General features: G+C 58.5%; 86 protein-coding genes (1 of these 86 running past the window's edge). 24 read left to right on the forward strand and 62 right to left on the reverse strand.

Translation table 11 applies throughout. From position 1 onward, the window contains the following. The first annotated feature begins 46 nt into the window (after window positions 1-46). The 3 genes from HA399_RS10310 (at window position 47) to HA399_RS10320 (ending at window position 3,253) form a co-directional block, all read left to right on the forward strand. Complete coding sequence (locus HA399_RS10310; protein ID WP_404324884.1) at window positions 47-664, forward strand: TRAP transporter small permease; 618 nt, start codon at window positions 47-49, stop codon at window positions 662-664. Next, the gene (locus HA399_RS10315; RefSeq protein ID WP_404324885.1) at window positions 661-1,968 is read left to right on the forward strand and encodes a TRAP transporter large permease; all 1,308 of its coding nucleotides are present in this window, start codon (window positions 661-663) and stop codon (window positions 1,966-1,968) included. The genes HA399_RS10310 and HA399_RS10315 overlap by 4 nt, the downstream gene beginning before the upstream one ends. A gap of 415 nt (window positions 1,969-2,383) precedes the next feature. Beyond that, window positions 2,384-3,253: a DUF4437 domain-containing protein gene (locus tag HA399_RS10320; RefSeq protein WP_404324886.1), complete on the forward strand. Its 870-nt coding sequence runs from the start codon at window positions 2,384-2,386 to the stop codon at window positions 3,251-3,253. Window positions 3,254-3,444: 191 nt separating this feature from the next. Here HA399_RS10320 and uxuA read toward each other — a convergent pair whose 3' ends face one another. After that, window positions 3,445-4,620, reverse strand: coding sequence for a mannonate dehydratase (uxuA, locus tag HA399_RS10325; RefSeq protein WP_404324887.1), 1,176 nt, complete (start codon window positions 4,618-4,620; stop codon window positions 3,445-3,447). Window positions 4,621-5,122: 502 nt separating this feature from the next. On the opposite strand from uxuA, the gene HA399_RS10330 reads away from it, so the two are divergent. The 4 genes from HA399_RS10330 (at window position 5,123) to HA399_RS10345 (ending at window position 9,327) form a co-directional block, all read left to right on the forward strand. Beyond that, window positions 5,123-5,869 (forward strand): ribonuclease activity regulator RraA, encoded by a 747-nt coding sequence (locus tag HA399_RS10330; protein ID WP_404324889.1) that lies wholly within the window; start codon window positions 5,123-5,125, stop codon window positions 5,867-5,869. A gap of 129 nt (window positions 5,870-5,998) precedes the next feature. Continuing rightward, the gene (locus tag HA399_RS10335) at window positions 5,999-7,081 is read left to right on the forward strand and encodes a Bug family tripartite tricarboxylate transporter substrate binding protein (protein WP_404324890.1); all 1,083 of its coding nucleotides are present in this window, start codon (window positions 5,999-6,001) and stop codon (window positions 7,079-7,081) included. Window positions 7,082-7,194: 113 nt separating this feature from the next. Further along, complete coding sequence (locus HA399_RS10340) at window positions 7,195-7,779, forward strand: tripartite tricarboxylate transporter TctB family protein (protein ID WP_404324891.1); 585 nt, start codon at window positions 7,195-7,197, stop codon at window positions 7,777-7,779. A gap of 3 nt (window positions 7,780-7,782) precedes the next feature. Then, window positions 7,783-9,327 carry a tripartite tricarboxylate transporter permease gene (locus HA399_RS10345; RefSeq protein ID WP_404324892.1) on the forward strand — a complete coding sequence of 515 codons (1,545 nt, stop codon included), beginning with the start codon at window positions 7,783-7,785 and terminating at the stop codon, window positions 9,325-9,327. Between the two features lie 157 nt (window positions 9,328-9,484). Here HA399_RS10345 and HA399_RS10350 read toward each other — a convergent pair whose 3' ends face one another. Beyond that, window positions 9,485-10,738 (reverse strand): FAD-dependent oxidoreductase, encoded by a 1,254-nt coding sequence (locus HA399_RS10350; protein WP_404324893.1) that lies wholly within the window; start codon window positions 10,736-10,738, stop codon window positions 9,485-9,487. A gap of 81 nt (window positions 10,739-10,819) precedes the next feature. Continuing rightward, window positions 10,820-11,254 carry a MarR family winged helix-turn-helix transcriptional regulator gene (locus HA399_RS10355; protein ID WP_404324894.1) on the reverse strand — a complete coding sequence of 145 codons (435 nt, stop codon included), beginning with the start codon at window positions 11,252-11,254 and terminating at the stop codon, window positions 10,820-10,822. Between the two features lie 309 nt (window positions 11,255-11,563). Here HA399_RS10355 and HA399_RS10360 point away from each other — a divergent pair, with 309 nt between their 5' ends. Further along, window positions 11,564-13,519 carry a TonB-dependent receptor domain-containing protein gene (locus HA399_RS10360; protein ID WP_404324895.1) on the forward strand — a complete coding sequence of 652 codons (1,956 nt, stop codon included), beginning with the start codon at window positions 11,564-11,566 and terminating at the stop codon, window positions 13,517-13,519. 120 nt (window positions 13,520-13,639) lie between these two features. Here HA399_RS10360 and HA399_RS10365 read toward each other — a convergent pair whose 3' ends face one another. Both HA399_RS10365 and HA399_RS10370 read right to left on the reverse strand, forming a co-directional pair. Next, on the reverse strand, window positions 13,640-14,914 hold the full coding sequence (locus HA399_RS10365) for an SLC13 family permease (RefSeq protein WP_192839317.1): 1,275 nt from the start codon (window positions 14,912-14,914) through the stop codon (window positions 13,640-13,642). Between the two features lie 81 nt (window positions 14,915-14,995). Beyond that, on the reverse strand, window positions 14,996-16,078 hold the full coding sequence (locus HA399_RS10370; RefSeq protein ID WP_192839318.1) for a tartrate dehydrogenase: 1,083 nt from the start codon (window positions 16,076-16,078) through the stop codon (window positions 14,996-14,998). Between the two features lie 118 nt (window positions 16,079-16,196). Here HA399_RS10370 and HA399_RS10375 point away from each other — a divergent pair, with 118 nt between their 5' ends. Further along, window positions 16,197-17,096, forward strand: coding sequence for a LysR substrate-binding domain-containing protein (locus HA399_RS10375; protein ID WP_404324896.1), 900 nt, complete (start codon window positions 16,197-16,199; stop codon window positions 17,094-17,096). A 134-nt stretch (window positions 17,097-17,230) separates the two neighbouring features. On the opposite strand, the gene HA399_RS10380 is transcribed toward HA399_RS10375, so the two are convergent. Beyond that, a complete protein-coding gene (locus tag HA399_RS10380) occupies window positions 17,231-17,977 on the reverse strand; it encodes a siderophore-interacting protein (RefSeq protein WP_404324897.1) in 747 nt (248 codons plus the stop codon). Then, window positions 17,970-18,416 carry a MarR family winged helix-turn-helix transcriptional regulator gene (locus HA399_RS10385; RefSeq protein WP_404324898.1) on the reverse strand — a complete coding sequence of 149 codons (447 nt, stop codon included), beginning with the start codon at window positions 18,414-18,416 and terminating at the stop codon, window positions 17,970-17,972. The genes HA399_RS10380 and HA399_RS10385 overlap by 8 nt, the downstream gene beginning before the upstream one ends. A 276-nt stretch (window positions 18,417-18,692) precedes the next feature. On the opposite strand from HA399_RS10385, the gene HA399_RS10390 reads away from it, so the two are divergent. The 3 genes from HA399_RS10390 (at window position 18,693) to HA399_RS10400 (ending at window position 21,507) form a co-directional block, all read left to right on the forward strand. Beyond that, entirely contained in the window at window positions 18,693-19,367 is a 675-nt protein-coding gene (locus tag HA399_RS10390) for an HAD family phosphatase (RefSeq protein ID WP_054557124.1), read from the forward strand. 444 nt (window positions 19,368-19,811) lie between these two features. Continuing rightward, a complete protein-coding gene (locus tag HA399_RS10395; protein WP_404324899.1) occupies window positions 19,812-20,762 on the forward strand; it encodes an SDR family oxidoreductase in 951 nt (316 codons plus the stop codon). Between the two features lie 49 nt (window positions 20,763-20,811). Then, window positions 20,812-21,507: a fibrobacter succinogenes major paralogous domain-containing protein gene (locus HA399_RS10400; RefSeq protein WP_404324900.1), complete on the forward strand. Its 696-nt coding sequence runs from the start codon at window positions 20,812-20,814 to the stop codon at window positions 21,505-21,507. A gap of 329 nt (window positions 21,508-21,836) precedes the next feature. On the opposite strand, the gene HA399_RS10405 is transcribed toward HA399_RS10400, so the two are convergent. The 18 genes from HA399_RS10405 to HA399_RS10490 form a co-directional block, all read right to left on the reverse strand. Beyond that, window positions 21,837-22,181, reverse strand: a complete 345-nt coding sequence (locus tag HA399_RS10405; RefSeq protein WP_404324901.1) for a hypothetical protein — start codon at window positions 22,179-22,181, stop codon at window positions 21,837-21,839. Window positions 22,182-22,438: 257 nt separating this feature from the next. Beyond that, window positions 22,439-23,029, reverse strand: a complete 591-nt coding sequence (locus tag HA399_RS10410; RefSeq protein ID WP_284891926.1) for an ankyrin repeat domain-containing protein — start codon at window positions 23,027-23,029, stop codon at window positions 22,439-22,441. A 204-nt stretch (window positions 23,030-23,233) separates the two neighbouring features. Beyond that, the gene (locus HA399_RS10415; protein ID WP_404324902.1) at window positions 23,234-24,772 is read right to left on the reverse strand and encodes a catalase; all 1,539 of its coding nucleotides are present in this window, start codon (window positions 24,770-24,772) and stop codon (window positions 23,234-23,236) included. Window positions 24,773-25,498: 726 nt separating this feature from the next. After that, complete coding sequence (locus HA399_RS10420) at window positions 25,499-27,106, reverse strand: BCCT family transporter (RefSeq protein ID WP_054557121.1); 1,608 nt, start codon at window positions 27,104-27,106, stop codon at window positions 25,499-25,501. 553 nt (window positions 27,107-27,659) lie between these two features. Then, window positions 27,660-29,084 carry an NAD-dependent succinate-semialdehyde dehydrogenase gene (locus HA399_RS10425; RefSeq protein WP_404324903.1) on the reverse strand — a complete coding sequence of 475 codons (1,425 nt, stop codon included), beginning with the start codon at window positions 29,082-29,084 and terminating at the stop codon, window positions 27,660-27,662. A 129-nt stretch (window positions 29,085-29,213) separates the two neighbouring features. After that, the gene (locus HA399_RS10430) at window positions 29,214-30,137 is read right to left on the reverse strand and encodes a LysR substrate-binding domain-containing protein (RefSeq protein WP_404324904.1); all 924 of its coding nucleotides are present in this window, start codon (window positions 30,135-30,137) and stop codon (window positions 29,214-29,216) included. A 141-nt stretch (window positions 30,138-30,278) separates the two neighbouring features. Beyond that, window positions 30,279-31,799, reverse strand: a complete 1,521-nt coding sequence (locus HA399_RS10435; protein ID WP_404324905.1) for a BCCT family transporter — start codon at window positions 31,797-31,799, stop codon at window positions 30,279-30,281. 349 nt (window positions 31,800-32,148) lie between these two features. Continuing rightward, complete coding sequence (locus HA399_RS10440) at window positions 32,149-33,501, reverse strand: adenylosuccinate lyase family protein (protein WP_404324906.1); 1,353 nt, start codon at window positions 33,499-33,501, stop codon at window positions 32,149-32,151. A gap of 150 nt (window positions 33,502-33,651) precedes the next feature. Then, the gene (locus HA399_RS10445; RefSeq protein WP_107334500.1) at window positions 33,652-34,743 is read right to left on the reverse strand and encodes a zinc-binding dehydrogenase; all 1,092 of its coding nucleotides are present in this window, start codon (window positions 34,741-34,743) and stop codon (window positions 33,652-33,654) included. A 270-nt stretch (window positions 34,744-35,013) separates the two neighbouring features. Continuing rightward, a complete protein-coding gene (locus tag HA399_RS10450; protein WP_404324907.1) occupies window positions 35,014-35,391 on the reverse strand; it encodes a hypothetical protein in 378 nt (125 codons plus the stop codon). Then, window positions 35,388-36,245 carry an N-acyl homoserine lactonase family protein gene (locus HA399_RS10455; protein WP_404324908.1) on the reverse strand — a complete coding sequence of 286 codons (858 nt, stop codon included), beginning with the start codon at window positions 36,243-36,245 and terminating at the stop codon, window positions 35,388-35,390. The genes HA399_RS10450 and HA399_RS10455 overlap by 4 nt, the downstream gene beginning before the upstream one ends. 514 nt (window positions 36,246-36,759) lie before the next feature. Next, window positions 36,760-39,270, reverse strand: coding sequence for a CoA transferase (locus HA399_RS10460; RefSeq protein WP_215823028.1), 2,511 nt, complete (start codon window positions 39,268-39,270; stop codon window positions 36,760-36,762). A 100-nt stretch (window positions 39,271-39,370) separates the two neighbouring features. Further along, window positions 39,371-41,008: a BCCT family transporter gene (locus HA399_RS10465; RefSeq protein ID WP_404324909.1), complete on the reverse strand. Its 1,638-nt coding sequence runs from the start codon at window positions 41,006-41,008 to the stop codon at window positions 39,371-39,373. A gap of 205 nt (window positions 41,009-41,213) precedes the next feature. Next, complete coding sequence (locus HA399_RS10470) at window positions 41,214-41,582, reverse strand: tautomerase family protein (protein WP_215823030.1); 369 nt, start codon at window positions 41,580-41,582, stop codon at window positions 41,214-41,216. Between the two features lie 68 nt (window positions 41,583-41,650). Further along, entirely contained in the window at window positions 41,651-42,487 is an 837-nt protein-coding gene (locus HA399_RS10475; RefSeq protein ID WP_200906816.1) for an enoyl-CoA hydratase-related protein, read from the reverse strand. A gap of 93 nt (window positions 42,488-42,580) precedes the next feature. Next, entirely contained in the window at window positions 42,581-43,993 is a 1,413-nt protein-coding gene (locus tag HA399_RS10480) for a CaiB/BaiF CoA transferase family protein (RefSeq protein ID WP_404324910.1), read from the reverse strand. A gap of 26 nt (window positions 43,994-44,019) precedes the next feature. Further along, entirely contained in the window at window positions 44,020-45,669 is a 1,650-nt protein-coding gene (locus HA399_RS10485) for a GMC family oxidoreductase (protein WP_404326960.1), read from the reverse strand. 233 nt (window positions 45,670-45,902) lie between these two features. Next, window positions 45,903-47,420, reverse strand: a complete 1,518-nt coding sequence (locus tag HA399_RS10490) for a CoA-acylating methylmalonate-semialdehyde dehydrogenase (protein WP_054557118.1) — start codon at window positions 47,418-47,420, stop codon at window positions 45,903-45,905. Between the two features lie 454 nt (window positions 47,421-47,874). On the opposite strand from HA399_RS10490, the gene HA399_RS10495 reads away from it, so the two are divergent. From HA399_RS10495 to HA399_RS10510, 4 genes are all read left to right on the forward strand, one after another. After that, window positions 47,875-48,771: a LysR family transcriptional regulator gene (locus tag HA399_RS10495; protein ID WP_248377586.1), complete on the forward strand. Its 897-nt coding sequence runs from the start codon at window positions 47,875-47,877 to the stop codon at window positions 48,769-48,771. Window positions 48,772-49,050: 279 nt separating this feature from the next. Continuing rightward, window positions 49,051-49,419 carry a PH domain-containing protein gene (locus HA399_RS10500; protein ID WP_054557116.1) on the forward strand — a complete coding sequence of 123 codons (369 nt, stop codon included), beginning with the start codon at window positions 49,051-49,053 and terminating at the stop codon, window positions 49,417-49,419. An 86-nt stretch (window positions 49,420-49,505) separates the two neighbouring features. Next, window positions 49,506-49,823 (forward strand): hypothetical protein, encoded by a 318-nt coding sequence (locus HA399_RS10505; RefSeq protein ID WP_404324911.1) that lies wholly within the window; start codon window positions 49,506-49,508, stop codon window positions 49,821-49,823. Window positions 49,824-49,954: 131 nt separating this feature from the next. Continuing rightward, entirely contained in the window at window positions 49,955-50,131 is a 177-nt protein-coding gene (locus HA399_RS10510; protein WP_404324912.1) for a hypothetical protein, read from the forward strand. 445 nt (window positions 50,132-50,576) lie between these two features. Here HA399_RS10510 and HA399_RS10515 read toward each other — a convergent pair whose 3' ends face one another. The 24 genes from HA399_RS10515 to HA399_RS10630 form a co-directional block, all read right to left on the reverse strand. Further along, window positions 50,577-51,245: a DUF938 domain-containing protein gene (locus HA399_RS10515; RefSeq protein ID WP_404324913.1), complete on the reverse strand. Its 669-nt coding sequence runs from the start codon at window positions 51,243-51,245 to the stop codon at window positions 50,577-50,579. Between the two features lie 173 nt (window positions 51,246-51,418). Next, on the reverse strand, window positions 51,419-52,471 hold the full coding sequence (locus HA399_RS10520) for a glycosyltransferase (RefSeq protein ID WP_404324914.1): 1,053 nt from the start codon (window positions 52,469-52,471) through the stop codon (window positions 51,419-51,421). A gap of 292 nt (window positions 52,472-52,763) precedes the next feature. After that, window positions 52,764-53,798: a glycosyltransferase gene (locus tag HA399_RS10525; RefSeq protein ID WP_404324915.1), complete on the reverse strand. Its 1,035-nt coding sequence runs from the start codon at window positions 53,796-53,798 to the stop codon at window positions 52,764-52,766. After that, complete coding sequence (locus tag HA399_RS10530; RefSeq protein WP_404324916.1) at window positions 53,798-54,850, reverse strand: phytanoyl-CoA dioxygenase family protein; 1,053 nt, start codon at window positions 54,848-54,850, stop codon at window positions 53,798-53,800. Before HA399_RS10530 ends, HA399_RS10525 begins: the two co-directional genes overlap by 1 nt. A gap of 61 nt (window positions 54,851-54,911) precedes the next feature. Then, the gene (locus HA399_RS10535) at window positions 54,912-57,221 is read right to left on the reverse strand and encodes a glycosyltransferase (RefSeq protein ID WP_404324917.1); all 2,310 of its coding nucleotides are present in this window, start codon (window positions 57,219-57,221) and stop codon (window positions 54,912-54,914) included. Further along, entirely contained in the window at window positions 57,214-59,037 is a 1,824-nt protein-coding gene (locus HA399_RS10540) for a glycosyltransferase family 92 protein (RefSeq protein ID WP_404324918.1), read from the reverse strand. Before HA399_RS10540 ends, HA399_RS10535 begins: the two co-directional genes overlap by 8 nt. Before the next feature lie 140 nt (window positions 59,038-59,177). Further along, on the reverse strand, window positions 59,178-59,726 hold the full coding sequence (rfbC, locus tag HA399_RS10545) for a dTDP-4-dehydrorhamnose 3,5-epimerase (RefSeq protein WP_404324919.1): 549 nt from the start codon (window positions 59,724-59,726) through the stop codon (window positions 59,178-59,180). A 357-nt stretch (window positions 59,727-60,083) separates the two neighbouring features. Beyond that, complete coding sequence (gene rfbA / locus HA399_RS10550; protein WP_404324920.1) at window positions 60,084-60,974, reverse strand: glucose-1-phosphate thymidylyltransferase RfbA; 891 nt, start codon at window positions 60,972-60,974, stop codon at window positions 60,084-60,086. A 14-nt stretch (window positions 60,975-60,988) separates the two neighbouring features. After that, window positions 60,989-63,796: a glycosyltransferase gene (locus HA399_RS10555; RefSeq protein ID WP_404324921.1), complete on the reverse strand. Its 2,808-nt coding sequence runs from the start codon at window positions 63,794-63,796 to the stop codon at window positions 60,989-60,991. 22 nt (window positions 63,797-63,818) lie between these two features. Further along, window positions 63,819-64,715 carry a dTDP-4-dehydrorhamnose reductase gene (gene rfbD, locus HA399_RS10560; RefSeq protein WP_404324922.1) on the reverse strand — a complete coding sequence of 299 codons (897 nt, stop codon included), beginning with the start codon at window positions 64,713-64,715 and terminating at the stop codon, window positions 63,819-63,821. After that, on the reverse strand, window positions 64,715-65,806 hold the full coding sequence (rfbB, locus tag HA399_RS10565; RefSeq protein WP_404324924.1) for a dTDP-glucose 4,6-dehydratase: 1,092 nt from the start codon (window positions 65,804-65,806) through the stop codon (window positions 64,715-64,717). Before rfbB ends, rfbD begins: the two co-directional genes overlap by 1 nt. Continuing rightward, entirely contained in the window at window positions 65,803-66,417 is a 615-nt protein-coding gene (locus HA399_RS10570) for a sulfotransferase family 2 domain-containing protein (RefSeq protein ID WP_404324925.1), read from the reverse strand. The genes rfbB and HA399_RS10570 overlap by 4 nt, the downstream gene beginning before the upstream one ends. Further along, window positions 66,408-67,310 carry a glycosyltransferase family 61 protein gene (locus HA399_RS10575; RefSeq protein ID WP_404324926.1) on the reverse strand — a complete coding sequence of 301 codons (903 nt, stop codon included), beginning with the start codon at window positions 67,308-67,310 and terminating at the stop codon, window positions 66,408-66,410. The genes HA399_RS10570 and HA399_RS10575 overlap by 10 nt, the downstream gene beginning before the upstream one ends. 19 nt (window positions 67,311-67,329) lie before the next feature. After that, window positions 67,330-68,088 (reverse strand): sulfotransferase family 2 domain-containing protein, encoded by a 759-nt coding sequence (locus tag HA399_RS10580; RefSeq protein WP_404324927.1) that lies wholly within the window; start codon window positions 68,086-68,088, stop codon window positions 67,330-67,332. Continuing rightward, a complete protein-coding gene (locus HA399_RS10585) occupies window positions 68,078-68,788 on the reverse strand; it encodes a CatB-related O-acetyltransferase (protein WP_404324928.1) in 711 nt (236 codons plus the stop codon). The genes HA399_RS10580 and HA399_RS10585 overlap by 11 nt, the downstream gene beginning before the upstream one ends. A gap of 11 nt (window positions 68,789-68,799) precedes the next feature. Further along, the gene (locus HA399_RS10590) at window positions 68,800-69,663 is read right to left on the reverse strand and encodes a chain-length determining protein (RefSeq protein ID WP_404324929.1); all 864 of its coding nucleotides are present in this window, start codon (window positions 69,661-69,663) and stop codon (window positions 68,800-68,802) included. A 253-nt stretch (window positions 69,664-69,916) separates the two neighbouring features. Next, a complete protein-coding gene (locus tag HA399_RS10595; protein WP_404324930.1) occupies window positions 69,917-70,819 on the reverse strand; it encodes an ABC transporter ATP-binding protein in 903 nt (300 codons plus the stop codon). After that, window positions 70,816-71,670 (reverse strand): ABC transporter permease, encoded by an 855-nt coding sequence (locus tag HA399_RS10600; protein ID WP_404324931.1) that lies wholly within the window; start codon window positions 71,668-71,670, stop codon window positions 70,816-70,818. The genes HA399_RS10595 and HA399_RS10600 overlap by 4 nt, the downstream gene beginning before the upstream one ends. Window positions 71,671-71,684: 14 nt before the next feature. Continuing rightward, window positions 71,685-73,328: a polysaccharide biosynthesis/export family protein gene (locus tag HA399_RS10605; RefSeq protein WP_404324932.1), complete on the reverse strand. Its 1,644-nt coding sequence runs from the start codon at window positions 73,326-73,328 to the stop codon at window positions 71,685-71,687. Between the two features lie 251 nt (window positions 73,329-73,579). Then, window positions 73,580-74,008, reverse strand: a complete 429-nt coding sequence (locus HA399_RS10610; RefSeq protein WP_192839359.1) for a DVU3141 family protein — start codon at window positions 74,006-74,008, stop codon at window positions 73,580-73,582. Window positions 74,009-74,070: 62 nt separating this feature from the next. Next, window positions 74,071-75,987, reverse strand: a complete 1,917-nt coding sequence (gene cysN / locus HA399_RS10615; protein ID WP_404324933.1) for a sulfate adenylyltransferase subunit CysN — start codon at window positions 75,985-75,987, stop codon at window positions 74,071-74,073. 158 nt (window positions 75,988-76,145) lie between these two features. After that, on the reverse strand, window positions 76,146-77,087 hold the full coding sequence (gene cysD / locus HA399_RS10620; protein ID WP_404324934.1) for a sulfate adenylyltransferase subunit CysD: 942 nt from the start codon (window positions 77,085-77,087) through the stop codon (window positions 76,146-76,148). A 160-nt stretch (window positions 77,088-77,247) separates the two neighbouring features. Further along, a complete protein-coding gene (gene cysQ, locus HA399_RS10625) occupies window positions 77,248-78,096 on the reverse strand; it encodes a 3'(2'),5'-bisphosphate nucleotidase CysQ (protein WP_404324935.1) in 849 nt (282 codons plus the stop codon). Between the two features lie 91 nt (window positions 78,097-78,187). Beyond that, entirely contained in the window at window positions 78,188-79,948 is a 1,761-nt protein-coding gene (locus tag HA399_RS10630; protein ID WP_131433033.1) for an SLC13 family permease, read from the reverse strand. Between the two features lie 368 nt (window positions 79,949-80,316). On the opposite strand from HA399_RS10630, the gene HA399_RS10635 reads away from it, so the two are divergent. From HA399_RS10635 to HA399_RS10660, 6 genes are all read left to right on the forward strand, one after another. Beyond that, window positions 80,317-82,731 (forward strand): capsular polysaccharide biosynthesis protein, encoded by a 2,415-nt coding sequence (locus tag HA399_RS10635; RefSeq protein ID WP_404324936.1) that lies wholly within the window; start codon window positions 80,317-80,319, stop codon window positions 82,729-82,731. 282 nt (window positions 82,732-83,013) lie between these two features. Further along, entirely contained in the window at window positions 83,014-84,228 is a 1,215-nt protein-coding gene (locus tag HA399_RS10640; RefSeq protein ID WP_404324937.1) for a capsule biosynthesis protein, read from the forward strand. 132 nt (window positions 84,229-84,360) lie between these two features. Further along, the gene (locus HA399_RS10645) at window positions 84,361-85,245 is read left to right on the forward strand and encodes an SDR family oxidoreductase (RefSeq protein ID WP_279833003.1); all 885 of its coding nucleotides are present in this window, start codon (window positions 84,361-84,363) and stop codon (window positions 85,243-85,245) included. A gap of 385 nt (window positions 85,246-85,630) precedes the next feature. Then, window positions 85,631-87,352, forward strand: coding sequence for an LTA synthase family protein (locus HA399_RS10650; protein ID WP_404324938.1), 1,722 nt, complete (start codon window positions 85,631-85,633; stop codon window positions 87,350-87,352). Then, window positions 87,349-95,592, forward strand: coding sequence for a type I polyketide synthase (locus HA399_RS10655; protein WP_404324939.1), 8,244 nt, complete (start codon window positions 87,349-87,351; stop codon window positions 95,590-95,592). Before HA399_RS10650 ends, HA399_RS10655 begins: the two co-directional genes overlap by 4 nt. Window positions 95,593-95,902: 310 nt before the next feature. Further along, window positions 95,903-97,237: an aminotransferase class I/II-fold pyridoxal phosphate-dependent enzyme gene (locus HA399_RS10660; RefSeq protein ID WP_404326962.1), complete on the forward strand. Its 1,335-nt coding sequence runs from the start codon at window positions 95,903-95,905 to the stop codon at window positions 97,235-97,237. 196 nt (window positions 97,238-97,433) lie between these two features. Here HA399_RS10660 and HA399_RS10665 read toward each other — a convergent pair whose 3' ends face one another. From HA399_RS10665 to gmd, 13 genes are all read right to left on the reverse strand, one after another. Next, window positions 97,434-98,084, reverse strand: a complete 651-nt coding sequence (locus tag HA399_RS10665; protein ID WP_054557317.1) for a DsbA family oxidoreductase — start codon at window positions 98,082-98,084, stop codon at window positions 97,434-97,436. A gap of 209 nt (window positions 98,085-98,293) precedes the next feature. After that, entirely contained in the window at window positions 98,294-99,670 is a 1,377-nt protein-coding gene (locus tag HA399_RS10670) for an O-antigen ligase family protein (protein ID WP_404324941.1), read from the reverse strand. A gap of 492 nt (window positions 99,671-100,162) precedes the next feature. After that, entirely contained in the window at window positions 100,163-102,082 is a 1,920-nt protein-coding gene (gene cysN, locus HA399_RS10675; RefSeq protein WP_404324942.1) for a sulfate adenylyltransferase subunit CysN, read from the reverse strand. Window positions 102,083-102,239: 157 nt separating this feature from the next. Next, window positions 102,240-103,181, reverse strand: coding sequence for a sulfate adenylyltransferase subunit CysD (gene cysD / locus HA399_RS10680; protein ID WP_216060507.1), 942 nt, complete (start codon window positions 103,179-103,181; stop codon window positions 102,240-102,242). A gap of 160 nt (window positions 103,182-103,341) precedes the next feature. Further along, on the reverse strand, window positions 103,342-104,190 hold the full coding sequence (gene cysQ, locus HA399_RS10685) for a 3'(2'),5'-bisphosphate nucleotidase CysQ (RefSeq protein WP_404324943.1): 849 nt from the start codon (window positions 104,188-104,190) through the stop codon (window positions 103,342-103,344). Window positions 104,191-104,280: 90 nt separating this feature from the next. Beyond that, a complete protein-coding gene (locus tag HA399_RS10690) occupies window positions 104,281-106,041 on the reverse strand; it encodes an SLC13 family permease (RefSeq protein ID WP_404324944.1) in 1,761 nt (586 codons plus the stop codon). A 1,116-nt stretch (window positions 106,042-107,157) separates the two neighbouring features. Next, complete coding sequence (locus HA399_RS10695) at window positions 107,158-108,324, reverse strand: nucleotide sugar dehydrogenase (protein ID WP_404324945.1); 1,167 nt, start codon at window positions 108,322-108,324, stop codon at window positions 107,158-107,160. Window positions 108,325-108,592: 268 nt separating this feature from the next. Next, window positions 108,593-109,600, reverse strand: coding sequence for an NAD-dependent epimerase (locus HA399_RS10700; RefSeq protein ID WP_404324946.1), 1,008 nt, complete (start codon window positions 109,598-109,600; stop codon window positions 108,593-108,595). Between the two features lie 8 nt (window positions 109,601-109,608). Then, window positions 109,609-110,367, reverse strand: a complete 759-nt coding sequence (locus HA399_RS10705) for a glycosyltransferase family 2 protein (RefSeq protein ID WP_404324947.1) — start codon at window positions 110,365-110,367, stop codon at window positions 109,609-109,611. Window positions 110,368-110,378: 11 nt separating this feature from the next. After that, window positions 110,379-111,785: a mannose-1-phosphate guanylyltransferase/mannose-6-phosphate isomerase gene (locus HA399_RS10710; protein WP_404324948.1), complete on the reverse strand. Its 1,407-nt coding sequence runs from the start codon at window positions 111,783-111,785 to the stop codon at window positions 110,379-110,381. Between the two features lie 26 nt (window positions 111,786-111,811). Beyond that, on the reverse strand, window positions 111,812-112,294 hold the full coding sequence (locus HA399_RS10715; protein WP_404324949.1) for a GDP-mannose mannosyl hydrolase: 483 nt from the start codon (window positions 112,292-112,294) through the stop codon (window positions 111,812-111,814). A 5-nt stretch (window positions 112,295-112,299) separates the two neighbouring features. After that, window positions 112,300-113,274, reverse strand: coding sequence for a GDP-L-fucose synthase family protein (locus HA399_RS10720; RefSeq protein ID WP_404324950.1), 975 nt, complete (start codon window positions 113,272-113,274; stop codon window positions 112,300-112,302). Between the two features lie 2 nt (window positions 113,275-113,276). Then, window positions 113,277-114,395: a GDP-mannose 4,6-dehydratase gene (gmd, locus tag HA399_RS10725; protein WP_404324951.1), complete on the reverse strand. Its 1,119-nt coding sequence runs from the start codon at window positions 114,393-114,395 to the stop codon at window positions 113,277-113,279. A gap of 195 nt (window positions 114,396-114,590) precedes the next feature. On the opposite strand from gmd, the gene HA399_RS10730 reads away from it, so the two are divergent. Then, window positions 114,591-114,962 (forward strand): transposase, encoded by a 372-nt coding sequence (locus tag HA399_RS10730; RefSeq protein ID WP_404324952.1) that lies wholly within the window; start codon window positions 114,591-114,593, stop codon window positions 114,960-114,962. Window positions 114,963-115,213: 251 nt separating this feature from the next. Then, a protein-coding gene (locus HA399_RS10735) for an IS30 family transposase (RefSeq protein ID WP_404324953.1) crosses the window boundary here: on the forward strand, window positions 115,214-115,343 show its beginning. It continues 194 nt past the right edge of the window; the window shows 130 of its 324 coding nt (coding positions 1-130); its start codon is at window positions 115,214-115,216; its stop codon lies off the right edge, out of view.

Consider the following 115,343-nt stretch of genomic DNA (forward strand, 5'->3'; position numbering starts at 1 on the left):
CTTGCGTCGAGCTCCTCCCCCTCGCACTCTTCTTGAGGACAGTGCCATGCATCCTGTGCTCTCAGGGCTTTCGCGCCTGAACCGGACGCTCGAACGTCTGCTCTATCTCGTCTTGCTGGCGCTGCTGGCAAGCTTCATCGTCATCATCATCTATCAGATCGCCAGTCGCAATCTGGCCTTCCTGCCGCGTCTGTTCTGGACCGAGGAATTCAGCCGCTTCGCCTTCCAGTGGATGGTGATGCTGGGCACTGCGGTCGGGGTGCTGCACGCCGATCACTTCGTGCTGGAAGCCTTTGCGCGTGGCAGCCGTGCCGATCTCGTCACGCGCTGGATCCGTGATCTCGCCTGCCTATTGCTGGGGGTACTGTTCATCGTGCACGGCAAGGACTTCGCCCTTTCCGGTCTGCGCCGCAGTGCCATGGCCTCGGGACTGTCGATGATCTACGTCTACTCGGTATTCACCGTCAGCGGCACCTTCATCGTGCTGTTCAGCCTGCAACGGCTGCTGCATGCCTGGCTGCACGGCATGCAGGCCATGGAGAAGGCGCTCAATACGCCCAATGAGGCGGAAGCGCTGGCAATACCCGAGGAGACGGCAGAGATTATGTCTCCCGCCACCGCCAGCCATGCGCATGGCGCGACTGATCGGAGGCCCCTGTCATGATGCCAATGGACTGGCTGTACCTGATGCCCTGGCTGCTGTTCGGCGTGCTGGGCGTGTTGATCGTGATCGGCATCCCCATCGCCATGGCGCTGGTGCTGACGGCGACGACGCTGATTCTGCTCGACCCGCGTCTGACCTACTGGATCATGTTCCAGCGCATGTACAACGGCATGGATTCCTTCGTGCTGCTGGCCGTGCCGCTGTTCCTGCTGGCCGGCAACCTGATGAATGCCGCCAGGATCACCGACCGGCTGATCACACTGTGCATGCGCCTGGTCGGCCACTTCCGTGGCGCGCTGGCCCACGTCAATGTGCTGGTCAGCATGCTGTTTGCCGGGGTGTCCGGCTCCTCCACCGCCGACAGTGCCGGCGTGGGCACGGTGCTGATTCCGGCCATGAAACGCGAAGGCTATCCGGTCAGCTTCGCCGTCGCGGTCACCGCGGCCTCCTCCGTGATGGGCACCATCATCCCGCCGTCGATCAACATGATCGTGTGGGGCGCGCTGACCAATACCTCGATCGCCGGCCTGTTTCTGGGCGGTATCCTGCCCGGCGTGATGATCGGCGTGGCCCAGCTGCTGCTCAATACCCGCTATGTCCGCCGCTATGATGTGCCGGTGCGCAAGCGCGCCACCCTCAAGGAGCTGGCCAGCTCCGGCAAGGATGGCCTGCTGGCCGCCGGAATTCCGATCGTCATCATCGGTGGCATCACCCTGGGCATCGTGACCCCCACCGAGGCCGCGGTGATCGCGGTGGTCTATGCGCTGGCACTGGGCTTCGTGGTCTATCGCGAGCTGGATCTCACCAAGTTGCTCAATGCTTCCACCGACACCGTCAGGCTGTGCTCGCTGTCGCTGTTCAGCCTGGTGGGCGCGGCCATCTTCGGCTATCTGATCAGCTTCTATCAGATTCCGCCCAAGCTGATGGCGGGCGTCAGCATCACCGACCCGACGGTGCTGTTGATCGTGATGACCGTCGTGCTGCTGGTGATCGGCACCTTCATGGATGCCCTGCCCGCGATGGCAATCATGGCGCCCATCTTCTATCCGCTGGCGATGTCGGCAGGCGTGCACCCCGTGCAATTCGGTGTCATCGGCGTGATGGCGCTGGGGCTGGGCCTGATCACGCCGCCCTACGGCCTGTGCCTGATGATTTCCGCCAAGATAGGCGGCATTCCTCTGCTCAAGGCCATGGCGACCACCATGCTGTACCTGGGCGTGATGCTGGCCGTGATCCTGCTGATGATCCTGTTCCCGGAATTCGTGCTGACCATTCCGCGCCTGATCGCCCCTGACTTCGTCTGACCCGGCATATTATCCGGACATTCCGAAAACTGTTTGAGGAATGTCCGGAACTGCCCATTTCTCGTCCTCGCACACCTCCCTGCCTCCCCCTAGCGGCTCATTTTTGCCCGCCTCACACCGGCGGGTCGGTCCGCTCTAACAGCACCAACCCGCGCCAAAAACGCGCCAACGTCGTGATCTGTCGAGAAATCATCCTCATCTCAGGGTGAGCGCCACGCCGCATGTCATGGCGTCGCCTTGAGGTCTGGCGCCGATAACACGCCCAAGATGAACGGCCAATTATCATGTTTTGATTGAAAGTCTTTACGCCATCTGCCGCTATATCCCGCCGCCTGCCCGCTCCAAGATTCACTGCGTCGATTGCCAGCGCATCGGCATTGTCCCCCTTCTTCCCATGACCAGACAGGCAGCCACCATGAAACGTCCCTTCTCCCTTGCTCTTCTCGGCCTCTCGGTCGCCTTCGCCAGCATGACCGCCCACGCCGATGACCACTCCACGCTCACGCCGTCCAGTGAAGTCGTCCAGCAGTCCGACATCGACTGGGGCTACCTGAACCCGCTGCGCGGTGACCAGAGCCCGGCGGCCGGCGACCTGTGGGGCGACCGCACCAAGGATGGCGCTTCGGGCTTTTTGGTGAAGTTCAACGAAGGCTTCTCCTCACCGCCCCACATCCACAACATCACCTACCGTGGCGTGGTCATCCAGGGCGAGGTCCACAACGATGACAAGAACGCCGATGAGCAGTGGCTGCCCGCAGGCTCGTTCTGGATCCAGCCGGCAGGCGAATCGCACATCACCGCGGCCAGAGACAAGGTCAACATGGCCTACATCGAGATCAATGAAGGGCCCTACCTGGTACAGCCGGAATCCGAGGCCTTCCACAACGATGAAGAGCCGCTGAATGTCGCCGAGAACAACATGGTGTGGCTGGATGCCAATGACATCCGCTGGATCAACCTGCCGGGCAGCGACGACGCCGAGCAAGGCCCGAAGACCGCCTTCCTGTGGGGCAACCCGGACGTCGGCCAGCTGAGCGGCCGCCTGGTGAAATTGCCGGCCGACTTCTCCGGCGAGATCGCAAGCCACGCCGACGAATTCCGCGCCGTGGTCATCAAGGGCGACCTGACTCACGAGACCGAAGGCAAGGACGACAGCCAGAGCCTGGCGACCGGCAGCTACTTCGGCTCTCAGGGCGAGATCACCCATGACATCACCACCGGCGCCGACGGCGAGACCCTGCTCTACGTGCGCACCAATGGTGATTTCGACATCGTCGAAGACTGAAACCTGCGGTCGTCTGAACTCTTGGCCCTGAACTCTTGGCCCTGAACTCTTGGCTCTGAGCTCTTGGCTCTGAGATCTGAGACCAGAAGCAGCAGACATCCCGACCTGCAGCAAACACGAACGGCCACCCCGGTATCAAGACCGCGGGTGGCCGTTCGTGTTTGCGTTTATGTCTGGATTGCGTCCCGCCGTCAGGCCAGTCTCTGGACCGCCATTTCGAGGCCACGGATTTCCGCCAGCCCCTTCATGCGCCCATACAGTGGATACCCCGGGCGGGTCTCGCGCCGGGCATCATCCAGAATGTGTTGGCCGTGATCCGGGCGCATCGGCAAGGGCGCGCCACCCGATACCAGGCGACGACGCTCCTCCGCGACCAGCACGCTGATGATGTCCACCATGTCCAGGTCGCCCTCGAGATGTTCAGCCTCATGGAAGGAGCGCTTGTCCTCGCTGTCACGCCCGGTGGCCCGCAGATGGGCAAAGTGGATATGTGGGGCGAAGCGCCGCGCCATGATGCACAGGTCGATCTCCGGATTGGCCCCGTAGGAGCCGGTGCAGAACGTCAGGCCATTGGCGGGACTGGGCACGACGCCCAGCAGCCAATCGGCATCCACCATGCTCGAGACCACACGTGGCAGGCCAAACATCGGCCGCGGCGGATCATCAGGGTGAATGGCCAGTCGAATGCCGACCTCTTCCGCCACCGGCACGATGGCCTTGAGGAAAGTGGCCAGGTGCTGGCGCAGTCGCGCGGCATCGATACCGTCATAGGCCGCAAGCGCCGCTCGGAACTGGGCCAGCGTGTAGCCTTCTTCCGCCCCCGGCAGCCCCGCGATGATGGTGCGGATCAACTTCTCATGCCCGGCATCATCGAGCGACGCCAGATGCCTGAGCGCGGCCTGCTGCTCTGCGCTGCTGTACTCGTGCTCGGCGCCGGGGCGCTCCAGCAGATAGAGATCAAAGGCCGCGAAGGCATCCTGATCAAAACGCAACGCCGTGCCGCCCTCCGGCAGCTGCCAGGCGAGGTCGGTGCGCGTCCAGTCCAGCACCGGCATGAAGTTGTAGCACACGGTGCCGATCCCGCATTCCGCCAGGTGGCGCAGCGACTGCTGATAATTGGCGATATGGCGATCACTGCCGGGCGCGGCCTGCTTGATGCTCTCATGCACCGGAATGCTCTCGACCACCGACCAGCGGAGCCCGGCCGCCTCGATCTGCGCCTTGCGCTCACGAATGGCCTCCAGCGGCCAGACCTCGCCGTTGGGAATCTCATGCAGTGCCGTCACGATACCTGTCGCGCCGGTCTGGCGAATTTCCTCGAGCGTGATGGGGTCCGCGGGACCGAACCAGCGCCATGTCGCTTCCATGTCATCTCCTTGACGGTCAAAGGGGGCAAATGCCACCTGCCGACAAAATATGACAACTTGTGTCAAGTGCTGCCATGCGACCTATGTCGCTGCCGGCGAGCGGCTCTCCCGGCGCACTTCCCTCTGAAGATGGACTCAACGCTAGATCGCGTCTCGAGATGCCAGGCCGATCAGATACCCACCACGCTCACGACTCACTAAAAATCGTTTAAAATCATAATATTGAAGAAGCAACCCAATAGTTACCCATAAACCCTCTTTGCGTAATAACTGTCACTGCCCTGTGGTGACATGCCTGTTGGCGGCCACCAAGGCGCGCTTTTCGGGTCACGACACTAGACTTATTGCTCATCAAAAGTTGTCAATATTTGTTTGATCAGTCACCCCTTCCCCCCTATAGTAAGTCTCGAAAGCACATCAGACGCACGTGTCGACTGATCACTTGGGCCAGGCACGTTGCCGAGAGCCGAGACTCCTTACCTATACTGACGACGGACGCCATATGACTGCCATTACCTCCACAGAGCATCCCAGCTACGCCGAGCTCTCCTCCGTGACCCGCGAGCGTTTGATGCGCGCCTCCACCGCCTCCCTGCACACCCTGCTGTTCAAGCGCGGCCTGCGGAACACCTTCATCCAGAACGTGGTGCAGATGAACAACAGGACCACCCAGATGGTGGGCCAGGCCTTCACGCTGCGTTACATCCCGGCGCGGGAAGACATCGATACCGTCGCCGCCTTCCGCGACCCCAAGCACCCGCAGCGTCTGGCGGTGGAAACCGTGCCGGCCGGTCACGTGATGGTGTCTGACTGCCGCCAGGATGCCTCGGCCGCCAGCGCCGGCAGCATTCTGCTGACGCGTCTGGAGTATCGTCAGTGCGCGGGCTTCGTCTCCGATGCCGGCATTCGTGATTCAGGCGCCGCCGCCGAGATGGACTTGCCGATCTTCTGCACCAAGCCGAGCGCGCCGACCAACCTGACCAAGCATCACGCGGTAGAACTGCAGGTGCCGATCGGTTGCGGTGGCGTGCCGGTCTTCCCGGGCGATGTGCTGGTCGGCGATGCCGATGGTGTCATGGTCGTACCGCTGGAACTGGCCGACGAGATCGCCGAGGAAGCCAGCCAGATGGAAGATTTCGAGGATTACGTGCTGGAAAAGGTACGCAACGGCACGCCGGTGATCGGCCTGTACCCGCCGACCGACGAAGCGCGTGCAGAATTCGAACGCTATATGGCCGCCAAGCAGTAATCGGCTCGCCAGCCGCCGTCTTGTCCACGGCGGCCACGGACGACAGGCCACGCCGACCTGTCGTCCGCCATCCCTCCTGCCTCAATGCGCCTCGAGTGACCACAACCATAACAACACTGGAGTCATGCCATGACCCATCTGAATAGCCGTCTCAATAGCCATCTGAACAGCCGTCAAGCCATCCCTCACGCCAGCTCTGATGCCAGTCAGCAATCCCGCGCAGACCGCAAGCGCCGCAGTCGTCCGCTGCTGGCCTTGCTCGCCCCGCTGGCCCTGTCCGGCATGGTGGCGGCCTCGCCCTTCGTCAGCAGCGGCGTGCAGGCCGACTATCCCGTGCGTGACATTCGCCTGATCGTGCCATGGCCGGCCGGCGGTGGTGCCGACGCCATCAGCCGCAAGATCAGCAACCTCGCCGAGCAGGACCTGCCGAAATCGATCTACGTCGAGAACATCGGCGGCGCCATCACCGCCACCGGCCTGATGCAGCTCAGCAAGGCGCGTCCGGATGGCCATACCGTCGGCGTGCTGACCTACGACAGCATCATCACCCTGCCCCGCGGCAATCTGGTGCCCGGCTATTCGCTGGACCGGATGATCCCCTTCGCCCGCATCACCAAGGAAGCGGATGCCATCGTGGTCTCCAGGCAGTCCGGGTACGAGAATTATGAGCAACTGATCGAGGCCGCACGCGCAAACCCCGGCACCGTGAGGATCGGCGTCGCTCCGCAGGGCTCTGGCCCTTATCTGGCGGTACGCCGCCTGGAAGCGGCAGCGGGCGTCGAATTCAATGTCATCACCTACCCGGGCTCTTCCACCGCCGAGGCCGAGGCTCTGCTCTCCGGTGAGATCGACGGCGCCATCTCGAGCCTGGGGGACTTCTCCGGCATTCTGGATTCCGGCGACGCCCACGGCCTCGTCGAGTTCTCCTCCGAGCAGAATCCGGCCTACCCGGAAGTGCCGCCGATGAGCGAGCTGGGCGGCAATCTCGAGACCGGCAGCTTCATCGTGCTGGCCGTGCCCAAGGGCACCCCGGAGGATGTGGTCAGCACCCTGGAAAGCGCCTACCACAGCGCCTACGAGACACCAGAATTCCAGAAGTGGATCACGGGAGTCGGCGTCACGCCCAGCTGGCTGGGGGCCGATGAGGTCAACGCTTGGATCGAGGACTACCAACAGAAGACCTTCACTGCCATGGATGAACTCGGCCTGTAGACGCGCTGGCAGACGGCACCTCTGAGTGCCGCTGCCACTTCACGTCTACCCGTCCTCCTTCACTTCCATCGTCAAGCGGCGCTCGGCCACGGGCGCCGCCAGGGAATTCTGTCATGTCTCCTTCCGCCTCTCCTCCCGTCCGGCGTCACTGGCTGCTCAGCGGGGCGACACCGCTGACGCTGGTCATGACCGCCATCAGCGCCCTCTATCTGATCAGTGCCTTCCAGATGGCGCCGCCATTGGACAATGGCCGCCTGACGGCCTCCTTCTTCCCCGCCCTGATCGGCAACATCGCGCTCGTGCTCTGCGTGGCGCAGCTGGTGAGCCAACACCGGGCGTGCCGCGACTCCCGCAGTAGCAAGTCCGCCAGCGCTGAGTCCACCAGCACCGAGACCGCCAACGATGACGCCTCAAGCGCGAACAGCGACGCAAGCTCGCCTCTCTTCTCGCCGGCGCTGCGCCTGATGCTGGTGACCGCGCTCTATATCCTGGCGTTCTCGCATCTGGGTTACCTGCTGTCGTCAGCGCTGTATGTCTTCGCCGTGATGCTGCTGTTCGCGGGGCGCAAAAAGTGGATCAGCAAGGCAGTGATCGCCTGCGCCATTTGCGCGCTGGGCTATGGGCTCTTCGAGCAACTGTTCAACGTCCATCTCCCTGCGCTGGATCTGTCTGCGCTCGGCCTGGGCAACGGGAGCTGACCCATGGAATTCATTGCCCAGGTATTCTCGAGCTTCGCCCTGCTGCTCGACCCCGTGACCCTGTTCTACGTGGTCGCCGGCTTCGTGATCGGCACCATCTTCTCGGCCATTCCGGGTCTGACCGCGACGCTGGCACTCGCCCTGCTGCTGCCGCTGACCTATAGCCTCGATGTCACCACCGCCCTGATGGCGTGTGCCAGCATCTACATGGCCGGCATGTGTGGCGGCAGCATCACGGCCACCACCATCAATATCCCCGGCGCGCCGTCCTCGATGATGACAGCGCTGGAAGGCTACCCCATGCAGCAGCGTGGCGAAGGCGCGCTGGCGCTGGGCCATGCCTCCTTCGGCTCGATGATCGGCGGCAGCCTCGGCGCGCTGCTGTTGATCGTGCTGGCCCCCTTCATCGCCGAGGCCTCTTTGCTGGTCAAGACGACGGGCAAGTGCGCGCTGATCGCCTTCGCGCTGATCGTGATCGTGGTCGCCCAACGCGGCAACATCCGCAAGGCCGGCATCACCGCCTGCCTGGGCCTGATGCTCGCGACCGTCGGGCTGGACGCCATGCAGCCGCTGGCCCGCTTCACCTTCGGCATTAGTGAGCTGACCGCCGGGATCGACCTGATGCCGGTCATCATCGGTACCTTCGCCATCAGCGAGCTGTTGATCCAGGTCGGCAACCGCAAGAAGGACGCCGCCATCCGTCAGCAACTCAAGGCCAGCAAGCAGCTCAAGCGGCGTGATTTCATTCCGCCGCTGAGTGCCATTCGCGAGATCGGCCTCGGCTGCTATCTGAAATCGACCTTGATCGGCTATATGGTCGGCACCCTGCCCGGCGCAGGGGGCTCGATGGGTGGTTTTCTCGCCTACGTGGAAACCGTGCGCACCTCGAAGAAGCCGGAGAGCTTCGGCAAGGGCAACCCCCAGGGCATCGCCGCCGCCGAAAGCGCCAACAATGCCGTGTGCGGCGGCGCCCTGGTGCCGATGCTGACCTTCGGGATTCCGGGCGACCCGGTGACGGCCATCGTGCTGGGGGTGCTGGTGATCAACGGCATCCAGCCGGGGCCGCAGCTGATGGCCTCGCAATCCGGGCTGATCGCGCCGATGCTGGCCTCACTGCTGTTCAGCGCGCTGATCCTGATTCCTCTCACGCTCTACCTGATGGGCCCGTACTTCCTGCGCATCGTCACGATCCGCAAGGATGTGCTCTATGGCGCCATCGCACTGCTGGCCGTGGTCGGCAGCTTCGTGGCCACCTACTCCGTGTTCCAGATGATGATGACGCTGGTGCTGGGCATCGTCGCCTACCTGATGCGCAAACATGATTATCCGGTGATCACGCTGCTGCTCGGCTTCATCCTCGGCCCCAACCTGGAAGAATTCCTGCGGCGCGCGCTGACGCTCTCCAACGGCAATCCGATGACCTTCATCACCACGCCGGACAGCCTGTTCTTCGTCGTACTGACGGTGGTCTTCGTCTACTTCCTCGGCATTCGCAAACCGGTGCAGCTGAAGCAGGCGGCCCCCGCGAAGGCAAGTTCGACGGGCTGAGCCTCCCACAAGGCCCCGGGAACGAGCCTATCCATAAGCTCCCGAGAATAAGCCCACCTAAAAGCCCCATGCCTGAACGAAAAATGCCCGCTACCGAAAGGTAGCGGGCATTTTCATGTTCTCTCGTCGCGCGGACCAGCCGATCACCACCACTCGATCAGGCGGGTGCAGAGCAGGCGTTGCGGGTAGCCGGGGCATTGCAGACAGGTGCCGGGCGAATGGAGGCGGGGTCTGCCAGCGCGGCCACCACGGATCTGACCTGCTGATAGCCGGTGCGCATCAGGAAGGTCGGCGCTCTGCCGTAACTCTTGATGCCGAGGATGAACAAGCCTGGCTCGGCATGCAGCAGTTCGGCTGCGCCGTGTTCCGGCACCGACCCGCAGCTGTGCTGGTTGGGGTCGATCAGCGGCGCAAGCTTGATAGGGCTCTGCGTCGCGGGGTCCAGCGAGACACGCAATTCAGACAGCAGCCCCAGAGACGGGCGGAAGCCGGTGGCCGCGATGATGCGATCCACCGCTGGCAGCCGGTGTTCGCCACTTTTTACGACCCAGCGCCCCGCTTGGTGTTCGATCGCCTCGACGGCCAGCCCGGTCACTACCTCGATCCGGCCTTCCTCAAGCAGCGCCTTGATGCGCAGTTCGAGCGCCTTGCGCTCCTCCAGCTCATCATTGGGCGCCGGGCGGATGACCTCCTCGATATTGGCGGAGCGCACACCCCAGACGATTCGCATCCCCTCTTCGTGGTCTGCCAGCGCAATCAGGTCCTGCAATGCATTCAGCGCCGAATGACCGCTGCCGATCACGAGTACCGACTTGCCGGCATACTCAGCCGCTTGTGTGCCGCGAATGTCCGGCACGCCATAGGCGATGACTTCGGCCGCCGCTTGCTCACCAATGGCGGGAATGCCATGCGCGCCGATCCAGTTGGGGGTCTGGTAGGTGCCGGAGGCATCGATCACTGCGCGGGCCTGCACATCGCGCGGGCCGTCAGGGCCCTCGACGCGCAGCACGAAGGGCGCCTCATCGCGTCCGCCACTGCGCAGCACATCATGCTGTTGTCGACTGACATGGGTGACGCGGCTATCGACATGCAGCCGCGAGCTGATCGACGGGTGCGCGGCGAGCGGTGCAACATAGCGGTCGAGAAACTCTGCCCCGGTGGGATAGGCAGCGGCGTCCGGGGCGCGCCAACCCTGTTCCTGCAGCAACTCGGCCGCTAAAGCGTCGATATTCCATGACCAGGGCGAGAACATGCGCACATGCCCCCAGCTGGCCAGGTTGGCGCCTGCGTGTGCGCCCGACTCGAAGAGAATCGGCTCCAACCCTGCCTCCAGCAGATGGATGGCGGCGCTCAACCCTATCGGCCCGGCGCCGATGATGGCCACCGGCAGGCTTGTGATATCACGACTCATGGCAGTCTCTCGCAGCAATATGTTGTCAGTGACAACAAACCTAGTATCCCTCCACGCCAATGTCTACTCCCAGGCGCTCAATCAGTCACCCAGGCGCTGCCGCGCGGCAAGGGTCAGCTTGTTGAGCAGTGTCACTGCGCCCTCCACGACCTCCGGCGACAGGCCCTCGATCATCGAGGCCTCTTCCGCGACCAGCTCGGTGTGAATCTGCTGGTACAGCGCCCTGCCCTCCGGGGTCAGCGAGAGCTCAACGGCACGCCGGTCCTTGGGGTCTTCGATCTTGCGCACATAGTGCTTGCGGATCAGCGAGTCGGCGACCCGGCTTGTCGTGCTCTTGTCGAGGTACATCTCGTCCGCCAGCGCCTGCAGTCTCAGCGGTCCGCGCTTGACCAGCGTCTCCAGTGCATAGCATTGAGCGACGGAGACGTTGTGGTGGCAGATGCTTTCCCTGTCGCGAAACTGATGGACACGGATGAGCTGATTGACGGCTTCGTACAGTACTTCTGCTTGATCCACTCTGGTGCCTCACGTGACGGTGGTCAAAAAGGGGGACGTGGCTTGCCACGATAACCGAGCACGATAAAAAGCGCACCGATATCCGGCAGCCCTTATCCAGCAACCCTTATTGAGCAATCCTTGTCCACCAACCCTATTGGCTTGCACGTGGCAATGCCTTGCGCGAGCAACTCAATCGCGACCTGTCTCCCCGATACGACGCCAGCAGACGCTGCAGGCAAATATTGTGCAAGAATCTTGCAATTCATTATTGAGAACGATTAGCATTGCCAGACGCAACATATAACTATTCAAAGCAAGGGATATCACGTGCACCTCCGCCTCCATCCGCTTACCGCAGCCGTCCTCTCCGCCAGTGCGTTGACCCTGAGCCTCTCGGGCCACGCCTCGGCGGACGACATGTCCACCCTCGTCATCAGCGAAGACCGTCTCGAACAGAATGTCGTGATCAGCGCTGAAGAGATCGATCAGCGTCAGGCACGCGACCTGGAAGACCTGTTCCGCGCCGAACCGGGCGTCAGTGTCGGCGGTGGCATCGCCATCGGCCAGAAGGTCTATGTACGCGGCCTGGAAGACACTAACCTGAACGTCACCATCGATGGCGCGCGTCAGGGCGGCTACCTCTTCCACCATACCGGCCGATTGACCATTGACCCGGCCCTGCTCAAGCAGGCGGAAGTCGATAAAGGCCCCGCGACCGCCGATGATGGCCCGGGCGCGCTTGGCGGCAGTCTCCGCTTCGAGACCAAGGATGCGCAGGACCTGCTCAAGCCCGGTCAGGACCTGGGCGCGCGCGTCTCCGTCGGCACCGAAAGTGCAGCGGATGCCACCTCCGGCACCACGGCGTTCTATGGTCGTCTGGGGGAGAATCTTGGTCTGATGGGATATGTCAGCGGCCGCAACAGCGATGACTATGAAGTTGGCGGTGGCGGTGAGCAGGAACAGACCGCAGGCCAGCAGCGTGGCTACCTGCTCAAGATGTCACTGCTGGACGTCAATGATCAGGACCTGCGCATCAGCGCCGAGCGCACCACCGATCACGGCACCTATTTCACGCGTCCGCACATGCCGAGCTTCAGCAGTCAGCAGCCGACCTATCAGGAAATGGAGCGCGAGACCTTCACCGTCAATCATGCCTGGCACCCGGGCAATGACCTGATCGACACCAGAACCACCCTCTATCACACCACCCAGGAACTGGATCGTGTCGAGGCCGGCAGCACCAGCCGTTCCCGCGAATTCGGCGCGGATGTCCGCAACACCTTGCGCCTCAAGACGGGTGACGTGGCACATGCGCTGACCACTGGCGTGGACTTCTATGATCAGGACACTCGTCGCTCCGATGACGCAGGCAGCGCCGGCCCCAACAACGAAGACACCTCACGCAACCTGGGAGTCTACGCCCAGAACCGTATGACGCTGGGCCCGTGGGCCCTGTCCGTTGGCGCGCGGCTGGATGATTACGACAGTGATTACGGCGAGGCGGGCAGCGTCAGTGGCAGCGAGGTCTCCCCCAACGCGATTCTGAGTGTCGATGCCACTGACAACCTCACCCTGCATGCCGGCTACGGCGAGGCCATTCGCGGTGCCAAGGCACGTGAAGTGATCCTGATCGGCGATGACGTCACCATCGCGGAGGGGCTTGAGCCGGAACGCGCTCGCCAGCGCGAGATCGGTCTGGATTGGCATCAGCGGGACGCCCTGATGGCGGGAGATCGCCTCGGCTTCGCGCTGACCGGCTTCCATACCGATATCGAGAACTATCAGGCCTATGATCGCGGCAGTGATCCAGCGGTGCTCTACAACCTGGAGGGCGAAGTCGAGAGCCGTGGCTATGAAGCCAGCCTGAACTGGGGCGTGGGCGGCTACGACACGCGCCTGGGCTACGCCAAGGTGGTGATGAAGAACAACGACGGCGACCCGCTGGGTGACGAGATGAACATCGGCGCCTCCACCGGCGACAAGTGGACCTGGGATCACCAGTACCGCTTGCCAAACCACAACGTCACCCTGGGCTACACCCTGAACGCGGTGGAACGTCTGGAACGTGTGGCAGCAGGCGACGAGGAAAAGCCGGGCTACGTGACGCACGACATCCGCGCCCAGTGGACACCCGCCTCATATCAGGACCTGACCCTCACACTGGCGGTCAACAACGTGTTCGACAAGCGCTACAGCGACCACAGCAGCTACCTGCTCAGCAGCGGTGACAGCATGCTGGAGCCGGGCCGTGACATCCGCCTGGGTGCCAGCTACAGCTTCTGACCCAGTCCCTGACTTCACGAAAAGCCCGCGATCAGCTGACGAAAAAATGCCCCACAGGCCTGGCCTGTGGGGCATTTTTCATGGCGCGCATATCAGCCCAGGTAGAATGGAGTCCAGGTGTCAAGCCGGATAGAAAGGCCAGATGATGGGCAGCAATACGACGCTGACCAGATAGCCCACGACCACCAGGGGCAGGCCCGCCTTGACGTAATCATTGAAGCGATATCCCCCGATCCCCAACACCATGGTGTTGGCCGGCATGCCCAGCGGCGTTGCAAAGGCGCAGGAGCCGCCGATGCAGATCGCCATCAATACCGCACTGGGGTCAGCGCCCAATCCCACCGAGATCGCACCGCCGATAGGGGCCAACAGGGCTGTCGTGGCCGTATTGGACATGAACTGCGAGAGACCCGCGGATATCACGAACAGCACACTGAGCAACACGCGCGGTGATGGGGCTTCGCCCAGATAGGCGACCACGTGCTCCGCCATCATCGTGCCCAACCCCGTCTTCTGCATGGCGATGGCCATGGGCAGCATGCCTGCGAAGAGGAAGATGACGCGGGAGTCGATGGCATCCAGCGCACGGCGCTCCTTCATGACACCCGTCAAGACCAGCAGCAGCGCCCCTGTGACACCGATGACATGCATGGGGAAACCGATCACGTCATCGAAGACCATCGCCAGAATGGTGAGCACCAGCACACCCAACGCCAGGTACTGCTTCCAGAGCGGTGCCATGGTCGGTTGCTCGTCATACATCTCGACCCCATCGCCGCCGGGACGATCCGGCAGGAGCTTGTAGCCGATGGTCAGGAAGTACAGCAGGCCGAAGATCATCATCGGAATGCCGATCATCGCAAAGGAGAAGAAACCGAAGGACTGAGCGCCATCGGTCATCTTGCTCAAGGTGCTGTCGACGATCAGGTTACCCGGTGCCCCGATCAAGGACAGATTGCCGCCCATTGCGGAAGCGAAGGCGAGCGGCATCAGAAGCTTGGAGCGGCGAATCCCGGAGCGACTGGCGATGCCGACCACCGCGGGGATCAATACGGCAGCCGTGCCGGTATTGGACAGAAAGCCGGACAGAATCGCTGTTACCAGCATGATGGCCAGCAGCAGCTGTCGCTCTGTCTTGGCGAAATGCGTCACGATGCCACCGATACGATTGGCCATGCCGGTTTCGAACAAGGCACCGCCGACGACGAACATCGCGCAGAAGAGAATCACGTTCTTGTTGATGAACCCGGAAAAGGCTTCCTCTGGCGTGAGGATGTCGCCCAGCACGAGACTGATCAGTACCAGCATGGCAGTCAGGGCAAGCGGAATCTTTTCCGAGACGAACAGTACGATCGCGACCATGAGAATGGCCAGCGTCAGAAGTTGCGCGTCCATTTTATTGTCCTTGTGGTTGGAACCTTCACGCGCAGGGGGCAGGCATGGCGTTCCTGCCCCCTGGATGCTGCAAGAACTGCGTCAGGCGATGGCGGCGCTCTGACGAGTCGCGCGAACCCGTTCACAGACGGCATCGGTGATCTCGCGCGTGGTGGCGCTGCCGCCCAGGTCTGGCGCATGCAGACCCGAAGCGACCACTTCTTCAATGGCGGTCATGAGGCGCTTGGCCAGTGCCGTCTCACCCAGATGCTCCAGCATCATGACGGCCGTCCAGAAGGCGCCCACCGGATTGGCGATGCCCTTGCCGGTGATATCGAAGGCAGAGCCGTGGATAGGCTCGAACATGGAAGGGAAGGTGCCTTCCGGATTGAGGTTGGCGGTCGGGGCAATCCCCAGGCTGCCGCTCAGAGCCGCAGCGAGATCGGAAATGATATCGGCATGCAGGTTGGTCGCGACGATGACGTCCAGCATGTGGGGCTTGAGCACCATGCGAGTCGTGATGGCGTCGACCAGTTCACGCGTGATCGTGACGTCCGGGTAGTCCTTGGCGACTTCGAAGAAGATCTCGTCCCATAACACCATGCCGTGGCGCTGGGCATTGGACTTGGTCACCAGCGTCAGATGCTTGCGCGGACGGGACTGCGCCATTTCAAAGGCGAAGCGGTGAATGCGCTCGATGCCCTTGCGAGTGAAGATCGAGACTTCAGTCCCCACCTCCTCCGGAAGCCCCTGGTGGACACGGCCGCCATTCCCGGAGTATTCCCCTTCACTGTTCTCGCGAATGATGACCCAGTCGATATCCTCCGCCTGCTGCAGACGGCTGGTGATCCCCGGGAAAACACGGGCGGGGCGCACATTGGCGTACTGATCGAACCCCTGGCAGATCTTGAGACGCAGGTCCCACAGCGAGATATGATCCGGCACCTTTTCACTGCCTACGGCGCCGAAATAGATGGCATCAAAGGTCTTGAGCTCCTCGATGCCGCCATCTGGAATGTACTGGCCAGTCTTGAGGTAGCGCTCGGAGCTCCAGTCGAAGTCGACGAAGTCGAAGGTGACATCGGTATTGTCTTCCGCCAGCACTTCCAGCACACGCTTGCCGGCTTCGATGACTTCAAGACCGATACCATCGCCCGGGATGACTGCAATACGGTGGCTATTCATGATGTAGGCTCTCTTGTCATTGGGGTGGGTGAATCAAGGCGTGATCACACACTAGCCAGCGAGCCACCGAGCCGACAATGCACTAGCATTCACAACACCTTCAACCAGGAAGTTGAAAATGCAATCGCTCACAGAACTCGATTTCTTCCTGACGCTCTGTCGGGAAGGCAGCATGTCCAACGCCGCCCGCGTGCTGGACATCAGTCCGGCAGCCGTCAGCAAGCGACTGGCAAACATTGAAAAAAGACTCAAGATTCAATTGTTTAACCGCAGCACGCGCTCCATGAGCCTCACGCCCGAAGGCCAGATATATCAGCGCCATGCGGAACAGACCTTGAGCCAGGTGCTGGAGATGGAAGAGCAGCTTTCCCGCCATGAGGGGCAGGTAAGAGGAAGACTAAAGGTGAACGCCCCGCTGGGCTTCGGGCGCAAGTACATGGCGCCCATCATCTCGGGCTTCGTTCAGGCATATCCGCAGGTCGAGGTGACATTGCATCTTTCCGACATCCCGCACGCCATGGTCGATGGTGCCTTTGACGTCGCCATTCGATTCGGCGAGCTGCCTGATTCCAATCTGCATGCACGCAAGATCGCCTCACATCGCCGCATCGTCTGTGCCTCTCCGCATTACCTTGCCCGCCATGGGTGCCCGCAGCATCCCGATGAACTGGCCAACCACGAATGCATCACCCTGCATCAGAATCGGGACTCATGGAGCATCTGGAAATTTCAGGGCAGTGAGGAAACCTGTAGCGTCAAGGTGGGCGGCAGCCTGTCCACCAATGATGGGGAAAGCGCCCTTCGCTGGGCCCTGGATGGCCGCGGAATCGTGCTGCGAGCGGAATGGGATGTGGCGCCTTGTGTCGAGGCGGGAGAGCTCAAGATCCTGTTCGAGGAGTATCAATTGCCCAATGCCGACATCCATCTGGTCTATCAACATCATGCCGTGCTGCCGCTTCGGATCCGCCATTTCATTGAGCACACCCAGGACTATCTGGCCCGCCATCCCTTCAAATGACGCACGGCTTTCTGCAGGGCCAAAGCTTCATTGCGACAACGAAATGCCCTGATGCAGGCGCGCATCAGGGCATTGGGGAAAGGCAGCTCATTCACTTGCTCAGAGACCTCAAGGCGATCACAGAGGTGGCGTGATCACGCCCCTTCCGCCTCGGCGTCCTGCTGCTTGGCCAGCTTGTGACCGTCTTCTGACTGGCCGATCTTCCAGTAGCTGGAGACATAGAAGTGGGACTTGGGGATCTCATGCACCTGTTTGAGGTGCGCACGCAGCGCTCGCATGCTGCCGAATTCACAGGCCGCCCAGACAGACACCTGACCCTCCAGGCTCGGCAAGGAGGCGATCTTGTCCAGCAGCGGCTGGCCGCTCGGGTCCGGTTGCGCATTGATGACCCAGTGCAGCTCGATGCCGGCCGGATGCTCAAGCGCCTGGATATCGGCTTCGCTGGCCACCTCGATGACGGCGTGGCCGCGCGCGTCTGCCGGCAGCTCGGCCAGATTGACGCTGATCGCCGGCAAGGCCGTCATGTCACCCGCCAGCAGGAACCAGTCGGCTTCCATGTTGATCAGCTTCTTTGGCCCCGGGCCGCCGATGGTGATGCGGTCCCCCGGCTGGGCGCTGACGGCCCAGGCAGATGCCGGGCCGGCGTGGTCGTGCAGCGCGAAGTCGACATCGATCTCGGTCGCACGCTGATGACGAATGGTATAGGTGCGCATCATCGGGCGCTCGCCTTCCCCGCGCGGAAACACCAGTTTGATATAGGCGCTCTCCTGCCCCTCGGGGATGGAGCCGATATTCTCCCCGCCCAGGGTGACGCGCAGCATATGCTCCGTCACCGGGGTGGAACGAATCACTTCAAGCTCTCGCATTGCGGGCTTACCCATCTTGCGCACTCCTCTGGCAAACGCCTTCAAGTTGTTCAGCATCGCGTGCTTCACACTCGCTTGTATTGTGGATCATGGCAGATGCCATTTTCAGGAAGGTGGCGACCTCCTCATCGCTGAGGTCTCCCGCCATCCGCCGAGCGGTCTCATCTTCCAGGGCTTCAATCTCTTTGAGCATGTCGTGGCCCGCCTCGGTGGGGGCGAGAAACAGGCTGCGACGGTCCTGCGGATTTTCCGTCTTGATGATCAATCCCGCCGTCATCAATTCATTGAGCACCCGCGTCACGCGCGCCTTGTCCTGCCCCAGATGCTGCACGATCTTGTGCGCCGTGCACTCGGAGGTACGGCCAATGCCCTTCAGCACCCGAATGTGCGTGACAGGCAGATCAAGCTGGTAGCGCTGGATGCCCAGACGAAGCTGCCTGCGATAGACATGCATCAGCTGATGCAGCACATCATTGAGTGATGCCTGACTCATGTGTCACTCACCATATGGTTGGTATAGGTCAACTATATTGGCAGATGGTTGATACTGTCAACAAAAATATGATCGAGAAGCATTCTCATCTTAATGCCTAAAATCTCATATGCCTATCACGCTTCTCTCCACTGCCAGGCGCGCTTTCGGCAACTCTTGCTGCGTGACATGGTGACAGCGAGCGGGAACCTGCTAAGGTCGAAGGCCACACATTCCTGACGCCCACGAGAGGCATCGATGGCTGAACTCTGCCTGCTGTTTGATTCCGATGGCACCCTGGTTGATAGCGAAATCCTCCTCGCCGAGGCCATGTCCAGCACCCTGCCCCGCTATGGTCTGCCGTTTACCAGCGACCGCTACATGAACGAGTTTCGCGGCATGCGTTTCATGAGCATCGTGCGCACGCTGGAGGCAGCCCATGGCGTTCTGGAAGAAGCGCCCACACGGCGCATGGAAGGCGAGATGCGCGCCCTGCTGGAAGAGTTGATGAAGGCACGCCTGACGGCGATGCCCGGCATGTCAGCCGCCTTGATGGAGCTTGAAGGCTACCCCTGTGGCGTGGTGTCCAACGGGCCGGAGCGTAAGGTGCGTCTGGCGCTCGATACCACACGCCTGGCGCGCTTCTTCGATGGCCATATCTACAGCGCCTATACCCTGGGCGTGTGGAAGCCGGACCCGCGCATCTATCGACTCGCGGCCGAGCAGATGGGCTTTTCGCCATCACATTGCGTGGTGATCGATGATGCCATCGTCGGGGTACAGGCAGGGCTGGATGCCGGCATGCAGGTCATCCACTTCGCCCATCACGACGACGGCCATGAAACGCCGCGTGGCGCACTGCGCATGCACCATGCGCGCGAGCTGCCGAGACTGGTGGCGCAGATTTCCCAGAAGCTCGCTGCGCAGTACTAGAAGCTCGCGGCTCAGTACTAGACGTCGTCGCGCCTTCTCCCTCAGTTCCCGCACCATGCCCCCGGCTCGTGAAACCCCGTCTCATGACATCCCGCAACGAGAACCCCGCAGCGAGAATCCCGCCCCTGAGGCGGGATTTTTCATGCCTGGCGCACAAGACAGGCTGCTTGTGGTGTGACTCGCTTTGCCTGTTGTAGCCACCAGCACTCCCGTTCGCGAATGCCGCAAGCCTCCCTCTCCTGCCGAGACGAATAGGCAAGTTTTAGCGACTATAGCGCCTATATATCACTCTCCTCGATACTTATAGTGTCTCTACAGCAAACACGCACCAGACTCGCAAGGCTCGCAGGATACGACCGTACGCAAAGCCAGACGCAGCTCTCGTGCGCGCCCCTGACGTACCCCAAGCGCAACCGTCGCACACCTGCCATCAGGATCTTGACCATGACTCGCAACACCCCATTTGGCCCCAAGGGCTGGACCCCGGACAGAATCGGCTCGCTCGTCGGCAAGACCTATCTCATCACCGGCGCCAATAGCGGCGCGGGCTTTCAGGCGACGCGCATATTGCTGAGCAAGGGTGCCGCCGTCGTGATGCTGAATCGCAACCCGACCAGATCAGAGGCGGCCATCGCGGCGCTGCAAGAGGAGTTTGGCCCCACGGCGAATGTCAGTCATATACGCATGGATCTGGCGGAGCTGGCCTGCGTACGCAGCGCGGCCGCGGAAGTGCTGGAGAAGGTCCCGCAGATCGATGCCCTCATCTGCAATGGCGCCATCGCTCAGGTTTCCCGACAGCAACTCACCGTCGACGGTTTCGAAAGTCAGCTGGGCGTGAATCACTACGGGCATTTCCTGCTGTGCGGGCTGCTGTTCGAGCGTATCGATGCCTCCAACGGGCGGATCGTCGTGGTCTCCAGTGAAGGCCACAAGATGGGCCTGAAAACCATCCAGTTCGATGACATGAACTGGGAGCACAACTATCACCCGAACAAGGTCTATAGCCACAGCAAGCTGGCACAGATGATGTTCGCCTATGAATTGCAGGACAGGATTGAGGCCGCAGGTCGCCAGGTAAACGTCTTTGTCTGCCATCCAGGCGCGTCCAACACCTCACTGATTCGTGACAACGCCAATCTGGCGACTCGACTCAGCTGGGCAGTGATGGTGAAGACGGGCATGGCGCAGACAGCCGAGAAAGGCGCTTACCCGGAAGTCATGTGCGCCACCGAGGAGACTCTCAGGCAGCGGGCCTACCATGGCCCGACGGGGCTGATGAATTTCGGCGGGCCGGTGGGCGAGTGTGAATTGGGGGCATTCGTTCTGGAGAAGAGCGTCATGACCCGACTGTGGCAAGTCTCGGAGAAGGCAACGCAGTTGAGCTGGTCGATTTGACCTTGAGCCGACCACCGACCTTCCCGCCACCTTCAGGGAGGTGAATCCCATGAATGTATCACTGGTAGTGACAGGTCTTCTGATGATGATTCCGAACATGTCGTTTGCCAACAACCTTTACGACGAGATCATCCAGCCGGAGACCTCGATTCAGGACAGTGAAGGCAATACCTATCGCAGCGTGAAGATCGGCGCTCAGACCTGGCTTGCCGACAACCTCAGAACGACTCGCTTTCAGGATGGCTCGCCTATCCGGACGGCATTCATCCCTGAGGATGACCCCGACAACCTGCTGTCATATGGCCGTCTGTATGACTGGCATGATGTCAGTGATGCTCGCAATCTCTGCCCGGCGGGCTGGAGAGTCGCCTCGGATGAGGACTGGAAAGCGCTGGAACGCGCCATCGGAATTGCAGAAAAGGAGATCGACTCGACGGGCTGGCGTGGCGATGATGATATCGCCATCACGCTCAAGGCGGCTCAGCCCGACTCCCTGTTGACGTCCTTCGATCAGGCGCGCATCAATCTCACCGGCTTTTCTGCCAGGCCGGCTGGCGTGAAGTGGAAGGGCTGGTATATCACCCAGGGCGCCTACACAGAATTCTGGACCCGCAGTGAGGCGACGCCGACCAAAGCGTTTGCCAGAACTCTGGCCTACTCCTGGTGGAATCCCCACAAGGGCGAGATCCGCCGAGCGACACTTGGCAAAAGTGGCATGTTCTCGGTGAGATGCGTAAAGGACTGATCAGGGCACAACACTGGGGTAATGGGAGGGGCACAGTCGGTAGTGATATAGGCGCGAGGAGCGCTTGAGCAAGGACTCTGATCCGCTGAGTCAGCCCGATTGAAGACATTCGGGCGTCAGCGATTGAACGCGTGATTCAACAAGAATCCTTGCTGAAGGGTTCCTGCCGATTCCGGGAGCAAGATGACATCGTCATGGTCAAGCGTCTTTCCGCAAATGGCGGGCTTCACGTTATTGTGTCGTGCTGATCATTGCTGGCTGGCAGCTAGCGCTCAGAAAGACTCGACCATGATGTCACGCACACTCCATCCCGGAGGTGATATCGGCGGTCAGGCGCTCTCGCTCAAGGCATGCTCGATGCGGGTGGCAGGGACACTCTTGCCGGCATCATTCACGAAATCCGTCGCGTGATTCTTGTCTTCAATGGCCCACTTGCGAGCATGTCCGCGGCTGCCTTCTTCACTCAAGGCATGCTGCACTCTGCCTGCCGCCACGCTCATGCCGCTTTCCACATAGACTTGCGTGCTGCGCTCGGCCGGCTGCGCCTGCCCCATGATACGGCTCTCGCTCAACGCCTCACGGACACGGGTGTCGCTTTCGCCGTTGTCGGCAAATGCCGCATTGCTCGCAGCACACAGCGCAGCTGTCACACACAGTACTTTCATGGCTTTCATGATGTCACTTCTCGTCTTTTGCGTTGGGTTGGTCAGATCTGCAAGACTTGCGATTTTATGAACGTCAGATTGATAGAACTCAAGATTGATGGAACGTAAAATCGATGGAACCTGAAATCGATAGAACCTGAAATCGATAGAACGTAAAGTCGATAGAACGTCAGGTTGGTGGCGCCAAGGGCCTGTGAGCCAAGCGCGTTGTCAGCCGATAGATTGCCCGAACAGGCTTCACTGGCCACCCTTGGCCACGCCTGACCTCACATATTGAACTTCACCAATGTCACGATACGTGACAGGCCCTGGGCCGCCGCCAATGACTGCGCAGTATTGCCACGCGCATCCTGGATCGAGGGGTCCGCACCTGCCTGCAGCAACAGTTTGATGATGTCTTCATTGCCGAACAGGGACGCCATCATCAGCGCCGTCTGGCCACTGTAATTGCGATGATTCACATCACAGTCGGTATTGGCGATCAACCATCTGGCTGTCTCGTCAAAGCCGCGAAACGCCACGCCCATGAAGGCATTGCTGCCCTTCTCATCGAGTGCACAGGCGTCAGCACCGGCAGACTTCAGTAGCGCCAGGGTGTCGGTATGCCCGTAGTAGGCCGCGAGAATGAAAGGGGTATAGCTGCGTGAATTGGTGACCGAGAGATCACCGCCCTGCTGAACATATTCACGGATCGCGGCATTGTCGCCATCGCGTGCGGCGTCAAAGATATCGATGTCGCCAGCCGCGACAGCCTGCCCCGCCATCACCATCATCAGCAGACTGGCCAACACCGCCAGCCATCTTCTGCCCAGGCCGTGTTGCTGCCCGATGGGGTCTGTGGCTCGCATCGTATGCATCTTGCGCTCCTCTCTCATCTTTCGCTCGTGATGCGCACATGTTGAGCTCGTCTTGCACTCATGTTGCGCTCGTGTGCCGGCCGGCAGAGGAGCGCAAGCTCCCCTGCCGGGTGAAACAGGTCCGGGACTTCCGGACAGCGGTTGATCGCGATCGCATCACGCTTTTCTTCATACGCTTTGCTTTCAGCCGCTGACTCAGATGTCTCAGTCCTCGATCAGCTCTTCCACGTCGTCCATGTCGACGTCTGCCACCTTGGCCAGACGCTCACCGTATTCGTGGTCGGCCTGGTAGAAGTGGCTGACCATGATCTCGCGGATCTCCTCGTTCTTGACCTTGCCCAGGTCAGTCCCCAGCGCCTGGATCAGAGCGTCCTGGTCCTGCTCGGAGAAGGAGCGATACAGCTCACCGGCCTGAGCGAAGTTCTGCTGCTTGCCGATCGGCTGCTGCTGGGTGGTGCCATTCAAGGTGTAGCGCTTGTACTCGTACTGGCTGTCATCCACCAGCGAGTCGGCGTTGCGGCTCGGCTGATAGTTGATGGAGCCGGAACGCGGCTTGGAGTAACCCGCGCCGTCCTGATGGTTGTTGTGCACCTCATTCTTGGGAGAATTCACCGGCAGCTGCATGAAGTTGGCTCCCAGGCGATAACGCTGGGCATCGGCGTAGGCGAACAGACGCCCCTGCAGCATGCGGTCTTCGGAGGGCTCGACACCCGGCACCAGGTTGGCCGGCGACATGGCCGCCTGCTCGGTTTCCTGGAAGAAGTTGTCCGGCGTACGATTCAGCGTCAGCTCACCGACCTTGCGGGCAGGAATCAGGTCTTCCGGCCACATCTTGGTGGTATCGAGCGGATTGAAATCGAAGCTGTTCAGCTTGCTGGGATCCAGAGTCTGGATATAGAGATCCCAGACCGGGTCATCGCCGGCATCCAGATGGGTGTAGAGGTCATCGGTCAGATGGTTGAAGTCGGTGGACTGCACCTTGGCGGCTTCTTGCGGCGTCATGCCGTGGTTGCCCTGACGCGACTTCCAGGTGAACTTCACGTACTTCCAGTCGCCTTCGGCATTGACGAACTTGAAGGCATGCACGCCGGAACCATCCATCTCACGCAGGCTGGTCGGAATCCCCAGCGGCGAGTAGAGGTAGGTCAGCATGTTGGTGCTTTCGGGGATATGGCTGAAGAAATCGAAGTAGCGATTCGGGTCCTGCAGGTTGGTACGCGGGTCCGGCTTCAGCGCATGGATCATATCCGGGAACTTCATCGCATCGCGGATGAAGAACACCGGGAAGTTGATGCCCACGATGTCCCAGTTGCCCTGCTCGGTGTAGAACTTGACGGCGAAGCCACGCGGGTCGCGCAGGGTCTCCGGCGAGCCCTTGCTATTGATCACGCTGGAGAAGCGCACGAAGACCGGCGTCACCTGGCCCTTGTCCTGGAAAGGTGCCGCGACGGTCAGGTCGGTCAGGTCCGCGGTGGCACGGAACTCACCGTAGGCACCGGTACCGCGAGCGTGGACGACACGCTCCGGAATGCGCTCGCGTTCGAAGTGCGCCAGCTTCTCCAGTAGGTGGTGGTCCTGCAGGAGTGTCGGGCCGTTCGGGCCGGCGGTCAGGGAGTTCTGGTTGTTGCCGACCGGCGCACCATTGGAGCGAGTCATCACTTCCTGCTGCGCCAGACTGCTGGCAGAAAGGCCCAGCGCCATCACGGCCGTCAGGGTCTTCATGGGAAAACGTACGTTCAGCATCTCGCAAATTCCTCGTTAAATCAGGGAGTAACGGGGCGAGGAGTATTGGCGAGAAGTTCCCATAGCAAAAATAAATAATAACTAACCAGGGAATAGCGAAAACCTAACGTGTTGCAATATAAGCACCATTTGATTCATCCCGCCAGCGAGGAACCCGAGGTGGCGTCCGCCACGACGGCCACGACTTTCTGCATGTTCATGCATACAGGTGTCGCGCTGCTGCGGTTTTCAGGTCAGATGCAAACTTCACCGTCATCAATCGCCCAGCGAGAGACCGCCAACCCAAGGCCTGAGGGCCAGCCGTTCAGGCCAGGATTGTTGCGTCCTGTCATCCAATCCGCGCGGCTCAAGATACTCGGTGCTGGCCGTCGCCCACCTCGAATACGAAAGGATGAAGGCCCACCATCCGCGCGCTCCCCCCTTTTTTGCCTTGTCGTCCGCTGCCGTCCGCCTGTTGCTGAGAGCCTACTGTTGAGAGCCTACTGTTGAGCGCCTCTCGACAAGCGCTATAGGACTTGATCGCCCCTGCCAGAAATGACAAAGAGAAATGACCGAGAGAAATGAACGAGAGACATGGCCGAGCGAAGGACCGGGCATGGTATGCCTGAGCCAGGCCAAACCTGCGCCCTGTCAGGCGTTTGCATACGCCAGAAACGACAAGGGCCCCTCATGTTGAGGGGCCCTTGTCGTGAAGTCCTGCGACGTATCTTTCAGTGCATGGCGCGGTTACGCCTGGCGATTCGTCTTCTTCGGCTTGCGCTGGAAGGCAGGCATGTCATCGATGACCAGTACCGGATTCAGCTCTTCCTTGGGGAAGTCATTCTTGAGCCAGCGCAGCATCGAGAGCGCCAGAATCAGCATCACCGGAATCATCGGCAGCGCCACCACGATGGTCGAGGTCTGTACCGTCTGCAGGCCACCCAACTGGATCAGCGCAACGCCGACGGCCGCGATCAGGAAGGCCCAGATCAAGCGGAACGAGCGCTTGGGCTCCTGATACCCGGACAGCTTGCGTGAGGTCACCGAGGCCAGCACGTAGGCCGAGCTGTCCAGCGTGGTCGCCAGGAAGATGAAGCACAGCAGGATGAAGGCCACCGTGACCAGCTTGGCATACGGCAGGGTCTGCAGAATGCCTTCCACCGCCAGCGGGATACCGCCGCTGTCCAGCAGCGCCTTGATGTCCAGCGCGCCGCTGATCTGCAGGTCCAGCGCGTAACCGCCCCACACCGCGAAGAACACCCAGGTCCCCAGCGAGCCGAACACCAGCTCCGCGATGATCAGCTCACGGATGGTACGGCCGCGCGAGATACGCGCCACGAACAGACCCACCATCGGCGCGTAGGCGATCCACCAGGCCCAGTAGAAGACGGTCCAGTCCTTCCAGAAGGTGGAATCCCCCGCCGGGTCGGTCCACAGGCTCATCGGGATGAAGTTGCCCAGGGTCTTGCCGAGACTGTTGACGAAGCCTTCGACCATGAACTGCGAGTCACCGACGATGAAGGTGAAGGCCAACAGGAAGATCGCCAGGATCACGTTGACGTCGGAGAGAATCTTGATGCCCTTGGCCAGGCCGAACCAGACACTGGCGGAGAACATCGCCGTCCAGATGCACAGCACCGCGACTTCCAGCCCGAAATTGGCTTCCATGCCGAGGATACCGCTGACCAGCTGTGACACCAGAGGGACCGCCAGCCCCAGCGAGGTGCCGACGCCGCCGACGATCCCGAACACGACGATGGAATCCAGCAGCACGCCCCAGGCACCATCCGCATGACGGCCCAGCACGCCGCGTGAGGCGACGGACAGACGCACGCCATCACGCTTCTTGACGTACATGGAGTAGGCGATCGGCAGGCCCGGCAGGCAATAGAAGGCCCACGGCGTCAGCCCCCAGTGGAACTGACCGAAGGCCAGCGCCCATTCCGCGGCTTCACGGCTCTTGGCCGCCACGTGATAGGCCGGCGAAGTGTAGTAGTAGATCGGCTCGACCCACGCCCAGTTGACGATCGCGATCCCCATCCCGCAGGTGAAGATCATCGCCACCCAGCTGAAGTAGGAGAAATCGGGCGTGTCCTCTGCCCCGCCCAGTCGGACGTTGCCGTAGCGGCTGAAGGCCAGCCAGATGAGGAATCCGACGACGCTCAGGCCGGCCACTAGATACAGCCAGCCGAACTTGCCGGTGGCGAAGGAGAAAGCGGCATTGATCAGCGCGGTGCTGGCATCCGGGAACAGGATGACCGGGCCGATGAAGGCCAGGATGACCAATACGGCTGGGATGAAGACACGCGGGTCCAGATGATCGCCATCACTGGCGGGGGGAACTGCTTCTTGCACGACTACCACCTTAGTGAGAAAGCCCGAGCAAGAGGGGCGAGACGTCGCTCTTGCTCGGGCAGTTCGCTGTATTCAATAATTTTTCGTAATGAAAAGAGCGCGGTATTATACATTTTTTTATTCCACGCGCATTATACTTTCCCGGCAACCGCGGGGAGCATGAATCGCGACACGGTATTTTCTCATGCAAACATGAATTTCATTCATCAACCTCGCGCTGAGCACTCCATCTCCCCGCGCTCTCCTCATGCCTTCTTCGCGCCCTCCTCGACCAAGTTTCCACCAGACGCGAACAGGCCGCCGACACGTCAATGTCGGCGGCCTGTGGTTCTCAAGCGCTCATGAGCGGCGACTGTCACGCAGAAGCCAGCACCTGACGCGGCAGTCTTTCCGCCCCTTGCTTCGCGAGGGTCTCGCCAGCCGATGCGCCACTATCATGAGCCGCATCATCCACGTTCACCTCGTGTCACAAGACGCTCAGCGCTTGAGCACTTCTCATGCGCGGGAAGCTGCCCCCTTCCAGCTCAGGGTCAGACAAGCCGGTCTTGAGCGATCAGCACTGGCTGACGTACTGGGTCTTGATATAGGCATCCAGCGCTTCGATGCCCCCCTCGACGCCATACCCGCTATCGCCCCATCCCCCGAGCGGCACCTCGGCAAAGTGCGCCGGCACGTCATTCACGCCGATCGTGCCCGCATAGATGTTGTCCTTGAAGAACTGCTGACGCGTCGGGTCGTGCGTGAAGACATAGGCCGCCAGGCCGTAATCGACGCTGTTGGAAAGCGCGATGACCTCCTCATCCGTGCGGTAAGGCGTAATGGGCACGACCGGGCCGAAGATCTCGGTCTTCATCAACTCGGACTCCGGGTGCACATTCGTCAGTACGGTCGGGGCGAAGAAGAATCCCTTGTCGCCCAGACGCTTGCCGCCGACTTCCACCTTGGCACCACGATGGCAGGCGTCATCCACCAGGGCCTGCATGGCATCCAGACGACGGATGTTGGCCAGGGGCCCCATCTGGGTACCCGCCTGGCGGCCATCACCGACATTCAACTCGGCGGCAGCGGCGGTGAAGGTCGCCACGAAGCGCTCATGGACACTCTCGTGCACGAAATAGCGCGTCGGCGAGACACAGACCTGACCGGCGTTGAAGAACTTCTTGGCCACCAGCATTCTGGCGACGCTCTCCACGTCGCTGTCCTGCGCGACGATGACCGGCGAATGGCCACCCAGCTCCATGGTGACCGGCTTCATGTACTCACCGGACTTGGACGCCAGCAGCTTGCCCACCGGCGATGAGCCGGTGAAGGTGATCTTGCGCACGGCAGGATGCTCGATCAGGCGCGAGGAGATATCCCCCGGCTTGCCCAGCAGCAGGTTGATGGCCTTGTCCGGGACACCGGCATCCAGCAGGGCCTGCACGAGTGCGATCGACGAGCCCGGCGTCTCTTCCGCCGGCTTGAGCACGCAGGAGCAACCCGCCCCCAGCAGCCCCGCCAGCTTCTTGGCCGTCAGCACGACCGGGAAGTTCCACGGCGAGAAGGCAGCGACGACGCCCACCGGCATCTTGCGAATCTCGATGCGATTGCCCGGCGTACGGCCCTGGATCAAGCGCCCGGCGATACGACGCGCTTCTTCACCGCCCCACTCCAGGAAGTCTGCTGCGCGTTCGATCTCACCCTCTGACTCCGCCAACGGCTTGCCCTGCTCCTGGGTCAGGATGGCCGCGATGTCCGACTTGCGGGCGCGCAGCAGATCGGCAGAACGCTTGAGGATCTCACCGCGCTTCCACTGCGGTACCGCCTTCCATTCCTCGAGCCCCTCTTTGGCGGAAGCCACTGCGGCGTCGATATCCTCGGCGCTGGCATGCAGGAACTCCCCGATCACCGACTCGTTGGCCGGGTCGATGACCTGCTCACGAACGTCGCTGCTGCCGTCGGTCCAGTGTCCATTGATCAAAAGCTTGTAATTGTTCATGGCGTCCTCTTGGTGACATCTAGCTCGCTGATGACGGCCTGAGCCGGCCATAGCGAAGGGATTATGACGTGTGTGAAATCACGTGCTGCGTGAACTGAAGGTTTGCGTGAACTCATGGGCTTGCCTGACTCAGCGCGCGATACCTGCCGATTGCGGTGCAGCTTCCGGCGCCGCTGAACCGGCCTTGAACTTGCCTTTCAACCAGTCGATGAACATCGCCTCACCTGGCGTATGGGTGCCATTGGCCGGCTCGAGCACATAGAAATCCTCGACGCTGGCGACTTCGCCGCCCGGAACCTTGACCAGCTGACCGCTGGCCAGGTGGTCACCGACCAACGAGTCCAGTGCCAGCGTGACGTAAGGCCCATTGGCGGCCAGCTCATAGGCCAGCAGATTGTTCTCCACCGACAGGGCCGGCTGGCAGCTCTGCAGGGGGATGCCATTCTGGTGGGCCCACTCTAGCCAGCCGGTGCGATTGCCCATGATGGCCACCAGTGGATGCGCCAAGACGTCTTCCAGTGAGGTGATCCGAGCGGCCAATTCGGGCGAGCACACGGGGTAGGTGGTGTCCCGGCTCAGGCGATGGCAGTGATAGCCTGCCCAGCCGCCCTCGCCGTAGCGAATCTCGACACCGGCGCTGCTCTGATCGAAGTCCGACAACCAGAACCCGGTGTAGAGCTCGAAGGAGACGCCCGGACACAGGGCATGGAATTCATGCAGGTGGCGGGTGAGCCAATGCTCCACGAAGGAGTAGTTCGCCCGCACCGTGACCGTGTCGCGTCGATCACGGCCGAACATCTGATCGGTCGCGTTCGAGATGCTGTCCAGCGATACCTTGATGACGTTGTAGTAATGGCGTCCCACATCGGTCAGCGCCACGCCCTTCTTGCTGCGGATAATCAACCGCTTGCCCAGATACTCTTCCAGCGACTTGAGCTGCTGGCTCACCGCGGATTGGGTCACGCTGAGGCGTTCAGCCGCCAGCGTGATGGAACCGGCGTCGACGACGGCCTTGAAGATGAACAACCAGTTATGGGGAGGGGGACGTTTCATCGCTGCTTCTCTGCTGCCTGCCTGGACCATGCTCGAACCTGCCGATTTCGAGCCTCGATACCCCGTCGCTTCCTTGATCGGGGCCGCGTGCCTGGCATCCTAACGCTCTCGCCTGACAGGCACGCGGCATTAAGACCACTCTCAGACTTTTTCCACCGGCTTGAGCTTGATCTTGACGCTCTCGAAGTCCGCATCGGCGTGCAGATAGCGGAAGGTGGAGATCATCATCGCGATCATCACGAACACCAACGGCAAGGCGACGATGATCGAGGCAGTCTGCAGACTCTTAAGGCCACCCACGAACAGCAGTGACAGCGGGAAGATGGTGATGACGAAGCACCAGAACAGGCGATTGCTCTTTTCAGGCTCCTGCCCTTCGCCCAGCTGGCGCGAGGTGGCACAGGCCAGCACATAGGCCGCCGAGTCAAAGGTGGTCGCCAGCAGCACGATGCCGGAGATGACCAGCGCGATCAGCACCAGGGCAGCGCCGGGCAGCTGATTGAAGACCTCGATGACCGCCGCCGGCGCCCCCGCGGAATTGACCAGCTCTGCCACCTGCAGCTGACCGGTCATCTGCAGATCCACCGAATACCCTCCGACCACGACATAGAACAGCGCGGTGCCGGCGGTCCCGAAGACCAGCATGCCGACGATGACTTCGCGGATGGTGCGCCCCTGGGAGATACGCGTCACGAACATGCCCATGAAGGGGGCGTAGGCGATCCACCAGGCCCAGTAGAAGACGGTCCATGCCTGCGGGAAGCCGCCCTTGGCCACGCTGTCGGTCACGGTGCTCAGCTCGAGGAAGTGCTGCAGCGTATAGCCGACGGAATCAAAGCCCAGGCTGATGATGAAGTGCGTCGGGCCGACCAGCAGGATGTAGGCCACGATGGCCAGCGTGACGACGGTGGAGAAGATACTCAGTCGCTTGATGCCCTTGTCCAGCCCGAGACCGCTACTGATGGTGAAGACAGCGGTGCAGACCAGAATGATGGCGATATCCAGCTCCACCCCCGGTGTCAGGCCGAAGACACTCGCCAGCGCAGTGCTGATCATCGGAGTGCCGAGCCCCAGCGAGGTGGCGGCGGCGCCCAGCATGCCGAACAGGAACAGGTAATTGATCGCGGTGCCAAGCGGTCCGTCCACCAGCCCGCCGAGAGCGCCACGACAGGACTCGCTGAGGTTGTAGATGTGGGTCTGGCGCACATAGAAGATGTAGGACATCGCCACGGCGGGGACGCAGTACATGGCCCAGGCGGAAGGCCCCCAGTGGAAGATGCCGTAGGCCTGCCCGATGGTGTAGAGCGCGGGGTCCTTGGCGTCCATGCCCAGTGGCGGCCAATTGAAGTGGAAGCCCCATTCGGTGCCCGCCCACAGCATCAGCCCGGTCGCGTTGCCGGCCAGGAAGACCATCATGATCCACGAGCTCTTGGAGAACTCGGGCTTGTCGGTCTGGCGGGCGCTCAGGCGAATGTCGCCGAAGCGCGAGATGGCGAGATAGACCAGAAACAGCATGCAGGCGAGCGGCATGCCCAGGAAGACGACGTCGAAGTTGCGCGTCATCCAACCGAAGATCATGTCCATCGACTGCTTGCCCTGCTCGGGGAACAGGATCAATGGCAAGGCGACGGCGGCGACGATCAGGATGCTGATGATCTGCATTCTGCGATTGCTGTTGGACGGCGCGGAGGCAGATCTCTCCTGCGCGCCCTTATCAGAGGCGGCGTAAGACATGGCGTTATCCTTTTTATCGTTATAAGTGCATGGTGCTGTTGAATCGGCGTGGCGAACGCTCGGCCTGAATGCGGGGTGGGCTCCTCGGGTTGGCGCGCCCGAGGAGTCCGAGCCGATGCCCGGCAGGCATGGCGATGGCGCTTCGCAAACATGGCTCGTCGTCTCGCGACGTATTCCTCAAATCCTTTCTTTCAAATTCTTTTGTTCAAATCCTTTTTTCAAATCCTGTAGTCATGACCTGTCTTTCAAGCTCTGGTCCTTTAGCTGGCGCAGCGGGTCAATCAGCCCGGGCCGACGTCGTCATGCGATCGACTATGGTGGTCGCCATGCCCAGGTAGGAGGCAGGCGACAGCACGGTGGCCAGCTGCTCCGGACTCAGGTGGCCGGTGACGGCCGGATTGGCGCACAGCGCGGCATGCAGCGAGATACCGTCACGCTGCGCGTCACGGCAGGCCGCATAGACGACATCGTGGGCTTCCTGACGCCCCATGCCCTTGGCCAGCGCCATCATCGCCGATTCGGCCACGATCAGGCCCTGACTCAGCCCCAGATTCTTCTCCATCTGCTGCGGGAAGACTTCCAGCCCCTCGAGCACGAAGACCGCCTGGGAGACCGCGCAATGAGCAAGCACGAAGGCCTGCGGGAGACCGATCCATTCGGCATGCCAGGGGCCGGTTGCGCGTTCGAAATCGGCTTCCTGGGCATCCATCAGCAGCGCGGCCGCCTTCTTGACGCCCATGTTGCAGCCACGAATCACCTCGCAGGAGATGGGGTTACGCTTCTGCGGCATGGTGGAAGAGGCTCCGCGGTCCTTGACGAACGGCTCGGACAGCTCGGCAATCTCATCCATGCACATGATCATGATGTCGAAGGCGATCTTGCCCAGCGCTCCGGTCATGAGCGCCAGATGGCAACCGGCTTCGGCAAAGCCATCGCGGGTCGCATGCCAGGGCACCTGCGGCGCATTCAGCCCCAGCTCCTCGGCGAAGGCAGAGGTCAGTGCCTCGGCATTGTGCTCGATGGAGGCCAGCGTGCCGGCAGCGCCCCACAGCTGGGCATTCAGCACCCGCGGCTGCATCTCGCTCAGGCGGGTACGCGCTCGGCGCACGCCGTCCAGCCAGATGGCGGCCTTGTAGCCGAAGGTCACCGGCAAGGCATGTTGCAGATGCGTGCGCCCCGCCATCACCGTCTCACGATGCTCTCGTGCCAGCGCCGCCAGTGCCTGCTCGACACGCTCAAGGTCGCGATCGATCAATGCCAGACCTTCACGTATCTGCAGCACGGTGCCGGTATCCATGATGTCCTGGGTCGTCGCCCCCCAGTGCACATAGCCACTGGCCGAGGAGCCGGCGGCTTCGGACAGTTGACGCACCAGTCCCAGTACCGGATAGCCCACGATGCCGGCGTCACGTGCCAGGCGCGGCATGTCGACGCGCATCTCGCGCGCGGCGTCATCGATCTGCTGGCCTGCCTGGGCAGGAATGATATCGAGCCGTGCCTGGGCGCGCGCCAGGGCGGCCTCCGCCTGCAGCATGGCGGTTACCCGCGCCTCATCATTGAAGACGGCCTGCATGGCCTCGGAGTGAAACAACGGCGCGAAGAGTTGTGAGTCGGTAATGGAAGCGGTCATGACGATGTCCTGGCGGCTCCCCGGAGACAGGGAGCGCTTGATGGGCCGTGCAGGGGTCTCCCCAGTCACGGATCATTGGCTGAGCGGCTGGCGAATGAAGAAGCGGATAGAAGCGAGTGGCAGCGACAGCCAGGCTGTCCCTGCGGGCAATCAGCCCTCGCCGCTCATCACGATGGAGGCGCGTGTCACCTTGCGAGCCAGTGAATCGGCCAGCGCATTCTCGACACATTCGAGGGAATACTCGGTATCCAGCAGCTTCTCGAACGGCAATGTCGTCATGTTGTCGCTGAGGAATTTCAGCGAGTGCCACAGATAACGAGGCTGGTAGCGCATCACCGGAATGATGGTGACCTGCTGACGGGTGATGAAGCCCGGGTCAACGGCGATGGTCTTGCCCGGCGTGACATTGCCCATAGTCACCAGCTTGCCGCCGCTGCGCACCAGCTCAATGCCCTCGACGAACGCTTCCGGAACGCCCGCGACTTCCAGGCAGACATCGGCGCCATTGCCACCGGTCAGCTCCTTGAGGCGCTCGATACGCGATTCCTTGCTCGGGTAGTCCTTGAAGTTGATCACGTTGTCGGCGCCGAACTCACGCGCCAGTGCCAGGCGCCCTTCATCGGCGTCGATCACGGTGACAGTCGCGCCCTTGCGATGGGCGATGGCCGTGGCGTAGATGCCGAGACCACCCGCGCCCTGGACCACGACGTGGTCCTGCATCTTGACCTCCGCCAGATCCAGACCATAGAAGACCTGTGACAGGGCGCAGTTGGCGCCTGCCGCCAGCTTGTCGGGCACGTTGTCCGGCACCTTGTAGAAGAACTGGCCGGGATGAATGAAGTAGTGGGTAGAGAAGGTAGTGTGGAAGTGCGGCGCTTCCTGAGGAGATCTGGCCCAGAAGCTATAGGCGTTCTCACACAGGTTGAGCTTGCCGGATTGACAGGCCGGACAGCGCTGACAGGCGATGAAATAGGTCGCCGCGATGCGGTCGCCTACGGCCAGCGGCACACCGGCATTGTCCGTCGTGACGCCCTCGCCCAGCTGATCGATCACCCCGACGGTCTCATGCCCCAGACCACCGCTCTTCTTGGGATGCTCGCCCTTCCAGATATGCAGCTCTGACCCGCAGACGTTGCTGCACAATACCTTGACCACCACGGCGCCCGGCCCCGGGGCTGGCACATCGAATTCCTGATAGCCCAATTTGCCCGGCTCACTCATCACTGCAATCTTGCCTTTCATGTTCCACCTCTGAATTATGTGTCCTGCTTGCGCGATAAAAATACGGGTACTTGAACAAGGCGTCGTACCCGCCAATGGCGCGCTACCCAAACGCAAGACTGGTAAAAAGGGGGCTTTCTGTGGAGCCCGCTCAATTCTCTCTCAACTGGCTCTCAACTGGCTCTCGACAGACTTTCAACAGGCGCTCAACAAGTGCGCAACAGCCCTTTCAATCATGCTCTCAATCGCGCTCTCAACAGCCGCATGATGACGGAATGGATCGCCAAAAAATCAGATCACACCATTCTTGCGTGTTTCCAGGGTTTCCTGGATGGAAATGACCGGCTCATCCCAGGGATGACTGGCAAAGATACTCAGAATCACCTGATCAAGAATCTTCTTGTCACGCACGATGGAAAATTCGACCAGTGTGGAATCCGTCATGTAAGGCTCATCGATATTTCCCGCATAGGTATCGCAGCCGGCACGCGGCGTACAGCGCTCGGTACCGGAATGCGAACACCAGGAAACCCCATCATAATTGCCGTACTTCAGGTTGGTCGCCGTCTTGACTGATGCCAACACCTTCTCGAGGTATTCCTCAAGAACAAAGACGCGAACACGGTAGGACGCTACCAGTTGGATGTCGCACGCCACTGAGCTATTCATTCGTAATATCCATCAGTCGATTTGATAAGGGTGCTGAACTGCTCGCCATCATGACCGAACCAGACGTCAGCCTTGCTTGCGGCCGACAGTTTCTTGATGCGCTCGATGGTCTTCATGTAACCGATGGAGTCATAGAGCGTGGCGGGCAGGCGTGCGGGAGGCCCGTAGTTCTCGGCGGAGTAGACCGCGTCGGAGGCCAGGATGATGTTGTTGCTGCCGGCCATCTCGATCTTCAGACCGAGCATCCCGTAGGAATGACCACTGCCGAAGTTGAGAATCTCGATGCCATCCAGCAAGGTAAGGTTGTCTTCTTCCGGCTTGATGATGCGCCAGGCAAGGTTGCTCTTTATCCAGGCATCCATGTCAGCCCAGATGAAGCCATCGGCGTCACGGTTGTGGGCGTAATGCACCAGGGCGGCATTGAATTCGTCCTGATGAACGATGATCTGTGCATTGGTGAAAAGCTCGAGACATCCTGAGTGATCAAGATGCAGGTGCGACACCACGACATAGTCGATTTCGCGCGGGTCCATGCCAATCTCTTCGAGTCGGCTGTGCAGATGACAATCCTGACCGTCCACTTCGGCGGTAAAGTGGAGCAGGTTCTGGATCGCCGATGGCCAACGGCCATTCTCGCCCATGCCATCCGGATGGCAGGCGGTATCGAACAATACCTTGCCATCAGGGTGATCAATCAACACGGTATAGACAGGGAATTCGACCAGCGTGTTCGCCTTGTGTGGATCCTGTGCACTGGCGGGATCATGCATACTGACCATGAAGTTCTTGTCCATCTTCATGCGTCCATTATCCAGCACATAAACCTTGGGATACTGCTTGATCAGGTTGGACATTTCTGTACGACCTCGGCGTTTGGCATGTCGTTATTGTCATAGTTATCGTTGGCGCTCAGGCAATATCGACCCGCGTCCAATCAGTGACAAACGCTATTTTTTAATGTTACCCCTTAGGTTTACTTATGTTTGAAAAATGCCACTGCGACGCCACCCTCTTGTGGCCCGTCACCCCGCATGGCGACTGGGTTCTTGCAGATTGCAAGCAGGTGGGAAGCCTCGGCTATTCAGCATGCAATCCCCCCGTTTTTCCGCCTGCCTGCGACTAATGACGTAGCGCCAGACAACACCTGTGGTGGCTCAGCGCACAGCAGGGTCGTGATGGGTGCAGGTAACCCACTTCGCGAAAGGTTTTCCTGCAGCGCTCACGTACAAGCCGCCTTGAGATCAGCCAGCCGGTCAGCACAAAAAACGCCCCACCTCGTGAATCACGAGATGGGGCGTTTGAACATCCAGGGCGCTATCGACTGCCTTCAGTCGGCGGCCCTCGGTGGAAAGGCACCGTACGGCGGGATCAGCTCGGCAGATACTCCTCACTCCAGCTTTCGGACACCACGCCCTCCTCGATCAACTGATCGATCTCTTCATCGCTGTGATCAAGGCCCTTGAGTACCGAGCGAGTCGAGGCGCCGTATTTCTCGGCCGGCGACAGTGGGTAGATGCGTCCACGCCGCGGACGGATGGCATAGGGGTCAAGCTGGGTGATCTCGTGACCGCTGGGGTGGTCCGAGTAGACCGAGAACGAATAGCTGCCGGCATCGATCCCGGTCCGCTCGCCAGCCGGATGGACGTTGTAGGAGCGCAATGTCTCCAGGTTCTCGCACACGGCCGCCGCGATATCCGCCGCCTGCAGGCGCTCGACCCAGTCATTGGCTCGCGCGCTGATGAAACGCGGTGCCAGGTAGGCGGCACGCTCCTCACGCGGGATTTCCGGCAATTCTTCCAGTCCCTCGACCTTGCGGAATTTCTCCAGCTCCGACTCATAGGCGCTGACCAGCAGGATGCCATCGGAGGCTGAATAGAAACGCGCCAGGTCATCGTAGCCGGTCGCCTCACGTCCGGACGGCTCGTCGAACAGGCCACGGCGCTCATAGTCATAGCAGAACGGCAACTGGGCCAGACCGCTCAGTGCCGACAGCGAGGTCTTGATGCGCGAGGTGCGGCCGGTCTTGAGCTTGCGATACAGCGCGGTGGCAATCCCCAGCGACGCGCCAAAGCCGCACATGACATCGATGGTGCCGACATGGGCATGCTCCTCGGGGGTGTCCATGCTGCCACCGAAGCGCAGCATGATGCCGGTGGTGGCCTGCACCAGATCGTCATAGCCGAGGTAGTTGGTGCGCGGCCCGGGCAGCACGCCACTGAAGCAGTCCAGCTGACAGAAGACGGCGTCCGGATTCAGCTCACGCATGGCCTCCTCGCTCAGGCCCATGGAGGCCACCTGCCGGTCGGTGGCATTCCAGACCACCACATCACTCTGACGAATCAGCTCATCCAGGATGGCGCGCCCGCGGGGCTGTCTGACGTCGGTCAGCAGCGAGCGCTTGGAGCGCATGTGCGACAGGCCGAAGATGACGGTATTCCAGCAGTCATAGAACGGCTTGGCCGGGTCGACCTTGATGACCTCGGCACCGAAGCGCGCCAGATACGCCACCGAGTGCGGCCCGGCGATCACGTTGCACAGATCCAGAATCTTGACGCCTTCCAGCCAGCCATCGCGGGCATTGCGTGCCCGCACCCGTGGCAGCTTGGTCTCGATGCGGGTCAGCACCGACAGCGCATGGGTGACGCTCACCCAGCGCCGCGGCCTGGGCGTCAGCATCTCCTGGCCGCTGTCGGCCATCCACACCATCGGGCCAGGCTGGATCATCAGCCCGAATTCCGGGTCCTCGACCTCGACCATCAGGCCCGCCGTCTCGGCGTGGTCATCGTGGATCCACTCCTGCAGCCAGCGCTGCGGCGCACCGGGGAACTTGCCCTTGCCGAAGATCTTCTCCCATTCCTTGGAGGTGCGCGTGAGGAAGACTTCCTTCATGCGCGCCGCGATATGGTCCGCCCAGGACTTGGGCAAGGGATAGACGCCCAGCGACATGTCGGATTGCCATTCGCTGCTCGGGCGATAGGTATCCGGCTCCTCGCTCATGCCTTCGGCGACCAGCTCATCGTAGAGGCCCAGCACCTTCAGGCAGCGCTTGGCGTGCTCGCGGTGACTCGGACAGACCACATAGAACATGCGGCCATCCTTGCACTTGTAGCTGCGATAGAAGGGATCGAGCAGCTCCTGCAGCTCGTCGTAGTCGAGATTCATCGGCTGGCCCTCGATACGCCGACGTTCGATCTCCTTCTCGCGCTGGGTCTTGTAGCGCTCCGGCAGGCCCTCGATCTTGATCGAGTTGTAGCAGAGCCCTTCCATCAGCGCGCAGACCAGCGGCACCTCGATCTCGTCGCCCATGCCGGTCCGCTCGCGGGCCTGCAGCGCCAGTACCACCGAGGAAGCCGCCAGCATGGTGCCGTAGGCCGAGCCCAGCGGCAGCGGCGAGAAGGACGGGTTGATGCCCATCAGCACCCGGTTGAGGCCCATGTCGGTGAAGACGCCGGAATTGGCAGCGATCACGCTCTCGAAGGCGCGCCAGTCGCGGCGCAGGGTGTCATTGGAGGCAAAGCCGGGAATCGACAGCGTGATCAGCTCATTGCGCTCCTCGCGCAGGGCCTGGAAGTCGATGCCCAGCCGCTTCATGACCCCGGGACGGAAGCTCTCGATCACGATGTCGGCCTCCTCGATCAGCGCCAGCGCCTGCTCGACGCCCTCCTCAGACTTGAGGTTCAGCGAGACGATCAGCTTGTTGCGATTGAGCGTGGCGTTGGCCGGCGACTGCCACATCGGCCCGCCGGGCGGGTCGACGTGAACCACGGTGGCGCCCAGGTCGGCGAGGATCATGGCGACGGCCGGGCCCGCCATGTATTGACCGAAATCGATGACCTTGACGTCAGTCAGCGGCAGGCGGGTTTCGGAGTGGGTTGTCATCGGTGCGGTCCTTCTGTCCGGGGGGCATGCGGGTTGCGTCAGCCCCGGTGAGCGTCATGTGTTGAGAGCATGTGTTGAGAGAGACAGGAAAAAAGTGCACTCAGCTAGGCTTGGCGTCATCGCGCGGGCTGGGAGTCTCCAGCACCAGATGCGGTTCGAGCACCTTGCGCGCGAAGTCCTGGCGCAACCAGCGCACCAGCGACCAGGTCAGGATGAACAGCACCGGAATCATCGGCAGCGCGACCACGATGGTGGAAGTCTGCACCGCCTTGAGGCCGCCCAGCTGGATCAATGCCACCCCGACACCGGCGATCAGGAAGGCCCAGATCAGGCGCACGCTGCGCTTGGGCTCCTGATAGCCGGAGAGCTCACGGGTGGTCACCGACGCCAGCACATAGGCCGAGCTATCCAGGGTGGTGGCCAGGAAGATGAAGCACAGCAGGATGAAGCTTGCGGTGATCAGCTCGGAGAACGGCAGCGTGGCGAGAATCGCGGACACGGCACCGGGGATACCGCCGTCGCTTAGCGCAGCCGCGACATCCAGGGTGCCACTCACCTGCAGGTCCAGCGCATAACCGCCCCAGACCGCGAAGAACACCCAGCAGCCCAGCGAGCCGAACACCAGCTCGGCGATGATCAGCTCACGAATGGTGCGCCCCCGCGAGATACGGGCGACGAACAGCCCCATCATCGGCGCGTAGGCAATCCACCAGGCCCAGTAGAAGACGGTCCAGTCCTTCCAGAAGGTCGAATCGCCCACCGGGTCGGTCCACAGGCTCATGGTCACGAAGCTCGACAGCATGGTGCCGAGACTGTTGACCCAGCCTTCCACCATGAACAGCGACGGCCCGGCGATGAAGGTGAAGGCCAGCAAGGCGATGGCCAGAATCACGTTGATGTCGGAGAGAATCTTGATGCCCTTGGCCAGCCCGAACCAGACACTGGCGGAGAAGATCGCCGTCCAGATCAGCAGCACTCCCAGATTGAGCGCAAAGGACGGTTCGATGCCCAGCAGATCGCCAAGCAGGCGTGATACCAGCGGCACCGCCAGCCCCAGCGAGGTGCCGACACCGCCGACGATGCCGAACACCACCACGGCATCCAGCAACACGCCCCACCAGCCATCGGCACGCTTGCCGAGCACGCCGCTGGAGGCCACGGACAGACGCACGCCCGGGCGGTTGCGCACATACATGGAATAGGCGATGGGAATCGCCGGCAGGCAATAGAACGCCCAGGGCGTCAGCCCCCAGTGAAACTGGCCATAGGCCAACGCCCACTCGGCCGCCGCATCACTGCCGGCCTTGACGTCAAATGGCGGGCCGGTGAAATAGTAGATCGGCTCGACCCACGCCCAGTTGACGATGGCGATACCGATGCCGCCGGCGAAGATCATCGCGACCCAACTGAAATACGAGAACTCCGGTGTGTCCTGCGGGCCGCCCAGACGGACGTTGCCGTAGCGGCTGAACGCCAGACCGATCAGGAACACGACCACGGAGAAGCCCGCCAGCAGGTAAAGCCAGCCGAAATTGCCGGTCGCGAAGGCGAAGGCCGCATTGACGGCAGCCTCACCGGATTCGGGAAACAGGATGATGGGAATGATGAGGCCAGCGATGACGAGCACCGAGGGCAGGAAAACCCGCCAGTCGATCTCGTCGCGGGCCTTGTGGGAGGCGCGGGGCTCGCGTGTCGGGCTCCCGCTGCCGGAAGACGTCTTGGGCGCAGAACTGCTCATGTTGATCACCGTTATTGTGGTTATGCGGTTCGGTGTTTAGGCGAGGTCCACCGCGATTGGCGTATCGCTGGTGGACCACTCAACGCATGTTGTTGAAAGGGGCTAAAGGGTATGGCTGTCTAAAGCCGAAATCTTTGACGCGTCACATCGATTGCCGTCACTTCTCAGACACGGCATAAACGATGCCGAGGCTCGTCAGTCCCGCTCAATCCGGACAGAATTGCGCAATGCCATCCTCGAAGGACCAATCGATATCGTGATTTTCCGAGATCGTGATCAAGACGTTGCCGGGGGCAATCCCCGGGTTTCTGGCCAGCGCCTCGACCACTCTGGCGTAGAACGCCTTCTTGGCCTGGTCCGGCTTCCCGCTGCGCATCACCAGATGCATCATCACGCGGTCCTGATCGCGTGACTGGAATTCGAGGTCCTGATCGGCACATTCATGGATCACCTGGTAGCGATCATCTGCCGGGAAATCCAGGGTCTCGATGACGGCGGCATTGACCTCATCGGCAATCGCCTTGCGATAAGCATCAGACTTGCCTTTCAGAACATTGATCGTGACAAAGGGCATCATTGCCTCCGCTGGCACCCGGGCAAGGGGTGCGGTGAATGAACATCGAATTTGCCAGACCCCGGGGCCTAGCGATGACGGAAGACCGGCGCACGCTTGGCAACGAAGGCGCTCATGCCCTCCTTCTGGCCCTCGGTCGCGAAGGCGGCCTGAAAGAGCAGACGCTCTTGACGAAGCCCCTCATTGAGCGGGGTCTCGAATGCCGTGTTGACGGCTGACTTGGCCATCTTGACCGCCGGCGTGTTGTAGCCCGCGATGGTATGCGCGGCCTCGAGCGCGTTCTGCATCAACTCATCCTTGGGCACGACCCGCGCCACCAGGCCAATCTCCTTGGCCTCCTGAGCGCCGATGTTGCGGCCGGTCAAGACCATATCCATCGTCATCGCCTTGCCGACCGAGCGGGCCAGGCGCTGTGATCCGCCGATGCCCGGCAGGATGCCCAGCTTGATTTCCGGCTGGCCAAACTGGGCGTCTTCCGAGGCGATGATGAAGTCGCACAGCAGGGCCAGTTCACAGCCGCCACCGAGGGCAAAACCACTGACGGCGGCGATGATCGGCTTGGAAATCCTGCGCACCTCGTCCCAGGGCGAGAGAAAGTCATCCATGTAGAAATCAGTGAAAGACTTCTCGGCCATTTCCTCGATGTCCGCACCGGCGGCAAAGGCGCGGGGATTGCCGGTGATGACGATGGCGCCGATGCCCGGGTCGGCGTCCAGCTCGCGGAGGACCGCAAGCGTCTCCTCGGCCAATTGGCGGTTGAGCGCATTCAGGCTTTTCGGGCGATTGAGGATGATCAACCCGACGCGCTCGCGGCGCTCGACGACGATCATCTCGAGATTTTCCGGCTCCGGCGCGTCAGACGCCGACTGTTTGGCCTGGGGTTGCGATTTCACCATCTTGTTCATTCTTGTCTCCCGATGTCGGGTGGCGTCACTCTGGCGTGAGCTCTGGCGTGAGCCCTGGCGTAACTTCTGCGTAAATTCGGCCTAGCCGCTTACTTACTGCGCATCGCAAGACGTTGCGGTACTGGGCGATGACGCGTCAGTGGATGACGCGGCGTCTGGCACTGCGCCGCGCGTTTTCGCGGCGCTACCTGATGACTTGCGAGCCGGACGGGCCTTCTCTGCGCTGCCATTCTCGCTGCTCTGATCACCGCTTTGTTCGCTGCCATTCTCGACAGGCTGTCCGCCGTCTTTCTGGCGGTCAGATTCGGGCAGATGATAGGCACCATGGCGTGCCATCAGCTCGTCCAGAATCGCCTCGCGATGCTGGCCAAGGCCCGGCGCACTGCAGGGCACCTGACTGTCGATGTCCCGACGTCCCGTGAGCTTGATCGGATTACCCGCCGTCCTGAATGGCTTGCCGGCCTTGCCCTGGACCTGAACGATCATGTTGCGGGCCTTCAGCTGCGGGTGATCGAACAGCTTGTCGATGGTATTGATCGGCGAGCACGGCACGCCCTCCTCATTGAGCAGATCCACCCAATGCTGAACCGGCTGCTGCACCAGGATCTTTTCCATCTCGATCACCAGTTCCGGGCGATTCCTGCAGCGCATGTCGTTGCTGAGAAAACGCGGATCGAAGGCCAACCGCGCCGCACCGATGGCATCGGCCATCAACAGGAACAAGGTGTCGTTGCCGGCCGCGATGACGAGCTTGCCATCCTGCGCATTGAAGCTTTCAAACGGCGCCAGCGAAGGATGGCAATCACCGGTGCGGTGCGGCACCTTGCCCTCGATATCGAAGCGCGCCAGCGCCGTTTCCATCAGCGCCGCCTGGCAGTCGAGCATGCCGATATCCACCCGCGTGCCCTGGGCATCCCGGGTGCGGCTATAGAGCGATGCGAGAATGCCCACCGCGGCAAACAGCGCCGCGCTCAGGTCGCCAAAGCTGGTCCCCACGCGGGCGGGCTCACCGTCAGGCCAGCCGGTCAGGCTCATGATGCCGCCCATGGCCTGCACGACCATGTCGTAGCCGGGCAGTTCGCTGAAGGGGCCGGTGTGTCCGAAGCCCGAGATCGAGGAATAGATCAGGTGGGGGTGCGTTCTGGCCAGACGCTCAGGGCCATAGCCCAGGCGGTCCATCACCCCGGGGCGGAAGTTCTCCACCAGCACATCTGCCTCATCCAGCAGGCGCTCAAGCAGCTCACGGTCACGCGGCGACTTGATGTCCAGCACGATGCTTTCCTTGTTGCGGTTGAAGCAGCTGAAATAGGCGCTTTCTCCCTCCACGAAGGGACCGAATTCGCGGGTATCGTCTCCGGTCCCGATCTTCTCCACCTTGATGACACGTGCGCCCAGGTCAGCCAGCACCATGGTGCAATAAGGCCCGGCGAGTACCCGTGAGAAATCCAGCACGGTGATCCCGTCCAGTGGCCCCTTCTTGAGTTCCGTCTGCGTCGAGATGGCCATCGGTCAACTCCCAAAGTCATGGCGTATTACTGTGCGTTCAGGATCCATCCCGCGGCTTTTTCCGCGATCATCAGGGTCGGCGAGTTGGTATTGCCGCTGACGATGGTCGGCATGATGCCGGCATCTGCCACCCGTAATCCCTGGATACCGCGCACACGCAGACGGCTGTCGACCACCGCCATCGGGTCATCCGCGCGCCCCATGCGCGTGGTGCCCACCGGATGGAAGATGGTGGTGCCGATATCGCCGGCCAGCCTGGCGAGCTCTTCATCAGTCTGGTACTCGACCCCCGGCTTGATCTCTTCGGGCTTGTAGCGCGCAAAGGCAGGCTGGGAGGCGATACGCCGCGTGACCCGCAAGGAATCGGCCGCGACCTTGCGGTCTTCTTCCGTGCTCAGGTAGTTGGGCGCGATGGCCGGGGCCTGACGCGGGTCGGCGCTCTGCAGACGCACCGTGCCACGGCTGGTGGGGTTGAGATTGCAGACACTCGCGGTGATCGCCGGGAAGGGATGCAACGGCTGCCCGAAGGCCTCGAGGCTCAGCGGCTGGACGTGGTACTGGATGTTGGGATGGGCGTAGTCATCGCTGCTGCGCGTGAAGGCCCCCAGCTGTGACGGCGCCATGCTCATCGGCCCGGAACGCTTGAACAGGTACTGCATGCCGATGCCCATCTTGCCCAGCAAGGTGCTGGCCATGGCGTTCAAGGTCTTGGCATTGGTGACCTTGTAGACCGAGCGGATCTGCAGGTGGTCCTGCAGGTTCTCGCCGACGCCGGGCAGGTCCTTCACCACCTCGACCCCATGTTCCTCCAGCAGTGCCCTGGGCCCGACGCCCGAAACCTGCAGCAGATGTGGCGAGCCGATGGCGCCGGCACACAGCACGACCTCACGCTTCGCCGAGAGGTTGATGACCTTGCCGTCACGCACGACCTGCAGCCCCGTGCAGCGCAGATTGGAGGCTTGCTTCGCTGCGTCCACCGCCCCTGTGCCAGCCCCTGTTTCAGCCCCTGTGCCCTGCTCGCTTCCCGAGAACAGCAGACGATTGACCTGGGTGGAATGCCACAGCGTCAGGTTGCTGCGCTTGAGCGCCGGGCGCAGGAAGGCCTTGGCCGTGTTCCAGCGCCAGCCCGCACGCTGGTTGACCTCGAAATAGGCAACCCCTTCATTGCTGCCGCGGTTGAAATCCTTGGTGCGCGGAATGCCGGCCTGCTCGGCCGCACTGGCGAAGTCATCCAGCACTTCCCAGTTGAGGCGCTGACGCTCGACGCGCCATTCCCCACCGTGACCATGGAAATCACGCTGCTCAGGGTCACTGCTGGCGCCGTCATCCAGTAGCGCGTGATCCTCGTGACGCATGAAGTCAGCCAGACACTGCTCCCAACGCCACTCGTCGTCTCCGGACACCTCGGCCCAGTGATCGTAATCCCGCGCCTGGCCGCGCATGTAGATCATGCCGTTGATGCTGGAACAGCCGCCCAGCGTCTTGCCGCGCGGATAGATCAGCGAACGGCCGTTGAGTCCCTTGTCCGGCTCGGTGCGGAACATCCAGTCGGTGCGCGGGTTGTTGATGCAGTACAGATAGCCCACCGGAATGTGAATCCAGTGGTAGTTGTCACGTCCGCCCGCCTCGACCAGCAACACACGGCGGTCAGGGTTGGCGCTGAGGCGATTGGCCATCAGGCAGCCGGCGGAACCGGCGCCCACGATGATGTAATCGAATTCAGAGAGATCGTCGCCCGGTTTGGCGGGGCGAGCGTCCTGCTCGCCCTCCGGGGATCGATGCGGGTTGTTCTTGTTGTCTGACATGGCGCGTCCCTCTCCAGACAGCTGGCGTATGCTGGTAGGTAACCAGAATGCAGATGACTACGATGCAGATGGCGACAGTGCAGATGACCGCAGTCGCGAGCGACTTACTTGGCCGTCGGCATGGCGAATTCGGCACCGGCATCGATGGAATCCGACCAGCGCTGCATGATGGACTTCTGCTTGGTATAGAAACGCACACCCTCTTCTCCGTAGGCGTGGGTATCCCCGAACAGGGAGCTCTTCCAGCCACCGAAACCGTGCCAGGCCATCGGGACCGGGATCGGCACGTTGATGCCGACCATGCCCACCTGAATGCGGCGCCCGAATTCACGCGCGACACTGCCGCTCTCGGTGAAGCAGCTCACGCCGTTGCCGAATTCGTGGTCGTTGATCAGCTGGATGGCGGTCGCGACGTCCGGCACACGGACACAGGCCAGAACCGGGCCGAAGATCTCTTCCTTGTAGATGGTCATGTCCGGCGTGACGTGATCGAACAGCGTGCCGCCCATCCAGAAGCCTTCAGTGCTGTCGCCGCCGATGTCGTTACCGGAGAACTCACGCCCGTCGACGATCATCTCGGCGCCTTCCGCGACACCCTTTTCGATGTAACCGCAGATACGCTCATGCGCCTGACGGGTGACGATCGGACCCATCTCGGCGTCCAGGTTCATGCCGTCCTTGATCTTGAGCTCGCGGGCACGCTCGGCCAGACGCGGCACCAGGGTGTCCGCCACATCGCCCACCATCACCGCGACGCTGATGGCCATGCAGCGCTCGCCGGCGGAGCCGTAGGCCGCGCCGATCAGGGCATCCACCGCCTTGTCGAGATTGGCGTCCGGCATCACCACCATGTGGTTCTTGGCGCCACCCAGTGCCTGGATGCGCTTGCCGTGACGTGCGCCGCGCTCGTAGATCAGGTTGGCGATCGGGGTCGAGCCCACGAAGGACAGGGCGCGCACCTTGGGGTGATCGATCAGTGCCTCGACGGAATCCTTGTCGCCCTGCACCACGTTGAAGACGCCATCCGGCAGGCCCGCCTGCTTGAGCAGGTCCGCCATCATCAGCGAGGCGCTGGGGTCCAGCGGGCTCGGCTTGAGCACGAAGCTGTTGCCTGCCGCGATGGCGACCGGGAACATCCACATCGGCACCATCACCGGGAAGTTGAACGGCGTGATGCCGGCGACGACGCCCAGCGGCTGGCGCATCGTCCAGTTGTCGATGCCGGTGCTGACCTGGTCGGTGAAATCACCCTTGAGCAGCTGCGGGATACCGCAGGCGAATTCGACGATATCGATGCCGCGTGCCACTTCGCCCTGGGCGTCGGTGAACACCTTGCCGTGCTCGCGGGTGATCGCCTCCGCCAGCTCGTCCTTGTGCTCGTTGAGCAGCGCGAGGAACTTGAACATCACTCGGGCACGGCGAATCGGCGGCGTGTCGGCCCAGGCCGGGAAGGCGGCGTCGGCAGCAGCCACGGCGGCATCGACATCACTGTTGCGTGCCAGCGCGACCTGGCCGGTCACCTTGCCGGTGGCCGGATTGAAGACATCCTGAGTGGCGCTGGAGTCGCCTCGGGTCACCTGGCCGTTGATGAAATGCTGGATAGCGTTGGCTGCTGTCGTCATGGTGCTGATCTCCGCTGGCGGTGTTTTATAGGAATAAGCCTGTGTAATGCACATGTCTGGCGCTGAAGGTCCTTCGCCTGGTCAATGACGAACGAGGACATGCCATCAGCAGGTGTTCATGAAATTACGCCGCCACGCGCAGGGTGCAATTGAGTAATTCTTGGGTGAGATATAACGATTGCTGATATCCGATTTCGCTCAGAAATTTTTCCGCTTCCCTCGAGAACCAGAGCAAAAGTTAATCGTTTACAATCAATCAGTTATAACGAAAAAGGAGGAAGGGATTTCGACAGCGGCAGGCGCTTCGATCACGAGGCCTGTCCCGGGTGAACACGGCTTACCGCGACCAATGGCCAATAGGTGACCGAGAACGAATTCAGGCCACAATGTGTGATGCAGGGCCAGCAGCACGCGTCTCGCCGGCCAGAAAATGCCAAACACATGGATGTCACTGATGCAGGATCTGTCCCGACTCAATGCCTTTGTCACCGTGGCGCGCACCGGCAGCGTGTCGCGGGCGGCGCAGGCGTTACACCTCACCCAGCCCGCGATCAGCCTCAAGCTCAAGCAATTGCAGGAAGGCCTGGGATTGAGCCTGTTCGAGCGTCACCCCCATGGCCTGTTGTTGACGGCCGATGGCCAGGCCTTGCTGCCCAGTGCCGAGAAGACCCTGGCCAGCGCGCGTGGCTTCGAGCAGGCCGCCGCGGCACTGCACAGCACAGTGCGCGGCAAGCTGCGCATCGGCACTATCGTCGACCCGGAGTTCATCCGTCTGGGCAGCTTGCTGCGTCATCTGCTGGAACGCGCACCCAATCTGGAAACGGAACTCCATCACGGCATGAGCGGTTGCGTCCTCAAGGCGCTACGCCAGAATGAGCTGGAAATCGGCTTCTACCTCGCTCCCCCCGGAGAAGGCCCACGCGATGACTCCCTCTGTTATCGCGAGCTGGCATTCTTCGACTATTTCATTCTCGCCCCCAGCGGCTGGTCAGCGCGCCTGACGGAGACTGACTGGCCTTCCCTGGCCGCCCTGCCGTGGATCGTGACGCCGGAAAATTCCGTCCACTCACGCCTGCTGGCGCATGCCATGCGCGACAGTCAGTGCACACCTCATCGCGTCGCGCAGGTGGATCAGGAAGTCTGCATGCTGGACCTGGTGCGCGCCGGCGTCGGGCTGACACTGGCTCGCGATGTACTGGCGCTGGCCGAGCGCCAGGAACGTGGCCTCAATATCGTGCCGGACACCCGCCTGCCCTGCGCCTTGAGCGTGGTATGGCGTCACGACAAGCAACACGAGCCCTGTGTCGAAGCCGCCCTGCAAAGTCTCGAAGAGGTCTGGCCGGCTGAGTGAAGGAAGGTGGCCTCCCGAGATCGGACAGAAAGCGTCATGCTGACCAGAGAGGCCGGTGTGCATTCCGCGTTCTCCCTTCTTGCACTGCCATGCAGCACACTTGATCGCCTCGGAGCTCTGGTGTCAGGGCACGGGGCTACTCCGTTGGCGCGGGATGGATTATTCTAGTCGTGATACTGAAAAAGCCGCATGTCCCGCCAGAGGCCGAGGGATGGCCCTTTCTCATGCGCTAGCGAAGTATCCCCAGATGGCAGCACTGTCGAATCACAAGGTAATACAATGATAGATTTCAATAATAAAGGCTTTTTTAAACTCAAACAGAACGATGAATATGCCGAACGCGTCAATGACCTGCTGATCGATGGCGAAGAAATCATTTCAGCCTATAAATCAATGCGTGACGGGGTCGTGTTTACCAATAAGCGCATTATCGCTGTCAATGTTCAAGGATTGACGGGCAGCAAGAAAGACTTCACCTCCCTCCCTTACAAGAAGATTGAAACCTATTCCATCGAAACTTCCGGCACCTTTGATCTTGATTCGGAGCTCACGATCTATTTCTCGGCACTCGGTACGGTGAGATTTGAATTTACCGGCAAGACACGCCTTACCGAAATCTCACAAGTCATCACCACCTATGTGTGTTGACTCCCTGCTGCTTCAGATGTGAATTCCTTTGATCAAACGGGGTTACCCAGATGAGTGACATGTCAGTCGACCAATTCGAAGAAAGCATGAAACGCGAACTCGACAAGTTCGTGCGCAGTACCAACAGAACCGCCAGCTCAACCTCCCGTGATGCCGCTCCTCGCACTCGTCCTGAAGCACCACGCGCCAGAGAGACCACCACACCCCTCAAGGGACTGCGTGTGACGCTTGGCGTCAAGCAGAAGCGACTGGCATTGGAAGTGCCCTTCACGGTGCAGACCGACAGCATCTCGCGAATGGAAGCGCGCATCCATGCCGAGAAAGCGGCACGCAAGGCCGGCTGGAAGATCATCAGCCATGTGATCGACTGGAATGATACCGAGCGAGAACCCGACGTTCGCTGATACCTCGGCCACTAGGCCTGAGGGGGTGACATCGGTTGCGCCACTAGCCCATATCGAGATTACCGAAAGGCAATCACGCCTTGGGCGGCATAGGCTCTGTAGACACACTCACGGTCTAGAGGGGTATGCGCATGAAACACTTCGATTCATTGTTCTCGCTGTTCGCGGCGGTTCTCTTGTCAGCCCTGCTGCCCTTTACTATGGGAAGTGACGCAAGGTCTGCCTCTCACGACCCGCAACCTTTCTCATCCCCTCTGGCAGAAGGCTCGCTCAAGGAAGACGACGGTGACGAGACGCCAGACGCGTGAGTTACCGACGTTGGGGTAGCCTGATGTGTAGCCCTTCGCGAATCTATCGCCTGGAAGCGTCTGCCCCGGTAAACGCCACCTTTCTCGACACTGCCCGCTGGACCACCTCCCTGGCCGGCGCTATCGCTTCCGCTTGCGTCTCCCCGTTGCACTCAGCCTACGCAAGCAGGATACCTAATAAGATTCGTTGCGCGGCGGAGGGGCTGTGGTATTTACCATTTGATGTCGGTCAGGTTGGAAGCATCAATACATATATAGGTAGATAGATAGCGGCCCTTATTGAAGGTGAGCCGGGGATTCAAGCGCTTACGCACTACCGTGCAGCCGCATTTCCTTCGCCAATACACGACAATGCCCCGACCTGGCGACAGGACGGGGCATTGTCGTAGTGAGTGGGTCACATCAGGTGTACTCACCCTCCCTAACGGGCTACTGACCGCCAGCGCTAACGCCGAAAGACCACACTCAGATTGTTCGCCGGCATCTCGATCACCTTGTCGAGCCGCAAGCCGTTGCGCTCCGCTTCCTCGATGACCGCCTCCAGATCACGCACGCCCCATAGCGGGTTGCGGCTCTTGAGCTGCACATCAAAGCCTTCGTTGCTCGGCGCCGTGTGCTGACCTTCCCGCTTGTAGGGGCCGTAGAGATACAGCACGCCGTCCTTCGGAAGGCGTCGACCGGCCTGCAACATCAGCTCGGACGTGACCCGCCACGGCGAGATGTGGATCAGATTGATCGCCACCAGCGCATCGCATGCCACCTCAGGCCACTCGGCCTGCACATCCAGCGTGAGCGGCGCCTTGAGGTTGGGCAGTGCGGCCTCGGCCCGCCAGTCCGCGATGGATTCCAGCGCGCGTGGGCTGGCATCGCTGGGCTGCCACTCCAGATGGGGGAGCCCGTGGGCGAAATGCACGGCGTGCTCGCCACTGCCACTGGCCAGTTCCAGCACCTGACGCCGCTGTGCCAGCACATCCCGCAGGACATCGAGAATCACGTCACGATTGCGAGCGACCGCTGGGCTCGCGAGACGCTGGCTGTGCGCCACCTCGACATCCTGCTGCGATGATTGCGACGTCGCGCTGGGCAAGTCATCGGGTAACTCGGGGGTGGCCATGCAGCACTCCTTTCAACAGGGCAAATGACTCAGAACGAAAAGATGGCTAGATCATAACAAAGCGCCGTACCCCTGAGGGGCACGGCGCTTGAGCAAACAGTGATTGGGTCGTGCGATTTCGGTCAGGCTAACTCGTTTCGGCGATCTATAGCAGGCCATTACAGACGCACCCGCTAGCGAGCACGCGCCACTGTCGAACGCGCGCGCCAGAAATCCAGTACCCGCAGCGGGTCGCCCACTTCATGGGCCTTGTGTTGCGCATTGTGCGCCATGGCACGCGTCGCATCACGGTCGCCCAGCAGGCGCTCGAGGGCGGCTGTCCATTCTGCCGGATCATCCCCCACCAACAAGCCATCGACGCCATCCTCGATCAGATCGACATAGGGCGCCCGGCGACTGTAGATGCCCACCCCGCCCATGCGGGTGATATCGAGAAACCGCAACCAAGAGGCGGCGCGGTTGTCGGAGTTTTCCATCAGGGGCGACAGACCGATGGCGATCCGACGCCGCGAGCAATAATCCTGAAAGGCCTCCCAGCTGACGGCCTCCATCGTCTTGAGGCGGGGAATATCGCTGAGCGCCAGCGGCAGATGACGACCCATCATCAACTCCACCTCGCTGTCCGAATGCCGGGTCTGGATATCGCGCAGCACCGGGGCCAGCGTGAGGATGTCCTCACGGTGCGCCAGAGTGCCGTGAAAGCCGATGCACCAATCGCTCTGCTCGAGGTGATGCAGATCCGGCAGCTTGCCGGTCAGTGGCGGCGTCAACAGGCTGACTTTGGGATGCAGGCTCGCCAGAGCGGCCTCCAGCTGCTCGCTGACCACGACGACCTCATCCGCCAGCGCGAACAATCGCTGCTGCAACTGAGCCGCTTCAGCCTCAGCGCCTGCTTCAGGGGTGGAGGTACCCTGCCCCGCTGCCAACAGCTCAGGCGAATACAGATGATCGACGAGGTAGCAGATACGACCGAGCTGCTCACGGTGTGTTTCCAGCATCTCGATCCATTCCCGCCCCAGGCTACGCGCGATCAGCAGGCAGGCGCCGGTAAGGCGCGCCTGGGCAAGCTTGGGGGAGAACTTCCAGCGACGGGTTTCAAAACGCTCGACACGTGTGCCTTCCTTGCGCAACGCGGCCATGGCAGGCAGGAAGAAGTAGATATCTTCCAGCGCCTGGGCTTCATCACTGAGTACGATCCAACGAGGAGTGGTCGGGAAGGCGGTCATGTCAGTCTCCTTTACTCGAGGCATTCATGGTCCCGGCACGTTCGGCGTGACCGCCAAACAAGCGCGAGCGAGAGCACACACTGACTCTGGGACGCTTACTTTGAGCTTAATGATTTCTGGGCATCACACCACTCAAATTTTGCTGGTGTGTATCGGATGTAATCAACGTGTTACCTGCGTTGGGGGGCTGAATCGTCGCTGGCAGTGGCAGATTGGACGGCCCCAAGACCAGAAACGACAAGGCCCGCAGGGTAAGCTGCGGGCCTTGGGGGTTGGGATCATCTCGCTCAAGTCAGCGCGAACGCCAGAAGTTCGTACACGCCTCTACAGCGCCAATATCTCGGGCTTTCTGCAATGCTCGCTCTGCCATGGCCTGCGTGGCGGCTGGGTCAGCCAGCAATTGCTCCAGCGCTGCCCGCCACTCGCTGGGGTCGTCCCCGACCAAGAGCCCATCGACGCCATGCTCGACGATTCCGTCATACGGCGTCCGACGACTATAGATACCGACACCGCCCATCGCGGCGATATCGAGAAACTTGATCCACGACTTGCCACGATTGAACGGCGTCTCCAGAAGCGGCGCGAGGCCGATCTGGATGCGGCGTGTCGCCTGGTACTGTTGAAAGGCCTTCCAGGGCAGCGCCTCCGGGGTCTCCAGACGCGCAATACCGCAAAATGATTCAGGCACGTGCCGCCCCATCATGATCTCGAGGCGTGCCTGGGGATGTGCTGCCATCACTGGCGTGAGTGCCGGCGCCAGGTGCGCGATATCATCGCGATGCGCACGGGTACCGTGGTAGCCGATGGTCCAGTCAGACTGAGTGAAATCGGCCAGCTCAGTTTCCGGCGTCAGCATTGGCGGTGTCAGCAACGAGACATTGGCATGCTCCCGCCCAAGCTGGGCCACCAGCGCCTCACAACAGGCCACTACCTCATCCGCGAGCGCAAGCAGTGCGGGCTGACGCATCGCCAGACCGCTCAGACGCGCGACATAGGCGGCAGGCAATCCATCGGTACGGGTCACGGCGCCAAGATCATCGTCGATCAGATAGACGATACGTCCGAAGCGCTCACGATGACGTTCGAGCAGGCGCACCCAACGCTCGCCCAGAGAGCGCACGATCAGCAGATTGGCTCCTGCCAGGCGCCGCAATGCCCATCGCGTCGGCAGGTGGTAGCGGCGTGTATCGAAACGCTCGACGATGGCCCCCTGCTGACAAAGCACAGGTGCGGCTGACTCAAGAAAGTAGATATCTTCGGTGGGTCGAGCACCATCGCTGAGAACGACCCACCGCACACCTGCCAAGGGTGAAGCTTCAGCCGACATCAGGACGGGTCCTGCGCACGCGAGGAGTCACGTGTCACGACATGCCAGGAAGACTCGACACCACGCGCTGCGGCACGCTTGTCATCACGCGCCCGCTCCGCCTTGAGCACACGATACTGCAGGCGATTGAGCCATTCGCCGCCCAGCCCCGGCAACGGCAGGAAGGGTGTCGTGCGACTCATCCCCCACAGCGCCAGACGCGAACTGCCCGCCTCGGCAGGACCACGGCCGTGCATGCCGAAGGTATCCGCGATCAACAGCGTGTTGGCAGGCACATTGAACAGCGTGGGCGCATTGAGACCGAAGTGAGCCAGTGCGCCTTCCTCGACCCGGAAGGACCCTCGCTGAGTATAGCGATTGGCATGCTCACGCGCCGTCAGGCTCATGTGATACTCCCAATCCAGACGGCCCTTGTTCAACTGCGTGGACTGAGGCACGAACATGAAAGGCCCGTTGCGCTCGCTCACCTCCTCCAGGTAAAGCCAGAACTTCATGGTCGGCTGGAAGGTATCCACGTGCAGGGACTTCTGTGGATCGGCCTCAACACTTACGCGGGCGCCATTGAACACCTTCTCGAGATGCACGATGGGGAGTCGACGATGGCCGGCGCAGAAGCGCAGCAGACGCTTGAACTGAGGGTCAGCCAGCACTTGCCGAGCCACCGGCAGCTCGCTCAGGGTCTCCGGGTCCAGCAATACACGATGGGTGCGGGTATCCCCCTGACAACACTCACGTACCTCACCGGGACCGTGATCATGCACGGTTTCAAGCTCCGCCTTGAGCCGCGCGAACAGTTCTGGCGACAGGAAGTTCTGCTTGAGCAGGTAGCCATCACGCAGATAGGCCTCACGCTCCGCTATCGGCACGCCTCGACTCAACATGGCCATGCGCCAGCGCATGATCCGAGACGCCGCCTTCACTCGCCAGACGTGCAGCCCGCGGCGATTCAGACGCTCGCTCCCGATCAGCGGGTTGGCGATGAAGGACTTGGCACCGGTGAAAAGCGCAAGACCCCACAGGGGAGCCTTGAGCAGAAATCGTGAACGGGGCATGGCGATCCTTGCGAAACGGTGTTCAATAGGCAGCTACAGGCATGACGGGACAGTGCCCTGCTCAGCGTAACGAAAAGTCTTCGTGGACGAGAGTCAGGTTGGGGTTGTAGTAAGGGTCTGTCGTCAGCTGATCGCCCCAATTGTCCATCATGTAAGAGACTTCTCGCTGTGCCCGTGCCTGCTTTTCGGGGTTGTCATCCTGACCGCGAGAGACTGACTCGTGATGATACAGTTCCGCGTAAGGTGTCCAGAGGTTACGGTAGCCAGCCTCTCTCACCTTCAAGCAGAAATCGACGTCATTGAAGGCAACGGCAAGATGCTCTTCATTGAGTCCCCCAACAGCCTCGAAGACCTCGCGCCTGACCAACAGACAAGCTGCCGTGACAGCACTCAGGTTCTGCGTCAGCATCAACCGGGAGAAGTAACCGGCTTCCGTTCTATGAAAATACTTGTGGGCGTGGCCGGCGACACCGCCGATACCAAGAATTACTCCGGCATGTTGAACGGTATTGTTGGGGTAATACAGCTTGGCGCCGACACAACCAATCTCTTCACGCTGTACTTGCCCCACCATCTCATCCAGCCAATCGGCATTGATGGGCTCGATATCGTTGTTGATCAGTCCAATGATCTCGCCACGAGATTCACTCACGCCAAAGTTATTGATGGCAGAATAATTGAACGGATGATTCCACTGCAACACTCTCACCCGTGAGTCACGCTGACTGACTTCCTGCATGAAGGACAAGGTCTTCTTGCAAGTGGATTCGTTGTCCAATATCAAAAGCTCGAAGTGTGTATAGGACGTTTTCTCCAACAAGGCCTCGACGCACGGCTTGAGGATATCCACACCATCGCGGGTCGGCACTATCAAGCTGACAAGAGGCCGCCCTCTCACAGGCCACGTGACGCGGTAGGTATTAGGGAGGCTTCCGGAAGTGACAGACGCGGGTAACGAAGCCTGTGCCAGGTGATCACGCACGGCCTTGAGTCCCGCTTGACTGGTATATTCCTTCGCCCCGCTATCCAACGCGGTAGACCCTTTACCGGCACGCCAGTGATAAAGCACCTTGGGGATGTGAACAACCTGCGCTGCGGACAGGCCATTCGTTACCCGCAATGCGAGATCATGGTCCTGACTTCCTTCATACCCAGCCCGGAAACCACCGACTTTCCGCACCAATGGCGTCGAATACACTCCCAGGTGAGACAAGTAATTCTGAGATAGCAACAAGTCAGGGTTCCAACCGCTCTTGAAGTGAGGGTCATGGCGTCGGCCCCGCTCATCCAGCTTGTCTTCATCGGAATAGAACACCAACGCCTCGGGTGCCTCGTTGATGGCCTGTGCCACGAAATACAGCGCTTGAGGTGCAAGGACGTCATCATGGTCAAGCAGCGCGACGAAATCTCCTGTCGCCATTCCCAGAGCCGTGTTGCTGGCATGAGAGATATGTTGATTGCGATCATGAGCGGCGACTCGAACCCGTTCATCGTGCACCCGGTATTCTTCAAGAGTTCGAGTCAACTCTTCATCTTCAGAGGCATCGTCTACCAGGCAAATCTCAAGGTTCCGATAACTCTGTGCCAGTACGGAATCCATGCAGGCACGGAAGTTCTCGAGCTCAGGTCGGTAGACAGGCACCAGAATGGAAATGAGCGGCTCACGAGTCAAAGACCTCTCTTCTACAGGTGCCTCATTCGTTGCGATCCAGGCCTGATAATCCCCTTGGCCACGACGATTGTGGAAGGTATCGGCATAACAGGCCATCAACCATTCTTTAGAGGTCTGATAGCCATGAGCGTGATACTGCGTAGCAAGTTGATTCACCATGTCTTCAAGAGACATTCCTCTGAAGTCATGATGCAGCCGCACGACACGCTTTCGGATACGATCCCGAGCAAAGCCGGGGGTAAGCAAGATCAGGCGCAGATGCTCCACTCTGAAGCTTCCTGGAGCGTCGACAGGATCAAACCTCAACCGCGTACCACTTTTGCCGATATGGATGATGCGTTTGGAAATCCGGCCATTCTTGATAGGCAATGAGACACTATTTTCAATGGAGTATCCGTTTCCCTCATTGAGATACAGTCTTGACTCTCTCGCAGTGGTCGCATGTAGCACCGTCGCTTCCAGCATGTACCAACCAGGGAGCCAGGCTCTTGAACGTAAAATCATCTGGGGATCTTCAGTTTCAGTCAGAAGACCACCATTATTATCCAAGCGGGAAATGTTACGATAATCATCAAAAGTGTCATTCACTTTGATGCTACACATATTTTCCCACAAATTCTCGCATGCAAGAGCTATTGAGTGAAAACCGTATCCCATTATACTGCACCTAGAAATATCAACAGCAATGAATTCAATCATCCATTACATTTGAAGAATCGATTGTCTGGCCTGTCATGACAGCTCGACAGCTAATAACAGCACCAACGGGGACAGGCTTCTTGAAATCGTAATGGAAACCGACATAACCCTCACGAGGCGCTCCCCATCGTAACATGCCAGGACGAAGATGAGTCGCAGTAACTCTCCCCACCACAAAGCCATTGACAAGAATGTCAATTTCTACCGGCTCGTCTGTTAAGCTCCACCACGCCCAACCTAATATATTTTTCTTTGTTAAATTTTGAATACCACCATGCACGTAGGGAAGATACGCTTTATGTAAATCAACACGAAGAGAGAAAATTCGCTTAGCCTCTTTATATAACTCTAAGTCTTTTCCATTATACTTTTCTATCAGTTCTCGCTCTTCGCTAGTTATTGTATGCTCCCTGCCTACGGCACTACAAACATTATCCTGGCGAGATGGAATAGACAAGCCGTAATTACTATTTATTATTTCCAGTGAATGCTGATAATCTTCAGTAAGGCCAATAAATCCGTAACATTGGATAGGAGCTCCGGCAAGAAATTTCGCCTGCCGGTTCTGTAGTTCAGGACGTGAAACAAAGTCCTCTAGTGTACCAGCATAATTATTATGCCTTACAAAATGATTATAATCAGACATGACTCTTTGGACTGGATCACGTAAAAAACTAATTGTGTTACGAATCCCCGTGACAGATAAGTATTTTGATGCAGGTGTATGTCCTGCAATAAGCTTTACACCTTTATCCCTGACTTTACTGGCAAAAGCATAACCATCTTTAAGTTCATATATATTCCTTAAGATCTCTGGATGGGTTTCTTTACTCATGGCGCCATAGTCATGCCATATATTAGACTTCTCGAAGAATTCTGCAGCCCCTAACCGAAAGCTAGTGCCAGCTGTTTTAGGTATGTGAACAAAAAAGAAAGGGTTACGACACTGAGTATTTACAGAGAGGTCATTATAATGTTGTTTCTGTAGTTCATTGAATTCTGTAACATCTGTGTGTTCATCATTGAGGTCATGGCCAAGAAAATACGACATTTCACGACTCTTGTCAGCCCCTAGATTCGCACGACCACGAGAAGCTTTTATGTCAATAAACTCACATTGAGACTTGACGTTATAATGATTTATAACAAATTTCTCTTTACAGACTTCTTCCGTACGTCCAGACTTGACATCTTGCTCAAGGAAGCAGGCTACATCGCCTCTTGGAGTAATATAATGGAAGCCAGAGATCAACTCGGGGGCATGCACAAAAACTTTTTTCACGCGTTCCGGCCTGAAAATACATTTCACATGCTGATTTACCGCGCGATCGAACTTACTTGCCTTATTGAAACGCCAGGTCACAGCTCCTGGTTGGAATCTATTATATCCAGATGAGCCATATATACGCCAGTTTATCGCAATACCACCAATTTTCGGCTTATCCAATAGAGAACCAACTAGCCCTCTTATATCTCCAGCACCCTCTTTATTACCTACATTAACTAAAAACTCATCTATATCGAAAAAAGCCATCCACTGGCATTGATTTCCAAATCGCGAAAGGCACTCCTTATACCATGTGATTTGAGCTTTAACGGATGGAACCCAAGTTTCCCATGTAACATCACCACTCTTAAATTCATCATTCAAGATATTTTGAGTACCGTCAGTACTACCGTTATCCGCAATAAAAAAATGAGTTACCCCAAGATTACGGTAATGAGTCAACCATTCCTTGAGATATAGCGCTTCATTCTTTACAATGGCAACAACTGCAAAATCAATTTCTTTTGATTTTTTTCGTAATCTCAGCATCAATGAATTACCTTACAAAATAAAACATAAAAATAAAAAGTAATAAGGTGATGCAAAACTCAAACAAAAGTTATAACAAGACGCCTCATCTTTTCAGGAAGTGAGGCATCTATTCAATGAGCAGGAATTAATATTACAACTTAATCAAAAACGGCGGCCGTCTCGAAAGATTCACCGTCTTCATCCTTGCCCGACAGCTGCGGCGCTTCACCATTCACCAGCGGCCACTCGACACCCACGCTGGGGTCATTCCATTTCAGCGAATACTCATCACCCGGTGCGTAATAGTCAGTGCACTTGTACTGGAATTCCGCTGATTCGCTGATGACATAGAAGCCATGAGCGAATCCCGGTGGCACCCACAGCATCTGCTGATTGTCTTCACTCAGGTGTGCGCCGACCCACTGCCCGAAGGTCGGGCTACTCTTGCGCATGTCGACGGCCACATCAAAGACTTCACCCCGTGTGACACGTACCAGCTTGCCCTGCGGCTGATTCAGCTGGTAGTGCAAGCCACGCAGGATACCCTGACGGGATTTACTGTGGTTGTCCTGCACGAAGGTGTAATCACCGCAGTGTTCGACGAATTCGCTCTGACGGAAGGTTTCCATGAAGAAACCGCGCTCATCACCGAATTTCTTCGGCGTCACCAGCACGACATCCGGAATGGCGAGTTTTTCAAAATTCATGCGGGAATTGCTCCTTGTCGGGGACAGAAATAGCGTTGGCAGCGAGGTGGCTCATTGTCTTTCTCATCCAGCCAGCTCTTTGCCAAGCCATATTGCGTCAAGCGGTCCTGCGGCACTGACGGCGTTGACTGACACGATACACCGCAAAGATTACATACCGTCATATCACTGCTCGCCAGAGAAGCCATGGCCGCCTGCCATAAAAATTCCCGCAGTCGTCGTCATGGTCGGGACGACTGCGGGAGCTTGACTACATTAGCATTGCCTTTAGCCAATTCGTACCAAAGGCATGATACAGCTCATCATGAACTTTCATTGCAGGACATGTCATTGCAGGGCATGTCATCGATCGCTGTGTCACTGATTGCCGTGGCGCTTGTCATCCAGACGCTTGAGCAGATACTGGCCGTAACCGGTCTTCTTGAGTGCCGTGCCCTGCTCCTCAAGCTGCTCGTCGGTGATCCAGCCATTGGCCCAGGAAATCTCTTCCAGGCACGCCACCTTCAAGCCCTGGCGGTGCTCGATGGTCTGCACGTACTGGCCAGCTTCCAACAGGCTGTCATGGGTGCCGGTATCCAGCCAGGCGAAGCCACGACCCAGGCGCTCGACACGCAGGTCACCACGTACCAGATAGGCATTGTTGATGCTGGTGATTTCCAGCTCGCCACGCTCGGACGGCTCCACGGACTTGGCGATCTCGACCACGTCATTGTCGTAGAAGTAGAGGCCAGTCACGGCATACGGTGACTTGGGCTTCAGCGGCTTCTCCTCGATGGACATCGCCTTGCCGGACTCATCGAACTCCACGACACCGAAGCGCTCCGGGTCCTGCACCAGGTAACCGAAGACCGTCGCGCCGCTCGGCTGGTCCGCCGCACGCTTCAACTGATCAGAGAAGTGCTGACCGTGGAAGATATTGTCCCCCAGCACCAGGCAGACCGAATCATCACCGATGAATTCCTCACCGATGATGAAGGCCTGCGCCAGGCCATCCGGGCTCGGCTGCACGGCATATTCGAAACGCACGCCGTACTGATCACCATTGCCCAGAAGCTTTTCATATTGCGGCAGGTCTTCCGGGGTGGAGATGATCAGGATCTCGCGGATACCGGCCAGCATCAGGACAGAGACCGGATAGAAGATCATCGGCTTGTCATAGATAGGCAGCAGCTGCTTGGAAACACCGCGAGTGATCGGATGCAGACGTGTACCGGAACCACCAGCGAGAATAATACCCTTACGCGCCATGTAGTAAATCTCCTTTAGTTGTTAAAGTAGGTCTGTAATGGATTTGGATACTCCATGCCAATTTCACGCTTCCAATGCATTGACTGAGTATTCATGATAGCATCACAGATTTCTTTGCCCGTACTATTAGGACTTATGATCAGCGCATCTTCTTTTGCTCTTTCTGGAATAGCACCATGATTCAATGCCACAACTGACAATCCATTAAAAATGGATTCGGAATAAGTATAGCTAAAAGTTTCAGGCCAAACACTCAATAATAGTGATACAGAGCAGCCTGTTGACTGTATTCTATCGGGAAGGCTAGCCCTATCATATTTACCATGTATTTCCACATTAGAATATTTAGAAATCAAAGGGTCATCTTGAGTATAACCTATTACATGAAACTCAATTGGCAACTTGAATTTTTCTGAATACTTGATAGCGGCTACTAGTTTATTAAATCCTTTATGCTGACCAATCGCCCCCAGTATGGCAACATGAATATTCTCACCTGACTGTTTGCGACTTTCTACGAAGCGTATAGGTTCCGGATGATATCGAACCTTGACCTCTAATTCATTAAAGTAACATTTAAATCTATCGGCAGTATCTTGGCTTGGGGCATAAATATTCTTGGCGCGAGACATGAACTCCAGTGAGCTTTCTCTCCATATACTGATATCGAAAGATTCAGGGACAATATTCTTGTTTACCGCGTCATGAAAGCCATTAAGGGAAATACACTTATTACAAGAGTCTACTGGAGGTTCGCCGCAATATTCACCGGTATCATCGATCAGGTTGACACGTGGACAAACATAATAGTAATCATGCAACGTAATATCATATGGGATATCTAGAAGCTTGGGAAGATCTTTAACCAGGCTATCAAATTGAATAACATGATGATACTGAAGACTTATTATATTCAAATCTTTGAGAAACTTTATAAAACTGTCATATTCCTCTTTACTATTTACATCGAAATCAGCAAAGGAAGAACACTTTCTATTAGATACCCTCCAAATATTTTCAGAGGGTGATGTGAGATAATAAGAAGAAACACTATTGAGTTCAAGTAAATCCTGTAATGAATCAGTAGCGACAGTCGTGCCTCCGCCTATGGTAAGAGAGATAAACAGAAAGTTACCTCCGGCACCACTAATATGATCATCACTCGATAGGCCTCTGAGTTCAATCATAGCCGCTTTATTACGATATTCTCTCAAGGGATCATTAACAATGAAAGAATTGACGTTCGCTGCATACTCAGGATAGATTCCATTCAATTTTTTCAAATTGACCTGAATAAATTCACTTGAGCTTTCAGCAAAAGAAACAGAGCCAACATGTTGAACATAAGTCCCTACAGAGGCGACATTTTTCCAACCAGCTTGCTGAGCTCTAAGCGAAAAGTCATTCTCTTCGCCGTAACCCATACCCCATTTTTTCTCATCAAAGAAACCTACCTCATCAATGACTTCTCGCTTGATGAACATACAGAAACCATGAGCAGTGGGCAGATCAATCGAAGAGTTCCCGTTTGCGGATTTCAGAAGCTCATTATAATAATTAACATCCTTGTCTTGCTCAAGCGTGTTTTCTACACAAAACTCTGGGTAACTACAAATTGTCGCATTGTTTGACATCGGTGTAACTGTGCCATTCAAACAACTTTCGTAGGCCACATCCACCAACTGATCAAGCCAACCGTCAGGGACTACAGTATCAGCATTCAACAGAACAACATCATTATCAGCATTCAGTTTCATACCACGGTTGACTGTCTTTACGAACCCTCTATTTGTTTCATTTATGTGGAGCTCAAATTTCAAAGTATGGGATAACTCAACGAGCTTCTTTGAAAGCTCCTTACACGGCGAGCAGTCATCAATAACAATGAGGTTATACTCAATTGTATTTTTGGCATACACCACGCTGTTGATGCACTCGATGGTTTCATCATATCCATCATAAACTGGAATGATGACATTCACGCCCATAGGAGATTTCGAGGGCGTTGAAGTTTTGTTGGCTGTATAGGTAAAACTGTTTTCAGCTCTTATTGACTTAGCAATTTCAGGCAATACATCATTAATCAACCAACCTTTCTTTTCATTAGAAAAATCAGTCTGATTATTACGTATCCTCTGTGCGAGCAGGTTCAAACAGGAAAGTTTGGCTCCATTGTTCTCAATAACGATAGGAGTTGTATTTATCTTGATTTTTGATTTGGCAATATAGAGATCTATTTCATTAAAGCTATTTGGGTCAAGTACATCAGCATAACGCCAAGAAAACCCACACTTTGAGTTCGTAAAGCCTGCAGACAGTAGGTCGACACGATTCTGTGAAGCACTAAAAGATGCAATAAATTTGTCTTTTGAATATACATCGACAGAAAGGGACAATGACGCGTTATTGTTATCTAACACCCACCCATGAATATACTCGGCATCTATCCTATCTACATGATACCTTATATCTGGAAATGCTAGATTTATTTTTTTTCCAGGTAATGGAGGTGCCAGATCATTCAACTTTACTTCAAGGCAATTCTTGTTATTAGGGTCTAAATAAGGATAAAAATCGCACTTTATTGAGAAACCATAATCATTATTTTTTGGTATACCAATGCTTGATAAGTCAGGGCGTTGGACTTCAGTAAGAACATCGCCAAGCACTTTATTATTTAAATATATTTTATATTTATCCCCCTGCCTCAATATTGATTTATCGATCCAACCATAGATAACCCCATCAGAAAATTTATCTACATGCCCGATCAATCTTTTCTTTGACTTTTGGGGAAGTGACTTCTTTATCATCCCTAACATATTGATCCCTTTGAATTTCATATCACGAAGACAGATTTTCTTGTAGAGTTAATTTTAGCTGTTTATCCCAATTGGGGAGTTTTATGTTTAGTGCTGTTTCGATTTTCTCCAAACTTAATTTCGAATTCAAAGGACGTGCCGCAGGCGTCGGGTACTCTGCCGTCGGGATGCCACCCAGCGTCTCCGGGTTTATCGCCAGACGTTCGCCCTGCTCGATGGCCAGACGGAAGATGGACTGGGCAAAGCCATGCCAGCTGGTGGTGCCCTGCGGGGCTAGGTGATACAGACCATTAGCTATCTGCTGACACAACGCCTCACAGGTAAGCTGCGCAATCAGACGCGCCGGTGTCGGTGCGCCGATCTGGTCATTGACGATGTTGAGGCTGTCACGCTCGCGCCCCAGCTTGAGCATCGTCTTCATGAAGTTGTTACCGCGAGCGGCATAGACCCAACTGGTACGGAACACCAGATGACGGCAGTCACTTGCAAGTACCGCCTCATCGCCTGCCAGCTTGCTTTCCCCATAGACTGACAGTGGCGCCGTCGGGCTATCTTCGCGCCAGGCCTGGTCACCATCACCGGGATAGACATAGTCCGAGGAGTAATGCACCAGTGTTGCGTCCAGCGCGCTGGCCTTCTGTGCCAGCAATGCCGGCAGCTCGGCATTGAGACGCATGGCGCCCTCGCGCTCCTCTTCTGCCTTGTCGACGGCCGTCCAAGCCGCTGCATTGAGGATCAACTGGGGCTGCCAGGTGTCAATCAGTGCGGCGACAGCATCAAGATCACTGGCATCGACGTCGTGGCGGCGCGGTGCATGCACCTCGCCGAAGGGAGCGAAGCTGCGTTGCAACTCAAACCCGACCTGGCCATTGCCACCCAGAATCAGAATGCGTCCAAAGCGATGGGAAGTCGTCATCATCAGCTCCCGGTACCCAGGCGTTCACCACGGTAGCTGCCATCCTGCACGCGCTGCCACCAGCTCTCATTGGCCAGATACCACTCGACCGTCTTGCGCAGGCCTGTCTCGAAGGTTTCCTGCGGCACCCAGCCCAACTCACGTTCGATCTTGGCGGCATCGATGGCATAGCGCACATCGTGACCAGGGCGATCCGTCACGTAACTGATCAGGTCTTCATATTTGGCAATGCCAGCGGGCTTCTCGGGTACCAGCTCTTCCAGCAGTGCACACAGTGTCTTGACGACTTCGATGTTCTGCTTCTCGTTATGACCACCGATGTTGTAGGTTTCGGCGATTTCTCCTTCGATGGCAACCTTGATCAGCGCACGGGCATGGTCTTCCACATATAACCAGTCACGTACCTGCTTGCCATCGCCGTACACCGGCAGCGCCCTGCCCGCCAGAGCATTCAGAATCATCAGCGGGATGAGCTTTTCGGGGAAGTGGTAGGGGCCATAATTGTTGGAGCAGTTTGTCACCAACGTCGGCATGCCATAGGTACGCTGCCAGGCACGTACGAGGTGATCTGAACTCGCCTTGCTGGCTGAGTACGGTGAACTCGGCGCATAGGGCGTCGTCTCGGTGAAGAGATCTTCCGGCCCTTCCAGATCGCCATACACCTCATCGGTGGAGATGTGATGGAAGCGGAAGCCCGCGGCCTTCTCGGCATCAGTCTCCTTCAAACCCTTCCAATACTGACGCGCCGCTTCCAGCAACTGATAGGTACCGACGATATTCGTCTCGATGAAATCCGCTGGGCCATCGATGGAGCGATCCACGTGGCTCTCGGCCGCCAGGTGCATCACGATATCCGGCTGGAATTCCGCAAAGACTTCCTTCATCTTTTCGCCATCGCAGATATCAGCCTGCACGAAGTGATAGCGGTCGGAATTCGCGACATCCGCCAAGGATTCTAAGTTACCGGCGTAGGTCAGCGCATCGAGGTTGATGACAGTATGTTGTGTGGAGCGAATCAGCTCACGGACAACTGCAGAGCCAATGAAGCCGGCACCACCGGTAACCAAAAGGCTTAATAATTTGTCGCTTTTCATTCAAACAGCTCCATATCACTAGAGTATAAATTTTCGATTATTTCAAAATCTTCTTCATTTAGATCGGTTTTATTTATACTAAAGTTTGATAACTCACTACCATGACTCGCATGAGAATGACTTGCTCCGTGTAGGGTGATTCCAAGCTCACGCTCGACATCATTAAAAATATTACCTAACCCTTGAGACAGATCAAAAACTTTAACTTCGCCCCCAATAAAATCAGATTGCGGCCTGATATGATTATCCAATATAAAAGGGTTTTTCTTATAAAGAGAATTTATTCGCTTAAGCCAAACATTAAAACCGGGGGGGTTGACATGGTGCTTAGCCCTCATTTTATATTCAGAGATTAACCTATCAATTGGATCACGAATGACGGTGAAACAGTAATCGAAAGAAGATAAATCGACAATACTTGAGACCATGTTGTAATGATAATGCTGAGGAGAGCATTTAAAAAGCCTCGATAGAGGCTTGTATGCGTGCTTAGGATTGTGTAGATCCATTAAGAAATCATTATTGACAAATGCTTTTTCTATACTGGTACCTGCACATTTAGGTATGTGAAAAAAAAATATACTAATATCATCTTTGTAAATTATTGGCACTGTAACTCTCCCTCAAAATAATCTATTATAGCTTCAGTATCCAATTGAGGTTTAGCACTAAAATTAGCAGCATTACCAGAAAAATCAGAAAGTATGTTTAAGCAAATATTATTCTGCATAAAAAATTGCAGCAAAAAATTATGCGCCAATTCTTTTCTTCTTGGAATAACATAAAGTTTTAACTTATGAGATGTAAAGATAAGAGTGTGTAACGCAGAGCCTTCTATAGAAACTATTGTATTCGCTCTACGATAAATTTCGACCTGTTCTTTGAAAGAAATCTTCTCTGGGTAAATTATTTTAAATCCAATAGATTTAAAATACTCCTCCAGTTTCAGCTCCTCAACTGAGTTAGCGTTTTTAACTTTACTACGACTCAAATATATTTTTTTGTAATTATCCTCATCCATTAAAACATTACAAGAATTAATCTTCGAAGCATACTCAATTAAATCCTTACCTATGTAAGAATTTATAATGCTAGCTTGCGGCACATGCTTAAGACTATCAAACTCAACAGGCTCTTTATTTACCAGAAGTACTCGGTCAGCAATACCGATAAAAGTTAATATTTCTTTTTGCCAATCTAATATATCACCCTTACCAAGATTGCTAAAGACTAAATTATCTTCAGGTTGAACATAGGGCAGGCATGATAACGTCTCTAAAATAAAATGTCCGAAATAAGGGAACATAACTCCGCAATATACATTTTCACCGACTTTATTATTTTTTGCTTGAGATATTGGTTTTAGTGCCATTTCACCAAATATTGCATTGGGACGCTTTAAGCCGAATTTGTAAAAATCTTTTTTATTATCAAAGCCTCCATGCCAACCGACTATTTTACCATCATCAACTTTCGCAAGGTATGGATATACTATAGTAGGCATCAAAAATCCCTCTAGTGCGCTACAGCGAGTTTAGAGAAATAGCGTAATTATAAACTATATTATCTAATTTAACCATAGTTTTAATTCTCTTAATCGCTAGGTCAGCTTCACCAATGTCATGAAGCATAAGAAGTCTATCATTTGTGCTGAGGCCATCCCCTACATTATGCCTTACATTAGCATCAACAATAGGATTTACATCGAAATTACTTTTAATAAGATCTGAAACAAGTCCCCAATTGCTAACCGTATATATTGCATCTAGTCTATTTAGATTTGCCATAGCCAATTTAACTGCGTGTTGCTCGGAGTCGTAATCATTATTATTATATCTTTTCTTCGAAAAGAATCGCACATAAAAATTGTCGTAATGACTATCAATAAATTTTTTAAAAGAAGGATCCGATGAACAAAAATATTCATTCGGACTACATTTTAAGGCTTTTTTCATACCTATTCTATTAGGCGAATTTAGCTCTTCATCATCTAGCTTACTAGCTTCACTCCTTATATAATGGTAATATGAAAGTATTCTCTCTGTAGGTTCACGCAAAATAGTAAAGTATACTTTATCACCAGGAATTTTTTCCGCTTTCTCCCAATCTATGTGGCCAGAATATACTATCTCTTGATAATCATTAACCTTTTCTAAATCTTCAAAATGAGAGTTTATTCTAATCTTAGAAACATTGTTTTCTCCAAAGCTTTTTTGTAATGCTGCATGTACAGCTTGACCTGCAGTTTTAGGGATATGCAAAAAAACTAGTTTATTTTTCACTAAAGCAATCTCCGATTGTTATAGAATTACTCTCAATTTTTGGTAACTTATGTTTTTTTACATCAAATTGTGTTAAAAATCCGTTCATATCAGAATGATCAAACTCAAGCAGAGCTTCTGCTGTATACTCCCACCATTTAGAATTTAACAACGGTTTAATATACTCAACAGGGACTCTAAATCTAATGAACTTAGCAGGATTTCCGCCCACTATTGAATAGGGCTCTACAGATTTGGTTACTACAGATCCTGCAGCAATTATAGAGCCTGTACCAATCTTCACTCCAGGTAAAATCAAAGCTCCATGCCCTATCCAAACATCATTCCCAATTTCTGTTTTTACCAAACTAGTTGGTGGTTTTGTATTATTAAACTTATTTTTATTTTCTTTTGCGCAAGAAAGTATTTTATCATGCCTCAAATACATAAAAGGACTAGTAGAAACCCAATTTATTGGATGACTTTGTCTCCCTATCTGCACATTTTCGCCAAATGAACAGTAATTTCCTATATCCACACCACATAAATACCCACTAACGATATAAGAGTATGCACCTAGTGATACAGCCTGATCTATATTAGTGAACTTAATCCCAGATGGTGCTTGGAATTTAAAGTCATTAGGTATATTTCTATGTGCACCAAATACCTCTAGCCCCAATGAATGCAAATTATCAATGCCAGCTTTATTTATAATCACACTTCCTCCCGTTAATCTCTATGGTCTTTAACTATCAATATAAGCATGCTTGTTATAAATCCTAAGAAAATCACAACCAATGCAAAAATAGTAATATTATAAAGGCGTTCTGGCTGTTCTGGGTACTCCGGCAATATCGGACTTTGCAGGATACTGACCTGCTTGAGCTTGCGAGCGGCCTCAATACGGGTATTTTCCAAAGCAGCCAAAGCGTTGGAATAGGTCTGCTTAGCAAAATCAGCGCGTAGTTGTAGCGTTTCATACTGACTAGAAACGCTGTTAAGGGCATTCCCGGACTGACGTGCCAAGCGCTCCTTTTCCAAATCTATCTGCTTCTTGAGCGCATTAATTTCACTTTCGACACGTACCATTTCGCTGGAGCGCTGGCTTTGATAACTTCCCAAAGCACTCTTACGCGCCTTATAGGTGGCGAGCTGAGCTTCCAATGAAGAGACCACGGTATTTAAACTTTGTACAGTTTGGGTCGGTGATACCAAGCCATTTTCATTTTGGTAATCTAACAAATCCTGACGGGATTGTTCGAAATTGTCTTCTAGAAATGAAACTTGCTTATTAAGAAATTTAACCTGGTCTTCTGCCAGACGTTGCCCCATCTCATTCATGTGGCGCTCGCCTTCCACTAGCAGCAGCTGTGCGAATTTCTGCGCAAATTCAGGTGACCAAGCCTGTACTTCGATGTTCAGTACACCGGAATATTCATCCATCTCGACACTGACACGTTCAAGGTAGTAGTCATGGAGCTCTTCAATCGTGACATCGGCATCGCCCAAGCGTGCAAAGTAGTCACCATGCTGACTATAATGAGCACGAAAATTTAGTTTATCTTGTACTTTCTTGAGCATATCTGTGCTCATGAGATATTCCCGAAGAAGTAGAAGGTCACTATCGGTCTGGCTACCGGATAGTAGCGATCCGAAACTCACCTCGCTATATGAGCTAATCTGCGGACTTTCCAGCACCACAGTAGCTTTTGATACAAAACGATCCTCCGCCCATAAACTCCAGTAAAAACTCGCTATAGCTATTATAACTATAGCGACAAACCATTGTGGCTGTCGCTTTATCCATTTAACCATATAACCACCTTGTCTTAATTTTAACCAACTATTATTTTAGCCTTTGCACTAGACGCCTAGCACCGTGTAAGGTTTCACGGGCTTCATCAAGTGTATTCCTAGCAGCTTGGTACTCTTTTTTCGAAACTTGTTGCGGTAGCTGATCAAAAGCTATTTGTAGGCCATCAAAATGCACTTTAGCTTCTTTTAAAAACTCGTTAGCCTTAAATAAAGTAATATCGTTTTCTAACTCAAGGGTATATAATTTACGCGCTAAAACAGACGAGTCGCTATCACTGTAATAGGCTGCAATAGCATCATTAATATCATCAAACCAGAGTGCGTGACCATTACGTAAGTAGATGCCTGCTTGACAAAGCTCTTTCAATATGCCGACACCATGCGACACCATGATCAAGCTAGCCTTTCCTACCTTGTCCTTGAATGCTTTTGCAGCCTTGGCTTTAAAAGCTCTATCTCCAACAGCAGTTGCCTCATCTGATAGATAAACGTCATAATCAAATGCTAGTGATAACCCAAAGTTGAGCCTGGAGCGCATACCCGAAGAGTAGGTACGTATCGGCTCATCAAAGGCTGATCCAATCTCCGCAAAATCCTGTACGCTCTCAATAATGCTATTAATATCATACTGAGAGCCATGCATCCGAGCGACAAACTTGACATTTTGGCGCCCTGTCATACTGCTTTGTAAGCCTGCTGCAAGACCAATTGGCCATGAAACTCTTGAGTGCCGAATCACTTTTCCTTTTTGAGGAGTGTCCATACCCGCGATTAAACGCAATAACGTCGACTTACCCGCGCCATTGGCTCCCACTAGCCCTACACTGACACCTGTCGGAATGGTGAGATTGATATCCTTAAGTACCCAGTGATCACCAATCTGATTATAGTGAGAGTAATAATAACGCTTGGAAAGATTCTGGATTTCAATCATTGGCTTTTCAAACGCTCCTTAAATCGTACGTGCATAAGCAAGCCTAGGGCTAAAGCTGACAACGTCCACGCCCAGAAATAAGTCATACTGGTACCATGCACTACCTTATACCCATCAAAGAAGCCATGACGAATATATTCAAGACCATGCACGATTGGGTTGAGCATCAGGTAATCCAACAAGTAATGTGGTAGCTGATTGAGTGGCATTATGACCCCCGAAATGATCAACAATGGTAAGGTAACCATTCTAATAATCTTGGCAACCTCGAGGATTAAAGTGCCCAGTACTGACGTCACCAACCCCAGCCCTAGGCCAAGCAACCACAGTGACATCCAGCCACCGATAGCCTGGAAGCCATTGTCGGGACGGAAGTCCGTACCTAGCATCAAGCCACCGACCATGAACAGCAGGAAAATCGCGGTACGTATCAGGCCGTCTAATATATTACGTACCAGAACTCCATCAATAGGATGCACTTGGCGATAGGCAAACAAAGCCTTGTTGGCATTGATAGCCCCCAAGCCTTGCTGCATTCCTTCCCTGACCAGGAAAAAACCCATCATGCCGACAAGCATCCAAGGGATAAAGGGGGCATTTACTACTAGGCTATCACCGCGAATAAAGCTGCGTATCCCAATCATGATAAGCAAGAAGGCCGCCGGCTCGGCGATCATCCAGAACCAGCCCATGCGGTCAGTCATGGTGCGGCCGATGGCTTCGCGCATGAACATGGCGAACCAGACACTGCGCGTCACAGCCCAGGCGGAGCGGGCCTTGGGCCCGCTCTTCTTGTCGCCAGATGGGCGTTCAGTTGGCGTGTTTATCTCACCGTTCATGTCATCGTTCATGTCACTAGCCATGATCAGAGGTCTATCGCGACTTTGGTGGCGACGGCGACCTGATAGAGAATCTGCGTGATGCTGGTGGCCAGCTGCAGGTTCTTGGTCGGCGGTTCCGGCAGTACCAGAATCTGATCACCCGAGCGCAGCTCGACTTCCTCGGCACGACGCACGGCACCGTTCTGACGTACCACCAGGATCTGGTCTTCATCCGCGTGCTGCGTGAAGCCACCGGCGCTGTTGATATAGTCCATCACCGTCATGCCCTGGGTGTAGACCATGGCCTGAGGCACCACGACTTCGCCACTGATCAGCAGGGAATCACTGATTTCCGGAATGGTGATGACATCGCCATCCTGCAGGCGTACATCGGCGATGTTGCCGTCTTCACGTGCCACGACCAGTCGCCCGGTCGGCTCTTCCTTCTTCGCCTGCTCGACGAACTTCTCGATCATCTCGGCTTCCTGTACACGAAGCTCGGATTCTTCAGTGGTCGAGGAAGACGCGCCGAGATAGGTGGCCTGAAGACGCTTGAGGCTATCCTGCAGTGCCTGCGCCTGCTGTTCCTTGACGCTTTCACGACGGATGGAAACGCTCTGGTAATCGGTCAGTCCTTTCGGCACCCCGACGGCATTGAGCAATTCCCCCAGGTGGGCATCGCGCGGCAGTGCATAACGCGACGGGCCATAGAAGCTGCCTTCCAGCTGCACGACGATGGTCTCGTCACGTTGGTCGGCACTGAACAGCACCTCATCCCCTGCACGCACATCAGCATCACGGAATTCCGTCACCGGCAGATAGCGCGAGATGGGGCCGTCGGGACGTGAGCCACGCAGCAGCACGTGAGAGACACCTGACTTGAGGCGCGCCAGGTTCAGGACGTCTTCGCCACTCAGACGCGAGTCGGTGAGCTCATAGCGATAATCACGCTCGACATCCCCGACCACGCTGATCGCCGGGCCACGCTCCTCGACGACGACGGTATCGCCATCACGGAACTGCGGACGAGCGATCTCGCCATTGATCAGAAAGTCATACAGATCGACCGTATTGATGACGCGGCCATTGCGCTTGATCTTGATCTTGCGGTAGCTGCCCAGTGCCTGATCGATGCCGCCGGCCTGATCGAGGAAATACAGCATGGAATCATTCGGGGTACCGGCGTAGCGGCCCGGATTCTTGACATACCCGGTGACGAAGACGCCCACCGGCTGCACGCCCTGCAGGTTGGTGTAGACGCTGACGTTCTCGGGGTACACCTCTTGAATGGCGCTGCGTACCTTGCCATCCAGCTGGGCATTGGTGGTGCCCTGCACCTTCACCGGACCGATGCCCGGCAGGAAGATGTTGCCCTGCGCATCGACAGGCAGCACGGACTCCATCTCGACCCCACCCCAGACACGCAGGGTGATCTGGTCACCCGGCTTGATGGTGTAGCTGCTGTTGAGGCCATCGGCCATCATGCCGCGGAAGCCACCGGTGAAGAGGTTTTCGCCGAACGGCGGCAGGGAATCAGGGTCGGTCTGCGCACGAGAGGTCAGCGGCCCGTAAGTCCCGCTGCGCCAATCGGCACGCGCCTTGTCTTCTACACTATCCGTCTTTTGCGGGATGCTGGAGGCCTGGTCGTTGCTGGACAGGATGGAACCACTGTCCAGGCCGGCTGCCATGGCAGGGCTGGCGTTCAGGCACGCTACCGCCACCAGGCACCCGGCCCGGAGCAAGAATCTGGAAATTGTCATCGGGCTAGGCCCCTCGTAGTGCAAAGAAAATCGTGCAAAAAATAGTGCAGCGTCGGTCAGGAATGACAGTGCCGGTCACACTAGCCTGCTTCCTGCAATCGTCGTTTCACGCCAAGCCAGGTGCGGGCCTTTCAGCGAGAAGGTGCCGAGAAGTTGCTGAGAAGTTATTGAAAAGCTCCTCAGCGGGCCTCTTCCAGCAGGCCGGTCACCAACCGCTGGGTCACCCAGGTGCCCTCACCGGCCTTGCCGTCGTTGCTGGTACGGCACGCCAGTTCCTTGCTGGGCAGATCACGCTGATTGGAAACCGTCAGCTCACGACAGATACGCCCGCTGGCCGCGAAGTAGCGCTCATGGGCGACCACTTCGACATTGCTGCCCCAGGGGCTGGTCGGCACGGCAATCACGCTGCCGGGGGCCGCGCTGTCGAGAAATGACGAGACATCCGCCGGCAGCGACGCAGCGCCGGTCAGGTTGGCCAGGTTGGTGCTGCCGGCACCGGTGGATTCCGGATAGGAGGTCGCGCAACCGGTGATGGCCAGTGCCAGGCCTGCTACTGCCGCGAGACGCACGACATGCGGCAAGCGCTGTTTGAATCGGGATAAAGTCATATGTGAGTCCTGAAACGGCAAACGCCCCCGCCTTGCGGCGAGGGCTGATCGGCGTGAATGCATCAGCCGATGACGTTGTAGTGCTTGAGCTGATTGACCAGCTTGAGTGCGGTCTGCTCGAGGCTCAGTTCACCCGTGTTGATCTCGATTTCCGGGTTCTCCGGCGCTTCATACGGCGAGCTGATGCCGGTGAAGTCGCTGATCTCACCGGCACGCGCCTTGCGGTACAGGCCCTTGGGATCACGCTCTTCGCAGACGCTGATCGGCGTGTTGACGAAGACTTCGATGAACTCGTCGGTGCCGACCATGTCGCGCACGGTCTGGCGATCAGCCTGGAACGGCGAGATGAAGCTGACCAGGGTGATCATGCCGGCATCGACCATCAGCTTGGCAACTTCGCCGACACGACGGATGTTCTCGGCGCGGTCGTCTTCGCTGAAGCCCAGATCCCCACACAGGCCGTGACGCACGTTGTCGCCGTCCAGCAAGTAGGTGTTGTAGCCCATGGCGAACAGCTGACGCTCCAGCGCATTGGCGGCGGTGGACTTGCCGGCACCGGACAGGCCGGTGAACCAGATGATGCACGGCTTCTGCTTGTTGCGATCGGCGCGGCGCTGCTTCGTGACCGCCATGTCGTGCCACACGATGTTGCTGGCACTCAGGGTCTCCTTGACCATGCCCGCACCGATGGTGATGTTGGACAGGCGGTCAATGAACACGAAGCTGCCGGTATGCGGTGAACGCTGGTAGCTGTCCATGGCCAGCGGCTGGGTCAGTTCGACCTGCACGCGAGCGATGCCGTTGAGCGGGATGTTCTCCGCTTCGTTGCGCGCCATGGTGTTGACGTCGGTCTGGTGGATGATGCGACCGACGCGACCGATGACACTGGACGTGCCGAGCTTGAGCTCGTATTCCTTGCCGACGATCAGCGGGTCCTCATGCATCCACACCACGTCCGCGGTGAAGGCGGTGCACGGTTCCAGGTCGGAATCTTCGGCGACGATCATGTCGCCACGCGAGATATCGATCTCGTCGGTCAGCGTCAGCGTGACGGCCTGACCCGGCCAGGCGATGTCGAGATCGCCATCGAAGGTGACGATACGCTCGACGGTGGAGGTGCTGCCGGAGGGCAGAACCTTGATCTGCTGACCCGGTGAGACGGTACCGGCGGCCAGGGTGCCGCAGTAGCCACGGAAGTTGAGGTTCGGGCGGTTGACGTACTGCACCGGGAAGCGCAGGTCGGTCAGGTTGCTGTCCTCGGTGACATCGACGGTCTCGAGGATGTCCATCAGCGGACGCGCTTCGTAGGCGGCATCGTCGTACCACGGGGTGTGCTCGCTGATGGAGACGACGTTGTCGCCTTCCAGCGCGGACAGCGGCACGAAGCGGATATCCGGGACTTCCAGGTCCTTGGCGAACGCCTTGTAGTCCGCGACGATCTCGTCGAAGCGTTCCTGGGAGTAGTCGACGATATCCATCTTGTTGACCGCGACCACCAGGTGCTGAATGCCCAGCAGCGAGCAGATGTAGCTGTGGCGACGGGTCTGGGTCTGCACGCCATAACGCGCATCGATCAGGATGATCGCCAGGCTCGCGGTGGACGCCCCGGTCGCCATGTTGCGGGTGTACTGCTCGTGCCCCGGGGTATCGGCGATGATGAACTTGCGCTTGTCGGTGGAGAAGTAGCGGTAGGCGACATCGATGGTGATGCCCTGCTCACGCTCGGACTGCAGGCCATCGACCAGCAGCGCCAGATCGACCTTGCCGGTGGTACCGCTCTTCTTGGAATCGCGGGTGATGGCGGCCAGCTGATCTTCATAGATCATCTTGGAGTCGTGAAGCAGGCGACCGATCAGGGTCGACTTGCCGTCATCCACGCTGCCGCAGGTGATGAAACGCAGCAGGTCTTTCTGCTCGTGTTCCTTGAGATAGGCTTCGATATTTTCCGCGATCATCGTCGACTGGTGTGACACTGTCATTCTCCCTGAACGAGGCCTGTCCGGCGCGAGCGTCTTGTGGCGTGCGACGCTTCCAGCGCTGAGGACATCCCTCGTCCTGTCAATTTGTAGAGTCCTGCATGCCTTGAGGCGCGTCATGGCCCTTAGAGGCCAGTTGAAGCAATTTCTGGGGATGAATCCTAGAAATAACCTTCGCGCTTCTTCTTCTCCATCGAGCCTGCCTGGTCGTGATCGATGGCACGACCGGAGCGCTCACTGGTACGCGTCAGCAGCATTTCCTGGATGATTTCCGGCAGGGTCGCGGCGGTGGATTCCACGGCGCCGGTCAGCGGGTAGCAACCCAGGGTACGGAAGCGCACGGACTTCATTTCCGGCACTTCGCCTTCCTTGAGCGGCAGACGGTCGTCGTCGACCATGATGTCGAGGCCGTCACGCTTCACCACCGGACGCACGGCGGAGTAGTAAAGCGGCACGATCTTGATGGACTCGAGATAGATGTACTGCCAGATGTCCAGCTCGGTCCAGTTGGAGAGCGGGAAGACGCGGATGGACTCACCCTTGTTGATCTTGGAGTTGTAGATGTTCCACAGCTCCGGACGCTGATTCTTGGGGTCCCAACGGTGGTACTGATCACGGAAGGAGTAGACACGCTCCTTGGCCCGCGAGGCTTCCTCATCACGACGTGCACCACCGAAGGCAGCATCGAAGCCGTGCTTGTCGAGTGCCTGCTTGAGACTAGCGGTCTTCATGATGTCGGTGTACTTGGCACTGCCGTGATCGAACGGGTTGATGCCCGCCTCGACGCCTTCCTGGTTGATGTGCTCGATCAACTCCATGCCGACTTCCGCGGCCATCTCGTCGCGGAACTTGATCATTTCCTGGAATTTCCAGGTGGTGTTGACGTGCATCAGCGGGAACGGCGGCACGCCCGGCGCAAAGGCCTTGCGCGCCAGGTGCAGCATGACGGCGGAATCCTTGCCGATGGAATACAGCATGACCGGATTGGCAAATTCCGCTGCCACTTCACGGATGATGTGAATGGATTCGGCCTCAAGCTGCTTGAGGTGGGTCTGACGTTCCGGTGTGATGCCGAGCTTGTCGGCCGTAGATGATGCAGTCATTACAGGTTCCTTGAGATCACTCTGCTAGTTGTCCTTATCCTCTTCGCACACGCTGACACACGACACTCGCTGCGAAGAGAACATAGTATCTTTGACACGAGACTGACATCTTCTGGCGTCAGTCCCATGACGCTTGCCTACCCTCTGTCTAGCGCCTGGTTCATGCCCAGGGAGCGGCCGGCTTGGCACAGACGATGAAATAGGGGTTGAGCACGCTGTCATGCTGGTTGTAGCGCAGCGCCTGACGGGTCTCGGCATTCAGCACCTGACCACCCGCGGCTTCGACCACCGCATGCGCGGCACCGGTATCCCATTCACAGGTCGGGCCGAGGCGTGGGTAGAGATCTGCCGCCCCTTCCGCCACCAGGCACAGCTTCAGTGAGCTGCCCATGGCGACGATATCGCAGGCAGCGAAGTCGGCGACGAACGCCTTGAATTCTTCGCTCTGGTGAGAGCGGCTCCCGACGATGCGCCAGCTGTCGGTGCTGCTCGGCACGTCACTGACGGCGATGGCCTGACGCTCACCCTCGCCAACCTGCTTCTCGGCGATGGCGGCCTGGCCTTCGCCCTGCTGGGCACCGACGTAGAGCGTCTCGATGGCCGGCGCATAGACGACGCCCATGGTCGGCACGCCCTGCTCGATCAGCGCGATGTTGACGGTGAATTCGCCATTGCGCTTGATGAATTCCTTGGTGCCATCCAGCGGATCGACCAGCCAGTAACGCGTCCAGTCACTGCGCACGTCCCAGCTGATGTCCGCGTCTTCCTCGGACAGGATCGGCGTGGCGCCGAATTCGGCGTCCATGGCCTTCAGACCGTCGACGATGACGGCGTGCGCTGCACGGTCTGCCGTGGTCAGCGGGGAATCATCCGACTTCATGTCGACCGTGAAGTCACCGCTCTCGTAGATCACCATGATGGCAGCGCCCGCCTTGCGAGCAATGGCCTCCAACGCATTCAACATGGCGCGTGTCGTGCTGTCGGTCGTGCTCACTGTCGTATCCGTCATGTGCCTTCCTGTCAGTGTGAATTCGCCAGCCAGGCTGGCGATGTAAAAGGGGAACGCTCGCCAGCGGCTGCCAGACGAAGCAGAGCATGGCTCAGCCCGTAAAGGGCCAGATCAGCGGAATCAGAGTGACCGATGTGACGCCGACGATGAGGCTCATCGGCAAACCGACCTTCATGTAATCGGACACCTTGTAGCCCCCCGGGCCCATCACCATCAGGTTGGTCTGATAGCCCAGCGGGGTGAGAAAACTGGCCGAGGCCGCGAACATGATGGCAATCGCATAGGGCATCAATGAGACCCCCAGCTGCTCGCTGACCGCCATGGCGATCGGAAACATCAACACGGCGGCGGCGTTGTTGGTGATGATCTCGGTAAATAGTGTCGTGGTGAGATAGACGAGTGCCAGCATCAAAAGCGGCGAGCCGCCGCCCAGCTGCATGAGCTGGTCCGCCACCATCTGGGCCGCACCACTGTCGGTCATCGCCTGTCCCAGCCCCAGGGCAGCGGCAATGACGACCAGCACGCTGCCATCGATGCTGGCGCGCGCCTGCGAGGCCGGGAGGCAGCCGGTGAAGACCATCAGAATGGCGGCCGCCACCGCCGCCTCGACCAGCTCGGCCATGCCCGCCAGGTGCGTGATGATCATCAGACTCATGATGGCAAGTGCAATGGGCGCCTTGGTGAGGTTGGGCATGCCATTGCCATCCAGCGTACTGACCAGCAGGAATTCGCGGTTATAGCGATGCAGGCGCGTGAAATCGGCAGCGGCTTCCAGCAACAAGGTGTCACCGGGGCGCAGCACGATGTCACCGACCTTGCTGTTGATGCGCTCACCATCGCGTGACACGGCGAGAATCACGGATTGATAGCGAGTACGAAAGCGCGCTTCACGCACGTTCATGCCGACGACGGGGGAGCTAGGGGCGATGACGGCCTCGACCATGCGGCGCTGGTGATGATCCAGGTCCAGGCCTGCGGCGTCGCTCTCCAGCCCGCGGAACACACGCACTTCATGCGCGGTGTCCGCGACACCGACAAAGATGAGGCGATCACCGGACTGGAGGATGGTGTCTGGGCCGACCATGGACAGCAGCTTGCCGGAACGTTCGATCTCGGCCAGATAGCCGAATTGAAGACTGCGCAGGCCCGCCTCTTCGATACTCTTGTCGTGCAGCGGCCCCTTGTCGGCCACTCGCATGGCCACGGAATACTCGCGCCCATTGCCGAGCTGTTCGACCAGCCCCTTGCGCTGGGGCAGGAAACGCCAGCCGATCAGTACCATCCACAGGGTGCCGATGATCAGCACAGGCACGCCCAGTGCAGAGATATCAAAGATGCCGAGCCCGGGTAGATTGGCCTGGGACTGCAGCAGGCCGTCGACGACCAGATTGGTACTGGTGCCGATCAGGGTGCACGTGCCGCCGAGAATGGCGGCATAGCTCATGGGCATCAGCAGACGCGAAGGCGAGATCTTCATGCGCGCGCACCAGCCCTGAACCAGGCCAATGAAGAGTGCGACGACGGGGGTGTTGTTCAAAAAGGCGCTGAGCAGCGAGGTGATCGGCATCAGGCGTGCCAGTGCAGAAGAAGGCGAGCTGGGGCGCCCGAGCAGACGTTCGAGCATCCAGCGCAGCGCCCCGGTTTCCTGCACGCCGGCGGCGACCACGAAAAGCGCGCCGATGGTCATTATGCCCGGATTGGCGAACCCGGCCAGGAAGGTCGCCGGAGAAATGACGCCCAGCAGTATCAACGACACGGCAGCGGCCATCATCAGCCACTCCGCCGGCCAACGATTCCAGACAAGCCCTGCCAACACTCCTACCGTCACCACCAGGGTGACAAAAGCATCCATGTGCTGCGCGATTTCCATCTACTAGCGTTCCCTTGGCGTCCTGCCGCTTCTTCTGGTCAAGCCCTGCGCTTCACGTTCATATGAAGCTCAAGCATTAATGAAAATGCATCGCAGAGCGTGGCACTTTAGCAGCAAAGCTATTACTGCTGAAGCATGCAGTGAAAAAGCTGACAAACAAAATAAAGCACAGGTTAATCATTTGCCTGCTACCAATATCGCGAGCAAAGACTTGATTGAATTCGTTCGTCACTTTGCGTACTTTCCCTATTTGCGGACTCTGAGTCAACGGTCTCACACGACAGTCTCACCAGGCGTGCTGAGCATCACGAGTAAGCAGTCACTTTTCTTATCTGAAACGGACACCCTGCATGCTGAAGGCGGCAATGAACCAAGGATGGGAGCTTCTCATGCGTGCTCTGCCATGCGCCTCTCACGCTCGGCATGAATCAGCAGATGTCACGAATGACGCGACCTCTGGGGCATCGCTCTGTTTTTCTTCAGGTATTTATCGCCAACCACTTCTTGCTTGCTTCATTCCCGAGTTGCTGCCACTGACAAGAGGGCGTACACCCCTTTCGTGTCAGAACAATGACAACTCGCTCACCTTCAAGAATTTATCTTTCGCTGCCAGGCGACGTGCCCCGACAGGTACACTGAGCAAAAAAAATGTAGGAAAAGAACAACAACCGGCAGCGAGCGAGGCTGATTCTTTGCCAGAACTCGGGGCATCGAAAGGGATAAATACTGCGCCAGAATTCGCGGGCCAGAAATCCTCGACAAACATCATGCGTATCGTCGGTTGGGGACATAAACCCACGGCGAAACGTGCGCGCCAATATGCGCTTGAACATGGATTGCCCTACGTCGCATTGGAGGATGGTTTCCTGCGTTCTCTGACCCTGGCAAGCGCCGGTTACCCTGGCATGGCGATGGTGGTCGATCATCAGGGCATCTATTACGATGCGCGCCAACCGAGCGATCTCGAGCAACTGATCAATGAAGCGCCGACGCGTCAGGGTGAGGTGTTGCTGGCGCGCGCGCGCGCGGCTCTCGAAAGCCTGCGCATGCATCGCTTGAGCAAGTACAACCATGCACCAGAGCGCAAGCTGCCAACCCGAAGGCCTGGCATGCAGCGACTTCTCATCGTGGATCAGACCGCCGAGGATGCGTCTGTCATTGGCGGCATGGCCAGCCCGGAGACTTTCCTTGCCATGCTGAGGGAGGCCTGCGCCATCGAGGGAGCCGAGGTTTGGGTCAAGGTGCATCCGGATGTGATCGCTGGCAAGAAGCGCGGCTATCTGCTGGAGGAGGCACGCAAGCTTGGCTGCACGCTGCTGAGTGACGACATCAACCCCTGGTGCCTGTTCGAACAGGTCGATGGCGTCCATGTCGTGACCAGCCAGCTTGGGTTCGAGGCCCTGATGGCAGGCCTGCCGGTGACCTGCCACGGCATGCCGTTCTATGCCGGCTGGGGCCTGACGGATGATCGGCAGCAATGTCCGCGCCGAGGCCAGTCACGCACGCTTGAGCAGGTGTTTGCCGCGGCCTATCTCGAATACAGCCGCTATGCCAACCCCTATACCCAGCAGGCCGCGACGCTCGAAGAGATCATTCAACTGCTTGCAGACCAGAAGCGAATGGCTACCAGGCTGGCAGGACACTGGATAGCGCCGGGGTACTCGCGCTGGAAGCGTAATTTCCTGCCCGGCTTCCTGGGGCCCTTGGCGCACTGCGACTTCGTCAAAAGCGATGCCATCGCACTGCAAAAGCTGCAAAAGACAGCTGGTGTCACCATCGCGCATGATCCGCAAGCGTTGTCACAGCGCGAACAACAGTCCCCGCACCCTACCCGGGTGCTGAGCTGGGCGAGCCGAACCACAGCAGAGCTGGAAGCCTCCGTCATTGCACAAGGGGGCGCTCTGTGGCGAATCGAGGACGGTTTCTTGCGCTCAGTCGGCCTGGGGGTGGATCTCACGCGGCCACTTTCGCTGATCCTCGACCCGCTCGGCATGCATTTTGACGCCAGTCGCTCAAGCACACTGGAGCACTGGTTGATGCATCATGATTTCACCGATGCCGAGTTAGGCCGCGCACGCCAATTACGCGAGCGCCTGATCACGTTGGGACTGAGCAAGTACAATTCGGAAGGTGATGAATTGCCGGACCTTCGCGAAATGGCCAAGGGCCGTGACGTGATATTGGTCGTCGGCCAGGTGGAGTCAGATGCCTCGATACGCCATGCGTGCCCCGGGATACGCACCAATCAGGCTCTGCTTGAGGCGGCGCGGAAATTGCACCCTGAAAGCTACGTGATCTATAAACCGCATCCCGACGTTGTCACAGGGGGGCGTAGTGGCGAGGTGGCGACTGAAGGCGGGACGTACGATCTCGAATTGACCACCGGCAATATCAGTCGGTTATTTGAGCAGGTGGATCATGTACACACACTCTGCTCGCTCGCGGGCTTTGAAGCCCTGATACGAGGTGTGCCCGTCACGACCCATGGCCTGCCCTTCTATGCTGGCTGGGGGCTGACTCATGACCTTGTCGAGTGTCCAGGACGAACTCGGCACTTGAGTGTGGATGCCCTGGTGGCTGGCGCTCTGATCGAGTATCCCGTGTATGTGGCCCCTGAGCACGGTCACTTATGCAATGCCGAGACAGTCGTCACGATCCTGGAACAACAACGTGACAAGCTTCGCAGAGGTACCTTGAAGCCTGCATTGCCTTGGAAAACCCGTCTTTATCGAGGCTATCGCGCCTTATTCATCGGGAAGCATTGAATCATGTTACATGGACGTCTGGCATTGCCTTTCACCGCTTCAGCTTCCGCACTCATGCCCGCGGACGCTCGCGCGCAAGAGAGCCTTGGGGAACAAGGCCTCTCACCGGCAACCTCCGTGGCTAGCGCGATCGAAAAACTGCGCCAGCTCAAGATGTCGGATGATGCCGTCCTGACACGCCCGCCAGTCCAGCCCGGCGTCTCGCGCGGTGCTGAATTGCACACTCCGAGGCAGCCACCCTCTGCTCACATTCGACCGGGCGGCGGCCGCCGGCGCGTCTTCATGTTGCTGCAGGGGGTGTGCTCGCCCTTCTTCCTGCAGCTGGCGAAAAAGCTCAAGCAGGATGGCCATGAGGTCATCAAGGTCAACTTCAACAGCGGCGACAGCTTCTACTGGCGCCACGACAAGGCGTATGCCTATCGCGGCAAGCTCGAGGACCTTGGGGATTGGATCGCCGAACTCTGGCGCAAGCATCACGTGACCGATCAGGTGCTGTTCGGCGACCGACGCCCGGTACATCGTGATGCCGTGCTCAAGGCGGAATATCTCGGCATCCGTACCCACGTGTTCGAGGAGGGCTACTTCCGCCCTTACTGGGTGACACTGGAGCGCGAAGGCGTCAATGGCCACTCCCTGCTGCCACGCGACCCTGACTGGTTCCGTGAGGCAGGCAAACACCTCGAAGATGCCCCCACGCCGCAGCGTTTCAATGCACCTTTCAGTGAGCGTGCGCGCCATGACATCACCTACCACCTGGCGGGCGCGGCCAATCCGCTACTGTTCCCGCGCTACCGGCCGCACAGCATTCACGCCGTGCAGGAATACGCGGGCTATGCGACACGACTGCCCTTGATGCGCTGGTACAAACGGCGTGACGCCAAGCGTATCGATCAGCTGATGGGCAGTGGCGCGCCCTACTACATGCTGCCGCTGCAGCTGAATACCGATGCCCAGATACGCCACCACTCGCGCTTCGCCAACATGCAGGAAGTCATCCAGCGAGTGATGAAGAGCTTCGCCCTGAATGCGCCACGCGGTGCCCGCCTGGTGATCAAGAACCACCCCCTCGACATGGGGCTGGTGGATTACCCGGGGCTGATTCGCTCATTGGAGCGCCGCTACGATCTGATCGGGCGTATCGTCTATCTGGAGAGCGGCAATCTGGAGAAGCTGCTGCAGCAGGCCAAGGGCATGATCACGGTCAACAGCACGACCGGCAACGTGGCGCTGCAGTATCGCTGCCCGACCTTCTGCATGGGTGACCCGATCTTCAACTTGCCGGGCCTGACCTTCCAGGGTTCGCTGCATGATTTCTGGACCCAGGGTCAGCGCCCCGACACGACGCTCTTCCGACATTTCCGCAATACGGTGATTCATACCGTGCAGCTCAATGGCGGCTTCTACTGCAAGCCGGGCATGCAACTCGCCGTGTTGGGCGCCTCCAAGATACTGTGCGCCGAACGCTCGCCGCTGGAGAACATGTTGAGCCGCTGCTGAACAGGCAAAAAGACTGCTGGACCACGCAACAACGGTGAGACACGCCAATGATGGCAGCCTCTCTCACCCGACCATAACGAGAAACGCAAGGGAACTGCCGACCTTCGGTGTCGGGATTCAAGGAGACCAAAGATGACGGCCATGCCCCCCCAGCAGCCAGAGCCTACCGACGCTGAACGCGCCGCTGGCACTCACCGAGCGGATAGTCGACCTGCAGAGAGCGACGCCAGTGCGAAAGCCACGCAGGATGCCAGCCGCCTGCGGCGCGTCCTGATCACCGGTGCCACGGGCGAGATAGGCGGCGCCCTGGCGCGCGCCTATGCCGAGACGGGCACCACGCTGATCCTCACCGGCCGCAAGCAGCGCAAGCTCGATGCGATCGCCAACGACTGCCGCAAGCTGGGCGCCGAGGTGGAATGCACGGTACTCAATCTGTGTGATGAAGAGACCCTGTTCACCTGGCTGGATGAAGTCTGCGCGCGCGGCGTGCCGGACATCGCCATCGCCAATGCCGGCATGAACACCGATATCGGCCCCCAGGGCAACGGAGAGCGCTGGGAGGATTCACGCCGCCTGCTGCAGACCAACGTGATCGGCACGCTGGGCATGGCCCATCATCTGGCCATGGCGATGAAGCAGCGCGGCAGTGGTCAGCTGGTACTGCTCAGCTCCCTCGCGGCGTGGCATGGCCTGGCATTGACGCCCAGCTACAGCGGCAGCAAGGCGGCGGTCAAGGCGTATGGCGAAGGCCTGCGCAGCTGGCTCAAACCCCATGGCGTAGGGGTCACCGTCGTCATGCCCGGCTATGTCACCTCACCGATGTGTGAGGCCATGCCAGGGCCCAAACCCTTCGAGATGCCACCCGAGAAGGCCGCACGCCGCATTCTCAAGGGTGCAGCGCGTAACCGGGCGCGTATCAGCTTCCCCTTCCCGCTCAACTTCGGGTGCTGGTGGTTGAGTGTCCTGCCCGCCGGAATCTCCCAGCGCCTGCTCGGGTGGTTCAATTACACTCATTGATCGGGGCTTGCGTCTTCGTGAGCCTGAGCCGTGAACCGTGAGCCGGCCCGCCATGAGCAGCAGGCGATGACTCAGCGTTTTTCCATTGTCATGACAGTGAGTTAGCGTAATACCCTAGCACCTGCCACTGGAGTACATCGTGCAGGATCGATAAGGAAGACAGTGGCGGGAACGCCATAGCGACAGTTGAACACGCTGGAACGATCAGGATCTGGATACCAGAGCGCCTGAAAATACTGCGGCGAGGGGGCGACTTGTCACTCCCCTGGCCGCCATGGATCTTGATCAGGGTCGAGTACTCGACCGGACACTACACAGCCCCTGCGACGGCAGAGGCTAACGAGGTCGGCATTACATGGAGTTTGTCATTGCGTTTGTGTCTTTCATGGCCGGGCCACTGCTGGTCGGCCTCGGGCTGACGCTGGGGCTTGAGCATCTGCTGCTGAAACAGATGACGTCACCGCCAGCCGCATTCTGGCGCCGCCCCGTCAGCGCCAGGCTGGCACATGTCGGGTACTGGTGCGCCAGCTGGTCACTGTGCACCTTGATCACCCAGCGCCCCTGGTTCTCGCTGATCGTCGTCAATGCGCTGTGGCTGGTGGTGCTGCAGGTCAGCCACACCAAGTACGTGTCGCTGCGCGAACCCTTCCTCAGCCAGGACTTCGAGTACTTCACCGACGCCATCAAGCACCCGCGCCTGTACATCCCCTTCTTCGGCATCGGCCTGACCATCGCCGCGACCGCGGCCGGGGCGCTGGCGATCGGTCTGGGACTCTGGCTCGAGCCCGCACTGGGCTTCTCCTCCGCCTACTCAGGCAACGCCGCTGTGTGGCTGGTGCCATTGATCAGCGTTCTGATCGGTGCGAGCGTCTTGACCTACGCCCTGGGCAACCGTCTGGCCAACAAGGTGATGCTGGCCCCTGAGTTCGACCTGAGCGAGCTGGGCATGGTGGCCTACCTGCTGGCCTATGCACGGCTGGCGCGTCGCCCGCTGACGCCGCTGCGCAATCCGTTGGAGGAGGCACAGCGCGAACTCGACGACACCTTGCGCGAACTCGATGACGAGGGCGCCACCAAGACACTGCCCCATGTCGTCAGCGTGCAGAGCGAATCCTTCTTCGATGCCCGCCGCGTCTATCCCCGGGTACGTGACGATTTGCTGCCGAACCTGGACTGCTGCCACTTCACCGCCCTGGCCCAAGGGCTGCCGTGCGGGCGCCTGGCCGTGCCGGCGTGGGGCGCCAATACCGTGCGCACCGAAACCGCCTTCCTGACGGGGCTGACCGCCGAAGAGCTCGGCGTGCACCAGTTCAACCCCTACCATCAGCTGGCGCGCCGCGCTGTGCCCAATCTGGCCGCCAGCTACAAGGCAATGGGCTATCGCACGCTGTGCATCCACCCCTACCCGGGCACTTTCTACCTGCGCAATCAGGTGCTGAAACAGCTCGGTTTCGATGAATTCCTCGACATCGCCCACTTCAGCGATGCCGACAGGAGTGGCCAGTACATCAGTGATGCCGCCGTGGCGGCCAAGGTCGAAGACTGCCTGCTGGAAGCCGGCGACACGCCGTTGTTCATCCAGGTGATCACCATGGAGAATCACGGCCCGCTGCATCTGGAAACCTTCGACAGCGCACGTCTGGCGGAGTGGTATGACGGAGACCTGCCGGAGAACTGTCAGGAACTGGGCATCTATCTGCGTCATCTGGTGAATGCCGACGCGATGATCGATCAGCTCACCACCGCGCTGGCGCGACTGCCGCGCGGCGGGCTGCTGTGTTTCTATGGAGACCATGTGCCGATCATGCCCGAGGTCTATACGACCCTGGGCGAGCCCAATGGCGTGACCGATAGCTTCATCTGGTCCAGCGCCCTGCCGGAGTCCGACGACACCGCCCGCCAGACCATGGCGGCCGTGCGCGACAAGGACCCGGAGCTGTTGGAGTGGGCCCTCGACTGCGAAGGGCCCTTCAAGACTGACGAGCAATGCCGCAAGGGCGACCCGCGCGTCATCAATATCGATACATTAGGAAGTGCGCTGCTGAAGGCGACCGCGAAACATGCTCGCCACAGTGCCGTGACTCAGAAGTTCAGGAGCTTGTCATGACCCGACGCGTTGCCATCATCGGCGCAGCCAGCCGTTTCCCCGGCACCACTCAGGCCACCCTGTGGGACGACCTCCTGGCCGGCAAGGACATGGTGACCGAAGTCGCCGACGACCGCTGGAGCAAGGAATCTCTCTCGCACCCGGACAAGAAAGCCCCGGGCATGAGCTACAGCTTCGCCGCAGGTTCACTGGGCGATATCACGGGCTTTGACCCGGCCTTCTTCGGCATCAGCCCGCGCGAAGCCGCCAGCATGGACCCCCAGCAACGCATGCTGCTGGAAATGAGCTGGGAAGCCATCGAGCACGCTGGCATCCCGGCCGAGAAGATGCGCGGCTCTCGCTGTGGTGTCTTCATGGGCGTGGCGAGTCTCGACTACTCCTACCGCATGGCGGATGACTTCGGTGCCATCGGCCCGAACACCGCGACCGGCAATACCTCCAGCGTGGCCTCCAACCGCCTGTCGTATGCCTTCGACCTGCATGGCCCGAGCCTGTCACTGGATACCGCCTGCTCCTCCTCGCTGGTCGCCTTCCATCAGGCCTGCCAGTCGATCAGAAGCGGCGAAACCGACATGGCGCTGACCGGCGGCATCAGCCTGCACCTGCATCCGTACGGCTTCCTGATCTTCTCCAAGGCCACGATGCTGTCGAAGACCGGCCGCTGCCAGGTATTCGATGAAGCCGGCGACGGCTATGCGCGCTCCGAAGGCGGCGGTGTCTTCCTGCTCAAGGATCTCGACCAGGCCATCGCCGATGGCGACCGCATTCTCGCCGTGGTGGCGTCTTCCGTGGTCAATACCGACGGCTACAAGTCCGGCCTGACCGTGCCCAATCCAGCGGCGCAGATTCAGCTGATGGAGCGCGCCTGTGAACTGGCCGGTGTGACGCCGGACGAGATCGACTATCTCGAGGCCCATGGCACCGGCACCGCGGTCGGTGACCCGCTGGAAACCCGCGCCATCGGCGCCGCCATCGGCCAGAAGCGCTCCAGTCCGCTGCCGATCGGCTCGATCAAGAGCAACATGGGCCACCTGGAAACCGCCTCTGGCGTGGCAGGCCTGGCCAAGGCACTGGGCGTGATCGCGCACCGTGAAGTGCCAGCGACGATCAAGATCCAGCGTCTGAATCCGAAGATTCTTACCGACGAGTGGAATCTGGATATCGTCACCCAACCGCGCAAGCTCAAGGCAGACGGTCGTCTGGTCGTCGGCGTCAACTCCTTCGGCTTCGGTGGCGCCAATTCCCACGTGCTGCTGGAAAGTGCCCCCGAACAGTCGGTAGCGCAACCGAGCAGTGAAGGTGAACAGACGCCGCCACTGCGCCTGAGCGCCCGTTCGCCGCAGGCGCTCAAGCACTCCGCGCTGGAGCTGGCAGAGCACCTGCGTGAGCTCGCCGCCCACGACATGGCGCCAACCCTCTACGATCTCGCCTGGCAGTTGGCCGCCCGCCGCGAGCACCATGTGCATGGTGCCCTGCTCAGCGCGGATACCTTCACCACCCTGCTAGAGGACCTCGACACCCTCGGCAGCGAGGGAGATCTCGGTGACCATCCGCGCATCACTCTGGCGGATCGTCTGTCGGCATTGCCGAGCGCCAGCGACAATGGTGCATCGCCACGCCGTGGCGCAAAAGTCGTCAGCAGCGTGCAGCAGGAGCGCGGCCCGGTGTTCGTGTATTCCGGCAATGGCTGCCAGTGGGCCGGCATGGGCCGTGCCCTGCTGGAAGAATCCGCCAGCGTGCGCGCCTGTCTTGAACGCCTCGATGTCGCCTTCCGCGACTTCAATGGCTTCGAGCTGCTCAAGGAGTTGGACGGCAGCCTGAGCGAGAAAGGCGAGAACCGCCTGGACGCCACCGAGATCGCCCAGCCGACGCTGTTCGCGCTGCAGGTCGCGGTCACCGAATGGCTGATCGAACGCGGTATCCGCCCCGCTGCCGTCACCGGCCACAGTGTCGGCGAAGTCGCTGCCGCCTGGGCCAGTGGCGCGCTGACGCTCGAACAGGCCACCTGCGTCATCTTCCAGCGCAGCTACCACCAGGGGCGTACCCGTGGCACCGGCGCGATGATGGCCGTCGGTCTCGGCGAGTGCGAGATGCGCGAGTGGCTGGAGCAGCCGCAATGGGCGTCGCTGTCACTGGCTGGCATCAATGGCCCACGCGGCACCACCCTGGCCGGCGAGCGTGAGCTGCTGGAAGCGCTGAGCAAGGAGCTCTCCGCCCAGGGCACCTTCGCGCGGGTACTGGGGCTGGATTACGCCTTCCACAGCCCGGCGATGGACCCGATCAAGCCCGGCCTGCTCGAATCCCTCGACGGCCTGACGCCCCGCGCCACCCATACCCCGTTCATCTCCACCGTGACCGGCAGCGTCATTGCCGGGGAGCAGCTGGATGCACGCTACTGGTGGGAGAACATCCGTCAGCCAGTCATGTTCGAGGCCGCCGTCACCTCGCTGGTCAACTGGCATTCCGAGGCGGAAGAGAACGCTGCCCTCGGCCGCCATCGCCTGCTGGTCGAGATCGGCGCGCACCCGATCCTGCGCAGCTACCTGAACGACATCCTCAAGGCGCGCAGTGACGAGGCGCCCGCCGGCCAGGTACTCGCCAGTCTCGACCGTCGCCATGCCGGGCTAGATGCCCTGGAGCATCTGCGCGGTCGCGTGCTGCTTTCCGGCGCCGTCGACATCACCCACCTGTTCCCGGTCGCCGGTCAGTTCGTCGAGCTACCAAGCTACCCGTGGCAACGCATCCCGTGCTGGATCCAGACCACCAGCGAAAGCCAGCGTCTGCTGGATCGTCATTACGTACATCCGCTGCTCGGCTACCGTCTCGCCCAGCAACGCCTGACCTGGGAAGCCCAGCTCGACACCCAGAAGGTCGCGTGGCTGGCCGATCACCAGGTCGGCGAGAGTGCCGTCTTCCCGGGGGCCGGCTATCTGGAGCAGTGCCTGGCCGCCGCCCACGAATGGCAGGTCGCCAGCGCCGATGCGGACAGCCTGCCCGACGTGCTGGATCTGGAAGACTTCGAGATTCGCGCCCCGCTGCTGCTCGATGACAGCACGCTGCGCCTGACCCGCCTGTCGCTGGACAGCGCCAATGGCGCCATGCGTCTGGAGAGTCGTGAGACACGCGCGGAGGATGCCGACAAGTGGAATCTGCACGCCGTGGCGCGCGCCTTCACCGCCACCCGTGGACGCCTGCTGGAGCGCACTGCCCCGATCATGCCGACTCGCGCCGCCGATTTCGGCCGCGATGAGCACGTGGCCGCTGCCGCACAACTCGGTCTGCATTACGGTCCGCATTTCCGCGCCGCCGAGCAGATCTGGGTCGACGCGGGCGCCGACCATCATGCACCGGGCACTGCGCGTCCGCAGGTGCTGGCCCGTTTCTCGCTGACCGAGGAAATGGCCAGCCAGGATGCCGACTTCCATCTGCACCCCGGCGTGCTCGACAGCGCCTTCCAGCTGTTCATTCCGCTGCTGAGCGTGCTCAAGGGCCAGATGGCGGCCAGCAATGGCATGGCCTTCGTGCCGGTGCGTGTCGGTCGCCTGCAGGTGCGTGAGCAGGTACGCGCCTCACAGATCGTCACCGCACGCGTCGTGCTGCGCTCGCGTGGCCCGCACTCCCTGTGTGCCGACTTCGAGCTGTTCGACGCCGAAGGCCGCGCCGTGGCGGTTGCCGAAGAGGCCCGCTTCCGCGCCGTACGCCTGGGACGTGATGGCACGGCACATCTGGATTACCTGGATATCGAACTGACTGCCGCCCCGCACCCGCTCACTCAGCCGTCCGCCCCGGCCTTGGATCTCGCAGGCCTGGTGAATGACGCCATGCACGCGTCAGAAGCTGCCGATGGCGGTGAGGGTGGTGAGGCGAATGTTGGTGAGAGTGTTGGTGAAAATATTGGTGAGAGCGACGCGGCCGCCAGCGCACAGACGCTGCTGGCCGACAGCCAGTGCTTCCGCGATGAGCTGGAGCCGCTGCTCGACAGCCTGATGCTCGCCAGCGTCCACGAGACCCTGCTGCGTCACGCCGCGCCGGGCGACCCGGAGCTGGCCCATCTGGATCACGAGGCACTGTCGCGCTGGCAGCGCCGTTGTCCGCTGTTCAGCCGTGCCCTGCTCGACTGGGCCGAGTCACAAGGCCTGACGGAAGCACTCGACAGCGGCGACTGGCAGATCAATTCGCTGGATCTGCCCGCCGCCAATGATATCTGGCAGCTGCTGGTACGCGACTACCCGGGCCAGTTCCCGTTGACGCATGCCGCCGGTCGCCTGCACCTGCATCTGGATGAATGGCTCAATCGCGGCATGCCCTTGAGCGGGACTCAGTTAGAAGAGCGTTCGTTGGGCGGTGCTCAGTCAGAAGGGACTCAGCTGGACGGCGCCGCTGATGAAGTGGTGGCAGATCGCGAGGCGCTGCTCTCGACGGACGCCAGTGCCGCATTGGAGCATCTGCGCCAGCCGCTGATCCCGACTCTGCTCAAGACGGCGGTCGGCAATGCGGGCTGGCAGTGGTTGAGCGCACAGCTCGATCAACGCATCAGCAGCGCGCTTGCCACTCTGCCTGCCGGCCAGCGCCTCGATGTGCTGGAGCTGGGTGCCGGCGGCCCCTGGCTGGGCCAGCGTCTCGCGACACTGCGCGAGGCGGATGCACGCAACGGTCGTTACTCAGCGCTGGATTACCGCTTCGTGGCGGCCAGTGCCGGCGCCCTCAGTGAAGCCAATCGCCTGCAGGATGACCTGCCGCTGATCGACGTGATCGCGGGCGAGGACTTCCAGGACACCGCCACGCCCCACAAGACGCAGCTCGCCATCGTGCATCTGGACTTCGAGGCACCGTCACAGGCGCGCGCGCTGCTGACAGCGCTGATCGCCCGTCTGGCCCCCGGCGCGCAGCTGCTGCTGTGTGGCTGTGAGCCGGCGGCCTGGGCCGGGCCGATTCTGGCCCTCGATGATGGTGAGCAGCTGCGCAGTCATCCGGGCATCGCGCAATGGCAGCGTCTCTTGACCCAGCTGGGCCTCGACATCGAGTCACCAGCGCCTGCCAGCGATAGCCTGGCCAGCGATCAGCTGGGTACTGAAACATCAGGCGCCTGGTGGCTGTCCGCGACGCTTGCCGCTCAGGCACCGCTTGCGGCTCTGGCACCGCTTTCAGAAGTCGCTGAAGACCAGACGGCGGCAGGTGAATCAATCGAGAGTGAATCATTGGAAGGCGAAGCAGTGGCAAGCCAGGCCGCCACGCTCTCCATCGCGTTGCTGGATTGCCCGCAGGCACCGGCGGATCAGGCACTGCTGACGCGCTTGAGCGACTCACTGGCCGCACGTGGTCATCAGGTCAGCCATCTGCGCCTGTCAGCCAGCCTACCCGCGGACGTGTCCGCATTGATCGAGCAGCTTGGCGACGTTGATCGCCTGATCGCGCTGCCCAGCGCTGCGGCGACAGCTGAGCAGAATGATACGGACAGCACCAACGCCCTCCAGTGCGCACGCCAACAGCTGCTGACACAGGTCGCCCAGGCCTTTGACAGCGCCCAGGAGCAGGACGACAGCCGTCTCGCCCCGACGCTGTGGGTGCTGACACATGACGTGGCGGCGCTGTGGCAGACAGATGGCGCCCCCGCAGCGACTCCTCCAGCGGATGCGGCCAGCTGGGGCTTCGCGCGCAGTCTGGCCAACGAGAGCCAGTCGCTGGCCATTCGCCTGCTGGATACGCCGACGCTGGAGCACGACGCCGCCTGCACGCCGGCCTTGTTGGACGCGCTGGTGCAGGAACTCGAAGCGCCGGATCACGAGCAGGAAGTGGTGCTGGATGCCACTGGCGCGCGCTTCGCGACACGCCTGCGTCAGGTGGCGGCGCCTCAACAGGCCGCTGGCGCAGAGAATGCCCGCTCGCAGGCATCTGGAACCCAGCGCCACGGCGTCAGCCTCGGCTTCAGCCAGCCCGGCCAATTGCGCAATCTGGAATGGCAACCACGCATTCTGCCCGCCGTGGCAGCCGGCGAAGTCGAAGTGCGTGTCGAGGCGACCGGCCTCAACTTCCGCGATGTCATGTACACCCTCGGCCTGCTGTCGGATGAGGCCATCGAGCACGGCTTCTCCGGCCCGAGCCTGGGACTCGAGTTCTCCGGCATCGTCACTCAGGCCGGCACCAATGCCGAATTCAAGGTCGGCGAGCGCGTGGTCGGCTTCGGCCCGGCCAGCTTCTCCGACCGTCTGGTGATCGCCGACACGGCGCTGGCCCATGTGCCCCACGGCGTCAGCCTGGAAGCCGCGGCGACCATCCCGACCACCTTCTTCACCGTCTATTACGCGCTCAAGCATCTGGCGCGGTTGGAAGAAGGCGAGAAGGTACTGATTCACGGCGCCGCCGGCGGCGTGGGCATCGCGGCATTGCAGATCGCCGAGTGGCTGGGCGCCGAGGTGTTCGCCACCGTCGGCTCGCCGGCCAAGCGCGACTTCCTCGCGCTGATGGGCATCGACAACGTCTATGACTCTCGCAGCCATGGCTTCGCCGAGGATATCCTGGCCGATCTCGCCGCACGTCAGCAGCGTGATCCGTCTGTCGATGCCCGCGGTGTCGATGTGGTGCTCAACTCGCTGGCCGGTGAAGCCATCGCCCAGAATCTACGCGTGCTCAAGCCGTTCGGGCGCTTCTGTGAGCTGGGCAAGCGCGACTTCTACGAGAACACCCCGATGGGGCTGCGTCCGTTCCGCAATAACCTCAGCTACTTCGGCATCGATTCCGATCAGCTGATGAAGGAATGCCCGGGCCTGACCACGCGCCTGTTCCGCGAGATGATGGCGCTGTTCGAGGACGGCACCCTGGCGCCGCTGCCCTACACCACCTTCGATGCCAGTCAGGTGGTCGAGGCCTTCCGCTACATGCAGCAGGCCCGCCAGATCGGCAAGGTCGTCGTCACTCAGCGCGTCGCCGAACACGCTGCGGAGCAGACAGCTAGTGCAGTGACCCGTCAGCCCGACGTGCTAACGGCCAATCAAAAGACACTGACGATCGACCCGGCGGGCAGCTATCTGGTCACCGGCGGCCTGGGCGGCTTTGGCCTGCGCAGCGCCGAGTGGCTGGCAGCGATGGGCGCGCGTGAGCTGGTCCTGATCGGGCGCTCCGGCGCGGCCAGTGAGGAAGCACAGCAAGGTGTCGCGCGTCTCGAGGCCCGGGGCGTGAAGGTGCATGCGCTGGCCTGTGATGTCGCCGATGACGCCGCGCTATCAAAGGTGTTCGCACGCTTCGGCAAGTCCGCTGACGCCAACGGCATCGCCCCGCTGAAGGGCATCATCCATGCCGCCGCGGTGATCGATGATGCGCTGATTCGCCATCTCGATGCCGAGCGCATCCAGCGCGTGATGACGCCGAAGCTGGAAGGTGCGCGCCTGCTGGATCGCCTGAGTGCCGAGCATGCGCTGGACTTCTTCGTGCTCTACTCCTCGGCCACCACCCTGTTCGGCAACCCGGGACAGAGCGTCTACGTGGCGGCCAACCACTGGCTGGAAGGCCTCGCCGCCAACCGTCGTGCGCGAGGCCTGCCCGCCACCTGCGCGCGCTGGGGCGCGATCGAGGATGCCGGCTTCCTGGCACGCAACGAGAAGACCCGCGAAGCACTCAAGAATCGCCTCGGTGGCGACGCGCTGATGGCAGACCACGCACTGGCCTGTCTCGGCGAGATGATCAGCGCAGATCAGCACGCCCAGGCACTCGGCCTGCCGGGGCGCTCGCTGGGCGTGCTGGAACTGGACTGGGGCGCGCTTGCACGCTTCCTGCCGACCGCCGCCACGCCGCGCTTCGAGGAAATCGCCCGCCGCGCCGGTGAGGATGACAACAGCCAGGCGCAGCAGGATGATATCGCCGCGGCACTGGCGGGCTTGAGCGGCGAAGCGTTGCAGACCGCTATCGTCGAGATTCTCAAGGGCGAGCTGAGCAAGATTCTGTTGATCGACGCCAGCGCCATCGACGTCAACAAGAGCGTCTACGACATGGGCTTCGACTCGCTGATGGGGGTTGAGCTGATGACGGCCGTCGAGGCACGCCTGGGGATCAGCATTCCGGTGATGATGATCAGTGAAGCCGCCACTCTGTGGCGACTGGCGGAGCGCCTGATGCACAAGATGGGCAATGCCGACGGCGAGGAGGCCGAAAGCAGCGCCGAAGACCAGGCCATGGCGCAGCTGGTGAAGCAGCATGGCGGCGAGACGGCCACGCTGACAGAGCGGGGAGAGATGGTCAGCAAGTAGCCACCAGCCCCGGCGCCCAGCCCACGCCATGATGCCGGATGGCAGGTGTGGGCTGGTGCCATGCGCCATCTTGGCGTAACGTCGACCCATTCGCGCAACGGTGACAGGTAGACGGACATCGCCAGATCGGGCCCTGACAGCAGTCCCCGCTCTCGCCAAGGCCCATGCCTCGTCAGCGCACACGATCAGCTTGAAGATACCCGACGGGCGGAGAGCCAAGGCTCTTGCGCCCGTTTTTGGGTCAGCATCACATGTGTAAGGAACTCGACTCTTGGCAACCCGCAATTCCCCCGCTTCATCCGCCAGTGACATGAAGCAGCAACTGCTCGACAAGGCGCGTGCGCGCCGCACTCGCCCGGCCAATACGCAGTCGAATGATGAGGATATCTTCGCCCACAAGAGCGCTGAACCGCTTCAGATCAGTGATGACTTCGTGCGCTTCGATCGCCAACCGGGCTATCAGCAGCTCAGCATGATGCAGCAGGCCGGCGCCGCCTTTGGCGTGCCGGAGCCCTTCTTCCGCGTGCATGAAGGCTGCGCGGGCGCCACGACGCGTATCGAGGGGCGTGAGCTGGTCAACTTCGCCAGCTACAACTACCTCGACTACTCGCGCCATCCGGAAGTGGTCAAGGCCGCGGCGGACGCTGCCGCGCACTATGGCACCTCGGTGTCGGCCTCACGCGCCGTCTCCGGCGAGCGACCGATCCACCAGCAGCTGGAAGCCGCCGTCGCGCGCACCTACGACGTCGAGGATGCGGTGGTCTTCGTCAGTGGCCACGCCACCAATGTCTCCACGCTGGGCTATCTGCTCGGGCCGAAGGATCTGATCCTGCATGACGAGTGGATCCACAACAGCTCGCTGGTCGGCGCCCAGCTGTCCGGCGCCCGCCGCATGCCGTTCGCGCACAATGACCCGGACGCGTTGGAAGCGCTGTTGCGTGCCCAGCGGGGCAAGTTCGAGCGCGTGCTGATCGTCACCGAAGGCCTCTACAGCATGGACGGCGACGTGCCGGACCTGCCGCGTCTGATCGCCCTCAAGCAGAAGTACCGCTGCTGGCTGATGGTCGACGAAGCCCACTCCTTCGGCGTGCTCGGCGAGCGCGGCCTCGGCCTGAGAGAGCATTACGACATCGATGCGCGTGACGTCGATATCTGGATGGGCACGATGAGCAAGACGCTGTCCGGCTGCGGCGGCTATATCGCCGGCTGCAAGGAGCTGGTCAGCATGCTGCGCTACTTCGCGCCGGGATTCCTCTACTCGGTGGGCATGCCGGCACAGGTCGCCGCCCCCTCTCTGAAGATTCTCGAATTGCTCCAGGGCGACGATGCCAGGCAGCGTATCGCCCGCCTGCACGATGTCTCCGGCTACTTCCTCAAGCGCGCCCGCGCACTGGGGCTCGATGTCGGCGACAGCCTGGGCGTTGCCGTCGTACCGGTGATTCTGGGTAGCTCGCTGGTGGCCGCTCGCCTCTCCAACCAGCTGTTCGAGGCAGGCTTCAACGTCCAGCCCATCCTGCACCCCGCCGTGCCGGAGAAGAGCGCGCGCTTGCGCTTCTTCCTCTCCTGCGAGCACACCGAAGCGCAGGTCGACGCCGTCCTCGACACGCTCATGCAGCAGCTGAGCAATATCAAGGCGGGTCTTTGACCAGACTGGTGAGTCAGACTTGTGAGCCAGAGTGACAAGTCAGCGCAGGAAGTCAGAATGGTGAGCCAAGGCTGATCGAGATTTCGCAAAGCCTTCACTGCTGACACACCCCACAACGAAAAACGCGGCCCTGCTTTTCAGCGGGGCCGCGTTTTTGTCACGACAAGAATCAGTGGCGGAGCCAGGCGTCAGTGACTCAAGACTGCTCTGCCATCAGTTCGCTCAGCACCTGCTCGAACACTTCCTTGGGCTGAGCACCGCTCAGGGCACTGCGGCGGTTGAAGACGAAGGTGGGCACGCTGGAGATGCCCATCTGCTTCCAGTGATTCTCATGCTGGACGACCTGCTCACGTGCCTCGGCGTCATCGAGCTGCGCTAGCCCTTCCGTAGCATCCAGCCCGACCGCAGCCAGCGAGTCCGCCATCACGGCGCGGTCTGACATGTCCTTCTGCAGCGTGAAGAAGTCCGCGAAGAACTGCATCATCAGGTCATGCTGCATGCCTTGCTCGGCGGCGTACTCGAGCAGTACGTGCAGCTCGAAGGTATTGACCATGCGCATGTCGTCGAAGTAGTTGAAGACCAGCCCTTCCTCAGCCGCCAGGTTGGCGAGGTTCTGGCGCGCCTCGACACTGCCCTTGGGTGTGGTGCCGTACTTGCGTTCAGAGTGCGCGCGCAGGTTCTCGCCATGGGCCGGCATGTCCGGGTTCAGCTCGAAGGGCTGCCATTCGATCTCGACCTTGTCTTCCAGGCCCAGTGACTGAATGGCGCTCTCGAGGCGCTTGTAGCCAATGATGCACCACGGGCATACCACATCGGAGACGATGTCGATCTTGAGCTTGTCTTGCATATCCATTCTCCTGAGCGGCGAGGCAATGCGCCTCACCGCTCGTCAATATTCGTGAGCGACTGCTCAAATTTGCGCGTACTGTAGACCTCGTGCGTGCTCAGGTCAAAGCCTCTCCAGAGTGTCGGATCGCCTGAGCGTCGAATCACCAGAGCGCCAAGCGCTGAACGCTGTCGCCTCTTCAGGTCTGATATTCCATGCAGACATCCCGATCAGTCATGCTTGCCTTGGGCTGTATCAAAAGCAGCAGGCGGCACTATCTCAAGGCGACGCTCATGGGCGCGCAGCGTGCCCCAGACGATCGCCAACCAGTAGGCGTAGACCATCACGCCGCTGGCCTGGGAGAACATCACCCAGGTCATGCCAAAGTCGAGGAAGGTCAGCGGCAGCAGTACCCCGGCGACAGCCAGTGAGCGCAATGTCAGGTCGTCACTGTCCAGGCGACGATAGAAGAGGCGCAGCGGCACCAGATAGAGGGCCAGCAATGCAAGCAGCCCCAATATCCCGCGCTTGACCCACGCATCGAGAAACTCGTTATGGGGATGTTCATACGGCTGCACATGGCGGCTCAGCTCGCCCTGTTCGATCATCGCATCACGCGCTTCGGCGTAACCTGTCTCGCCCCTGCCCAGCCACGGCTGCTCGGCAATCATCAGCAAGGCGCCTCGCCACATCTCGAGACGCGCCCCCGCCGAGGTGCCGGCATTGCGGTCCTCCACGTACTTCGTGACATCCGAGACGCCGGCTTCGACACGTTGCTGGATGCCGGTCGCCGGGGTGATCACCATCAGGGCGATCACCCCGGCACACATGAAGACGCCCAACCGCAGCACACGCCGCGAGATCACCTCACCATAACTGCGATACAGCACCCAGGCGGCAAACGGGAAGCCGATCCAACCGCCGCGCGTCCCCGACATCAAGGAGCCGATGATGCCGAACGCGCCGCCGATCAGAAGCGCCAGCAACCAATAGCGCCGCCGAGCTCCCGCCTGACTCATCGCCCAGCCAAGGCCTGCCAGACACATCAGCCCCATCAACATGCAGATATCGCCGAAGTTGATGGTATTGGTGAAGCCACCCGCACGATGCACGCCCCACACCAGCTTCTGCCACATCGCCCAGCTGCCGGTCAGCACACTACCGAGGATCAACCCGCCCCACATGGCCCCGAGCGAGGGTGGGCACGACAACACCAGCAACAGCACCGGCACAGCCAGCAACAGACGAATCGGCACGCCTGTCGTCTGCCATGCATCCCCCTGCAGCAAGATGCTTACCAGCAATAAGGCTGCGAGGCCTGCCACCACGCCGATCACCGCCAGGTCTTGCTTATGGGCGGCCCTCAACAGCACGCGCGGCTTGCGCGGCTTGCGCGGCTTGCGCGGCTTGCGCGGCTTGCGCAGCAGGCAATAATAGCCACTGATCAACACCAGCAAGGCCGGCCCCAGGCTATAGCCAGAAGGCATCACCAGGCTGAGCAAGCCGAACAGGAAGACATTGCAGGAAACGGCGCGCGAGATCATAGGGGGAAAATACGGAGCAACACCGGATGAATCCGAGCGCGCAGCAGAAGCGAATGACGGCATACCTTGCCTTCCTGATCCAAAGATGACGATGTGAACGGTGATACGGGCATCTCGGCCGAATTCGGCAGAGAGTCATCGTGAGCTTGATGAGCGGGATAGCCTGACACAACTGCCCTCCTCCTTGGCATCAGGTGCGCAGCATGAAAGTCATCACCTGCTCCCTCTACCCCGTACCCTGTGAACCCATACGAAAACGCCGCATCACGAGGATGCGGCGTTTTCGTTGGCAAGCCAGAACACAGTATCAATCGTTGCCGAACAGATCGCGGGTGTAGACCTTGTCGACCACATCAGCGAGCTCTTCCGCCATGCGATTGCTCAGGATGACGTCCGCTTCCTGCTTGAACGCCTCGAGACGTTGAGCGAGCTGGGGGCCTGCTTACTGTCGCAAGATACTCGTCAAGCGCTGTTTGAATCGGGATAAAGTCATATGTGAGTCCTGAAACGGCAAACGCCCCCGCCTTGCGGCGAGGGCTGATCGGCGTGAATGCATCAACCGATGACGTTGTAGTGCTTGAGCTGATTGACCAGCTTGAGTGCGGTCTGCTCGAGGCTCAGTTCACCCGTGTTGATCTCGATTTCCGGCTTCTCCGGCGCTTCATACGGCGAGCTGATGCCGGTGAAGTCGCTGATCTCACCGGCACGCGCCTTGCGGTACAGGCCCTTGGGATCACGCTCTTCGCAGACACTGATCGGCGTGTTGACGAAGACTTCGATGAACTCATCAGAACCAACCATGTCGCGTACGGTCTGGCGATCGGCCTGGAACGGCGAAATGAAGCTGACCAGGGTGATCATGCCGGCATCGACCATCAGCTTGGCGACTTCGCCGACACGACGGATGTTCTCGGCGCGGTCGTCTTCGCTGAAGCCCAGATCACCACACAGGCCGTGACGCACGTTGTCGCCGTCCAGCAGGTAGGTGTTGTAGCCCATGGCGAACAGCTGACGTTCCAGCGCATTGGCGGCGGTGGACTTGCCGGCACCGGACAGGCCGGTGAACCAGATGATGCACGGCTTCTGCTTGTTGCGATCGGCGCGGCGCTGCTTGGTGACCGCCATGTCGTGCCACACGATGTTGCTGGCGCTCAGGGTCTCCTTGACCATGCCCGCACCGATGGTGATGTTGGACAGGCGGTCAATGAACACGAAGCTGCCGGTATGCGGTGAACGCTGGTAGCTGTCCATGGCCAGCGGCTGGGTCAGTTCGACCTGCACGCGGGCGATGCCGTTGAGCGGGATGTTCTCCGCTTCGTTGCGCGCCATGGTGTTGACGTCGGTCTGGTGGATGATGCGACCGACGCGACCGATGACACTGGACGTGCCGAGCTTGAGCTCGTATTCCTTGCCGACGATCAGCGGGTCCTCATGCATCCACACCACGTCCGCGGTGAAGGCGGTGCACGGTTCCAGATCGGAATCTTCAGCAACGATCATGTCGCCACGCGAGATATCGATCTCGTCGGTCAGGGTCAGCGTGACGGCCTGATCCGGCCAGGCGATGTCGAGATCGCCATCGAAGGTGACGATGCGCTCGACGGTGGAGGTGCTGCCGGACGGGAGAACCTTGATCTGCTGACCCGGTGAGACGGTACCGGCGGCCAGGGTGCCGCAGTAGCCACGGAAGTTGAGGTTCGGGCGGTTGACGTACTGCACCGGGAAGCGCAGGTCGGTCAGGTTGCTGTCCTCGGTGACATCGACGGTCTCGAGGATGTCCATCAGCGGACGCGCCTCGTAGGTGGCGGCATCGTCGTACCACGGGGTGTGCTCGCTGATGGAGACGACGTTGTCGCCTTCCAGCGCGGACAGCGGCACGAAGCGGATATCAGGGACTTCCAGGTCCTTGGCGAACTCCTTGTAGTCCGCGACGATCTCGTCGAAGCGTTCCTGGGAGTAGTCGACGATATCCATCTTGTTGACCGCGACCACCAGGTGCTGAATGCCCAGCAGCGAGCAGATGTAGCTGTGGCGACGGGTCTGGGTCTGCACGCCATAACGCGCATCGATCAGGATGATCGCCAGGCTCGCGGTGGACGCCCCGGTCGCCATGTTGCGGGTGTACTGCTCGTGCCCCGGGGTATCGGCGATGATGAACTTGCGCTTGTCGGTCGAGAAGTAGCGGTAGGCGACATCGATGGTGATGCCCTGCTCACGCTCGGACTGCAGGCCATCGACCAGCAGCGCCAGATCGACCTTGCCGGTGGTGCCGCTCTTCTTGGAATCGCGGGTGATGGCGGCCAGCTGATCTTCATAGATCATCTTGGAGTCGTGAAGCAGACGACCGATCAGGGTCGACTTACCGTCATCCACGCTGCCGCAGGTGATGAAACGCAGCAGGTCTTTCTGCTCGTGTTCCTTGAGATAGGCTTCGATATTTTCCGCGATCATCGTCGACTGGTGTGACACTGTCATTCTCCCTGAACGAGGCCTGTCCGGCGCGAGCGTCTGTGGCGTGCGACGCTTCCAGCGCTGAGGACATCCCTCGTCCTGTCAATTTGTAGAGTCCTGCATGCCTTGAGGCGCGTCATGGCCCTTAGAGGCCAGTTGAAGCAATTTCCGGGGAGGAATCCTAGAAATAACCTTCGCGCTTCTTCTTCTCCATCGAGCCTGCCTGGTCGTGATCGATGGCACGCCCGGAGCGCTCGCTGGTACGCGTCAGCAGCATTTCCTGGATGATTTCCGGCAGGGTCGCGGCGGTGGATTCCACGGCGCCGGTCAGCGGGTAGCAGCCCAGGGTGCGGAAACGCACGGACTTCATTTCCGGCACTTCGCCTTCCTTGAGCGGCAGGCGGTCGTCGTCGACCATGATGTCGAGGCCGTCACGCTTCACCACCGGACGCACGGCGGAGTAATAGAGCGGCACGATCTTGATGGATTCGAGATAGATGTACTGCCAGATGTCCAGCTCGGTCCAGTTGGAGAGCGGGAAGACGCGGATGGACTCACCCTTGTTGATCTTGGAGTTGTAGATGTTCCACAGCTCCGGACGCTGGTTCTTGGGGTCCCAGCGATGGTACTGATCGCGGAAGGAGTAGACACGCTCCTTGGCGCGCGAGGCTTCCTCATCACGACGTGCACCACCGAAGGCAGCATCGAAGCCGTGCTTGTCGAGTGCCTGCTTGAGACCGGCGGTCTTCATGATGTCGGTGTACTTGGCGCTGCCATGATCGAACGGGTTGATGCCCGCCGCGACGCCTTCCTGGTTGATGTGCTCGATCAATTCCATGCCGACTTCCGCGGCCATCTCGTCGCGGAACTTGATCATTTCCTGGAATTTCCAGGTGGTGTTGACGTGCATCAGCGGGAACGGCGGCACGCCCGGCGCAAAGGCCTTGCGCGCCAGGTGCAGCATGACGGCGGAATCCTTGCCGATGGAGTACAGCATGACCGGATTGGCAAATTCCGCTGCCACTTCACGGATGATGTGAATGGATTCGGCCTCAAGCTGCTTGAGGTGGGTCTGACGTTCCGGTGTGATGCCGAGCTTGTCGGCCGTAGATGATGCAGTCATTACAGGTTCCTTGAGATCACTCTGCTAGTTGTCCTTATCCTCTTCGCACACGCTGACACACGACACTCGCTGCGAAGAGAACATAGTATCTTTGACACGAGACTGACATCTTCTGGCGTCAGTCCCGTGACGCTTGCCTACCCTCTGTCTAGCGCCTGGTTCATGCCCAGGGAGCGGCCGGCTTGGCACAGACGATGAAATAGGGGTTGAGCACGCTGTCATGCTGGTTGTAGCGCAGCGCCTGACGGGTCTCGGCATTCAGCACCTGACCACCCGCGGCTTCGACCACCGCATGCGCGGCACCGGTATCCCATTCACAGGTCGGGCCGAGGCGTGGGTAGAGATCTGCCGCCCCTTCCGCCACCAGGCACAGCTTCAGTGAGCTGCCCATGGCGACGATATCGCAGGCAGCGAAGTCGGCGACGAACGCCTTGAATTCTTCGGTCTGGTGAGAGCGGCTCCCGACGATGCGCCAGCTGTCGGTGCTGCTCGGCACGTCACTGACGGCGATGGCCTGACGCTCACCCTCGCCAACCTGCTTCTCGGCGATGGCGGCCTGGCCTTTCGCCTGCTGGGCACCGACGTAGAGCGTCTCGATGGCCGGCGCGTAGACGACGCCCATGGTCGGTACGCCCTGCTCGATCAGCGCGATGTTGACGGTGAATTCGCCATTGCGCTTGATGAATTCCTTGGTGCCATCCAGGGGATCGACCAGCCAGTAACGCGTCCAGTCACTGCGCACATCCCAGCTGATGTCCGCGTCTTCCTCGGACAGGATCGGTGTGGCGCCAAATTCGGCCTCCATGGCCTTCAGACCGTCGACGATGACGGCATGTGCTGCACGGTCTGCCGTGGTCAGCGGGGAATCATCCGACTTCATGTCGACCGTGAAGTCACCGCTCTCGTAGATCTCCATGATGGCAGCGCCCGCCTTGCGAGCAATGGCCTCCAACGTATTCAACATGGCGCGTGTCGTGCTGTCGGTCGTGCTCACTGTCGTATCCGTCATGTGCCTTCCTGTCAGTGTGAATTCGCCAGCCAGGCTGACGATGTAAAGGGTAACGCTCGCCAGCGGCTGCCAGACGAAGCAGAAAATGGTTTAGCTCGTAAATGGCCAGATCAGCGGAATCAGAGCGACCGAAGTGACGCCGACGATGAGGCTCATCGGCAAACCGACCTTCATGTAATCGGACACCTTGTAGCCCCCCGGCCCCATCACCATCAGGTTGGTCTGATAGCCCAGCGGGGTGAGAAAACTGGCCGAGGCCGCGAACATGATGGCAATCGCATAGGGCATCAATGAGACCCCCAGCTGCTCGCTGACCGCCATGGCGATCGGAAACATCAACACGGCGGCGGCGTTGTTGGTGATGATCTCGGTAAATAGCGTCGTGGTGAGATAGACGAGTGCCAGCATCAGCAGCGGCGAGCCGCCGCCCAGCTGCATGAGCTGGTCCGCCACCATCTGGGCCGCACCACTGTCGGTCATCGCCTGTCCCAGCCCCAAGGCAGCGGCAATGACGACCAGCACGCTGCCATCGATGCTGGCGCGCGCCTGCGAGGCCGGGAGGCAGCCGGTAAAGACCATCAGAATGGCGGCCGCCACGGCCGCCTCGACCAGCTCGGCCATGCCCGCCAGGTGCGTGATGATCATTAGGCTCATGATGGCGAGTGCGATGGGCGCCTTGGTGAGGTTGGGCATGCCATTGCCATCCAGCGTACTGACCAGCAGGAATTCGCGGTTATAACGATGCAGGCGCGTGAAATCGGCAGCGGCTTCCAGCAACAGGGTGTCACCGGGGCGCAGCACGATGTCACCGACCTTGCTGTTGATGCGCTCACCATCACGTGACACGGCGAGAATCACGGATTGATAGCGAGTACGAAAGCGCGCTTCACGTACGTTCATGCCGACGACGGGGGAGCTAGGGGCGATGACGGCCTCGACCATGCGGCGCTGGTGATGATCCAGATCCAGGCCTGCGGCGTCGCTTTCCAGCCCGCGGAAAACACGCACTTCATGCGCTGTGTCCGCGACACCGACGAAGATGAGGCGATCACCGGACTGGAGAATGGTGTCAGGGCCGACCATGGACAGCAGCTTGCCGGAACGTTCGATCTCGGCCAGATAGCCGAATTGAAGACTACGCAGGCCCGCCTCTTCGATGCTCTTGTCGTGCAGCGGCCCCTTGTCGGCCACTCGCATGGCCACGGAATACTCGCGACCATTACCGAGCTGCTCGACCAGCCCCTTGCGCTGGGGCAGGAAACGCCAGCCGATCAGCACCATCCACAGGGTACCGATGATCAGCACAGGCACGCCCAGTGCAGAGATATCAAAGATGCCGAGCCCGGGCAGGTTGGCCTGGGACTGCAGCAGGCCGTCGACGACCAGATTGGTACTGGTGCCGATCAGGGTGCAGGTACCGCCGAGAATGGCGGCATAGCTCATGGGCATCAGCAGACGCGAAGGCGAGATTTTCATGCGCGCGCACCAGCCCTGAACCAGGCCAATGAAGAGTGCGACGACGGGGGTGTTGTTCAGAAAGGCGCTGAGCAGCGAGGTGATCGGCATCAGGCGTGCCAATGCTGAAGAAGGCGAGCTGGGGCGCCCGAGCAGACGCTCGAGCATCCAGCGCAGCGCCCCGGTTTCCTGCACGCCGGCGGCGACCACGAAAAGCGCGCCGATGGTCATGATGCCCGGGTTGGCGAATCCGGCCAGGAAGGTCGCCGGAGAAATGACGCCCAGCAGAATCAACGACACGGCAGCGGCCATCATCAGCCACTCCGCCGGCCAACGATTCCAGACAAGCCCTGCCAACACTCCTACCGTCACCACCAGGGTGACAAAAGCATCCATGTGCTGCGCGATTTCCATCTACTAGCGTTCCCTTGGAATTCTCAAACTACTCATTATCAATTTATGCGCTTATTCAGCTATGTATAGCTGACCAAAACACGAAAATGACATACTAGACATGATTCAAAAAAATTATTAGAGCGTCATATATTATTAGTTTTTTGCAATAAAACATAAGCAGTGACTTTACATATTGGTTGATAAACCTATGACCCTTTCCTAGAAATCCAGCAATGTAAAAAACTTGTGAGATCAAGTCCGGATTAAATGAAAACCCTATTAGCCACAAGCTTAAATAGTTAAAAAGTGAAATTCAAAAACATTAATTTATTACTACAAAAAGACAATATTTGACAAGAGTTGCTTCCAATATAATTAAAACACTTTATTGATAAAAGCTTGTATCAACTCAAAGTGATTTTTATTGGAGATAAGAACACGGTTTTGTAATAACTACAGATATAACTGAAATTGCTAGTGCTAGTAAAACCGCCTACACGATGTGCTCCCTATGCCAGATTCTACTAAACGCCCAGCAGCCAGCTGTACTCTAGTCAAGATCAACCCGCCCCAAATGCCTCCTCCGAGCGCGGATGGGGGCCTCAACACCAGAAACAGCATCGGTGGAGCTATCAACAGACAAATTGGCACAGTTGTCACCTTACGCGACCCGTGTAGCAAGGTGCTCATTAGTGACAAGGTTGCGAGACCCGTCGTCATACCGAACACAATAGCTGCTGATCAACACAAGCACTACCTGCCCCAATCTATAGCCTTAAGGTATTACCAAACTGAGTAATTCGAACAAAAAAACACTGTAAGAAACGCCGCGCGAGGTCAAAGGGAAAAGAAGGAATAGGGAGGAACTAGAGTGCACAGCAGAGGTGAATGACGACATACCGGCCTTCCTAAACTAATGGTATAGATGTCAATAATTATACGAGCATCTCAGCTGAACACTACCAAGAGTTATCGCAAACTAGATGAGCGATATAGCCTGACCTAACTGCCCTCCTTCATCGCATCAGGTAGGCAGCATCCAGTTTCCTGTAAGCCCATACGAAAACACCGCATCACAAGTATGCGGCGTTTTCGTTGACAAGCCAGAACATAGTATCAATCGTTGCCGAACAGATCGCGGGTGTAGACCTTGTCGACCACATCAGCGAGCTCTTCGGCCATGCGATTGCTCAGAATGACGTCCGCTTCCTGCTTGAATGCCTCGAGATCACGCATGACGCGTGAACCGAAGAAGGTGTCTTCTTCCAGCACCGGCTCATATACCACCACTTCCACGCCCTTGGCCTTGATACGCTTCATCACGCCCTGCATGGCACTGGCGCGGAAGTTGTCAGAACCGGACTTCATCACCAGTCGATATACCCCTACCACCTCTGGGTTACGCTTGAGCACGGATTCCGCAATGAAATCCTTACGCGTGGTGTTGGCATCGACGATGGCTTGGATCATGTTGTTGGGCACTTCCTGATAATTGGCCAACAACTGCTTGGTATCCTTCGGCAGACAGTAGCCCCCATACCCGAATGACGGGTTGTGGTAATGCTGCCCGATGCGCGGGTCCAGTCCTACACCTTCGATGATCTGCCTGGCATCCAGGCCATGTGACTCGGCATAGGTATCCAGCTCATTGAAGTAGGCAACTCGCATCGCCAGGTAGGTATTGGCGAACAGCTTGATGGCTTCCGCCTCGGTGCTGTCAGTGAAGAGCACATCAACACTCTGCTTGATCGCGCCTTCCTTGAGCAGGCCAGCGAACACCTCGGCACGCTCGGAGCGCTCACCGACGATGATGCGAGAAGGATGCAGGTTGTCGTACAGTGCCTTGCCTTCGCGCAGGAACTCCGGCGAGAAGATCAGATTTTCGGTATTGAAACGCTCACGCGCCTCTACCGTATAGCCCACTGGCACAGTCGACTTGATCACCATCACCGCTTCAGGATTGATGTCGCGCACATCCTGAATCACCGCTTCAACACTCCTGGTATTGAAATAGTTGGTGGTCGCATCGTAATCCGTCGGCGTCGCGATAATCACGAAATCGGCATCGCGGTAGGCCTCTTCCTTGTCGAGGGTAGCGCGGAAATTCAGATCTCCACGTGCCAGAAACTCATGGATCTCGTTATCGACGATAGGCGAGATACCACGGTTCAGGCCTTCCACCTTCTCCGGCACGATATCCAACGCGACGACTTCATGATGCTGAGAAAGCAGCATGGCGTTGGAAAGACCGACATAGCCGGTGCCTGCGATGGCAATTTTCATTTCAAATATTTCCTGTGTTTACCGTAACGAATAGCTAAAAATACTGAAGACATCAGACTGCTGGCAGGCGCTGAAGTTCCTTGAGGGAAAGCCGAGTTGAATCACTACCATCCTCCTTGAGCAATCTGATATCAACATCAGCACAGTCATGTACTGCCAAGAGCTATCAGTGAATCTCAACTGATATAACGATAGCCACTGAACAATACAAATGAAAACCTGACTATAAAGATGACATCTTGATTAGGTAACGAGCAGCGAAACCCTACTAGATGGAGAAGTAGTTGCGGTACCACTCCACAAAACGGCGAGCCCCTTCTTCTACCCCGACTTGCGGACGATAGCCAGTCGCAGCAAAGAAATCTTCAGTATCCGCCCAGGTCTGAGAAACATCTCCGGGCTGCATATCCATATAGTTTTTCTTGGCCTCAATACCCGTCGCTTTCTCAACGGCACTGATGAAGTCCATCAGCTGAACCGGGCTACCATTGCCGATATTGTAGAGGGCATAGGGTGCAGGGCTTTCATCCGGAGCAAGGCCCTCCGCTGCCGATTTCTGACCAGCCTGAGGGACGACATCCTTGATGCGAATGATCCCCTCAACGATATCGTCAATGTAAGTAAAATCACGCGATAGATCGCCGTGGTTATACACATCGATGGACTTGCCTTCGAAAATGGCCTTGGTGAACTTGTACATGGCCATATCTGGACGACCCCAGGGGCCATATACGGTAAAGAAGCGTAGGCCAGTCGTCGGAATGCCATAGAGGTGAGAGTAAGTGTGCGCCATCAACTCATTGGACTTCTTGCTCGCCGCATAGAGGCTGACAGGGTGATCCACACCATCCTTGGTAGAGAACGGAACCTTGGCATTCAGGCCGTAAACGGAGCTGGAAGAGGCATAGACCAGATGCTCAATCTTGTGATGACGGCAGCCTTCCAGAATGTTCAAGAAACCCAGCATATTGGCATCCGCATAGGCATGCGGGTTTTCCAGCGAATAGCGCACCCCTGCTTGAGCGGCTAGATGAATGACATGAGAAATCTCGTTCTCAGCAAAAACTTTCTCTACTGCATCACGATCCGCAAGATCAAGCTTCAGGAACGTGAATTCAGGAGACTGCTGGATGAGTTCAAGGCGAGCCTCTTTCAGTGAGACATCGTAGTAATCATTGAGTGAATCAACGCCAATGACATTTTTCCCTGCCTTCAGCAGACGCTTGCTGACTTCAGCACCAATGAAGCCCGCAGCTCCAGTCACTATTATGTTCATCACACCCTCTAATTATTTAAACGAGCAACGATATATTGTGATAACTTGGAAATATTCTTAATTGGTAATGCAAGTAAAGGATTCACCCCATTCTTCATCATGGCGAAAATATCTTCTCGTGACTTGCGGATGATCTGTTTCAAACTACCATTGCTGGCGCCTCCCAGGCGCATCTTCACCAAAACCTCAGGCAGGTAATGTACCTTGACCTTGTCACTGGCAAGGTAACGAAGCAAGGCATCATAGTCGCCGGCAATACGGTAAGCGAGATCAAAGCCCCCCAACTCTTCATAGAGCTCTCGACGCATGAAAAACGTCGGATGCGGTGGCATCCAGCCATATTTCAGCTTGTCAGTGCTGAAACTGCCTGACTTCCAATGGCGAATGACATGGGTAGTATTGGCCGCTTTCACATACTGAAGGTCGCCATATACGGCACCAATCTCAGGGTCTTCAAAGCAGGCAGCCACACGTGACAAGACTTCGTCATGCGCGTACAGATCATCAGAGTGCAAGAAACCGACAATATCACCTGTCGAATTCACGATACCTTTGTTGAGCGCGTCGTAGATCCCTTTGTCAGGCTCTGATACCAACACATCGACCGGGCCCAGGGTTTTACGCGCCACCTCGACAGTATCATCCTTGGAGGCCCCATCGATGACTACGTGCTCGACATTCCCCCAGCTTTGACGCTTCAATGTCGCTATCGCTTCGCCTATCGTGGCCTGACTATTGAAGCAGGCCGTAACGACGGAGATTTTCAACTGTGAACTCATCAGCTTCGCCCATATCGATCATTGAAACGGATGATGTCGTCTTCACCCAGGTAAGAACCGGACTGAACTTCAATCAGCTCCAGGGGTATCTTGCCGGGATTTTCCAATGCATGAACCTGGCCAATGGGGATGTAGGTTGACTCATTCTCACTGACAAGTTGAGTCTTGTCGCCAATGGTAACCTTCGCCGTCCCAGAGACGACTACCCAATGCTCAGCACGATGATGATGCATCTGGACGGAGAGTTTCGCGCCAGGCTTCACGGTAATGCATTTGACCTGGTAACGATCGCCCTTATCAATGCTGTCGTAGACACCCCAGGGGCGGTAAACCTCACGATGATTGATATGCTCCTGCCGGCCTTCGCTCTTGAGGCGTTCGACGATCTTCTTGACTTCCTGCACCCGGTCCTTGTGAGCGACCAGTACAGCATCCTTGGTCTCTACCACGACCAAGTCTTCAACACCGACTGTAGCCACCAGGCGGTGATCTGCATGCACCATCAAGCCATGACTATCATGAAGCATGACATCCCCATGACAGGCATTCCCTTGCGCATCATGTTCCTTGACATCCCACAGCGCTGACCAGGAGCCTATATCACTCCAACCCGCTTCAAGCGGCACAACAGCCGCCCGCTCAGTACGCTCCATTACGGCATAATCGATGGAGTCTGATGGGCAGACCTTGAAGGCTTCCGCATCCAGGCGGGTAAAGTCGAGATCTTGACTCGCGCCAGCCAGTGCCGCTCGACACGCTTCAACCATCGCAGGCTGGAAGCGTTCCAGCTCTTCCAGGTAGCTCTGGGCAGAAAAGAGGAACATCCCGCTGTTCCAGTAATAGCCACCAGAGGCCAGATAATCTTCAGCGGTATCGATGTCTGGCTTCTCGACGAAGCGCTTGACGCGGAAACCGAAGTCATTGAGCCCTTCACCACGCTGGATGTACCCATAACCGGTTTCAGCATGCGTCGGTACTATCCCGAACGTGACCAATTGATTCTGCTCAGCCAGCATTCGTGCATGACCAATGCTTTCGTGAAATTTCGCAACATCACGAATCAGGTGATCAGCCGCCAATACCAGCAGCAAGGCATTCGGGTCTTCCGCTATGGCATGAAGCGCTGCCACTGCTATCGCAGGCGCCGTATTACGACCTTCAGGTTCAAGCAATATACGCGCGCCGGATACCCCTTGCTGGCGCACTTGCTCGGCGACCAGAAAACGGTGCTCTTCATTGCAGATAAGCAATGGCGCGCGATGCTCAAGGGGTTCCAGGCGCTTGAGTGTTTCCTGCAGCATGCTGCCCTCGCCAGTGAGGGGCAAGAACTGTTTGGGATTCAATTGGCGCGACAGTGGCCACAGCCGTGAGCCACTGCCCCCGGCCATGATGACAGGAGTGATCATGGGAATTCCTTGTGAAGATTGCAAAGTTATACCGCCGGCAAGTAGGCACGCGTATTGGCATGTACCTTCTGGTCCTGGGCGATAGCGCTCGGTGGCCACCATTGGTAGCCACCGTGCTGCTGGCGAGGCAAGATTACGAGATCAATATCAATATTCAATTGATAAGCGAGCACTATATAGTGCGTCGAGATCTCGGCATCAAACATGCTGTCGGTGTAGAAGTGTTGATAGACACCGAGGAAACGCATGCTGGAAAGCGGCACGACTTGTCCCAGTTCATCCTGAGTCAAGCGCTGAGCGGTAGCTTCGAGAGTCTCTCCCTTGAGCACCCTCCCGCCAGGGACGAACCAACTGCCCTGTGCCGGCCGGTTCAACCGCTCTCCCAATAACCACTCACCTTGAGAATTGGTAACCACAAAATCCATGGAAACAAGCGGTGCATGCGACACGATGTGCCGAAAGTCATCCTTGCTTAGCCAACCTTGAGTGGTTACAGATGCTTCATGCATGAGAATCAGCCACGGAAGCGGTCCTGATTGTCGATAAACCAGCCATAGGCATCCACAAGCCCTTCTTCCAGGGTAATGCTCGCCTCCCAACCAAGTGCCTTGAGACGTGAGACATCCATCAACTTGCGGGGCGTACCATCTGGCTTGCTGGCGTCAAATGTAAGTTCGCCTTCAAAACCAATCACCCGTTGTACAGTCTCAGCCAGCTCGCGGATGGTGCAATCCACCCCGGTACCGACATTGATATGAGATAGCATCGGTGAGGTATTGGCCTGATAGGCGCTATCGTCGAGCTCCATGACATGCACACTGGCCGCTGCCATATCATCGACATGCAGGAACTCACGCATCGGATTGCCGCTACCCCAGACAACAACTTCTCTTTCCCCTTGCTGCTTGGCTTCATGGAAACGACGCAGCAAGGCAGGAATCACATGAGAGTTCTGCGGGTGAAAGTTGTCATGCGGACCGTAAAGATTCGTCGGCATCACGCTACGATAGTCACGGCCGTACTGACGGTTATAGCTCTCACAGAGCTTGATACCGGCGATCTTGGCGATGGCATATGGCTCGTTGGTAGGTTCCAAGGTGCCAGTGAGAAGCGCTTCTTCACGCATCGGCTGCTCTGCATGCTTGGGGTATATACAGGAAGACCCCAGGAAAAGCAGTTTAGCCACATCAGCCATATGCGCAGCGTGAATGATGTTCGCTTCAATCATCAGGTTTTGATAGATGAAGTCAGCCGGATAGGTATTATTGGCTTGAATCCCGCCCACCTTGGCAGCAGCCAGATAAACCTGGTCAATAGCATGCTGCTGGAAGTAAGCCTGTACTTGAGCTTGGTCAAGCAGGTCCAGCTCTTCGCGGCTAGCCGTCAGGATGTTGCGGTAACCGAGCTTCTGCAGGTGACGCACGATAGCAGAACCCACCATCCCACGGTGGCCAGCGACAAAAATCGTCTGATCTAGATCGCGTGACATGCTCAGCCCTCCACCGAAACTGGGATCTCGTAGCCATGCTCTTTCAGTAGTGCATGGCGTTTGGCGACCTTGAGATCTTCAGACACCATCTCGGCACACATTTCTTCTACCGTGATTTCCGGCTCCCAGCCAAGCTTGGCTTTTGCCTTGGATGGATCACCCAGCAGAGTTTCGACTTCCGCAGGGCGGAAGTAACGCGGATCAACCCGCACAAGCACATCGCCAACCTTGAGTGCCGGGGCCTTGTCACCCTCGACTTGCGCAACAATGGCCTGCTCATCAACACCTTCGCCTTCAAAGCGCAAGGTGACACCCAGTTCCTGGGCACTCAGAAGAATGAAGTCACGAACTGAAATCTGCTTACCGGTCGCGATGACGAAATCTTCAGCTTCTTCCTGCTGAAGCATCATCCACTGCATGCGCACATAGTCCTTGGCATGGCCCCAGTCACGCAAAGCATCCATGTTACCCATGTACAGACACTCTTCCAGGCCTTGAGCAATATTGGCGAGGCCACGAGTAATCTTGCGAGTTACGAAAGTCTCACCACGGCGCGGGGATTCATGATTGAAGAGAATGCCGTTACAGGCATACATACCGTAGGACTCACGGTAGTTGACCGTAATCCAGTAGGCATACATCTTGGCAGCCGCATAGGGAGAGCGCGGATAGAAAGGTGTGGTTTCGCGCTGCGGGACTTCCTGTACTTCGCCGAATAGCTCTGAGGTAGAAGCCTGGTAGAACTTGGTTTTCTTCTCCAAGCCCAGTAGACGAATCGCCTCCAGGATTCTCAGGGTACCCAGAGCATCGACATCGGCGGTGTACTCCGGTGATTCAAAGCTGACGGCAACATGGGATTGAGCGGCCAGGTTATAGATTTCGTCCGGCTGCACCTCTTGAATGATACGTGTCAGATTGGAAGAATCTGATAGATCACCATAGTGCAGGACGAAGTTCTGGTTCTCGACATGTGGGTCCTGATATATATGATCTACCCGTTGTGTATTGAAAAGCGAAGCACGGCGCTTGATGCCGTGTACTTCGTATCCTTTCTCTAGAAGTAATTCAGCAAGGTAAGATCCATCTTGTCCTGTGATACCGGTTATCAATGCTTTCTTCACTTCAACTCCTTAATTTATTAGTTAATTACTTGCCGAGCATTTAATTTCAACTTAAGCAAAATCATAAGTGAAACATAATTATAGCCAATCCCCCCTGAACTCATAGGATAACCGCAGCACTTTGGACCGCACGGTAGAGGCAGGAGGGCCAGCGCCGGTACTCTTCTCGGCTCACCGACCAAAGTGAAGCAGAGTATGGAATATCGACAGCTGGCCCAGACCCAACGATACCAGATCCACGCCCGTTATGACTTGGGCATGAGCCAGCGCCAGATCGGCAGGGAGCTGAACCTCCACAGCAGCACGATCACCCGTGAAATTCGCCGTAACGCCACCGCTGATGGCTATGATCCCGAGCAGGCTCAGACACTCAGTGATCGTCGGCGCCGCACTGCTACCAAGTGGACAAAGCGCCTTCCAGGTATGATGGCCGCCGTTGCCGGGCGGCTACGTGAGGAGTGGAGCCTACAGAAAATCAGTGGCTTCATGGCGCCCTTGGCCGGCGTTATTGTCAATCATCAATGGATCTTCCTCCTTGATCTGGGACGACAAGGCACGAGGTGGTGACTTTTGGCGGCATCTCCGTCGTCCCAAACTCCACAATAAGCACCGCACGCACGCCAAGAGCGCCGGGTTGGGCAAGATCCCCAACCGAGTCGGTATCGAGCACCGCCCAGATGAGATTAATGACCGGCGCTTCATCGGCCACTGGGAGGGCGACAACGTGATACAGGGCCACAAGCAATCAGGCCTGGTCACGTTGGTCGAGCGTCGCAGTGGCTATTTACTGGCGGCACGACTGCCCAGGATCTCGGGAGTTGACGCAAGCAGCCATGATCCGCTTGTTGAAGCCGTGTCGGGGAGCGGTCCTGACGATCACACTGGACAATGGCTCGGAATTCTCTGGCCACGAAGCGGTGGCCAAGGCCGTGACGGCGGCGATGTACT

The sequence above is a fragment of the Cobetia sp. UIB-001 genome (assembly GCF_044789135.1).
GTDB classification, from domain to species: Bacteria; Pseudomonadota; Gammaproteobacteria; order Pseudomonadales; family Halomonadaceae; genus Cobetia; species Cobetia amphilecti.

Excerpts from the sequence above, each read along its gene's own strand:
- HA399_RS10650 (WP_404324938.1), top strand. The coding sequence starts at position 85,631 with ATGGCCGGGCCACTGCTGGTCGGCCTCGGGCTGACGCTGGGGCTTGAG.
- HA399_RS10320 (WP_404324886.1), top strand. The coding sequence starts at position 2,384 with ATGAAACGTCCCTTCTCCCTTGCTCTTCTCGGCCTCTCGGTCGCCTTC.
- HA399_RS10330 (WP_404324889.1), top strand. The coding sequence starts at position 5,123 with ATGACTGCCATTACCTCCACAGAGCATCCCAGCTACGCCGAGCTCTCC.
- HA399_RS10345 (WP_404324892.1), top strand. The coding sequence starts at position 7,783 with ATGGAATTCATTGCCCAGGTATTCTCGAGCTTCGCCCTGCTGCTCGAC.
- HA399_RS10450 (WP_404324907.1), bottom strand. The coding sequence starts at position 35,391 with ATGAATAGCTCAGTGGCGTGCGACATCCAACTGGTAGCGTCCTACCGT.
- rfbD (WP_404324922.1), bottom strand. The coding sequence starts at position 64,715 with ATGATGACGACTTCCCATCGCTTTGGACGCATTCTGATTCTGGGTGGC.
- HA399_RS10350 (WP_404324893.1), bottom strand. The coding sequence starts at position 10,738 with ATGAGTCGTGATATCACAAGCCTGCCGGTGGCCATCATCGGCGCCGGG.
- HA399_RS10540 (WP_404324918.1), bottom strand. The coding sequence starts at position 59,037 with ATGCTGAGATTACGAAAAAAATCAAAAGAAATTGATTTTGCAGTTGTT.
- HA399_RS10425 (WP_404324903.1), bottom strand. The coding sequence starts at position 29,084 with ATGAACAATTACAAGCTTTTGATCAATGGACACTGGACCGACGGCAGC.
- HA399_RS10385 (WP_404324898.1), bottom strand. The coding sequence starts at position 18,416 with ATGCATGTCTATCGCAGGCAGCTTCGTCTGGGCATCCAGCGCTACCAG.
- HA399_RS10730 (WP_404324952.1), top strand. The coding sequence starts at position 114,591 with ATGGAATATCGACAGCTGGCCCAGACCCAACGATACCAGATCCACGCC.
- HA399_RS10460 (WP_215823028.1), bottom strand. The coding sequence starts at position 39,270 with ATGACAACCCACTCCGAAACCCGCCTGCCGCTGACTGACGTCAAGGTC.
- HA399_RS10315 (WP_404324885.1), top strand. The coding sequence starts at position 661 with ATGATGCCAATGGACTGGCTGTACCTGATGCCCTGGCTGCTGTTCGGC.
- HA399_RS10575 (WP_404324926.1), bottom strand. The coding sequence starts at position 67,310 with ATGCCTACTATAGTATATCCATACCTTGCGAAAGTTGATGATGGTAAA.
- HA399_RS10700 (WP_404324946.1), bottom strand. The coding sequence starts at position 109,600 with ATGAACATAATAGTGACTGGAGCTGCGGGCTTCATTGGTGCTGAAGTC.
- uxuA (WP_404324887.1), bottom strand. The coding sequence starts at position 4,620 with ATGGAAGCGACATGGCGCTGGTTCGGTCCCGCGGACCCCATCACGCTC.
- HA399_RS10635 (WP_404324936.1), top strand. The coding sequence starts at position 80,317 with ATGCTGAAGGCGGCAATGAACCAAGGATGGGAGCTTCTCATGCGTGCT.
- HA399_RS10510 (WP_404324912.1), top strand. The coding sequence starts at position 49,955 with ATGAAACACTTCGATTCATTGTTCTCGCTGTTCGCGGCGGTTCTCTTG.
- cysN (WP_404324933.1), bottom strand. The coding sequence starts at position 75,987 with ATGACAGTGTCACACCAGTCGACGATGATCGCGGAAAATATCGAAGCC.
- HA399_RS10605 (WP_404324932.1), bottom strand. The coding sequence starts at position 73,328 with ATGGCAGCCGGCCTGGACAGTGGTTCCATCCTGTCCAGCAACGACCAG.
- HA399_RS10430 (WP_404324904.1), bottom strand. The coding sequence starts at position 30,137 with ATGAAACGTCCCCCTCCCCATAACTGGTTGTTCATCTTCAAGGCCGTC.
- HA399_RS10445 (WP_107334500.1), bottom strand. The coding sequence starts at position 34,743 with ATGAAAGGCAAGATTGCAGTGATGAGTGAGCCGGGCAAATTGGGCTAT.
- HA399_RS10525 (WP_404324915.1), bottom strand. The coding sequence starts at position 53,798 with ATGTCGGCTGAAGCTTCACCCTTGGCAGGTGTGCGGTGGGTCGTTCTC.
- HA399_RS10465 (WP_404324909.1), bottom strand. The coding sequence starts at position 41,008 with ATGAGCAGTTCTGCGCCCAAGACGTCTTCCGGCAGCGGGAGCCCGACA.
- HA399_RS10645 (WP_279833003.1), top strand. The coding sequence starts at position 84,361 with ATGACGGCCATGCCCCCCCAGCAGCCAGAGCCTACCGACGCTGAACGC.
- HA399_RS10715 (WP_404324949.1), bottom strand. The coding sequence starts at position 112,294 with ATGCATGAAGCATCTGTAACCACTCAAGGTTGGCTAAGCAAGGATGAC.
- HA399_RS10410 (WP_284891926.1), bottom strand. The coding sequence starts at position 23,029 with ATGCATACGATGCGAGCCACAGACCCCATCGGGCAGCAACACGGCCTG.
- HA399_RS10455 (WP_404324908.1), bottom strand. The coding sequence starts at position 36,245 with ATGTCCAACCTGATCAAGCAGTATCCCAAGGTTTATGTGCTGGATAAT.
- rfbB (WP_404324924.1), bottom strand. The coding sequence starts at position 65,806 with ATGAAAAGCGACAAATTATTAAGCCTTTTGGTTACCGGTGGTGCCGGC.
- HA399_RS10375 (WP_404324896.1), top strand. The coding sequence starts at position 16,197 with ATGCAATCGCTCACAGAACTCGATTTCTTCCTGACGCTCTGTCGGGAA.
- HA399_RS10520 (WP_404324914.1), bottom strand. The coding sequence starts at position 52,471 with ATGACCGCCTTCCCGACCACTCCTCGTTGGATCGTACTCAGTGATGAA.
- rfbC (WP_404324919.1), bottom strand. The coding sequence starts at position 59,726 with ATGAATTTTGAAAAACTCGCCATTCCGGATGTCGTGCTGGTGACGCCG.
- HA399_RS10555 (WP_404324921.1), bottom strand. The coding sequence starts at position 63,796 with ATGTTAGGGATGATAAAGAAGTCACTTCCCCAAAAGTCAAAGAAAAGA.
- HA399_RS10440 (WP_404324906.1), bottom strand. The coding sequence starts at position 33,501 with ATGACCGCTTCCATTACCGACTCACAACTCTTCGCGCCGTTGTTTCAC.
- cysD (WP_216060507.1), bottom strand. The coding sequence starts at position 103,181 with ATGACTGCATCATCTACGGCCGACAAGCTCGGCATCACACCGGAACGT.
- cysD (WP_404324934.1), bottom strand. The coding sequence starts at position 77,087 with ATGACTGCATCATCTACGGCCGACAAGCTCGGCATCACACCGGAACGT.
- HA399_RS10515 (WP_404324913.1), bottom strand. The coding sequence starts at position 51,245 with ATGGCCACCCCCGAGTTACCCGATGACTTGCCCAGCGCGACGTCGCAA.
- HA399_RS10400 (WP_404324900.1), top strand. The coding sequence starts at position 20,812 with ATGAATGTATCACTGGTAGTGACAGGTCTTCTGATGATGATTCCGAAC.
- HA399_RS10435 (WP_404324905.1), bottom strand. The coding sequence starts at position 31,799 with ATGCAGATCATCAGCATCCTGATCGTCGCCGCCGTCGCCTTGCCATTG.
- HA399_RS10370 (WP_192839318.1), bottom strand. The coding sequence starts at position 16,078 with ATGAATAGCCACCGTATTGCAGTCATCCCGGGCGATGGTATCGGTCTT.
- HA399_RS10505 (WP_404324911.1), top strand. The coding sequence starts at position 49,506 with ATGAAACGCGAACTCGACAAGTTCGTGCGCAGTACCAACAGAACCGCC.
- HA399_RS10600 (WP_404324931.1), bottom strand. The coding sequence starts at position 71,670 with ATGAACGATGACATGAACGGTGAGATAAACACGCCAACTGAACGCCCA.
- HA399_RS10310 (WP_404324884.1), top strand. The coding sequence starts at position 47 with ATGCATCCTGTGCTCTCAGGGCTTTCGCGCCTGAACCGGACGCTCGAA.
- HA399_RS10655 (WP_404324939.1), top strand. The coding sequence starts at position 87,349 with ATGACCCGACGCGTTGCCATCATCGGCGCAGCCAGCCGTTTCCCCGGC.
- HA399_RS10640 (WP_404324937.1), top strand. The coding sequence starts at position 83,014 with ATGTTGCTGCAGGGGGTGTGCTCGCCCTTCTTCCTGCAGCTGGCGAAA.
- cysN (WP_404324942.1), bottom strand. The coding sequence starts at position 102,082 with ATGACAGTGTCACACCAGTCGACGATGATCGCGGAAAATATCGAAGCC.
- HA399_RS10365 (WP_192839317.1), bottom strand. The coding sequence starts at position 14,914 with ATGGACGCGCAACTTCTGACGCTGGCCATTCTCATGGTCGCGATCGTA.
- HA399_RS10610 (WP_192839359.1), bottom strand. The coding sequence starts at position 74,008 with ATGACTTTATCCCGATTCAAACAGCGCTTGCCGCATGTCGTGCGTCTC.
- HA399_RS10415 (WP_404324902.1), bottom strand. The coding sequence starts at position 24,772 with ATGCTGAACGTACGTTTTCCCATGAAGACCCTGACGGCCGTGATGGCG.
- HA399_RS10500 (WP_054557116.1), top strand. The coding sequence starts at position 49,051 with ATGATAGATTTCAATAATAAAGGCTTTTTTAAACTCAAACAGAACGAT.
- HA399_RS10535 (WP_404324917.1), bottom strand. The coding sequence starts at position 57,221 with ATGATTGAATTCATTGCTGTTGATATTTCTAGGTGCAGTATAATGGGA.
- HA399_RS10630 (WP_131433033.1), bottom strand. The coding sequence starts at position 79,948 with ATGGATGCTTTTGTCACCCTGGTGGTGACGGTAGGAGTGTTGGCAGGG.
- cysQ (WP_404324935.1), bottom strand. The coding sequence starts at position 78,096 with ATGACGGATACGACAGTGAGCACGACCGACAGCACGACACGCGCCATG.
- HA399_RS10720 (WP_404324950.1), bottom strand. The coding sequence starts at position 113,274 with ATGTCACGCGATCTAGATCAGACGATTTTTGTCGCTGGCCACCGTGGG.
- HA399_RS10595 (WP_404324930.1), bottom strand. The coding sequence starts at position 70,819 with ATGATTGAAATCCAGAATCTTTCCAAGCGTTATTATTACTCTCACTAT.
- rfbA (WP_404324920.1), bottom strand. The coding sequence starts at position 60,974 with ATGGCGCGTAAGGGTATTATTCTCGCTGGTGGTTCCGGTACACGTCTG.
- HA399_RS10475 (WP_200906816.1), bottom strand. The coding sequence starts at position 42,487 with ATGAACAAGATGGTGAAATCGCAACCCCAGGCCAAACAGTCGGCGTCT.
- HA399_RS10405 (WP_404324901.1), bottom strand. The coding sequence starts at position 22,181 with ATGAAAGCCATGAAAGTACTGTGTGTGACAGCTGCGCTGTGTGCTGCG.
- HA399_RS10480 (WP_404324910.1), bottom strand. The coding sequence starts at position 43,993 with ATGGCCATCTCGACGCAGACGGAACTCAAGAAGGGGCCACTGGACGGG.
- HA399_RS10380 (WP_404324897.1), bottom strand. The coding sequence starts at position 17,977 with ATGGGTAAGCCCGCAATGCGAGAGCTTGAAGTGATTCGTTCCACCCCG.
- HA399_RS10665 (WP_054557317.1), bottom strand. The coding sequence starts at position 98,084 with ATGCAAGACAAGCTCAAGATCGACATCGTCTCCGATGTGGTATGCCCG.
- HA399_RS10660 (WP_404326962.1), top strand. The coding sequence starts at position 95,903 with ATGAAGCAGCAACTGCTCGACAAGGCGCGTGCGCGCCGCACTCGCCCG.
- cysQ (WP_404324943.1), bottom strand. The coding sequence starts at position 104,190 with ATGACGGATACGACAGTGAGCACGACCGACAGCACGACACGCGCCATG.
- HA399_RS10340 (WP_404324891.1), top strand. The coding sequence starts at position 7,195 with ATGTCTCCTTCCGCCTCTCCTCCCGTCCGGCGTCACTGGCTGCTCAGC.
- HA399_RS10530 (WP_404324916.1), bottom strand. The coding sequence starts at position 54,850 with ATGCCCCGTTCACGATTTCTGCTCAAGGCTCCCCTGTGGGGTCTTGCG.
- HA399_RS10485 (WP_404326960.1), bottom strand. The coding sequence starts at position 45,669 with ATGGCCAATCGCCTCAGCGCCAACCCTGACCGCCGTGTGTTGCTGGTC.
- HA399_RS10390 (WP_054557124.1), top strand. The coding sequence starts at position 18,693 with ATGGCTGAACTCTGCCTGCTGTTTGATTCCGATGGCACCCTGGTTGAT.
- HA399_RS10335 (WP_404324890.1), top strand. The coding sequence starts at position 5,999 with ATGACCCATCTGAATAGCCGTCTCAATAGCCATCTGAACAGCCGTCAA.
- HA399_RS10710 (WP_404324948.1), bottom strand. The coding sequence starts at position 111,785 with ATGATCACTCCTGTCATCATGGCCGGGGGCAGTGGCTCACGGCTGTGG.
- HA399_RS10695 (WP_404324945.1), bottom strand. The coding sequence starts at position 108,324 with ATGAAAATTGCCATCGCAGGCACCGGCTATGTCGGTCTTTCCAACGCC.
- HA399_RS10690 (WP_404324944.1), bottom strand. The coding sequence starts at position 106,041 with ATGGATGCTTTTGTCACCCTGGTGGTGACGGTAGGAGTGTTGGCAGGG.
- HA399_RS10395 (WP_404324899.1), top strand. The coding sequence starts at position 19,812 with ATGACTCGCAACACCCCATTTGGCCCCAAGGGCTGGACCCCGGACAGA.
- HA399_RS10470 (WP_215823030.1), bottom strand. The coding sequence starts at position 41,582 with ATGCCCTTTGTCACGATCAATGTTCTGAAAGGCAAGTCTGATGCTTAT.
- HA399_RS10490 (WP_054557118.1), bottom strand. The coding sequence starts at position 47,420 with ATGACGACAGCAGCCAACGCTATCCAGCATTTCATCAACGGCCAGGTG.
- HA399_RS10590 (WP_404324929.1), bottom strand. The coding sequence starts at position 69,663 with ATGAGCACAGATATGCTCAAGAAAGTACAAGATAAACTAAATTTTCGT.
- HA399_RS10495 (WP_248377586.1), top strand. The coding sequence starts at position 47,875 with ATGCAGGATCTGTCCCGACTCAATGCCTTTGTCACCGTGGCGCGCACC.
- HA399_RS10670 (WP_404324941.1), bottom strand. The coding sequence starts at position 99,670 with ATGCCGTCATTCGCTTCTGCTGCGCGCTCGGATTCATCCGGTGTTGCT.